This window comes from Streptosporangium sp. NPDC006007, assembly GCF_040614315.1.
In the GTDB taxonomy this organism is placed as follows: Bacteria; Actinomycetota; Actinomycetes; order Streptosporangiales; family Streptosporangiaceae; genus Streptosporangium.
Genome location: NZ_JBEXUG010000015.1, coordinates 57,672 through 142,978, shown reverse-complemented (window position 1 = coordinate 142,978; position 85,307 = coordinate 57,672). Strand labels below are relative to the sequence as shown.

General features: G+C 71.0%; 71 protein-coding genes and 1 tRNA gene (1 of these 72 only partly in view). 39 read left to right on the top strand and 33 right to left on the bottom strand.

From position 1 onward, the window contains the following. Positions 1–110: zinc ribbon domain-containing protein (locus ABZ194_RS14920; RefSeq protein ID WP_355596296.1), on the top strand; the 110-nt coding region annotated here is incomplete at its 5' end. 111 nt (positions 111–221) lie between these two features. Further along, a complete protein-coding gene (locus tag ABZ194_RS14915; RefSeq protein WP_355596278.1) occupies positions 222–392 on the top strand; it encodes a hypothetical protein in 171 nt (56 codons plus the stop codon). Between the two features lie 56 nt (positions 393–448). On the opposite strand, the gene ABZ194_RS14910 is transcribed toward ABZ194_RS14915, so the two are convergent. The 6 genes from ABZ194_RS14910 to ABZ194_RS14885 all read right to left on the bottom strand — a co-directional run bounded on the left by ABZ194_RS14910 (position 449) and on the right by ABZ194_RS14885 (position 3,488). Next, positions 449–523: transfer RNA gene (locus tag ABZ194_RS14910), tRNA-Val, on the bottom strand. Between the two features lie 33 nt (positions 524–556). Then, entirely contained in the window at positions 557–1,504 is a 948-nt protein-coding gene (locus ABZ194_RS14905) for an ROK family protein (RefSeq protein ID WP_355596276.1), read from the bottom strand. 111 nt (positions 1,505–1,615) lie between these two features. Continuing rightward, positions 1,616–1,927, bottom strand: a complete 312-nt coding sequence (locus ABZ194_RS14900) for a hypothetical protein (RefSeq protein ID WP_355596274.1) — start codon at positions 1,925–1,927, stop codon at positions 1,616–1,618. Between the two features lie 59 nt (positions 1,928–1,986). Continuing rightward, positions 1,987–2,445 (bottom strand): peroxiredoxin, encoded by a 459-nt coding sequence (locus ABZ194_RS14895; RefSeq protein WP_355596294.1) that lies wholly within the window; start codon positions 2,443–2,445, stop codon positions 1,987–1,989. Between the two features lie 83 nt (positions 2,446–2,528). Beyond that, positions 2,529–2,957, bottom strand: a complete 429-nt coding sequence (locus ABZ194_RS14890; RefSeq protein WP_355596272.1) for a DUF3052 domain-containing protein — start codon at positions 2,955–2,957, stop codon at positions 2,529–2,531. Positions 2,958–3,080: 123 nt separating this feature from the next. Continuing rightward, positions 3,081–3,488, bottom strand: a complete 408-nt coding sequence (locus ABZ194_RS14885) for a secondary thiamine-phosphate synthase enzyme YjbQ (RefSeq protein WP_355596270.1) — start codon at positions 3,486–3,488, stop codon at positions 3,081–3,083. A 340-nt stretch (positions 3,489–3,828) separates the two neighbouring features. Between ABZ194_RS14885 and aceE the strand changes: the two genes are divergently transcribed. The 11 genes from aceE to ABZ194_RS14830 all read left to right on the top strand — a co-directional run bounded on the left by aceE (position 3,829) and on the right by ABZ194_RS14830 (position 17,084). Beyond that, positions 3,829–6,576 carry a pyruvate dehydrogenase (acetyl-transferring), homodimeric type gene (gene aceE, locus ABZ194_RS14880; protein WP_355596268.1) on the top strand — a complete coding sequence of 916 codons (2,748 nt, stop codon included), beginning with the start codon at positions 3,829–3,831 and terminating at the stop codon, positions 6,574–6,576. Positions 6,577–6,669: 93 nt separating this feature from the next. Next, positions 6,670–8,250, top strand: a complete 1,581-nt coding sequence (locus tag ABZ194_RS14875; protein WP_355596266.1) for an alpha/beta fold hydrolase — start codon at positions 6,670–6,672, stop codon at positions 8,248–8,250. A 407-nt stretch (positions 8,251–8,657) separates the two neighbouring features. Further along, positions 8,658–9,086 (top strand): hypothetical protein, encoded by a 429-nt coding sequence (locus ABZ194_RS14870; RefSeq protein WP_355596264.1) that lies wholly within the window; start codon positions 8,658–8,660, stop codon positions 9,084–9,086. Between the two features lie 10 nt (positions 9,087–9,096). Beyond that, a complete protein-coding gene (locus tag ABZ194_RS14865; RefSeq protein ID WP_355596262.1) occupies positions 9,097–10,257 on the top strand; it encodes a glutathionylspermidine synthase family protein in 1,161 nt (386 codons plus the stop codon). Between the two features lie 18 nt (positions 10,258–10,275). After that, positions 10,276–10,755: a DUF350 domain-containing protein gene (locus ABZ194_RS14860; protein ID WP_355596260.1), complete on the top strand. Its 480-nt coding sequence runs from the start codon at positions 10,276–10,278 to the stop codon at positions 10,753–10,755. A gap of 142 nt (positions 10,756–10,897) precedes the next feature. Beyond that, positions 10,898–12,082, top strand: a complete 1,185-nt coding sequence (locus ABZ194_RS14855; protein WP_355596292.1) for a helix-turn-helix domain-containing protein — start codon at positions 10,898–10,900, stop codon at positions 12,080–12,082. A 117-nt stretch (positions 12,083–12,199) separates the two neighbouring features. Then, positions 12,200–13,096, top strand: a complete 897-nt coding sequence (locus ABZ194_RS14850) for an ACP S-malonyltransferase (RefSeq protein ID WP_355596258.1) — start codon at positions 12,200–12,202, stop codon at positions 13,094–13,096. Next, positions 13,093–14,049: a beta-ketoacyl-ACP synthase III gene (locus tag ABZ194_RS14845; protein WP_355596256.1), complete on the top strand. Its 957-nt coding sequence runs from the start codon at positions 13,093–13,095 to the stop codon at positions 14,047–14,049. Before ABZ194_RS14850 ends, ABZ194_RS14845 begins: the two co-directional genes overlap by 4 nt. A gap of 74 nt (positions 14,050–14,123) precedes the next feature. After that, positions 14,124–14,363 carry an acyl carrier protein gene (locus ABZ194_RS14840; RefSeq protein ID WP_355596254.1) on the top strand — a complete coding sequence of 80 codons (240 nt, stop codon included), beginning with the start codon at positions 14,124–14,126 and terminating at the stop codon, positions 14,361–14,363. A 53-nt stretch (positions 14,364–14,416) separates the two neighbouring features. Next, on the top strand, positions 14,417–15,649 hold the full coding sequence (gene fabF, locus ABZ194_RS14835; RefSeq protein ID WP_355596252.1) for a beta-ketoacyl-ACP synthase II: 1,233 nt from the start codon (positions 14,417–14,419) through the stop codon (positions 15,647–15,649). Between the two features lie 13 nt (positions 15,650–15,662). Continuing rightward, positions 15,663–17,084, top strand: a complete 1,422-nt coding sequence (locus ABZ194_RS14830; protein ID WP_355596250.1) for a carboxyl transferase domain-containing protein — start codon at positions 15,663–15,665, stop codon at positions 17,082–17,084. A 71-nt stretch (positions 17,085–17,155) separates the two neighbouring features. Here the strand turns inward: ABZ194_RS14830 and ABZ194_RS14825 are convergent, their stop codons facing one another. After that, on the bottom strand, positions 17,156–17,650 hold the full coding sequence (locus ABZ194_RS14825; RefSeq protein ID WP_355596248.1) for a DUF3145 domain-containing protein: 495 nt from the start codon (positions 17,648–17,650) through the stop codon (positions 17,156–17,158). Positions 17,651–17,854: 204 nt separating this feature from the next. Between ABZ194_RS14825 and ABZ194_RS14820 the strand changes: the two genes are divergently transcribed. From ABZ194_RS14820 to ABZ194_RS14805, 4 genes are read left to right on the top strand one after another with little or no spacing between them, the layout of a single operon-like run. Next, positions 17,855–18,916, top strand: coding sequence for a S8/S53 family peptidase (locus ABZ194_RS14820; protein WP_355596246.1), 1,062 nt, complete (start codon positions 17,855–17,857; stop codon positions 18,914–18,916). Between the two features lie 60 nt (positions 18,917–18,976). Beyond that, positions 18,977–19,576: a sigma-70 family RNA polymerase sigma factor gene (locus ABZ194_RS14815; protein ID WP_355596244.1), complete on the top strand. Its 600-nt coding sequence runs from the start codon at positions 18,977–18,979 to the stop codon at positions 19,574–19,576. Then, positions 19,573–20,037: a hypothetical protein gene (locus ABZ194_RS14810; protein ID WP_355596242.1), complete on the top strand. Its 465-nt coding sequence runs from the start codon at positions 19,573–19,575 to the stop codon at positions 20,035–20,037. Before ABZ194_RS14815 ends, ABZ194_RS14810 begins: the two co-directional genes overlap by 4 nt. Continuing rightward, positions 20,038–22,473 carry a CHAT domain-containing tetratricopeptide repeat protein gene (locus tag ABZ194_RS14805; protein WP_355596240.1) on the top strand — a complete coding sequence of 812 codons (2,436 nt, stop codon included), beginning with the start codon at positions 20,038–20,040 and terminating at the stop codon, positions 22,471–22,473. It begins immediately after the preceding gene. Here ABZ194_RS14805 and ABZ194_RS14800 read toward each other — a convergent pair. The 4 genes from ABZ194_RS14800 to ABZ194_RS14785 all read right to left on the bottom strand — a co-directional run bounded on the left by ABZ194_RS14800 (position 22,413) and on the right by ABZ194_RS14785 (position 27,761). Beyond that, positions 22,413–23,234, bottom strand: a complete 822-nt coding sequence (locus tag ABZ194_RS14800) for a sulfurtransferase (RefSeq protein ID WP_355596238.1) — start codon at positions 23,232–23,234, stop codon at positions 22,413–22,415. The two genes, ABZ194_RS14805 and ABZ194_RS14800, sit on opposite strands and share 61 nt — an antisense overlap. Continuing rightward, the gene (locus tag ABZ194_RS14795) at positions 23,231–24,349 is read right to left on the bottom strand and encodes a nucleotide pyrophosphatase/phosphodiesterase family protein (protein WP_355596236.1); all 1,119 of its coding nucleotides are present in this window, start codon (positions 24,347–24,349) and stop codon (positions 23,231–23,233) included. The genes ABZ194_RS14800 and ABZ194_RS14795 overlap by 4 nt, the downstream gene beginning before the upstream one ends. Then, positions 24,346–24,936, bottom strand: coding sequence for a DUF5998 family protein (locus ABZ194_RS14790; protein ID WP_355596234.1), 591 nt, complete (start codon positions 24,934–24,936; stop codon positions 24,346–24,348). Before ABZ194_RS14790 ends, ABZ194_RS14795 begins: the two co-directional genes overlap by 4 nt. 164 nt (positions 24,937–25,100) lie before the next feature. Beyond that, positions 25,101–27,761, bottom strand: a complete 2,661-nt coding sequence (locus ABZ194_RS14785; protein WP_355596290.1) for a bifunctional GNAT family N-acetyltransferase/acetate--CoA ligase family protein — start codon at positions 27,759–27,761, stop codon at positions 25,101–25,103. Positions 27,762–27,919: 158 nt separating this feature from the next. Between ABZ194_RS14785 and ABZ194_RS14780 the strand changes: the two genes are divergently transcribed. Beyond that, on the top strand, positions 27,920–28,813 hold the full coding sequence (locus ABZ194_RS14780) for a sugar kinase (RefSeq protein ID WP_355596232.1): 894 nt from the start codon (positions 27,920–27,922) through the stop codon (positions 28,811–28,813). Between the two features lie 74 nt (positions 28,814–28,887). On the opposite strand, the gene ABZ194_RS14775 is transcribed toward ABZ194_RS14780, so the two are convergent. Further along, a complete protein-coding gene (locus tag ABZ194_RS14775) occupies positions 28,888–30,957 on the bottom strand; it encodes a RecQ family ATP-dependent DNA helicase (RefSeq protein WP_355596288.1) in 2,070 nt (689 codons plus the stop codon). 215 nt (positions 30,958–31,172) lie between these two features. Here ABZ194_RS14775 and ABZ194_RS14770 point away from each other — a divergent pair, with 215 nt between their 5' ends. Both ABZ194_RS14770 and ABZ194_RS14765 read left to right on the top strand, forming a co-directional pair. Continuing rightward, positions 31,173–32,801 carry a SulP family inorganic anion transporter gene (locus tag ABZ194_RS14770; RefSeq protein ID WP_355596230.1) on the top strand — a complete coding sequence of 543 codons (1,629 nt, stop codon included), beginning with the start codon at positions 31,173–31,175 and terminating at the stop codon, positions 32,799–32,801. Between the two features lie 684 nt (positions 32,802–33,485). Continuing rightward, positions 33,486–36,041 (top strand): DNA topoisomerase IV subunit A, encoded by a 2,556-nt coding sequence (locus tag ABZ194_RS14765; RefSeq protein ID WP_355596228.1) that lies wholly within the window; start codon positions 33,486–33,488, stop codon positions 36,039–36,041. 229 nt (positions 36,042–36,270) lie between these two features. Here the strand turns inward: ABZ194_RS14765 and ABZ194_RS14760 are convergent, their stop codons facing one another. Beyond that, positions 36,271–36,588, bottom strand: coding sequence for a hypothetical protein (locus ABZ194_RS14760; RefSeq protein WP_355596226.1), 318 nt, complete (start codon positions 36,586–36,588; stop codon positions 36,271–36,273). A 165-nt stretch (positions 36,589–36,753) separates the two neighbouring features. Between ABZ194_RS14760 and ABZ194_RS14755 the strand changes: the two genes are divergently transcribed. Next, on the top strand, positions 36,754–37,248 hold the full coding sequence (locus ABZ194_RS14755; protein ID WP_355596224.1) for a carbonic anhydrase: 495 nt from the start codon (positions 36,754–36,756) through the stop codon (positions 37,246–37,248). A gap of 46 nt (positions 37,249–37,294) precedes the next feature. Here the strand turns inward: ABZ194_RS14755 and ABZ194_RS14750 are convergent, their stop codons facing one another. Further along, positions 37,295–39,367: a DNA topoisomerase IV subunit B gene (locus ABZ194_RS14750; protein WP_355596222.1), complete on the bottom strand. Its 2,073-nt coding sequence runs from the start codon at positions 39,365–39,367 to the stop codon at positions 37,295–37,297. Positions 39,368–39,606: 239 nt separating this feature from the next. Here ABZ194_RS14750 and ABZ194_RS14745 point away from each other — a divergent pair, with 239 nt between their 5' ends. Then, positions 39,607–39,837 carry a hypothetical protein gene (locus ABZ194_RS14745; RefSeq protein ID WP_355596220.1) on the top strand — a complete coding sequence of 77 codons (231 nt, stop codon included), beginning with the start codon at positions 39,607–39,609 and terminating at the stop codon, positions 39,835–39,837. Between the two features lie 203 nt (positions 39,838–40,040). After that, positions 40,041–40,781: a peroxide stress protein YaaA gene (gene yaaA, locus ABZ194_RS14740; RefSeq protein WP_355596218.1), complete on the top strand. Its 741-nt coding sequence runs from the start codon at positions 40,041–40,043 to the stop codon at positions 40,779–40,781. A gap of 130 nt (positions 40,782–40,911) precedes the next feature. On the opposite strand, the gene ABZ194_RS14735 is transcribed toward yaaA, so the two are convergent. Together ABZ194_RS14735 and ABZ194_RS14730 are read right to left on the bottom strand one after the other, a co-directional pair. Then, positions 40,912–42,561, bottom strand: a complete 1,650-nt coding sequence (locus ABZ194_RS14735) for an RNA polymerase sigma factor (RefSeq protein ID WP_355596216.1) — start codon at positions 42,559–42,561, stop codon at positions 40,912–40,914. 242 nt (positions 42,562–42,803) lie between these two features. After that, positions 42,804–44,897 (bottom strand): SpoIIE family protein phosphatase, encoded by a 2,094-nt coding sequence (locus ABZ194_RS14730; protein WP_355596214.1) that lies wholly within the window; start codon positions 44,895–44,897, stop codon positions 42,804–42,806. 1,127 nt (positions 44,898–46,024) lie between these two features. Here ABZ194_RS14730 and ABZ194_RS14725 point away from each other — a divergent pair. The 6 genes from ABZ194_RS14725 to ABZ194_RS14700 all read left to right on the top strand — a co-directional run bounded on the left by ABZ194_RS14725 (position 46,025) and on the right by ABZ194_RS14700 (position 51,580). Beyond that, complete coding sequence (locus tag ABZ194_RS14725; protein WP_355596212.1) at positions 46,025–47,602, top strand: hypothetical protein; 1,578 nt, start codon at positions 46,025–46,027, stop codon at positions 47,600–47,602. A gap of 3 nt (positions 47,603–47,605) precedes the next feature. Next, on the top strand, positions 47,606–48,361 hold the full coding sequence (locus tag ABZ194_RS14720) for a 5-oxoprolinase subunit PxpA (RefSeq protein ID WP_355596210.1): 756 nt from the start codon (positions 47,606–47,608) through the stop codon (positions 48,359–48,361). Between the two features lie 70 nt (positions 48,362–48,431). Then, positions 48,432–49,058 carry an allophanate hydrolase subunit 1 gene (locus ABZ194_RS14715; RefSeq protein ID WP_355596208.1) on the top strand — a complete coding sequence of 209 codons (627 nt, stop codon included), beginning with the start codon at positions 48,432–48,434 and terminating at the stop codon, positions 49,056–49,058. After that, on the top strand, positions 49,055–49,912 hold the full coding sequence (locus tag ABZ194_RS14710; RefSeq protein ID WP_355596206.1) for a biotin-dependent carboxyltransferase family protein: 858 nt from the start codon (positions 49,055–49,057) through the stop codon (positions 49,910–49,912). Before ABZ194_RS14715 ends, ABZ194_RS14710 begins: the two co-directional genes overlap by 4 nt. 275 nt (positions 49,913–50,187) lie before the next feature. Then, the gene (locus ABZ194_RS14705) at positions 50,188–51,327 is read left to right on the top strand and encodes a hypothetical protein (RefSeq protein WP_355596203.1); all 1,140 of its coding nucleotides are present in this window, start codon (positions 50,188–50,190) and stop codon (positions 51,325–51,327) included. A gap of 10 nt (positions 51,328–51,337) precedes the next feature. Continuing rightward, complete coding sequence (locus ABZ194_RS14700) at positions 51,338–51,580, top strand: hypothetical protein (RefSeq protein WP_355596201.1); 243 nt, start codon at positions 51,338–51,340, stop codon at positions 51,578–51,580. A gap of 401 nt (positions 51,581–51,981) precedes the next feature. On the opposite strand, the gene ABZ194_RS14695 is transcribed toward ABZ194_RS14700, so the two are convergent. The 6 genes from ABZ194_RS14695 to ABZ194_RS14670 all read right to left on the bottom strand — a co-directional run bounded on the left by ABZ194_RS14695 (position 51,982) and on the right by ABZ194_RS14670 (position 62,703). Next, complete coding sequence (locus ABZ194_RS14695) at positions 51,982–53,718, bottom strand: ABC transporter family substrate-binding protein (RefSeq protein WP_355596199.1); 1,737 nt, start codon at positions 53,716–53,718, stop codon at positions 51,982–51,984. A gap of 13 nt (positions 53,719–53,731) precedes the next feature. Beyond that, a complete protein-coding gene (locus ABZ194_RS14690; RefSeq protein ID WP_355596286.1) occupies positions 53,732–55,846 on the bottom strand; it encodes a dipeptide ABC transporter ATP-binding protein in 2,115 nt (704 codons plus the stop codon). Between the two features lie 191 nt (positions 55,847–56,037). Beyond that, complete coding sequence (locus ABZ194_RS14685) at positions 56,038–56,949, bottom strand: ABC transporter permease (RefSeq protein WP_355596197.1); 912 nt, start codon at positions 56,947–56,949, stop codon at positions 56,038–56,040. A gap of 8 nt (positions 56,950–56,957) precedes the next feature. Beyond that, a complete protein-coding gene (locus ABZ194_RS14680; RefSeq protein WP_355596284.1) occupies positions 56,958–57,941 on the bottom strand; it encodes an ABC transporter permease in 984 nt (327 codons plus the stop codon). A gap of 155 nt (positions 57,942–58,096) precedes the next feature. Beyond that, complete coding sequence (locus ABZ194_RS14675; protein WP_355596195.1) at positions 58,097–60,436, bottom strand: AAA family ATPase; 2,340 nt, start codon at positions 60,434–60,436, stop codon at positions 58,097–58,099. 341 nt (positions 60,437–60,777) lie between these two features. Next, positions 60,778–62,703 (bottom strand): hypothetical protein, encoded by a 1,926-nt coding sequence (locus ABZ194_RS14670; RefSeq protein WP_355596193.1) that lies wholly within the window; start codon positions 62,701–62,703, stop codon positions 60,778–60,780. Between the two features lie 221 nt (positions 62,704–62,924). Between ABZ194_RS14670 and ABZ194_RS14665 the strand changes: the two genes are divergently transcribed. From ABZ194_RS14665 to ABZ194_RS14645, 5 genes are all read left to right on the top strand, one after another. Continuing rightward, entirely contained in the window at positions 62,925–64,487 is a 1,563-nt protein-coding gene (locus tag ABZ194_RS14665; protein ID WP_355596191.1) for an MFS transporter, read from the top strand. A gap of 115 nt (positions 64,488–64,602) precedes the next feature. After that, positions 64,603–65,361, top strand: coding sequence for a DoxX family membrane protein (locus ABZ194_RS14660; RefSeq protein WP_355596189.1), 759 nt, complete (start codon positions 64,603–64,605; stop codon positions 65,359–65,361). 1,021 nt (positions 65,362–66,382) lie between these two features. Beyond that, the gene (locus ABZ194_RS14655; RefSeq protein WP_355596187.1) at positions 66,383–66,937 is read left to right on the top strand and encodes a hypothetical protein; all 555 of its coding nucleotides are present in this window, start codon (positions 66,383–66,385) and stop codon (positions 66,935–66,937) included. A gap of 93 nt (positions 66,938–67,030) precedes the next feature. Continuing rightward, entirely contained in the window at positions 67,031–67,615 is a 585-nt protein-coding gene (locus tag ABZ194_RS14650) for a VanZ family protein (protein ID WP_355596185.1), read from the top strand. Between the two features lie 148 nt (positions 67,616–67,763). Next, on the top strand, positions 67,764–68,348 hold the full coding sequence (locus ABZ194_RS14645) for an HD domain-containing protein (RefSeq protein WP_355596183.1): 585 nt from the start codon (positions 67,764–67,766) through the stop codon (positions 68,346–68,348). A gap of 114 nt (positions 68,349–68,462) precedes the next feature. On the opposite strand, the gene ABZ194_RS14640 is transcribed toward ABZ194_RS14645, so the two are convergent. From ABZ194_RS14640 to ABZ194_RS14630, 3 genes are all read right to left on the bottom strand, one after another. After that, on the bottom strand, positions 68,463–68,738 hold the full coding sequence (locus ABZ194_RS14640; protein WP_355596181.1) for a hypothetical protein: 276 nt from the start codon (positions 68,736–68,738) through the stop codon (positions 68,463–68,465). Between the two features lie 58 nt (positions 68,739–68,796). Beyond that, complete coding sequence (locus tag ABZ194_RS14635) at positions 68,797–70,383, bottom strand: protein kinase (RefSeq protein WP_355596179.1); 1,587 nt, start codon at positions 70,381–70,383, stop codon at positions 68,797–68,799. Positions 70,384–70,677: 294 nt separating this feature from the next. Then, the gene (locus ABZ194_RS14630; protein WP_355596177.1) at positions 70,678–74,403 is read right to left on the bottom strand and encodes a protein kinase; all 3,726 of its coding nucleotides are present in this window, start codon (positions 74,401–74,403) and stop codon (positions 70,678–70,680) included. 316 nt (positions 74,404–74,719) lie between these two features. Here ABZ194_RS14630 and ABZ194_RS14625 point away from each other — a divergent pair, with 316 nt between their 5' ends. From ABZ194_RS14625 to ABZ194_RS14615, 3 genes are all read left to right on the top strand, one after another. After that, positions 74,720–75,184 (top strand): carboxymuconolactone decarboxylase family protein, encoded by a 465-nt coding sequence (locus ABZ194_RS14625; RefSeq protein ID WP_355596175.1) that lies wholly within the window; start codon positions 74,720–74,722, stop codon positions 75,182–75,184. A 343-nt stretch (positions 75,185–75,527) separates the two neighbouring features. Beyond that, entirely contained in the window at positions 75,528–75,710 is a 183-nt protein-coding gene (locus ABZ194_RS14620) for a hypothetical protein (RefSeq protein ID WP_355596173.1), read from the top strand. A 66-nt stretch (positions 75,711–75,776) separates the two neighbouring features. Then, positions 75,777–76,454 carry a pyridoxamine 5'-phosphate oxidase family protein gene (locus ABZ194_RS14615; RefSeq protein WP_355596171.1) on the top strand — a complete coding sequence of 226 codons (678 nt, stop codon included), beginning with the start codon at positions 75,777–75,779 and terminating at the stop codon, positions 76,452–76,454. Between the two features lie 38 nt (positions 76,455–76,492). Here the strand turns inward: ABZ194_RS14615 and ABZ194_RS14610 are convergent, their stop codons facing one another. From ABZ194_RS14610 to ABZ194_RS14580, 7 genes are all read right to left on the bottom strand, one after another. Further along, positions 76,493–77,272, bottom strand: coding sequence for an SDR family oxidoreductase (locus ABZ194_RS14610; protein ID WP_355596169.1), 780 nt, complete (start codon positions 77,270–77,272; stop codon positions 76,493–76,495). Positions 77,273–77,276: 4 nt separating this feature from the next. Beyond that, entirely contained in the window at positions 77,277–78,140 is an 864-nt protein-coding gene (locus tag ABZ194_RS14605) for an RNA polymerase sigma-70 factor (RefSeq protein ID WP_355596167.1), read from the bottom strand. A gap of 20 nt (positions 78,141–78,160) precedes the next feature. Continuing rightward, a complete protein-coding gene (locus ABZ194_RS14600) occupies positions 78,161–78,553 on the bottom strand; it encodes a VOC family protein (protein WP_355596165.1) in 393 nt (130 codons plus the stop codon). A 254-nt stretch (positions 78,554–78,807) separates the two neighbouring features. Beyond that, positions 78,808–79,722, bottom strand: a complete 915-nt coding sequence (locus ABZ194_RS14595; RefSeq protein ID WP_355596163.1) for a MerR family transcriptional regulator — start codon at positions 79,720–79,722, stop codon at positions 78,808–78,810. Between the two features lie 149 nt (positions 79,723–79,871). Then, positions 79,872–80,174, bottom strand: a complete 303-nt coding sequence (locus ABZ194_RS14590) for a hypothetical protein (RefSeq protein WP_355596161.1) — start codon at positions 80,172–80,174, stop codon at positions 79,872–79,874. Then, positions 80,174–80,605, bottom strand: coding sequence for an ATP-binding protein (locus ABZ194_RS14585; RefSeq protein WP_355596159.1), 432 nt, complete (start codon positions 80,603–80,605; stop codon positions 80,174–80,176). Before ABZ194_RS14585 ends, ABZ194_RS14590 begins: the two co-directional genes overlap by 1 nt. After that, positions 80,578–80,844 carry a hypothetical protein gene (locus tag ABZ194_RS14580; RefSeq protein ID WP_355596157.1) on the bottom strand — a complete coding sequence of 89 codons (267 nt, stop codon included), beginning with the start codon at positions 80,842–80,844 and terminating at the stop codon, positions 80,578–80,580. Before ABZ194_RS14580 ends, ABZ194_RS14585 begins: the two co-directional genes overlap by 28 nt. Before the next feature lie 110 nt (positions 80,845–80,954). Here ABZ194_RS14580 and ABZ194_RS14575 point away from each other — a divergent pair, with 110 nt between their 5' ends. Continuing rightward, the gene (locus tag ABZ194_RS14575) at positions 80,955–81,905 is read left to right on the top strand and encodes a helix-turn-helix transcriptional regulator (RefSeq protein ID WP_355596155.1); all 951 of its coding nucleotides are present in this window, start codon (positions 80,955–80,957) and stop codon (positions 81,903–81,905) included. Between the two features lie 20 nt (positions 81,906–81,925). Continuing rightward, positions 81,926–82,243: a DUF397 domain-containing protein gene (locus tag ABZ194_RS14570; RefSeq protein ID WP_355596153.1), complete on the top strand. Its 318-nt coding sequence runs from the start codon at positions 81,926–81,928 to the stop codon at positions 82,241–82,243. 336 nt (positions 82,244–82,579) lie between these two features. Here ABZ194_RS14570 and ABZ194_RS14565 read toward each other — a convergent pair whose 3' ends face one another. Further along, positions 82,580–85,307: the 3' portion of a vitamin B12-dependent ribonucleotide reductase gene (locus tag ABZ194_RS14565; protein ID WP_355596151.1), read on the bottom strand. The gene runs 104 nt beyond the window's last position; 2,728 of the gene's 2,832 nt are visible here — the last part of the coding sequence; the start codon falls outside the window, past its right edge — the gene reads right to left on this strand; the stop codon is at positions 82,580–82,582.

The following is an 85,307-nucleotide window of genomic DNA, read 5'->3' as shown; positions in this document are numbered from 1 at the left end:
CCGAGTTCCGATGTACGGCGTGCCGCCACGAGGCACACGCCGACGTCAACGCGGCGATCAACATCCTCAGGGCAGGGCTTGCCCTTCGCGACGCTACGCAAGCGGCTTAACGAGAAGCCGCCCTCTTTAGGGGGCGGAGGAGTCACGTTGAGGTCTTCGTAGGTCTCGCCGTAGGGCGTCTGGGTGTGGACCGAGGTGGCCCAGCCTGAACTCCCCGCGAGATGCGGCACAGCCTCGTCTCGCTGCTGTCGGACTCGGGCGTCCCGATCGAGGACATCTCACGTCTGGTCGGGCACCGGAACACGGTGGTCACCGAGACCGTCTACCGCAAGCAGATCCGCCCGGTGCTCACGCAGGGCGCGGAGGCGATGAACGACATCTTCGGGAGTTAGTCACCCAGTTAGTCACTCACGCCCCGTTCCGAAGATCAGGGACGGGGCGTTTTGGCTGGTGGGCACTACTGGGTTCGAACCAGTGACATCTCGCTTGTAAGGCGAGCGCTCTACCGCTGAGCTAAGCGCCCCGGGGAGTCCTGTCGGACAGACGGGACAACACCTTACGCCACTCGGGGGGACTTCAGCACATCAAGCGACCAGGTGGCTCCCACCTCCGGTGATCCGGCCGCGTGCCAGCCCAGGAGGGCCGCGCCGAGCATGCTCGCGTTGACCCCCAGGGCGGCCGGATGGAGGGGTGGGGCCTTGCGGAAGGTCAGGCGCCGCTGGAGGCGGTCGGCCAGCGGGTCGGACAGAAGGCGGCCCGCTTCGGCCAGGCCGCCGCCCAAAACGATCGCGGAGGGGTCCAGGAGGAGCGTGTAGGTGGCCAGGGCGAGGGAGAGCGCCTCGGTCGCGTCGTGCCACACCGCGGCGGCCACGGGGTCGCCGGAGGTGGTCAGGGCGGCCACCCGTTCGGCCGTGGTGGGCGAGCCGGCCCTGGCGGAGTAGCGGCGGGCCACGGCCGAGGCTGAGGCGTAGGTCTCCAGGCAGCCGATCTGGCCGCAGGCGCAGGGCTCGCCGTCGGGGAAGACCGGGATGTGGCCGATCTCACCACCCCATCCGGCGCTCCCGCCGTACGGCTCACCGCGCAGGATCACGGCGCCCGCGATACCCGTGCCGATGGACAGGAAGAGAAAGTCGGAGATCTCCCGTCCCGCGCCGAGAACGCTCTCGGCGAGACCGCCGGCGCGCACGTCGTGGCCGAGCATGACGGGCACGTTCAGCGGGACGAGGTCTCCCGCCGGGACGTCGTGCCAGCCGATGTTGGCGGAGTAGAGCGCCGTGTCCGCGGTGACCAGGCCGGGAACGGCGAGGCCGACGCCCGCTGGGGCGTCGCCGCCCGCGGCGGCGAGGTTCTCGACGAAGGATCTGATGGCCTCGATGACGGCGGCGGGGCCCTGCTCGCGCGGGGTCCCGCGACGGCCGGTGAGGACGATCTCCCCCGAGCGGGTGACGAGGCCGCCCTTCATGGAGGTGCCACCGACGTCGAGGGCCACAACGAAGGAGCTCATGCAGACGTCCAGCGGGTCGAAGGGGCGAGGCCGAGTCCGGCCTTGACCCACGACGGTATCGCTGCTTCTCCACAAGTGATGATAAATGCGGTTAAAGCAGATTTATAGGCGTTAATGAACTCGGCCCAGGACCCGGTTCAGCGCCGCCTCGACCTCGTCCGCCAGGCCGGGGGCGCAGGGTTCGGCCGGTCGCTCGACACCCCGGGCCGGCCGTACCGAGCCGCAGGACCGGCACTCCACCTCGCCGAGCCGGCAGATGAGGGCCACGGAGCCGCACGAGGCGCACGTGTCGAGGTCGAGGCCGTGGATACGCTGGCAGTCTGGGCAGATCAGCACCTGGGCCTCCCGGCACACGCCGCGCCTCCACGGGCTGACGCCCCGGATCGGGTCGGTCTGCCTGGCCCCGCAGGAGAAGCAGGGCATGATCGCCTCCGAGAGGTCGGGACCGGCGGACGCCTCGTGAGCGCCCGCCGGATCGCCACTTAGGAAAGTTCGGCGAGGACCTTGCGGTACTCGGCGATGTCGCGCGCCTGCGAGATGGGGTTCACCACGCTCCAGCGGATCACGCCCTCGCCGTCGATGACGAAGGTACCGCGGGTGGCGATGCCCTTCTCCTCGTCGAACACGCCGTACGCACGGGCGACCTGCCCGTGCGGCCAGAAGTCGGAGAGCAACGGGAAGGTGTAACCCTCCCGGTCCGCCCAGGCGCGATGGGTGAACATCGAGTCGACCGAGACGGTGACCACCTGGACGTCGTCGGACGCGGCGGCGATGAACTCGTCACGGATAGCGCAGAGCTCACCGTGGCAGACGCCGCTGAAGGCGAGAGGGTAGAAGATCAGCACGATCTTTTTACCCCGGTAGTCCGAAAGCTTGACCGGAGTGCCGTGCTGGTCCTTCAGCTCGAACTCCGGAGCCGGGGAACCCACCTCGACCGCCATGTCCACAGGTCCTTTCATCGGATGATGTGCAAGACCGTCATCCTGCCGTACGGCTCATCCGAGCCGTACGGCAGGGCGGAGACCTACCGGCGTGCCCTGGGCGTGGCCAGCCTCGTTCCCGACCAGTCGGGGGCAGCACTGATGCTGCTGGTCTGCGAGAGACCCGCCGTTGTGGCGTCTTCCCCGATGTCGCTGGGCTCCACATGGCCCTCGCGACCGGCCTTGGGAGTGAGCAGCCAGATCTGGCCGCCGTCACTCAGGTTGGTCACCACGCCGCTCAGGGCGTCGAACAGATCGCCGTCACCGTCGCGCCACCACAGCAGCACGACGTCGACGACGTCCTCGAAGTCTTCATCGACCAGTTCGTTACCGGTCAGCTCCTCGATGGAGTCGCGCAGATCCTCGTCGGCGTCCTCGTCCCAGCCGACCTCCTGCACCACCTGACCCGGTTTGAGGCCGAGTCGTTCGGCCAGGCCGCGTTCGCCCTGCGCCTGACCCGCGGTCGCGCTCACGTTTGTCCCTCCTGCTTGATTGGCCCCGCAGTCACACGGTGCTCAAAGTGCTTCGGCACAGTCCACACGCTGTGACCCTCGGTCGTCAACGGTCGCCACGGCAACGACTGGGCTACGTATGAATTAGTCCGACAAAAATGACAAACGGACCTGGCGTTCCCGATTGTCGATGTTGAGATCCACCACGGCGATGGACTGCCAGGTGCCCAGCGCGAGCCGCCCGGCGAGAACCGGGACGGTGGCGTACGGCGGAACGAGAGCAGGCATGACATGCGACCGTCCATGCCCTCTGGATCCGTGCGCATGCTTCCATCTCCCATCGGCCGGAAGAAGGTCTTCCAGGGCCGCGAGCAGGTCGTCGTCGCTGCCCGAGCCGAGCTCGATCAGCGCGATCCCCGCGGTCGCGTGCGGTACGAAGACGTGCAGCAGCCCGTCTCCCCCGCAGGACCGGACGAAGCTCTCGCACTCGGAGGTGATGTCGTGCACCCGCTCACGGGCCCCCGTTACCACCTCGATCGTCTGAGATCTCACATACCGATCCTACGATCCATGCTGAGCTGCGACGACGATCGAGACCCGTTCGGGACGCGCCGGGGGGCGCGGGTATCCTTTCGCCCCGCCGGAGACGGGGCCGGGAGGTGCCGGAAAAGAGAACCCCGGGTTCCCGGCGATCCCCCCTCCGATCGACCGATCCCCCATGTAGTCTTTAATGATAATTCGTCCTACCATCGGTGGTTTAGGCCACTTGTGTGCCCCTGCCAGCAGGGACTTCCTGGTTACCGGTCAGTAGAGATGCACTTTCCGGGGTAAGCGACCAGGATGGAAGGCGACCTACCCCAGACAAAAGTCCATCCTCGGAAGGCGAGACCCAGTGGCTTCCGGACGCCAGCGTTTCTCGGTCATCAGCGACGGCCTACCCAGTCAGCTCCCTGATGTCGATCCCAGCGAGACCCAGGAGTGGCTCGAGTCGCTCGACAACGTCATCAAGACGGAAGGTCGCACTCGGGCCCGTTATTTGATGCTTCGCCTACTGGAACGGGCCCGCGAACACCAGGTCGGGGTGCCCGGTCTGCGTAGTACGGACTACATCAACACCATCCCGCCGGAGCGAGAGCCCTGGTTCCCCGGCGACGAGTACGTCGAGCGCCGGATCCGCGCGTACATCCGGTGGAACGCGGCCGTCATGGTGACCCGCGCCAACGCCCGCACCAACGTCGGCGGGCACATCGCCACCTACGCGTCGGCGGCATCGCTCTACGAGGTGGGCTTCAACCACTTCTTCCGCGGCAAGGATCACGGCGAGTCCGGCGATCAGGTCTTCATCCAGGGCCACGCGGCGCCGGGCATCTACGCCCGCGCATTCCTGGAGGGCCGCCTCAACGAGGCGCAGCTCGACGCCTTCCGGCAGGAGCTCTCGCACGGTTTCAAGGGCCTGCCCTCCTATCCGCACCCGCGCCTGATGCCGGACTTCTGGGAGTTTCCCACGGTCTCCATGGGCCTGGGCCCGATCGGGGCGATCTACCAGGCCAGGTTCAACCGCTACCTGCTGAACCGGAAGATCAAGGACACCAGCCGCAGTCACGTCTGGTGCTACCTCGGCGACGGCGAGATGGACGAGCCGGAGTCGCTCGGCGCGATCGGCCTGGCCGCCCGCGAGGAGCTCGACAACCTCACCTTCGTGATCAACTGCAACCTGCAGCGCCTGGACGGCCCGGTCCGCGGCAACGGCAAGATCATCCAGGAGCTGGAGTCCTACTTCCGGGGCGCCGGCTGGAATGTCATCAAGGTCGTGTGGGGCCGTGACTGGGACCCGCTGCTGGCCGCGGACGTCGACGGCGTGCTGGTCAACAAGATGAACACCGTCCCCGACGGGCAGTTCCAGACCTACTCCGTCGAGAGCGGCGAGTACATCCGCGAGGACTTCTTCGGCGACGACCCCCGGCTACGCAGGATGGTCGAGCACCTGTCCGACGAGGAGATCCGCAAGCTGTCACGCGGCGGTCACGACTACCGCAAGGTCTACGCGGCCTACAAGGCGGCACGCGAGCACGTCGGCCAGCCGACGGTCATCCTCGCCCAGACCATCAAGGGCTGGACGCTGGGCAAGGACTTCGAGGCGCGCAACGCGACGCACCAGATGAAGAAGATGTCCAAGGCCGACCTGAAGGAGTTCCGCGACCGGCTCTACCTGCCGATCCCGGACTCCGCGCTCGAAGGCGACCTGCCGCCCTACTTCCACCCGGGTGAGAACGACCCGGAGATCGAATACATGAAGGAGCGCCGCGCGGCCCTGGGCGGCTTCCTGCCCAAGCGCGTGACGCGCGCCAAGCCGATCACGTTGCCGGGCGACGCGGCCTACGCGCAGCTCAAGAAGGGCTCCGGCAAGCAGAACGTCGCCACCACCATGGCGTTCGTCCGGCTGCTCAAGGACCTCATCCGGGACAAGGAGATCGGCCACCGGTTCGTGCCGATCATCCCGGACGAGGCACGCACCTTCGGTCTCGACGCGATCTTCCCGACCGCCAAGATCTACTCGCCGCACGGCCAGACCTACGACGCCGTGGACCGCGAACTGCTGCTCTCCTACAAGGAGTCGACCGAGGGTCAGATCCTGCACGAGGGCATCAGCGAGTCCGGTTCGATGGCCTCGACGATCGCGGTGGGCTCGTCGTACGCCACGCACGGCGAGCACATGATCCCGATCTACATCTTCTACTCGATGTTCGGCTGGCAGCGCACCGCCGACCAGATGTGGCAACTCGCCGACCAGATGGGCCGGGGCTTCCTGCTCGGCGCCACCGCCGGCCGTACCACGCTGAACGGCGAGGGCCTGCAGCACGAGGACGGTCACACCCCGCTGACCGCCTCGACGAACCCGGCCGCGGTGTCCTACGACCCGTCGTGGGGCTTCGAGCTGGCCCACATCGTCCAGGACGGCCTGCGGAGGATGTACGGCGAGCAGCCGGAGAACGTCTTCTACTATCTGACCGTCTACAACGAGCCCTATCCGCAGCCGGCCGAGCCCGCCGGCCTGGATGTGGCGGGCCTGCTCAAGGGTCTGTACCGGTTCGCCCCGGCTCCGGCGGTACCCGGCCCCAAGGCCAACATCCTGTCCTCCGGCGTGGCCGGTCCGTGGGCCGTGGAGGCCCAGCGGATGCTGGCCGAGGAGTGGGGTGTGGCGGCCGAGGTCTGGTCGGCCACCTCCTGGACGGAACTGCGCCGCGAGGCGCTGGCCGCCGAGGAGCACAACCTGCTCAACCCCGACTCCGAGCAGCGCGTGCCGTACGTGACCCAGGCGCTGTCCACGGTCGAGGGACCGTTCGTGGGCGTCAGCGACTACATGCGCGCGGTGCAGGACCAGATCGCCCAGTGGGTTCCGGGTGACTGGACCTCGCTCGGCACCGACGGCTTCGGCCTGTCGGACACCCGGTCGGCGCTGCGCCGGCACTTCCACGTGGACGCGGCCTCGATCACCCTGGCCGTGCTCACCCAGCTGGTCAAGCGTGACGAGCTCGACGCGAAGGTGCTGCACGAGGCCATCGCGAAGTACCACCTGAAGAACGGCGTGACCGAGGCCGGTGGCGTCGAGAGCAACGACACCCAGTCCATGGGACTGTGATGTGATCACTGCCGGGCGGGTCCTTCTGCGGAGGGCCTCGCCCGGTTAGTGTGGAATCGCTTCCCCCGCCGAACGATTCGAGGGGGGCGCTTCATGCGAAGAATCCTGACGGCCGTCGCCGTGACGACGATCCTTTCCACCGCGCTGGCCGCCTGCGGGAGCAGGAACGGGCCCGGCGGGTACGGTGCCGTGGCGGGCACCTCCGAACCGAGTTCCGCACCGGGCGTGTCCGCGTCGCCGGGTGTCTCCACGTCGCAGGGGAGTCCGGGCCCGATCGCCTGGGGCCCGTGCACCGATCTCAGACGCCCGGACGGGGCGCCCCCCAAGTCCAGCCCGAGGTTGCAGTGCGGAAGGCTGAGGGTTCCGCTCGACTACGCCAGGCCGGACGGCGAGACGCTGGACATGGCGGTGGTCCGGATCCGGGCCGCCGAGCCCGGCAAGCGGATCGGTTCCCTGGTGTTCAACTTCGGCGGTCCCGGCGCGTCCGGTGTCAACACCCTGCCCCAGGCCGCCAAGCTCTTCGGAACCCTGAACACCCGCTACGACCTGGTCAGCTTCGACCCCCGCGGGGTGGAGCGCAGCGACGGCGTCAAGTGCGGCACCACCAAGGACCTGGAGCGGTTCCTCGCCATGGACACCCAGGCCACCGACGACGCCGAGCGCGCCGAGCAGGAGAAGACCATCAAGGGCTTCGCGAGCTCCTGCGGGCAGACCTCCGGCCGGATCCTTCCCCACGTCGGCACGGTCAACGCCGCCCGCGACATGGACCGGCTCCGCGAGGCGCTGGACGACAGGCGCCTCAACTACTTCGGCATCTCGTACGGCACGCATCTCGGCGCGGTGTACGCGACCCGGTTCCCCCAGAACGTGGGCCGCTTCGTACTGGACGCCCCGGTGGACCCGAGCCTCACTCTGGAGCGGCGCACGCTGGCCCAGGCGGCAGGGTTCCAGCAGGCGTACGAGTCCTTCCTGAAGGACTGCGTCAACGGCCCCGGCCAGTGCGAGGTCGGCGCGGACGCGACCATCGCGAACAAGAACGTCGACAACTTCCTGACCGATCTGAAGAGCAGCCCGCTCCCGATCGACGATCGCACGCTCACCCAGGGGCTGGCCGGGACCGGCATCGCCGCCGCGCTGTACTCGGAGCTGACCTGGCCGCTGCTGGAGCAGGGGCTGAGGCGGGGCTTCAAGGGCGACGGCCGGATCCTGATGGCGCTGGCCGACAGCTACAACGGCCGGATGCCCGACGGGTCCTACTCGACCCTGATGAGCAGTTTCCCGGCCATCAGCTGCGTGGACACCGCCGAACGGCCGTCCCGCGAGCAGCTGGCCAGGACCGAGGCCACCGCGCTGAAGATCTCCCCGCTGTTCGGCAGCGCCGGGATGGGCGCCATCTGTACGGTGTGGCCGGTTCCGGGCAGCGACGAGGCCAAGAAGGTGAACGCCACCGGCTCGGCGCCGATCGTGGTCATCGGCGGCAAGGGCGACCCGGCCACGCCGTACCAGTGGGCACCGAGCCTGACCTCCCAGCTCAGGACCGGCGTGCTGGTCACCTACAAGGGTGAGGGCCACGGCGCCTACCTGTCCGGCGACCCGTGTGTCAAGAAGCTCACGGACGGCTACCTGCTCGACGGGAAGGTGCCCGCGACCGGCGCCGTCTGCCCCTCGCCGTGACCCCGCCCCGCCCGTGCCGCGCGTGAGAGCGCGGTGAAGGCGTCGTCGGGCCGCCGCGAGACCCGCGGGTAGGGCTCCGGCTCGGCGACCGGGTGAACGCGCGCGGTCAGATCCCCGGTCGCGGCCCCCCTGGCCGGTGGCGTCGCGGTCATCAGCTCGCGCGGGGCGCCGCGGGCGTGGGGGTCGCTCTCCGCGTGGCCGAGCGCCTCGGCGATCGCGACCGCCTCGGCCGGGGTGAAGGTGAGCGGGGGCGGGGACGCGCCGGCGCCGGCGGTTTTCCCGCCATCGCCCTCACCCGGCGGACGACCGTATTTATCACGAAAAAGCCGACAATATCCACCACAAGAAGGAGTTGAACAGACAAAACAGCATCGATACCCTGTGGCGACACATCTCATTGGAGCCCGATGGCCGCAAGCCCGAAACATCCCCTGGCAGCAGGCCAGAACCTCCCCGGCAAGCCCGGGCCCAAGCCCTCGGGCACGAAGGCGTCCAAGGTCATCACCCTCACCGGCATCGGGGTCGTCTCACTGTTCCTCATCGGCTACTGCGCGGCCCAGGACGACTACGAGGAGGTCGGCGCCGACTGCGTGGACCTCGACAGCCGCCTGGCGGACGGCTCCTACGCGGTCGTCGACGACGACCACTGCGACTCCCCCGGCTATCGCGGCTCGCACGGAGCCTACGGCTGGTACTACGGAGGCGCGAGGTCCGGGGCCCGGATCATGCGGGGCACCACGGTGCGCCCCTCGGACGTCCAGATCACCACCCGCAAGGGCACCGTGATCCAGCGCGGCGGCTTCGGAGGGCGCGGCGGCTGGGGCAGCGGGAGCTGAGCCCGGAACGATGAGACGCGAGACCTCGCTCCCCCGCGAAGGCTGGGAGAGCATCATCGAGGGCCACGGCCTGGTCTATCACCGCTCCGCCCACCCGGACGGCCTGGAGCGCCCCTACTGGGACGAGACCGCGCAGTACGTCTTCTCGATGGAGGAGGTCCTCGCCCTGGAGGAGCAGGTCGAGGAGCTGCACCGGATGTGCCTGCACGCGGTGGAACACGTCGTGGAGCACAACCGCTACGCCGACTTCGCCGTGCCGGCGTGGGTGGCGCCGGAGATCGCCGCCTCCTGGCGGCGCGGCGACCCCCACCTGTTCGGCCGGTTCGACCTGCGCTACGACGGGACGGGCCCCGCCAAGCTGCTGGAGTACAACGCCGACACCCCGACCAGTCTGCTGGAGAGCTCGGTCGTGCAGTGGTTCTGGCTGCGCGACCGTTACCCGGGAGACGACCAGTGGAACTCCATCCACGAGCGGCTGATCGACCGGTGGCGGCAGCTGGCGACCGGCCTGCCCAGCGGACCGGCCCACTTCGCCTGGACCATGATGGACGAGACCGGCGAGGAGGCGATGACGCTCGCCTACCTCCAGGAGACCGCGGGACAGGCCGGGCTGAACACCGTCGCCGTGGCCATGGAGGACATCGGCTGGGACGGCCTCAACCTGCGGTTCGTGGACACCGAACGCCGGGTGATCCGCTCTCTGTGCAAGCTGTACCCGTGGGAGTGGGCGATCGCCGATCCCTTCGGGGCCCAGGCCGTACGCCACCAGGTCTCCATGACCTGGATCGAGCCGCTGTGGAAGATGCTGCTGTCCAACAAGGCGCTGCTCGCGGTGCTGTGGGAGCTGTATCCCGGCCATCCGAACCTGCTGCCCGCCTATCTCGACGGCCCCCGTGACCTGTCCTCCCACATCGCCAAACCGCTGCTGGGCCGGGAGGGCGCGAACATGCGGATCGTCACCCCGGGCGACCGTGTCGAGACCCCAGGGGGCTACGGCGCCGAGGGTTACGTCTACCAGGAGTTCCAGGCGCTGCCGGTCTTCGACGGCTGGCGTCCCGTGCTCGGCGCCTGGATCGTCCACGACGAGGCGGCCGGGGTCGGCATCCGCGAGACCTCGGGGTTCATCACCGACGACACGTCGTCCTTCGTCCCGCACCGCATCGAGCTCTGACCCCGGAAAGAGAACACCATGACCCCCACCCCCCGGCCGCTTCCGCTCGCCGCCGACGCCGCGGTGACCTCGCTCGCCGAGATCCTCGGCCGCGGCGCGCTCGCCGTCGTCTCCTACGCCGCGCTCGGCGTGATCCTGATGATCATCGGGTTCTACGTGATCGACCTGGCCATCCCCGGCAAGCTGAGCCGGCTGATCAAGATTGACCGCAACCCCAACGCCACGATGCTCACCGGCTCCGGCCTGACCGCCGTCGGACTGATCGTCGCGGCCTCCATCTGGTCCTCGGGCGGCGCGCTGCACGAGGGCCTGCTCGCGACCCTGGTCTTCGGCCTGGTCGGCATCGCCGTGCAGACCGTGGCGATGGTCGTCTTCGACAGGGTCGTCGGAATCACGGTCCGGGACCTGGTCGAGGAGACCGACCTCCAGCCCGGCACCCGGCTCCTCGCGGTGACCCACGTGGTCATCGGCCTGATCACCGCCGTTGCCGTCATCTGACCCGGCCACAGGGCGATCCCGCGGGTCCTCGCCGTGGTCGGCCCCGCGGCATGACCCGCGGTGGCCGGCGCATCCCGCGCGACCTGGCACCCTTAGTGACGTGAGGGAGCGGAGCGAGCGAGCCGGCAGACAGAGCGACGTCATGACCCGGGCCACCGGAGAGGACGCCGACGCGGATCGGACACGGCACGACACCACGCGCAGGCTCGAACGGGCCATGGGCGCGCTGGGGACGGCCGCCATGTCCCGGATGGACGAGCGGCTGATGTGGTTCCGTGCCCTGTCCGCCGAGGACAGGTCCTGGGTCGGACTGGTGGCCCAGGCGGGGATCGCCGCGTTCGTGGAGTGGTTCCAGCACGCCGGGGAGGGCCGTCCGACACCGAGCATCGAGTTCTTCGGCACCGCGCCCCGGGAGCTGAAGCGGTCGATCTCGTTGCAGCAGACCGTGGACATCGTCCGGATCGTGGTCGAGGTGGTGGAGGCGCAGACCGGGGAGCTGGCGGCGCCCGGCGGGGAGGACCAGCTCCAGCAGGCGATGCTCCGCTACACCCGCGACGTGGCGTTCGCCGCCGCCCAGGTCTACGCACGGGAGGCGGAGGCCCGCGGGTCCTGGGACGCCCGGCTGGAGGCGCTGATCGTGGACGCGCTGGTCCGGGGCGAGGTCGACGACGGCCTGCACTCGTGGGCCGCCGCGCTGGGCTGGACCTCCTCCCCCATCGTGGTGCTGGCCGGGCAGACACCCGACGACGACCCGCAGGCGGTGATCGACGGGCTGCGCGACCGGGGACGCAGGTCGGGGCTGGACATGCTGGCCGGGGTCCAGGGGGATCGGCTGATCGTGATCGTCGGCGGCGCCGACAGCGTCGGGGCCGCGGCCAAGCACGTGGTACCGCGCTTCGGGCCCGGCCCCATCGTGATCGGGCCCGAGGTGAACGACCTGCAGGCGGCCGCGAGTTCGGCGCGGGCGGCGATCGCCGGGCTGCGGGCCGCCGCCGGATGGCCGGACGCGCCCCGGCCGGTCCACGCCGAGGACCTGCTGGCCGAGCGGGCCATCGACGGCGACGCCGACGCCAGGAGCCAGCTGATCGAGAACGTCTACGTGCCGCTGACCGGCACGCCGCTCCTCGACACCCTGGCGACCTATCTTGAGCAGGGCACATCGCTGGAGGCCACGGCCCGGCTGCTGTTCGTGCACCCCAACACCGTGCGTTACCGGCTGCGTAAGATCACCGAGCTGACGGGGTACCAGCCGACCGAGGGCCGTTCCGCCTTCACCCTGCAGGTGGGGCTTATTTTAGGCCGCCTGTCGGAAACAGCCGGAACATAGTGGTTATTACTTAACCTCACGGAAATGCCCGTTGTAGGCTTCCTACAAGATACTGAGCACAAAGTTCGTCAGGATCCCTATCCGTGTATCGAACCTCTACAGGGCAGGCTGGATTTCGTGCTCGTACTCGTCGCGCCGGGCCAAGGCGCCCAGACTCCAGGTTTCCTGATCCCCTGGCTTGAGATACCCGGTCTGGCGGACCGCCTGTCCGCGTGGTCCGACGTGGTCGGCCTCGATCTGATCGCCTACGGCACCACCGCGGGCGCGGACGAGATCCGCGACACCGCGGTGGCGCAGCCACTCCTCGTGTCCGCCGGGCTGGCCGTCGCCGAGGTCCTCGGGGCCCGTCCCGACGTCGTCGCCGGGCACAGCGTCGGAGAACTGACCGCCGCGGCCCTGGCCGGAGTGCTGACCGTCGAACAGGCGCTGACCCTCGTCCGCGAGCGCGGCCTGGCCATGGCCAAGGCCGCCGCGGCCGCCGAGACCGGCATGCTCGCCGTCCTCGGCGGCGTCGAGGAGGACGTGCTCGCCGCCCTCGACAGGCACGGCCTCACCCCGGCCAACATCAACGGCGCGGGGCAGATCGTGGCCGGCGGCACGCCGGCGCAGCTTGAGGCGTTCAAGGCCGATCCTCCGGCACGGGCCAGGCTGATCCCGCTCTCGGTGGCCGGCGCCTTCCACACCGTGCACATGGCCTCGGCGGTCGAGCGCATGCGCGAGGCCGCCGCAGCCGTAACCCCCGCCGACCCGGCCGTCACCCTGCTGTCCAACCGCGACGGCGCGGTGGTCGCCGACGGCGCCGAGTTCGTGGGGCGCCTGGTCGACCAGGTCGCCAATCCGGTCCGCTGGGACGCCTGCATGGCCACCATGTCCGGCCTGGGGGTCACCACGATGATCGAGTTGCTTCCCGGCGGCACGCTGACCGGTCTGGCCAAGCGTGCGCTGCGCGGGGTGACGACCGTCGCCCTGAAGACCCCCGACGACCTGGACGCGGCGCGAGAGGCTCTCAAGTGAAGGTGCAGCAGGGCGCCCCCGGCGCGAGAATCCTGGCTTTCGGCCACTACCAGCCCTCCAACGTGGTCACCAACGACGACCTGTCGGCGACCATGGAGACCAACGACGAGTGGATCCAGAGCCGGGTCGGCATCAAGGAGCGCCGGATCGCCCTGGCGGGCGAGTCCGAGATCGACCTGGCCGTGCAGGCGGGCGGCAAGGCCCTCGCCGCCAGCGGGCTGGCGGCCTCCGACATCGACCTGGTGATCGTCGCCACCTGCACGCTGGAGACGCAGATCCCCAACGCGGCCGGCCGGGTGGCCGTCCGGCTGGGCATCGACGCCCCCGGCGCGTTCGACGTGAACACCGCCTGCTCCGGCTTCTGCTACGCCCTGGCCGTCGCCAACGACGCCGTCCGCGCGGGCTCGGCCACCAACGTGCTGGTCATCGGCACCGAAAAACTCTCCCAGTGGATCGACTGGACCGACCGGGCCACCGCCGTGATCTTCGCCGACGGCGCGGGCGCCGCGGTCGTCGGCCCGTCGAACACCCCCGGCATCGGCCCGGTGGTCTGGGGCAGCGCCGGCGACAAGTCCGACGCCATCATCATCAGGGACCGCGACTCCTTCCTGCATCAGGAGGGGCAGGCCGTGTTCCGCTGGGCCACCACGGCCCTGCACCCGGTGGCCAAGGAGATCTGCGAGCGTGCCGGGGTGGACCCCGCCGACCTCGCGGCCTTCGTCCCCCACCAGGCCAACCTGCGCATCATCGAGACCATCGCCCGCAAGATCGGCGCCGGCAACGCCGTCGTCGCCAAGGACATCGTGCTGGCCGGCAACACCTCGGCGGCGTCGATCCCGCTGGCCCTGTCCCGGATGATCGAACGCGGCGAGGTCCAGTCGGGCGGGCTCGCCCTGCTGCTGGGTTTCGGCGCCGGACTGACCTACGCCGGTCAGGTCGTCGAAATCCCCTGAAACTTGTACGGCTACGCCGTGCAAAACCCCAAAGAACACCGACTCCATCACCGAATCCAAGGAGAACACCCGACATGGCCCTGACCGAGCAGGAGATCCTCGCTGGTATCGGCAAGATCATCAACGAGATCACCGGCATTCCGGCCGCCGAGGTCAGCCCGGAGAAGAACTTCGTGGACGACCTCGACATCGACTCGCTCTCCATGGTCGAGATCGCCGTCGCCGCCCAGGACGAGTTCGGCGTCGAGATTCCCGACGAGCAGCTCAAGCACCTCAAGACCGTCAAGGACGTCATCAATTTCATCCAGAACTAGAGCCGGCTGAGAACCGTCCGGATTTGACCCGCGAGTCACAAGGAGCGCAGAACGTGAACACAGGCCAGGTACGTGTCGTCGTCACCGGGCTCGGCGCGACAACGCCCCTCGGTGGGGACGTCGCCTCGACCTGGTCGGCGCTCCTCGCCGGTCAGTCCGGGGTCCGCAGCCTCACCGAGGACTGGGTCGACTCCGTCCCGGTGAAGTTCGCGGCCGTGGCCGCCGTGGACCCGACCGAGGTACTCCCCCGGCCGGAGGCACGGCGGCTGGATCGGGCCGAGCAGTTCGCACTGGTCGCCGCCCGCGAGGCGTGGGCGCACGCCGCGATCGAGAAGGTCGACCCCGAACGCCTCGGCGTGGTCGTGGGCAGCGGCATCGGCGGCATCACCACGATCCTCGCCGCCTACGACACCTTCAAGGAGAAGGGCTGGCAGCGGCTCTCACCGTACACCGTGCCCATGCTGATGCCGAACGGCGCCGCGGGGTGGATCGGCATCGAGGTCGGCGCCCGCGCCGGTGTGCACGCCACCGTGAGCGCCTGCGCCACCGGCGCCGAGTCGATCGGCTACGCCATCGAGATGATCCGCTCCGGCCGCGCCGACGTGGTCGTGGCCGGCGGCACCGAGGCCGCCATCCACCCGCTGAACATCGGCTCCTTCGCGGCCATGCGCGCCATGTCCTCCCGCAACGACGACCCCGAGCGCGCCTCCCGGCCGTGGGACAAGGCCCGTGACGGGTTCGTGCTCGGCGAGGGCGCGGGCATCGTGGTGCTGGAGTCCGAGGAGCACGCCCTCGCCCGTGGCGCCAAGATCTACGCGGTGGCCGCCGGGGTCGGCTACTCGGCCGACGCCCACCACATCGCCCAGCCCGAGCCGAACGGCGCCGGGGTCATGCTGGCCATGCGCCGCGCCCTGGAGAACTCCGGCCTCACCGGCTCGGACATCAAGCACGTGAACGCGCACGCCACCTCCACCCCGGCGGGCGACGTGGTGGAGACAGTCGCGATCAGGGAGGTCATCGGCGCCCACCCGCTGGTCACCAGCACCAAGTCGATGACCGGCCACCTGCTCGGCGGCGCCGGCGGCATCGAGTCGGTCTTCACGGTTCTCGCACTGCACGAGCGGATCGCCCCCGGCACGATCAACCTCGACGACCTCGACGACGGCGTCGAGGTGGACATCGTGCGCGGCGCGCCGCGCGCGCTGCCCGGCGGTCAGATCTCCGCGATCAACAACTCCTTCGGGTTCGGCGGGCACGACGTCGCCGTGGCCTTCACCAGCATCTGACAGGGAGCCCGTGATGACTGTGCTCGACAACAGAGTGGTGAGCGACGCCTCCGACAAGGAGACCGCCGATCCTCGCGACCCCCGGGTTCGCCTCGCCGCCCTGCTTGACGAGGGGTCGGTCCGGCTGATCTCTCCCGTGGACCGCAGCGGCGTGCTCTCGGCCATGGGCCGCGTGGAGGGCGTGCCGGTCGTGGCGTTCGTCAGCGACGCCCGGGTCCAGGGCGGCGCCATGGGTTCGGAGGGTTGCGAGCACATCGTGCACGCCTACGACGTGGCGGTCCGCGAGCGGGTCCCGATCATCGGTGTGTGGCACTCCGGCGGCGCCCGGCTCGCCGAGGGCGTGGAGTCACTGCACGCGGTCGGCCGCGTCTTCGCCGCGATGACCCGGGCCTCCGGCGTGGTCCCGCAGCTGTCCGTGGTGGTCGGCCCCGCGGCCGGCGGCGCCGCGTACGGCCCCGCGCTGACCGACATCGTGATCCTGGCCGACGAGGGCCGCATCTTCGTCACCGGCCCCGACGTGGTCCGCAGCGTCACCGGCGAGCAGATCGACATGGCCGCCCTCGGCGGTCCCGAGCCGCACAGCAAGCGCAGCGGCGTCGTGCACGTGGTCACCAAGAACGAGACCGACGCCTACCTCCAGACCAGGCGGCTGGCGGTGCTGCTGGGCCACCAGGGCCGGGTCCGCCCCGACGTCGAGGAGGTCGACTTCTCGGGCCTGCTGCCGGAGAACGTTCGCCGCGCCTACGACGTGAAGCCGCTGGTCAAGGGCCTGCTCGATGAGCCGGGCGTGGAACTGCACGCCAAGTGGGCGCCGAACGTCGTCACCACGCTGGGCCGTTTCGGGGGCCGGACCGTCGGTGTGATCGCCAACAACCCGATGCGCCTGGGCGGCTGCCTCGACTCCGCCTCCGCCGAGAAGGCCGCCCGGTTCGTGCGCATGTGCGATGCCTTCGGGGTGCCGCTGGTCGTGCTGGTGGACGTCCCCGGCTACCTGCCGGGCGTCGGCCAGGAGCACGACGGTGTGGTCCGTCGCGGCGCCAAGCTGCTGCACGCCTTCGCCGAGGCCTCGGTGCCGCGGATCACCCTGGTGACCCGCAAGGCGTACGGTGGCGCCTACATCGCGATGAACTCCCGGTCGCTGGGCGCCACCAGGGTCTTCGGCTGGCCGACCACCCAGATCGCGGTGATGGGCGCGGTCGCCGCGGTCCGCATCCTCAAACGCCGCGAGCTCGCCGCCGCGCCCGAGGACGAGCGCGCGGCCCTGGAGGCCAAGCTCGCCGAGGAGCACGAGATCCTCGCCGGCGGCCTCCACCGGGCCGTCGAGCTCGGCGTGGTGGACGAGGTCATCAAGCCCGAGGAGACCCGCGGAGCCATCGCCAGGGTTCTCGCCCAGGCCACCCCCGCCCGCGGCGCGCACGGCAACATCCCGCTCTGAGCACCTCGCGAAAGCCCCCGACGGCGCGGCCGTCGGGGGCTTTCCGCGCTTTTCCGGCACGGTTTCCCCGGTCACACGGCGGCGTGCAGCCAGCGGACCGGGGCGCCCTCTCCCGCGTAGCGGAACGACTCCAGCTCGGCGTCCCACTGCTTGCCGAGCAGGCGGTCCAGCTCCTCCTCCAGCACCACCCGGCCCTGCCGGGCCATCAGCATGGCGGAGCGTAACCGGTCTTCGGGGATCAGGATGTCACCCGTCGCCCCGATCACCGCCGTGAAGGCGCCGAGTGACGGAGTGTAGGCGTGCCGGGCCCCGTCGGCACCCGGCGAGGCGTCCTCGGTGACCTCGAAGCGGATCCGCTGCCAGCCCATCAATGACGAGGTGATGGCGGCCGCGGTGCCCTGACGTGCCTCCCACTCGGCCTGTGCGCGCACGTGGCCGGGCGCGGCGGGCTGTGGAGTCCAGGTCAGGTCTACGGGCACGCCAAGGACACCCGCGACCGCCCATTCAATATGAGGGCACAGCGCAGGCTGAGCTGAGTGGACGTAAAGCACGCCACGAGCAGACACCGGACCTCCCGTTTCGTACGAGGTGCGCCTTCCCCAACGGCCTCGCCAGGATGATCACAGGTGACTGAAGGAGAGACTACCGTCGGTTGTGACGCCGCACCAGAGGGGGGGTCATACCGAGAAGTTGCGACGCGCGCACTTGACTACGGCATCCTCTGAGAGGAAAACACGTATCGACCTGGTGATCAACCCCTGGAGGGCTGGATGAACGCCGACATCAAACGGGTGGAGCCCACCGCCGGAGCACCCGCGCTGATCAGGCCCGGCCAGCTGCTGGCGGACGCCGCCGGAGCCGCGGCCGTCGCCCGGTGGACCGCCGCCGCGGCCGAGGCCGACGGGATCTTCCGCATCCGGCTCTCGCCCGGCGTGGACGTCTGCGACCTGTCGGCGACGGTGCGTGACCAGGGTTACCCCGCCTCCCCCAACCACGTGCTGGTGGGCCAGCCGCTGTTCTTCGGCGGGCCCGCCTCCCGCCCCTTTCCCTCGCCCGCCTTTCCCCTCCCCGAGGCGGCGGAGTCCGGTGAGGACGCCGTGACGGTGGCGGTGGCGGACACCGGCCTGGCGGCGCACCCCTGGTGGTGCGAGCGCCCGTGGTTTTGGGAGCAGCGGCGTGAGGCCCCCGACCCGCCCGACTCCGACGGCGACGGCAGGCTCGACGTCCAGGCCGGGCACGGCACCTTCGTCACCGGGCTGATCCTGCGGTCGGCTCCCACGGCGCGGGTGCGCCCGCTCCGGGTGCTGAACGGTCACGGGGTGGGGGACGAGGCCGGGCTGCTGCGCGCCCTGGCCAGGCTCAGAATCGACCCGCCCCAGGTGCTCAACCTCTCCCTGGGCGGGCACACCTACGACGACCGCCCCTCCCCTCTGCTGGAGGCGGCCCTGGCCACCCTGGCGGACACGGCCGTGGTGGCCTGCGCGGGCAACACCGCCTCGGACCGCCCGTTCTGGCCCGCCGCGCTGCCCGGGGTGATCGCCGTCGCCGCGCTGGACGCCGCCGAGGAGGCCAGGGCGCCGTTCTCCGCACACGGTCCGTGGGTGGACGCCTGCGCCGGAGGTGAGTGGACGGCGAGCGCCTTCCTGGAGCACGGGGCGTTCCACGGCTACGCGCGGTGGAGCGGGACCTCCTTCGCCACCGCCGTGGTCAGCGGGGCGATCGCGGAGGCGTGCCGGAGCCGGACGCCCAAGGAGGCCGCGGCCCACGTCCTCGATCCCGTGCGAACACGGCAAATCCCCGATCTGGGGGTCGTCGTGCCCGCGCCGAGGTAAAGTCTCGCCCAAAGTACTCGCGCGAACACCGGGTGTGTTCGACGTGGTCCGGAGGCGCCGGTGAGTGACCAGCACACGATCGACGCCGCGCTGGCGGGCGACCAGGCGGCGTGGGACACGCTGGTCTGCCGGTTCTCGGGGCCGCTCTGGTCGATGGTCCGCGCCCACGGCCTGAGCGGCGCGGACGCCGCCGACGCGGTGCAGGGGACGTGGCTGCGGCTGGTCGAGAGCCTGCACACCATCCGCGACCCCGAGCGGATCGGCTCCTGGCTGTTCACCACGGCCAGGCGTGAGGCCGCGCTTCTGAGCAGGCGGAGGCGCGGCGAGCGGCTCGTCGCGGATCCGGCCGACGCCGGGAACACGGGAAACACCGGGCACGCCGGAAACGACGCCTTCGCCCCGGCACCGGCCGCGTATACCCATCCCGACCCCGCGCTGGCCGTGCTCTCCGCGGACGAGAGCCGCAGGCTGTGGCGGACCGTCGAGACGATGAACGAGCCCTGCCGCTCGCTGTTCCTGCTGATGGCGACGGCTCCCGACGCGGGCGTGCACCAGCTCGCGGGGCGGCTGGGCATGCCCAGCGGCAGTTACGGCCCCACCAGGCGACGCTGCCTGAACCGGCTACGCACCATGCTCACCGCCCAGGAGGCGACACCGTGACCCGACGCCCGGCCGCACTCGACGACGAATCCCTGATAGCCGCGCTCCGCCTGGCGGCCGGCCGGGATCCCGTGCCCGTCCACGTCCAGGGTGCCGCCCGGGCGGCCTTCGGCCTGCGGCTTCCCGACGCCGCCACGGCCCTGCCCGTGGCCACACCGGTCCCCCTGGGCGTCCGGTCCGCCGAGGAGGCGCGGCTGCTCCGCTTCAGCGCGGCCGAGGTCACGGTGGAGCTGGAGGTCGCCTCGGTGGACGGCCTGGTAGACCTGGCCGGTCAGGTGTCCCCTCCGCCGGAGGGAGGCACGACGGTGGAGGTGCGCACCCCGCACCTCACCCAGTCGCGTGAGGTCTCGGCGACGGGCCAGTTCGCCGTCACCGGCCTGCCCCCCGGCTGGTTCAGCGTGGTCTGCCGGCGGCCGGAGCATCCACCGGTCGTCACCAGCTGGACCCGGATCCGCCCGTAGGTGATCTCCGACGGCGCACTCGCCGCCGCCGAACGGGCGGTGGATCTCTCCGGCCGCGATCCGGCGCGGGCCCGCGCCCTGGCGAGCAGCCTGCTCCGCTCCGCCCCCACGACCGGCTCCGGCGGCGAGGCCGCCGCGGTCGCCCATCGGGCGCTCGCACTGGCCGCCCGGGAGCTGGGCGACCTGCCCCTGGCCGAGGAGCACCTGCACCGGGCCGTGGACGTGGCGCTCGCCGCCGGCCTGCCGCACCGGGCCGCGCAGGCCCGGCTGTCGCTGGTCCCCGTCCGCGCCGAACTCGGCCACCCCGGACAGGCCCTGGCCCTCGCCGCGGCCGCCGAACCCCACCTCACCCCGGTCGAGGTGGCCAAGCTGGGTGTCCACAGGGCGGTGGCTCTGGCCAGGCTCGGCCGGTACGCCGAGGCCGTGCAGGAGTGCGACCGCGCGGTGGGCCTGCTCGGCGGCGACACACGCTTCCTGGCCGGGGCGCTGCTGAACCGGGGGCTGGCCCGGACGCTGCTCGGGGAGTTCGAGACGGCCGAGTCCGACCTGACCCGCTGCGCCGAACTGGCCCGGGAGTCGGGCCTGGACCACCTGCTCGCGCTCGCCGAGGGCAACCTGCCGTTCCTGGCCGCGCGGCGCGGGGACCTGGCCGGCGCGTTCAGCGCCTACCGCCGCGCGGAGAGCAGCCTGTTCGGCTGTCCGGAACGGCTGGCCGTGATGCGCTGTGACCTCGCCGAGGCGCTGATCTCGGCCCATCTGCCGGGCGAGGCACGGGCGCTGCTCGACCGCGCGGTGCCCGAACTGGCCGCGGCGGGCGCGGAGGTGGCCCTGGCCGAGGCGCGGCTCCACCTCGCCAGGGCCGAGTTGCGCACCGGGGATCCTCACCGCGCCCGGCAGAGCGCGCAGCGGGCCGCGGCCGATCTGGCGGCCCAGGGCCGGACGGTGCTGGTTCCGCTCGCCACCGAGGTCCTGCTGCGGGCCAGGCTCGCGCTCGGCCCGCCCTGCGGGGAACTGCTCGCCGAGATGCTCTCGTGCGCGGACGCCTTGGACGGCGCGGGCCATCGGGACGTGTCCGGCGGGCTCAGGCTGACCGCCGCCGAGGCGGCGCTCCAGGCGGGCGACCGCGAGACCGCGGAGGAGCAGCTCTCCCGCCTCGCCCGTTCCGGCACCGGCGTGCTGTCGCGGCAGGCGACGGCGGTGCGGCGGGCGCTGGCCGGAGACCGGCGTGGGGCGTTCGCGACGGTCCTGACCGGGCTGGCCGAGGTGGGGGCGCGGGCGGCGGCGGTCGAGGACCCGATGGTGCGCGCGCACGCCGTCAGGGCCGGTGAGCCGCTGGCCGGTTTCGGGCTCGCACTGGCGCTGCGGACCGGCCGGGGCCGGACGGTCCTGGCCTGGTCGGAACGGTGGCGGGCGGTGGTGGGAGGCGCCGGGCGGCCCATCGCCCCCGACCTGGGCGAGCTACGGGCCGCGCTCGGGGACGCGGCCCTGGTGGAGTTCGCCCGGCACGGCGACGAACTGGTCGCCGTAGCGATCACCCCGGAGCGCGTGACCCTGCGCCGCCTGGGCTCCTTCGCGACCGCGGCCGAGGCCACCGTCAGGCTCCGGTACGGCCTGCGCAGGACGCACCTGCGCGACGGGAGGTCGCCCGGGGTCGCCGGGGAGGCCGCGCTGCTGGAGCGGCTGCTCTTCGGCCCTCTGCGCGGCCGGCTGGGCGACCGCCCTCTGGTGATCGTGCCGACCGGGACCCTCCACACCCTGCCGTGGCCGGTCCTGCCGATGAACGCCGGCCGCCCGGTGTCGGTGGCCACCGGCGCCGCCGCCTGGCTGGCCGGATACCGGGCGCGGGCCGTACGGAACGGCGGGGTGGTGGCGGTGGCCGGTCCCGGGCCGCGGTGTGCCGGGGCCGAGGCGGACATGGTCGGCGCCCTTCACCGGGGGGCGGAGCGGGTCGTGGCGCGCCGGCCCGCGGTGCTGGCGGCGCTGGAGCGGGCCGGGACGGCGCATCTGGCCGCGCACGGGATGTTCTGCCCGCGCAGTCCGCTGCTGTCCAGCATCGACCTCGACGACGGCCCGCTGATGGCCTACGACCTGCTGCGGCTGCGCACCCCGCCGGGGCTGGTGGTGCTGTCGGCCTGCGACGCGGGCATGGCGCACGTTCCGGTCGACGGGGCGCCGCTGGGGCTGGCCGGCACCTTCCTGTCGCTGGGAACGCGGTGCGTGGTGGCGAGCCTGGTGCCGGTGCGCGACGAGGAGACCCTGACGCTCATGACGGCCTTCCACGGTCTGCTGTCCGCCGGCCACCCGCCCGTCTCCGCGCTCGTCATGGCGAGCGCGGAGACGGCGGTGGACGGTTTTGTGTGTTTCGGCTATGGAGGTCAGCCGGTGGCGACCGGCCTGGACGGGTCGGCCACCCAGTTGGACCAGGATCCGACGTAGAGGGCGGCCGGGATCCCGGCCACCGCCAGGGCGAGCACCTCGTGGGCCGCCGTCACACCGGAGCCGCAGTAGGCGCCGACCCGCACCCCGGGGACCGCGCCGAGGGTGTTGAACCTCTCGCGCAGGAAGTCGGGCAGGTGGAAGCGTCCGGCCGGGTCGACGTTGTCACCGGTGGGGGCGCTGACCGCGCCGGGGATGTGCCCGGCCACCGGATCGACCGGCTCGACCTCGCCCCGGTACCGTTCGCCGGCGCGGGCGTCCAGAAGCACCCCGTCGACGGCCAGGTCCCGGGCCTGCCGGGCGTCGAGCACCGGCATCCCGCCCGGCCGCGCGACGAAGTCACCCGGCCGTCTCGCCTGCTCGCCCCCGGCGAGGGGCAGCCCGTCGGAGATCCAGCCGCGCAGGCCGCCGTCCAGGACCCGGACGTCGGGGTGACCGAAGTGGCGCAGCGTCCACCAGGCCCGCGCGGCGGCGGTGGAGTCGGCCTCGTCGTAGACGACGACGGCGCGGGAGCCGGAGACGCCCAGGCGGCGCATCGCGTCCTGGAACGGCCCGGCGGAGGGCAGCGGGTGGCGGCCCTGTGGCCCGGCCGGCGCGGCGAGGTCGGCGTCGAGGTCGCAGAAGACCGCGCCGGGGATGTGCCCCTCGCGGTAGGACTCGATTCCGGGCGGGCCGCCGAGCCGCCAGCGCACGTCCAGGATCGTCGTCTCGGGCAGCTCGGCCAGCACGGCCAGCTCCGACGGAGTGATCAGCGGGTTCAACGGGTGCTCACCTCCAGTAGGGGAACGTGCTGTTCGGCGGCTGTCAGGGAGCCGTGGGCGCCGGTGAACGACGCCTCGGTCGGCTCGTCGACCGAGGCGACGACGGCGCAGTCGGTGTACGGCACGGCGAGGACGTCGCCGATCCTGGGCAGCCATCCTGAGCGCACCCTCGGCCCGAACCAGCCGGACTCGACGGCCTCCTGTCTGGAGACGACCCACGCCTTTCCGGCGAGGAGGTCGCGCCAGGTGGCGAGCACCGCCTCGGCCGCGCCCGGAACGGCGTAGACGTGCCGGGCCCTGGTCTCGCCGCCGAGAAGGGCGACGCCGGAGCGGAGCGCGGCGACGGTGTCCACGTCGACACGTTCGGTGATGTTGACCATGCCGTGGTCCGCGGTGACGTACATCGCCGAGCCTGGCGGGAGCGTGCCCGCCAGCCGCTCGGCCAGCCGGTCCGCGACGGCGAGCCGTTTGAGCCACTGCGGGCTGCCCCAGCCGAAGCGGTGGCCCGCGGAGTCGAGGTCGCCGTAGTAGACCGTCACGTGAGAGCGGGGCTCGGCCAGCGCCCGGCGCACCCCCTCCACGCGGTCGTCGAGGGTGTCGGCGCCGACGAAGGTCACGCCCCGGTAGACGGCCCGGTTGAACGCGGTGGGCCCGAACTCGGACGGCCCGACGTAGCTGACGGGAACACCGGCCGCCGCGGCGCGCTCGAACACGGTCGGGGTGGGCTGCCACTCGTCGGAGGAGACCGGCGGCCCCGCGGCGGTCCAGCGCAGGCAGTTCAGGAGATAGCCGGCGCCGGGCACGGCGAGCTGGTAGCCGAGCATGCCGTGCTCACCGGGCGGCAGGCCGGTGCCCAGGGTGCCCAGGCTGGTCGCGGTGGTGGCGGGGAAGCCCGCGGTGAGCACTCCGGCCGGTCTGGCGGACAGGAAAGGGGCCGTCTCCGGATGGGCGCGCAGCAACTCGGCGCCCAGGCCGTCGACGATGAACATCAGGACCCGGCCGGCCGGTTCGAGGCCGAGCGGGTTCTCCCCTCCCATCCCGAGCACGGTGAGCAGAGAGGAGGACAGGTCGGCGAGGGAGGCGGTGCCGTACGCCGGGATCAGTGGGGCGGTCATGAGGCGGCGCGGGCGGTGGCCTCCGACAGTGCCTTGGCGAAGGCCAGCACGTGGGAGACGGCCTCGGAACCGTCGGCGGCCTCGCTCACCCGCAGGGAGAGGTCGTCCGCCGTGATGGCGCCGGTGTATCCGTGATCGGCCTCGCAGTTGTCGTCGCCGCAGGTGGCCGGCTCCAGGTCGACGTGGGAGATGGCCCCCCAGCCGATGGTGAGTGTGACCTCCGTGGGCGGCACGCCCGGCACGTAGGAGGCGGGGTCGGGGACGACCCGGGTGACGGCGACCGACTGGATCCTGCTCAGGCGTACGGCCTCGGTGGTGGTGGAGGCGTGTGCCACCGACACCCCCTCCACCGGCGAGTGCTCGTCGGTGTGGCAGACGAGCAGCCGGGTGGGGGAGAGCACCAGCACGGTGACGTGCCTGCGCACCTCCATGGCGGGGTCGAAGGTGGCCTCGTGGTGCACCACGTAGGCGCCCACCTGCTCCTTGCCCAGGGCGGAGTCGACCGCGTCGGCGACCAGGTCGGGGTAGTAGCCGCTGCGATCGATGGCATCGCGCAGGCCGGCGGCCGAGAGTCGGGTTTCCCTCATGGGTCCATCCTGCCCTGTCCGGGGCAGCGCTTTCGCCTGGAGCGCGCGAGGTTCGGCCCTCGGCGAAAAACACAATCCCGACCGAATGCTGTTTCCTTATGAAAGAGAACAGTTAATTGAGGTTTTGACAAGTAATTGTAGTTGAATCGCCGATCATGAGGTTTTTACCGTGACCGGCTCGGTCCCAGGCGGCGCGGCCCCGCGTCGACCCGGGGGCCCTCCAGGCTGTTCAGCACGGCGCGCGCCCCCAGCACGGCCACCTCGGACTCCCCCACCAGCACCGGGTCGAGGTCCAGCCTGGCCACCTCCGGCAGATCGTCGGCCAGCCGCCCGATCCGGACCAGCAGATCCGCGAGCGCCCCGACCGCGACCGGCGGATAGCCGTACTCGCCGAAGAGCAGCGGGGCCGCGCGCGGCGACCTGACCAGCGTCGCCGCGTCCTCGCGGGTCAGCGGGGCGAGCCGGTACGCCTCGTCGCGCAGCAACCGCGCACCGACCTCGCCCAGTCCGAAGGAGACGACCGCGCCGAACGCGGAGTCCTCGACGACGCCGGCCACGGTCGGCACCGCCGGCTGCGGGACCATCCGCTGCACCGCGAGCACGGCGCCCGCGCCGAGCTGCTCCGTCAGGCCGGCGAACGCCTCGGCCACCCCGTCGGGGCCGGACAGTCCGAGACGGACGGTCCCGGCGCGCTTGGCCGCCTCCGGGTCGGCGGCCTTCAGCACCACCGGCCAGCCCAGCCGCTCGGCCGCCGCGACGGCCTCCTCCGGCGAGCCCACCGTCTCGGCGGGCCACACGGCCAGCCCGTAGCAGGCGAGCAGCCCGGCGGCGTCGATCTCGGTCCTGGCCGCCCTCAGCCCCGCCGACACGAGCCGCCGTGCCGCGGCGGTGTCGACGTCCTCAAGTTCCACCGGGAGACCCGCGGGCCGCTCCCGCCATCGGGCGTGCCGTACGACGTGGGCCAGGGCTCGGACCGCCTCCTCCGGCGCGGCGTAGGAGGGGATCGCGCCCCGCTCGGGGGTGGGCCCCGCCCGCAGCTCCGGCGGCACGCCGACCTCTCCCTCGAACGTGGCCAGCACCGGTTTGCCGCGGTCTCGCGAGACCCTCAGCAGCTCGGCGGCGACCTCGGCCGCCCCGCCGGGGATCGGCGGCATGTAGATCACGACCACCGCGTCCACCTCCGGGAGCACCGAGGCCAGGGCCGCGCCGTACTCGGCGGCCCCCGCCCGCGCGCCGAGGTCGACCGGCGGCCGGGGGTCGAGACCGGCCCGCGCGCAGGCGTCGACCGCGAGCAGCGCCAGCGCGTCGGAGTTGCCCACCAGGCCGACCCTGGGCCCGGCGGGCAGCGGCTGGTAGGCCAGGAGCTGCGCCACGTCGAACTGCTGGATCAGGTCGTCGACCCGGATCACCCCGGCCTGCTCGAACAGCGAGCTCAGCGCGGTGTCGGGCAGGCCGAGCGCGGGCGCGGCGTGACCGGTGGGCACGCCCTGGGTGGCGCCGCCGCTCTTGACCACCACGATCGGCTTGCGCCGGGAGATGCGCCGCGCGAGCCGGGCGAACTTACGGGGGTTTCCCAGCGACTCCAGGTAGAGCAGGATCACATCGGTCCTGGGGTCCTCCTCCCAGTACTGCAGGAGGTCGTTTCCCGAGACGTCGGCGCGGTTGCCCGCCGACACGAACGAGGAGATGCCCATGCCGCGCTGGGCCACCCGCTGCAGCAGCGCGGTGCCCAGGGCACCCGACTGGCTGAAGAAGCCGACCCTGCCGTGCCCGGGAACGGTCGCGGCCAGAGTGGCGTTCAGCCGGACCGCCGGATCGGTGTTGGCGACGCCGAGGCAGTTGGGACCGACGACGCGCAGCCCGTACGCGCGGGCGATACGGACCATCTCATCCTGTCTCGCCCGCCCCTGCGGACCGGTCTCGCCGAAGCCCGAGGAGACCACGATCAGTCCGCGCACCCCCTTTTCCGCGCACTCCTTCACCACCTCGATCACCCCCTCGGCGGGTACGGCCAGCACCGCCAGGTCCACCTCGCCGTCGATGGCCGTCACACTGGGATAGGCCCGCACCCCGGCGACGGCCCGCGCCTCGCGGTGCACCGGGTAGACCGGGCCGGCGAAGTCCGCGGCGAGCAGGTTTCGCAGCACGGTCTGACCGATGCCACCCGGCTCCCTGCCCGCGCCGACGACCGCCACGGAACCCGGCGAGAGCAGCCGCTCGATGGAGCGGGACTCGGCCCGGTGCTCGCGGGAGGCGGTCACCTCCTGGGAGGTCTCGGTCGGCGTGAGGTCGAGGGTCATCCGGACCACGCCGTCGGCGAACCGGCTCTGCGCGGTGTAGCCCGCCTGCCGGAGCACCGCCGTCATCTTCCGGTTGGCGGGCAGCACGTCGGCGACGAACCGGGCGATCCCCCGCTCCCTGGCCGTCTCGGCCAGGTGCTCCAGCAACACCGAGGCGACCCCGCGTCCCTGGTGGGCGTCCTCGACGAGGAAGGCCACCTCCGCCTCCCCCGGCTCGATCCGGTCATAGCCGATCACCGCCACCATCTCCGCGCCGATCGTCGCGATCAGCGCGACGCGGTCCGCGTAGTCGACGTCGGTGAACCGGGTGATGTCGCGGTCCGACAGCCGGGGCCGGGGGCCGAAGAAACGGAAGTAGATCGTCTCCTCGGAGAGCCTGGAGTAGAAGGAGCGCAGCCGGTCGGCGTCGGAGGAACGGATCGGGCGTACATGGGCGGTGCCGCCGTCCGACAGGACGACGTCCGCCTCCCAATGGGCGGGATATCGAACAGCCTCCACAGTCCCGAGAGTAGCCGTGAACGGCATATGCCAGACCAGCCGGGCGGATTGTGGCAGGTTCACACAACGCTTGTGCATCGACTATGGTCCGCTGTCCGCTCCTGACCCCATACGCTGGCCGGAAGCTGTTAAGTTTTTGGCGGCTAGAGGCACGTCAGCATCGAAGGCAGCAAGGTGGTGACATCATGACGCGGGTGGTCGTGGTGGGCGATCTCATGACCGACGCGGTCGCCCGGGCTCGCTACCCGTTGGCGAGAGCCAGCGACACACCGGCGATCGTCACCATGCACGGCGGTGGTTCGGGGGCCAACATCGCCTCCTGGCTCGCCGTCGAGGGGGCCGAGGTGGCCTTCATCGGGCGCCGCGGCGCCGACATCACGGGGCGTAACCGCGACATGGAGTTGATGGGCTACGGCGTCGACGCGCGTCTCGTCATGGATCCGGAACGGCCGACCGGCACCTGCGTGGTACTCGTCACCCACAAGGGCGAGCGGACCATGCTGTCCGATCCGGGGGCGAACGCCGCCCTATCGCCCGAGGACCTGCCCCGCGACCTGTTCGTCCAGGGCGGCCACCTGCACCTGTCGGGCTACACCCTGATCAACGAGGGCTCCAGGGAGGCCGGCCTCGCGGCCCTGGAGACAGCCCGCCGCGCCGGCATGTCCATCTCGGTGGACTGCTCGTCCTCCGCCCCTCTGGAGCGCACCGGCGCCGAGCCGTTCCTTGAGTGGACCCAGAACGCCAAGCTGCTGTTCGCCAACGCCGACCAGGCCAAGGTGCTGACCGGCCGCGAGGAGCCGGACGCCGCCGCCAAGGTGCTGACCGCCTGGTTCCCCCAGGTCGTGATCAAGCTCAACGACGAGGGCGCGCTGTGGTACACCAACAGCCGCGCCGAGCCGGTCAAGGTCCCCGCCGAGGCCGTGGAGCGGGTGGTGGACGGCACCGGTGCCGGTGACGCCTTCACCGCCGGTTTCCTCCCGGCCTGGCTGGAGAACAAGCCTCCCGCCGAGGCCCTCGCCGCGGGCTGCCACCTGGCCTCCCGGGCCATCTCCCACCTGGGTGCCCGCCCCCGCCTCTGACCCGGCCCCGCCGGCCCTCGCTCTGCCGTGTCCGGGATCGGCGGCGAGGAGTCGGCCGCCGGGGAGCCGCCGGCTCAGGAGGTGACCGCGAGGACGAGCGGCAGCACGGCGGGCGCTCCGGCGTGGCGGAGCATGGCGGCGGCGAGCGTCAGGGTCCAGCCGGTGTCGGCCCGGTCGTCGACCAGCAGGACCGGCCCATCGGCCTTGGCGACGGCGTCGGCGAGCGCCGAGGGCATCGCGAGCGTGGCCCGGACGGCCTGAACCCGCTGGGCGCTGTTGAACCGCCGTCCAGGCGGCCCGGACCGATATCCCAGGTCGCCCAGGTAGGCCAGGCGTCCGACCTGGGCCAGCCGCTCGGTCAGACTCCGGACGAGCCGGGGCCTGGTCGCGGAGGGCACCGCCACCACGGCCACCGGACGGGACGCCCACTCCCAGGAGGCCAGCACCTCGACCACGGCGGCGAACACGTCGTCGGGGACCGGGCCGTCGGGCGCGCCGTCGGCCAGGAGTCCGCGGAGCCGGTTTCCCCAGCCGATGTCGGTCAGACGGCCCAGAGCCCTTCCCGGCTCCGCGCCCAGCTCCGGCCTGATCCGGCCCTTCAGGTCGGCCGACCCGGTCGGCCACTGCCTACGCGCCTCGATCTCCACCCCGGGGCGCCGCAGGCTCTCGGCCGCGCGCCTCACCGCCTCGGTCCCGACCTCGGGCGGGCGGTGCGCACCGGTGCAGTTGTCGCAGCGCCCGCACGGCGTGGCGGTGTCGTCGTCCAGACGGCGGCGGAGGAACTCCTCCCGGCAGCCCGTGGTGTCGAGGTAGTCGAGCATGGCCCGCTGCTCGGCCTCCCGCTCCGCCGCGACCCTGGCGTAGCGGTCGGCGTCGTAGTCCCACGCCTCGCCGGTGGCCTCCCAGCCACCCTTGACCCGGCGGACCGCGCCGTCCACGTCGAGGACCTTGAGCATCGTCTCCAGCCGGCTGCGGCTGAGGTCCACCCGGTTCTCCAGCGCGGCCGTGGACAGCACACCGCCCCCATCCAGGGCGGCGAGCACCGCCCGCACCACCGGCTCGGGCGGAAAGGCCAGCGAGGCGAAATAGGCCCAGATCTCCCGGTCCTCCGCCCCGGGCAGCAGGATCACCTCGGCGCGCTCGACGCCGCGCCCGGCCCGGCCGACCTGCTGGTAGTAGGCGACCGGCGACTGCGGCGCGCCGACGTGGACGACGAAGCCGAGGTCGGGCTTGTCGTATCCCATGCCCAGCGCGGAGGTGGCGACCAGCGCCTTGATCTTGTTGTCGAGCAGGGCCTGCTCGGCGGCGAGCCGTTCGGCCTGTTCGGTCTGGCCGGAGTAGGCCGCCACCTCGTGGCCCTGCTCACGCAGGTAGGCGGCGATCTCCTGGGTCGCGGCCACGGTGAGGGTGTAGACGATCCCGGAGCCGGGCAGCTCGTGGAGCGTCTGAGCGAGCCAGGCCAGGCGCTGCTCGGCGCCGCGGAGCCGTACCACGTTGAGGTGGAGGCTCTCGCGCTCCAGCGGCCCGCGCAGGACGAGGGTGTTCTCCCCCAGCTGCTCGGCGACGTCGTGGGTGACCCGGGCGTTGGCCGTGGCGGTGGTGGCCAGGACCGGCACCCCCTCGGGCAGCTCCTCGAACATGGTGCGCAGCCGCCGGTAGTCGGGCCGGAAGTCGTGACCCCAGTCGGAGATGCAGTGCGCCTCGTCCACCACGACCAGGCCGGCGCTCTCGGCCAGCTCGGGCAGGATCTGGTCGCGGAAGTCGGGGTTGTTGAGCCGCTCGGGGCTGACCAGCAGCACGTCGACCACGCCCTCGGCGACCTGAGCGTAGATCTGCTCCCACTCCTCGGGGTTGGCCGAGTTGACGGTGACCGCGTTGATCCCGGCGCGCTCGGCGGCGGCGATCTGGTTGCGCATCAGGGCCAGCAGCGGTGACACGATGACGGTCGGCCCCTCGCCCAGCTCGCGCAGGAGCGCGGTGGCGACGAAGTAGACCGCCGACTTGCCCCAGCCGGTCCGCTGCACCACGAGCACCCGGTCGCGGTCCACGACCAGGGCCTTGATCGCCGCCCACTGGTCCTCGCGCAGCCGGGCGTGCTCGCCCGCCAGCGCCCGCAGTCGTCCCTCGGCCTCTTCCCGCAGCATCCGCTCTTCGCTCACCGGTCATTGGTACCAGGTCCCGGGGACTGTTTCACTCCGGTTCGCCATCGGAGGCGTCCGGCGACCCCGCCCGGCCCCGGCCGGGCGCCCGGCCAAACCTTGACCGAACCGCCGAGGCCCCTTCGGCCCCGCGCGGGGGAACCGGTAGCAGAGTGGGGTGATCGGCAGGGAACCACCGAGGAGAGTCGCGCTTCACCCACATGCTGAACCTGAGCGCACCGCGCGCCGACACGGTGGCGGGGGTCACGACGGCCGCCGTCGTGCTGCCCCAGGCCGCCGCGTACGCCACCATCGCGGGGCTTCCCGTGCAGGCGGGGCTGTACTGCGCGCTCGTTCCCATGATCGCCTACGCGCTGACCGGCACCTCACGCCCGATGTCGGTCAGCACCACCTCCACCCTGTCGGCGCTGACGGCCGCCGCCCTCGCCTCGGCGCCGGCGGGGACCCCGCCGATGACCGCCGCCGCCACGCTGGCCGTACTGACCGGGGTGGTCCTCGCCGTCTCCGGCGCCCTGAGGCTGGGGTTCCTGGCCGACTTCATCTCCGAGCCGGTGATGACCGGGGTGAAGAGCGGCATCGGCCTGACCATCGTGGCCGGCCAGCTCGGCACGGTGATCGGCGTCCACCCGGAGGGGGACAAGGTCTTCGACCGGCTGCTGTCGGCCCTCGGCAGGCTGGGCGACGCCCACCTGCCCACGATGCTCGTCTCCGGCGGGACGATCCTGCTGCTCGTGGCGTTGCGGCGGGTGCCCCGCGTGCCGGGCCCGCTGGTCGCGATGGTGGCCGTCACCCTGGTCAGCTTCCTGACGGACCTGCGGTCGCACGGCGTGGCCACGGTCGGCGAGGTGCCCGGCGGCCTGCCGACGCCGCTCCTGCCCGGCCTCGACCTCGACCTGATCCGGGTGCTGGCGCCGATGTCCCTGGGGGTGGCGCTGCTGGCCTTCGTGGAGTCGATCACCGCGGCGAGGATCTTCCGGCACCGGGACGACCCCCCTCTGGACACCGACCGGGAACTGTTCGCGCTCGGGCTGGCCAACGCCGCCGGCGGGATCTTCCGGGCCTATCCCGCGGCGGGCGGGATGACGCAGACCGAGGTGAACGACGCCTCCGGCGCCCGGAGCCAGACGGCCGAGATCGTGACCGCGCTCTGCGCGGCGGCGCTGCTGCTCTTCCTGGCCCCCGCGCTGGGCCCGCTGCCCATGGCCGCCCTGGGCGGGCTCGTGCTGACCATCGCGGTACGCCTGGTCGACGTCCACGCGCTGGTGGCGATCTGGAGGGTCAGGCGCCCGGAGTTCGCGCTCGCCTGCCTCACGATGCTGGTCGCGGTCGGCTTCGGCATCATGCAGGGCGTGCTGGCCGCGGTCGTGATCTCGCTACTTCTGCTGCTGCACCAGGTGGACAACCCGGCGATCTACCCGCTGGGCCGTGACCCGGCCTCGGGGGCCTACCGCGACCTCGGGCGGTACCCGTCGGACCAGACCGAGGCGGGACTGCTGATCGTGCGCGTCGAGAGCCGTCTCTACTTCGCCAACGCCCGGCGGGTGGCGGAACGGGTGACGGCGCTCGTCGAGGCCGCCGCCCCCCGGCCGCGCGCCCTGCTCGTCGACCTGACCGGCGTGCCGGGCATGGACCTCACCGCGGTATCCGCGGCCAAGGAGTTCCACGCCACGCTGGAACAGCGCGGCTTCGGCCTCTGGGTCGCCGTCGAGAGCCTGGAGCCCACCGAACTGCTCCGGCGCACGGGGGCCTGGGAGCGGCTCTCCCGGCGGGGCCGGATACATCCGAGCGTGGAGGCGGCGGTCGCCGCCTACCGCGCCTCCGAGTCCTGAGCCCCGCGGGGTCCCGGGCCGCGGCGGGGGACGGCGGCGCGGGCCCTGCCGGGGTGGTGGAACACGAACGGCCGGCCAGAGGCCGGGTCCATTCGCGCACCGTGACGTTTCGCGTCTCATCGCCACTCCCCCATTCCGCCGGGAATGGTTTCCCGCCTTTCCCCGCCGGGGTGGGCGACGGACAGGTCCGGACCGTTCCGACCGGGAGAATGCCATCCATGAAGCGATTTTGCCCGCGGATAAAACCGGCGGCCGGCGGCGGGCGGCACCGGACCGAGGGGTCACCGTGGACCCTCCGCGATGGAGTGCCGGCTGGAGCCCGGCGCGGAGACGTGGACCGCTCCGCCCCGGGAAGGCGGTGAGTGTCGGACGCGGCGAGTATGGTGGCGAGCCTCCGCACCATGTACGGTCACGTCGATCGGGATCGAGCCCGCAGGCGACCGGTCCCGCCGTCACCGAGGAGGCGCCTGATGATCCCGCCTCCCCCGTGTGAGCGGATGGGGCGCGTCACCTCGCGCACCGCCGGACGTCGCCGCGCCGAGGTCGGCGCGGAGCGTACCCGCGGCTCACATCCCGGTCGGAGGCTCCCCCATCGAGCCGACGGCTACCTTTACACCACGAAGACAGAAGGAGGATGCGCCTCTTCCTCGGCCCGAAAGCCGAGGCACCCGCGCAGGAAATCAGATGGCTCGACGGACGACCACACCCCCGGCTGACGGTGACTTCGAGGAGCGGATCGTCGATATCGACGTCTCCGCCGAAATGCGTGCCAGCTATCTTGAATACGCATATTCGGTCATCTATCAGCGCGCGCTGCCCGACGCCAGGGACGGCCTCAAGCCGGTCCAGCGCCGCATCCTCTACTCGATGAGCGAGATGGGCCTGCGGCCCGACCGGGGACACGTGAAGTCGTCGCGAGTCGTCGGCGACGTGATGGGCAAACTGCACCCGCACGGCGACACCGCCATCTACGACGCGCTGGTCCGTATGGCGCAGCCGTTCTCGATGCGGCTGCCACTGATCGACGGGCACGGCAACTTCGGCTCCCCCGACGACCTGCCCGCCGCGATGCGCTACACCGAGGCCCGGCTGACCGCCGCGGCCATGTCGATGGTCCAGTCGATCGACGAGGACACCGTCGACTTCAAGCCCAACTACGACGGCCAGGAGACCGAGCCCACGGTCATGCCTTCGGCCTTCCCGAACCTTCTGGTCAACGGGGCCACCGGGATCGCGGTCGGGATGGCGACCAACATGGCGCCGCACAACCTCGTCGAGGTCATCGCGGCCGCCCGCCACCTGATCAAGAAGCCGGACGCCACGCTCGACGACCTGATGCGCTTCGTGCCGGGCCCCGACCTGCCCACCGGCGGCACGATCATCGGCCTGGACGGCATCCGCGACGCCTACGCCCGAGGCCGGGGCACATTCCGGATGCGCGCCAGGTGCGCGGTGGAGCAGGTCAGCCCCCGGCGCAAGGGCATCATCGTCACCGAGCTGCCCTTCAACGTCGGCCCCGAGCGGGTGGTCACCAAGATCAGAGAGCTGGTCACCGCCAAGAGGCTCCAGGGCATCTCCGACCTCAAGGACCTCAGCGACCGGCACAGGGGCCTGCGCCTGGTCATCGAGATCAAGAACGGTTTCATCCCCGAGGCCGTGCTTGAGGAGCTCTACCGGCTGACGCCGATGGAGGAGACCTTCGGCATCAACAACGTGGCGCTGGTCGACGGCCAGCCCTGCACCCTGGGCCTGCGCGAACTGCTCAAGGTCTACGTCGACCACCGCATCGACGTGATCCGCCGCCGGTCGCTGCACCGCAGGCGCAGGCGCGAGGAGCGCCTGCACCTGGTCGAGGGCCTGCTGATCGCCCTGCTCGACATCGACCAGGTCATCCAGGTCATCCGCTCATCGGACGACTCAAGCCAGGCCCGCGAGCGGCTGGTGGAGACCTTCCGGCTGTCACAGATCCAGGCCAACTACATCCTGGACACCCCGCTGCGCCGCCTGACCCGCTTCGACAAGCTGGAGCTCGACGGGGAGAGGCGGACCCTCCAGGAGGAGATCGCCGAACTGACCGCGATCCTGTCCTCCGAGGACAGGCTCCGCAAGGTCGTCTCCGACGAGCTCGCCCAGATCTCCAAGACCTTCGGCACGCCTCGCCGTACGGTGCTTCTGGAGTCCTCAGGCGTCACCAGGAACGCCTCCGCGCCGCTGGAGGTCGCCGACGACCCGTGCCTGGTGCTGTTCTCCTCGACCGGCCTGCTGGCCCGCACCACCGACGCCTCGCCCCTGGCGGGCGAGGGCGACCGTTCGGCCCACGACGTGCTGGTCTCGGTGGTGAGGAGCACCGTCAGGGGCGAGGTGGGCATGGTCACCAACCAGGGCCGGATGATCCGGATCCAGGTGGTCGACCTGCCGACGCTGCCCCCCTCGGCCAATCCGCCGTCGCTGTCCGGCGGGCACCCGGTGTCCGAGTACGTCACCTTGAACCTCGGCGAGACGGTGGTGGGCGTCGGCTCGCTCGATCCCGAAGGCCCCGGCCTGGCCCTGGGCACCGCCCAGGGCGTGGTGAAGCGGGTCGTCCCCGACTACCCGGCCAACCGCGACGACTTCGAGGTCATCGGGCTCAAGGACGGCGACAGCGTGGTGGGGGCGGTGGAGCTGACCTCCGAGAACCACGACCTCACCTTCATCACCTCCAACGCCCAGCTGCTGCGCTACCCGGCCTCCGTCGTCCGGCCGCAGGGCCGCCCGGCCGGTGGCATGGCGGGCGTACGGCTGGACGACGGGGCGTCCGTGATCTGGTTCGGCGCGGTCGACCCGGAACACGAGTCCAGGGTTGTGACGATCGCGGGATCCTCCACCGCCCTGCCCGGCACCCAGGTCGGCGGCGCGAAGGTCTCCGACTACGCCGAGTATCCGGTCAAGGGCCGCGCCACCGGCGGCGTCCGGGTCCAGCGGTTCCTCAAGGGCGAGGACGTGCTGCTGCTCGCCTGGGCGGGCCCCGCCCCGGCCCGCGCGGTCTCCACCGTCGGCAAGCCGGTCCCGCTCCCCGAGGAACTGGGCCGTCGCGACGGGTCCGGCCTCCGGCTCACCCACACGGTGGCGGCCGTGGGCGGCGCCCTCGGCGCCTCCGAGGACGTCTCCGAGGGCACAGGCGGCCATGCGGGGGGCTCCGGTGGCGCCTTCGGCGAAGACCCCGCCGCCCCCGACGGCTCCCCTGCCCCCGGGAGAGGGTGACCCCGCTCCACCCGAGAGTCCCCAGGCCCCGCGGAACCCCGCGCCGCCCCGGGCCGGGCGACGCCCGGTGAGCCCGGACCTCTCGGGGCTCTCGGGGCTCTCGGACCGTTACGGGGGCTCATGTCCCCTGGAGTTCACGTCCCCGGTCTTCCGGCCCCGCCCGGCGCGGACGGAGCCCGCCCGGAGTCGGCGAGGGCGGCGGCGCCGTCCCCCGGGGCGGGTGGAGCCCTCAGGTCAGCGACCCCCGCAGGGCGAACCGGATGGCCATCAGCAGCTGCCAGGGCTCTCCGGACTCCCAGGAGCGGATGAGCCCGGCCACCTGCTCGCCGGGCCGGAACTCGCCGAACCCGTGCGGGCCGAAGCAGCCGGCGTCCACCAGGACCCCCACCAGCGGATCGTCGTCGCCCAGCGATGCGGTGTAGGCGGCCGCGTCGAGCAGGGCCAGCGCCGACCGGGCGTTACGGCCGTCGTCACGAACCTCCACCCGGTCCAGCTTGCGCCTGCCCTCGGCGCGCAGATACTCGGCCAGGGATTCGATCCCGCTCATGGCCCTCTCCAAAGTCCGCACTTTACGTCAGCACATCATCACTCATGGTGAGGATCAAGTGTGGGATCTTCCCCAAGTCGGGGAGATGGGGAGCCCGGAAGCACACATCAAACAGCCATGCAGCATCATTGATCTGTTGATTCCACTGACCGAAAAGGTGTGTACGTGAGTCGCTTCGACGACCTGCTGGCCGCGAACAAGGAGTTCTCCAGTACCTTCACCGACTCCGAGCTGACCGGTAAGGCGGCTCGTGGCCTGGCGGTGGTCACCTGCATGGACTCCCGGATCGACCCGCTGGGCATGTTCGGCCTCAGACCCGGCGACGCCAAGATCCTGCGCAACGCGGGTGCCCGGGTGACCGAGGACGTGCTGCGGACGCTCGTGCTCGCGGTCTACCTGCTCGGTGTGAACCGGGTGCTCGTCATGCCGCACACCGACTGCGGCATGGCGAAGATCACCGACGACGAGGTGCACAGACTCGCGGCCCGGAACGGCGTGGACACCCGGAGCCTGGAGTTCCACACCGTCCCCGACCAGGACTCCGCGCTCCGCCGCGACCTGACGCGCATCAGGACCAGCCCGTTCCTCCCGTCGGACCTGGCCGTCGGCGGCGCCGTCTACGACGTGCGGACCGGCAGGCTGACGCCCGTCGAGATGTGAGGCCCCGGCCGCGTGCCGGCGGGCTCACCGGCGCCGGAACACCGGGTCAGGCGTCGATGTGGTCGCGGTCGACCTCGGCCGCGCTGTTCACGATGAACTCCCTGCGGGGAGCAACGTCGCTGCCCATGAGAAGGGCGAAGATGTTCTCGGCCGCCTCGACGTCCTCGATCCTGACCCGGCGCAGAGTCCTGTGCCGGGGCTCCATGGTGGTCTCCGCCAACTGGTCGGCGTCCATCTCGCCCAGCCCCTTGTAGCGCTGCACGGGGTCCTTCCAGCGCTTGCCCCGGCGCTCCAGATCCCGCAGAACGCGGTGCAGCTCGGAGTCGGAGTAGCAGTAGATGTACTTGCCCTGTCCGCGCCCGGGGTTGGTGACCTCGATCCGGTGCAGCGGCGGGACCGCGGCGAAGACGCGGCCGGCCTCCACCATCGGCTTCATGTAGCGGTGGAACAGGGTGAGCAGCAGGCAGCGGATGTGCGCGCCGTCGACGTCGGCGTCGGCCATCAGGATGACCTTGCCGTAGCGGGCGGCCTCGATGTCGAAGGAACGGCCGGAGCCCGCGCCGATGACCTGGATGATCGCGGCGCACTCGGCGTTCTTGAGCATGTCGGCGACGGACGCCTTCTGCACGTTCAAGATCTTGCCCCGGATCGGCAGCAGCGCCTGGAACTCCGAGTCGCGGGCCGCACGGGCGGTGCCCAGCGCCGAGTCGCCCTCGACGATGAACAGCTCGCTGCGGTCGACGTCGTCACTGCGGCAGTCGACCAGCTTGGCGGGGAGCGCGGAGTTCTCCAGGGCGGTCTTGCGCCGCTGGTTGTCGCGGTGCTCGCGGGCGGCGATGCGGGCCTTGGACGCCGCGGCGATCTTCTCCAGCGCCGCGCGCAGCTGCTGCTTGGCACCGCGGGGCGGGTTGGTGAAGATCTCCTTGAGGTCGCGGGAGACGACGTGGGCGACGATCCGGGACGCCGCCGAGGTGCCGAGGACCTCCTTGGTCTGCCCCTCGAACTGCGGCTCGGGCACCCGGACGGTCACCACCGCGGTGAGCCCCTCCAGGATGTCCTCCCGGGTGACCGGGGCGTCGCCGTTCTTCAGCAGGCGGGTCTCGCGCAGCTGCTCGTTCAGCGTGCGGACCAGGGCCCGCTCGAAGCCGTTGACGTGGGTGCCGCCCTTGGGGGTGGCGATCACGTTGACGAAGGACCGGACGGTGCTGTCGTAGCCCTTGCCCCAGCGGAGCGCGACGTCCACGGTGAGCTCGCGCTGGACCTCGGTGGAGGTCATGTGGCCCAGGTCGTCGAGGACCGGCACGGTCTCGTGGAAGTGGCCGACGCCCTGCAGGCGCAGGACGTCGCAGACGGGCTCGTCGCGGGCGAGGAACTCGGTGAACTCCGAGATGCCGCCGTCGAAGCGGAACTCCTCCTCGACGGCCTCCTCGCCACGGCTGTCGCGCACGGCCAGGGTCAGGCCGGGGACCAGGAAGGCGGTCTGGCGGAGACGGACGTGGATCTCGCTGAGGGAGACCTCGGCCTCGGGCAGGAAGATCTGGTGGTCCACCCAGAAGCGGACGCGGGTGCCGGTGACGCGGCGGCCGAGCGGGCCGCCGTCGCGCAGGCCGGACTTCTTCTTGAACCTGGCGGTGGGCCCGTCGCCGTCGAAGACACCGGGCACACCCCTGCGGAAGCTGATCTCGTGGATCCGGCCGCCCCGGTCGACCTCGACGTCCAGCCGGGAGGAGAGGGCGTTGACCACGGAGGCGCCGACCCCGTGCAGGCCGCCCGAGGCGGCGTAGGAGCCGCCGCCGAACTTCCCGCCCGCGTGCAGCTTGGTGTAGACGAGCTCGACTCCGGCCAGGCCGCTCTTGGGCTCGACGTCCACCGGGATGCCTCGCCCGTTGTCGCGGACCTCGATCGAACTGTCGGCGTGAAGCTCGACCTCGATGCGGGTGCAGTGGCCGGCCAGGGCCTCGTCGACCCCGTTGTCCACGATCTCCCAGAGACAGTGCATGAGACCACGGCTGTCGGTGGACCCGATGTACATGCCCGGGCGCTTGCGGACAGCCTCAAGGCCCTCCAGCACCGACAGGTGGCGCGCCGTATAACCCGTCTCCGCGCTAACTGCGGTCACACCCACTCCCACTCTGCTCGAACACGTGTGCGCAGCTTACCGTTCTTCCCGCCGCGGCGCGTACAAGCTTGCCATCAGGACGCCGGCCGCGTTGCCCCAGACGTGATCACCGTCACTTTCGGCGGCTTTCCGCTCTCGGCGTAGCGGGGGGTCGGTTGGGAACGTCCGTATCGGGTTAGATGTTGTCTCAAGTGACTGACGCCAGATCCTCCGCAAGGGGATGACCTGAAAGGCGATACGTGACTGGAACTCTCGCCCCCGCCAAGCAGCTGACGGCCACGGACCGCTGTGACCGGTGCGGTGCCCAGGCTTATATCCGCGCGACCCTGCCCGTAGGTGGGGAGCTGCTGTTCTGCGCCCACCACGGGCGTCAGCACGTGACCGTGCTGAGAGACAAGGGCGCCGACATCCAGGACGAGTCGGCACGCCTCAGCGACACCCCTTCGACCGCGAACAAAGACGAACGGTAGGGGCCGGCGGGCCCGATGGCGACATCGGCCCGGCACCGCGGCACTCGCCTGTCCGAGAGGTGACCTCCTCCCGGTGCCGGCCCCCGGCCATAATCAAATATCCCGGCCGCGCGCCCTGCTCCCACATTCACCGAGAGCGGGGCACGCGGTGTTCACCGGCTCCGGGCAGCCTCATCCCGGCCGCCTGGCTAGGCTCGACGACTGTGCTGATTCTGCTGCCTCCGTCGGAGGGGAAGGCCGCGCTGGGCGACGGCCCCGCCCTCGACCTGTCCCGGCTGGCCTTTGGGTCCCTGAACGCTTCCCGGGAGGCCGTCCTGGACGCGCTCGCCACCCTGTGCGAGGGGCCCGAGGCGCAGGCCGTCCTCGGCCTGTCACCGGGGCTGCTCGGTGAGATCGGCAGAAACCTGGACCTGCGGACCGCGCCCACGCTGACGGCCGCCGAGCTGTACACCGGGGTGCTCTACGACAACCTCGGCCTGGCCTCACTGCCTCCGGAGGCCGCCGCGCGGGCCGCGCGGAGTCTCCTGATCTTCTCCGGGCTCTGGGGGGTGCTGAGGATCACCGACAGGGTGCCGCCGTACCGGCTCTCCATGGGAGTACGGCTGCCGCCGCTCGGCGGGCTGGCCGCCTACTGGCGCCGATCGATCACCCCGGCCCTGGACAGCTGTGCCGGCCTGGTGGTGGACCTGCGTTCGAGCGCCTACGCGGCGGCCTGGCGGCCCGCCGGCCGGGCGGTGGCGGTACGGGTGCTCAAGGACGGCAAGGTCGTCAGCCACATGGCCAAGGCGACCCGCGGCGTGATCGCCCGCTCACTGCTGGTGGGGAACGTCGACCCGCAGACGCCGGAGGAGCTGGCCAAGGTTCTGGACGATCTCGGTCACACCGTCGCCCTGGGCCCGGCCCCGGCCGGCAGGCGGTCGTGGACCGCCGACGTCATGGTCTGACGGGATCCCCGGACCCTGGCGGGCGTCCACGCGGTGGACGCCCGGCGGTCCGGCGGGGCCCGGGACGCGCTCCGCCGGGTGAGCGACGAAGGGCTCACGCCACCTGGCGTGAGCCCTTCGTCACCTGATCTCAGTCGAGGTAGTCACGCAGGACCTGGGACCGGGACGGGTGGCGCAGTTTGGACATGGTCTTGGACTCGATCTGCCGGATGCGCTCACGCGTCACGCCGTACACCTTGCCGATCTCGTCCAGCGTCTTGGGCTGGCCGTCGGTGAGGCCGAACCTCATCGAGACCACACCCGCCTCGCGCTCGGACAGGGTGTCGAGGACCGAGTGGAGCTGCTCCTGCAGGAGCGTGAAGCTGACGGCGTCGGCCGGGACGATCGCCTCGGAGTCCTCGATGAGATCGCCGAACTCGCTGTCCCCCTCCTCACCCAGCGGGGTGTGCAGGGAGATGGGCTCACGGCCGTACTTCTGGACCTCGACCACCTTTTCGGGGGTCATGTCGAGCTCGCGGGCCAGCTCCTCGGGAGTGGGCTCGCGGCCGAGGTCCTGCAGCATCTGCCGCTGGACACGGGCCAGCTTGTTGATCACCTCGACCATGTGGACCGGGATGCGGATGGTCCGCGCCTGGTCGGCCATGGCCCGGGTGATCGCCTGCCGGATCCACCAGGTGGCGTAGGTGGAGAACTTGTAGCCCTTGGTGTAGTCGAACTTCTCGACCGCGCGGATCAGGCCCAGATTGCCCTCCTGGATCAGGTCCAGGAAGAGCATGCCCCGGCCGGTGTAGCGCTTGGCCAGCGAGACCACCAGGCGGAGGTTGGCCTCCAGCAGGTGGTTCTTGGCACGGCGGCCGTCCTCGGCGATCCACTCCAGCTCGGCGCGGACGTCGACCGGCAACCGGTCTCCGTCCGTGCCCAGCTGCTCCTCGGCGAACAGCCCCGCCTCGATGCGCTTGGCGAGCTCGACCTCCTGCTCGGCGTTGAGCAGGGGGACCTTGCCGATCTGCTTGAGGTAGTCCTTGACCGGGTCGGCGGTGGCACCGGCCGCGGCGACCTGCGGCACGGGGGCGTCGTCGTCGTCGTCGGAGAGGATGAGGACCTCGTCCTCGCTCTGCTCGACGACCTCGGCCTTGGGCTCCTCCTCGGTCTCGGTCTCGGTCTCGACTTCAGCCTCCACCTCCACCTCGGCCTCGGCCTCGACTTCGACCTCCACCTCGACTTCGAGATCGAAGTCCTCGATCTCGACGTCCTCAAGGTCGATGACCTCGTCGTCCTCCCCGGCCGCCGGCTTCGGCTTCGGGTCGGACTTGGGCGCGGGTGCGGCCGGGGAGGACCCCGCCTTCTTCGGCGGGGCCGGAACCGGCTTCTTGGCAGCCGGCGCGACCTTCTTGGCCGGGGGCGCCGGCTTCTTGGCCGCGGGCGCGGGCTCGGAGCCGCTGACGACCGCGGTCACGGTCTCCGGCTGCTCCTTGGCCGCCGCGGCGGTCTTCGTCTTCTTGACCGGGGCGGGAGCGGCGGGGGTACGGCGTTTGGCGGAAGTCCGGGACTTCTTGGGAGCTGCGGAGTCCTCAGCGGTAAGTCGTACGGTGATGCCCTCTTTGCTGAGGCTGCGCAGGATTCCAGCGACCTGCGCCATCGGAATGTCCGCTTCCTCGACGGCCTTGCGGACATCCTCGGACTCAAGGAACCCCTGCGAGCGTCCCCGCTCCATCAGCTGCTGAATGACGGGCTCGTTCAGCTCGGATGGCTTCGAGCGAGTCGAACTTGCAGGCGACACGAACACCTCTCGAAGGAAAGCGTGACGAGAATGGACCCAGGTGCCCACTAGGGGCGGATACCTCTAGTTGTGATGAACGAGGCTGCGCGGAACCGCGACGCACCTGTCCAGCATTGTGGCACGACACCGTGGTCCATACGGCCGCCTCCTGGCGGTTGCCCTCCACCCTAGGCCGACCAAGAGAGTAGTGCGTACGGAAGCGAGCCACCGATACCCGAAAGCAACCGTTATGACTGTTTCATTCAGTCACTCTTCGTGGCCATGGGAACATGAATTGCGAGCACGGTAACATCATCATCCTGCTCATACCCAGACAGCATCCGGTCAACGAGGAAATCCAGCAACATGTGAGGACTTCCTACGACTTCGGGCGGCGCTTCGGTCACAACCGAGCAAAGATCCGCGAGACCGGCATCCAGCCCACGTTTGCGATTCTCCACCAGACCATCCGAATACAGGACGGCGGTGTGCCCGGGCGGGACGCAGAACCGGAACTGCCTGCGGCTCGTGGGCCAGCCGAGCGGGGTACCCGGCTCGCCGTCACAGAGCAGCGGCACCCCCTGAGGGGAGACCAGCAGGGGCGGCGGATGACCGGCCAGCGCCAGCGTGCCCTCCCCGGTGCCGGGCTCCACGACCATGTAGGCCAGGGTGGTGACCTGTTCCTCCTCCTCTGTCGCCTCGAAGACCCGGTCCAGGCCGGTGAGAACCGCGGCGGGCGGCGGGTTGGTCAGCGCCAGGGCCCGCATGGCGTTGCGGATGCGGCCCATGCCCGCCGCCGCCTTGACGCCCTTGCCCATGACGTCACCGACCACCGCCGCGACCCGGCCGTCCTGCAGCACGAACGCGTCGTACCAGTCGCCGCCGACCTGCACGTGGCGGCTGCCGGAGCGGAAGCGCTGCGCCAGCACCAGACCGCGCACCACCGGCAGGCGATCGGGCAGCAGGCTGCGCTGGAGCGTCTCCGCGGTGCGGTGCTCACGCTCGAAGAGGGTGGCCCGCTCGACGGCGAGGGCGCACTGCCCGGCGAGCGCCTCCAGGAAGACGCCGTCCTCCTGGGAGATCTTCTGCGGGCGGGTGAAGGAGAAGCGCAGCGCGCCGAGCGCACGGCCCGCGGCCAGCAACGGCAGGCCCACCCAGGCCCGCTCATCGCTGTGGGCGATGAAGCCGGTGACGCTCTCGTCGTCGCCGCCGGCCTCCACGAGCTGGGAGCGCAGGCTCTCCGGCGACTCGGCGAAGACCGGGCGGCGGCTGTTGACCGCCATGGTCATCACGCTGGAGTGCGACAGCGGGATCTCCTCGCCCGGCGCCCCGGGGACATCCGGGATGCCACCGCTGTTGATCAGCTTCAGCGCGGCCCGCTCGACGTCGAGCAGGGCCACGGCCGAGCGGTCGGCCGCCAGCGCGGTGCGGCCCACGTCGATGATGACCTGGACGACCTGCTCGACGGTCAACGCCTCGGCGAGCATGGCCGTGGCGCCCTGCAACCGCGCCGTGCGCAGGGCGGCGGCGCCGAGCTGGTCGGTGAGCCTGCCCCGCATCTCCTCGGCCTCGCGCTGCGGGGTGACGTCGGTGTTGGCTCCCACCCACTCGACCACCCTGCCGTGCCGGATGATCGGGACGGCGCGCACCTCGAAGTGACGGTAGCCGCTGGCCCTGGTGCGGACCCGGTAGCTCCACTCGAACATGATCCGGCCGCGGAGCGCCTCGCGCCAGGCCTCCTCGGTGTGCCGGCGGTCGTCGGGGTGGACGGCGTCCAGCCAGCCGCGGGCGAGGTAGTCCTCCAGCCCCTGGCCGGTGATGGCACGCCACTGCGGCGCGTCCTCCTCGACCGTCCCGGTGGGGGCGGTGATCCACACCAGCTGGGACTGGGCCTCGACCAGCGAGCGGTAACGCTCCTCGCTGCGCCGCAGGTCCTCCTCGACCTGCCTGCTCTGGGTGATGTCCACACCGACCAGGCAGATCGCGTGCAGCGCGCCCTCGTCGTCGTGGATCGGGGAGAAGGTCAGCGACCAGTGGTGGGTCTCCCCCTCGGCCGTGCGCACCCGGATCCGCTGGTCTCCCTCGACCTGGGTCCCCTCGGCGATGCCGCGGACCGCGCCCGCCACGATCGCGGTGAGGTCGGCGGGGAGCACCTCGGCCGCGGCCCGGCCGACCAGGCGCTCGGCGGGGAGATCGACCACGGCGGCGAAGACCTCGTCGACCCGCTGGAAGCGGCCGTCGGGACCGAGGAACGCGAAGGCGAACGGCGACTGTGACAGCAGGCCCTGCAACAGGCCGGAGTCCGAGATGTCCGCACCCGACTTCCGGGGACGGGGCACGGAGGTTTCGGCGCTCATGGTCGGCACCTCCGTCGTGTGCCAGGGTCTCCCACGAGGCACATCTCCAAACTTGCGAATTGGCGTAGCGCAGCTCCGGGGGGCCGGATCCTGCAGTACATCATCGGCGATGGGCACGTGTGGACGGAAGCCCCGCCCGTGATGCGGTCGGTACATCCCGCGAACCTCCCCGGTCCGGGAACCGGGATCTCCACGCTAACGCGCCGGTCCCCCGGCACGGGCGTCGCCCGACCGGCGTCGCGCCGGAGCCGGGTGGTGGCACCGTCCCCCACCGCGTCCGCCCTCTTCCGGGGCGCGCGCCGGCAACCGCGCCGCGGTCCGGTTCCGGGCCGTCCCACGCGCCGCGCGCCGTCCTCGCCCCCGCCGGCCCTCGCCGGCCGGGGCCGGGCGTCGCCGGCGCCCTCCCGAAACACCGGCGCGACCACCACCGGCACCGTCAAACGTTTGCGGCCAGGACCCTAGCAGGATCAAGCCGGACCGTCCCGACAACTGCCCACCTCATCTCCGCGAGCGTCCCAAGAAAGATCAGGCTACTGACTCATTCCCGATTTGGCTTCCCCTTCAAGGACACCTGTTTACTGTCTGGTCGACATATCCAGTCAAGATGGGCGCTGACCTCGCATCTCACCCACAGTGGCGGCCGCCCCGCCGTACCCGAGGGTTGACAGCCGCGCCACACGTTGTGGAATGGGGACGCACGTTCCCGCCGTCCGTCCGGGGCTCACCTCCCGGAAACCCGGAGGAATGCGACATCCATGCCCGCTCTCGCCACCCGCCCCGGCTCCGGCCCGCCGGCGTCCCACCCCCGGGTGGACACCCCGCCGCCCGCCGGGTTCCGCACCGTCCCCCCACCCGCCGCGGGCCGGTGCGTGAGCGACGCGTGGACCCGCGCGGAGCGCCTGGGGCCGGGGCGACGGCCGAGGTGATCGAACGTGCCGCGGGGAGCGTCCGCTCCCCCTCGTCAACTCCGCGCCGCCACGGCGGAGTCCCCGGTAACATCGAGATCACCAGGCCGTGTCCCACGCACCGTTCGGCCGGGGAATGCGAGAAGGTTGGAACGTGAGCGAGCAAGGCGGGCGAGCCAGTCAGCGCGACACCGGCCCGGCGGGGCCGACGAGGGAGGCCGCTTGAACCGGCGGCACCGTCGAGACCCACGAGAGAGCCACTCTCCGGACGAGGTGTTCGCCGAGATGCTGCTCGCCTCCCGCGAGCTGCTGGCCGTGCGCAGCCCGCTGGACGCCGAGCTCATGGTCTCCGACATGGTCGGGGCATGGTGGGGGCGGCGGTTGCGGGGCGGGGACGCCGAGCAGGTCCTCGGGGAGGGGCTGGTCGACTACGCGGCCAAGGCCGGCTCCCCCGCCGCGCTGACGCTGCTGATCGCGCTCGCCTACCTCGGCACCGCCCGCCAGGCCGCCAAGGCCGAGGGCGCGGCGCTGGCGCTCATCGAGCGGGACGTGGCCAGACCCCGCTGGGCCGACCGGCTGGGCGTCGTCAAACCGACCGGCTGCTTCGTCTCCCGCGACGCCTACGGCGACCAGGACACCGTGGTGTGCACCTTCGGCTACCGGGGCGCGGACAACAACGAGGACCGCCACGCGCTGGTCATGATCGTGGACTACAACATGCGGGGCATCGCCCGCGACACCTGGGTCTCCTCCCAGGTGGACAAACTTCTTGACCAGGCCAGGGCGGAGGCGGGGGCCACCCCGATGCTCAGGTTCGAGGAGATCGAGCCGCAACAGGCCAGGGCGCTGCTCGAATCGGCCATGAAGGCCACCACCGAGTACGGCGACCGCAGGACGACCGCGCCGGTCAGCGACAGCTACAGCGCCTACCACGCCTTCGCCCGCTCCCGGATCAAGGCCCTGCCGCCCGGCCGCAAGCGCCCGGCCCCGCTGTACAGCGAGGCACCCTACAGCCGCGACCGCCGGGCGATGCTGGCCGCGGAGTTCCTCTCCTCGGACGCGGCCGAGCACCTGTCGGACCCCTCGTCGGCCTCGCGGTGCGCCGACCACATCATCGACTACGGCTGCGACCAGGACTTCGGCCGCCCGCTGCGGGTGAGCCCGACGAAGTGTCAGACCTTCCTGCTCGACTGGCTGCCGCGCAAGGTGATGCTCAGCCCTGCCGAGCAGGAGGCCGTGCCGTACGTGCTGGGGGCCTGGGCGCGTTTCGCCGCGCGCCGGAGCGGGCTCGCCGAGGAGGGACTGCGCGCCACGCTGGACGGGATCTGGGAGGCGACCGCCAAGTTCGCCGAGGCGTACCGCGACCCGACCACCTTCGGCCTCGACCGCGACCTGCTGAAGCGGCTGCTGCCGGACGGCGACCTGTCGGCGCTGGCCAGGCGGGTGTTCGCGTTCCCGTTCCTGCAGGGGGTGCACGGCGAGATCAAACTCGACCTGCTCAACCCCGCCGACGAGGCCGACCGCCGCATCCTGCTGGGGATCGACCACGCCGAAGAGCTGACCAGACCCGACTACGACGAGCACATCGCCTGGCACGAGGAGATCGCCGGGCGGCTCTGGGAGGGCGACCCCCCACAGCTGTGGGAGGCCGTCCAGCGGCTGCTGGACCTCGGCCACGACCGGCACGACGTGCTGCACGTGCTGATCGAGATCGCCGAGCGGATCGGTGACGACCCCGAGGAACTGGCCATCGCCCTCGACGACATCGCCGACATTCCCGACGAGCCTCCGGCGCAGTGAGCCATGGTGATCGATCTCAACGCCGATCTGGGGGAGGGCTTCGGCATCTGGCGGCTGGGGGACGACACGGCCCTGCTCGACGTGGTGACCAGCGCGAACGTCGCCTGCGGGTTCCACGCCGGCGACCCGCTGACCATCCGCCGCACCTGCGCGGCCGCGGTGGACCGGGGCGTGATGATCGGCGCCCAGGTGTCCTATCGGGACCTGGCCGGGTTCGGCCGCCGCGAGATGGAGGTGGACCCGGAGGAGCTCCGCGCCGAGGTGCTCTACCAGTTGGCCGCGGTGGACGGGATCGCCCGCGCGATGGGTGGCCGGGTCTCCTACGTCAAACCGCACGGCGCGCTCTACAACCGGATCAACCGCGACCCGGAGCAGGCCGAGGCGGTCGTGGTGGCTGTGGCCGACTACGACCGGAGCCTGCCGCTGCTCGGCTTGCCCGGTTCGGCCGTCCACGCGATCGCCGCCCGTGAAAAGCTCGCCACCGTCGCCGAGTGCTTCGCCGACCGCGCCTACACCCCCGCGGGCACGCTGGTCCCCCGCCGTTCCCCGGGCGCCGTGCTGCACGACCCGGGCGAGGTCGCGGCCCGGGCCGTGCGCATGGCGACCGCCCGGACGGTGACCGCGGTGGACGGCTCCCAGGTCGCGGTGGACGCGCGCTCGATCTGCGTGCACGGCGACACCCCGGACGCCGTGCTGCTGGCGCGGGCCGTCCGTGACGGCCTGATCGCCGCCGGGGTGACCCTCCGGGCCTTCACATGAGCCCCGGCAGCCGGGACACGGCCGAAGACCCTCCCGTGAGGCCCGGGCGTCCCCTGGCCGGGGCCGTGCGATGATCCGCCGGGTCGGGGAGCACGCGCTGCTGGTGGAGACCGGATCGCTGGAGGTCTCCCACCGGCTCGACGCCCTGCTGCGGGCCCGCCGCCCGGCCGGTGTGGTGGAGATCGTGCCCGGCCCCGAGACCGTCCTGGTCACCGCGCCGGGCACCGATCCGTCCCCGCTCGGAGCGCTCCTGTCCGCCCTGCTGGAAACGGCGCGCGCCCCCGGCGTCCCAGGCCCCCCTCCCCCCGGCGGGGCCGTGACGGTCCCGGTGGTCTACGACGGCGCCGACCTCGGCGACGTGGCCGCCCTGAGCGGCCTGTCCGCGGCGGAGGTGGTGGAGCGGCACACCGGACGGGAGCTCGTGGCGGGCTGGCTGGGGTTCGCTCCGGGGTTCGCCTACCTCATCGGGCTGGACCCGGCGCTGCACGTGCCCAGGCTGGCCACGCCCCGGACCTCGGTCCCCGCGGGGGCCGTGGCGGTCGCGGGCCCCTACTCGGCGGTCTACCCCTCGGCCTCGCCCGGCGGCTGGCGGGTGCTCGGCCGCTCCCCCCTGACGGTGTGGGACGTGGACGCCGACCCGCCCGCACTGCTCACGCCGGGCACGCGGGTGCGGTTCGAGGCGGTCACCGCCCCATGATCGAGGTCATCGCGCCGGGGCCGTACGCCACCGTGCAGGATCTCGGCCGCCCCGGCTACGGCCATCTGGGCGTGCCCCGCTCGGGTGCCGCCGACGCGCCGAGCCTGCGACTGGCCAACCGGCTGGTCGGCAACCCCGAGGGCGCCGCCGCGATCGAGCTGACCTTCGGCGGTGCCCGGCTGCGCCTCCGCACCGGCGCCTGGACGGCCGTCACCGGAGCGCCCTGCCCCCTGGAGCTGCTCCTGCCCGGCCGGACGGTTCAGCAGGGGATGGACGCGCCGTTCTGGATCCCCTCGGGCGGCGAGCTGTGGGTGGCCGCCCCCGGCTCGGGGCTGCGGACCTATGTCGCGGTGCGCGGCGGCCTCGACGTGCCGCCCACACTCGGCAGCCGCTCGACCGACTCGCTCTGCGGCCTCGGCCCTCCCCCGCTGCGCGCGGGGACCCTGCTGCCGGTGGGACCGACCGGTGCGCTGCCGCCCATCACGGTGGACGCGGCACCGCCGCCTGCGGGACCGCCGGCTGTCCTGCGCGTCCTGCGGGGGCCGCGTGACGACTGGTTCGTCCCCGGCGCGCCGGCCACTCTGTGCTCGGGGCCGTACCGGGTGAGCCAGGACAGCAACCGGGTCGGCGTGCGGCTGCTGGGCGCCCCTCTGAAACGGGCCCGAACCGGGGAGCCGCCCAGCGAGGGCATGGTGGCCGGGGCCGTTCAGGTACCGCCGGACGGGCAGCCGATCGTGTTTCTGGCCGATCATCCGCCGACGGGCGGCTATCCGGTCGTCGCCGTCCTCACCTCGGCCTGCCTCCCCGTGGCCGCCCAGCTCCGCCCCGGTGACCCCGTCCGCTTCCGCATGTGACCACCTGAGACACTCCGCGCCGAATCAGCGGCGAACACAACCCCGACCGAACGCGAAGACCCGGTACAGACAGGCTCACGGCCACGTTCGTCGTTGTACATAATCGTCAAATCCTCACATTCTCCGGAATGGAAACGGGTATCGCAGGGAATTAGCAAACCTGTGTCGCGGCGGGAAGCCCGCGCCACAAGGGATGTCCGGTATCCCCTCGAAGGGGACAGGCATCCATTTTCCCTTTCTCACGGGACTCCTTTTCTTTTACCGGAGGGATCGACATGCAATCAGAAAAACTTATTTCCAAGGAGTACATGGACCTGGCCAAAATCCAGAGCCGTGAGGAGGAGCAGCTGCTGTCCAGACGGAACGTCGTGGGTGTCGCGCTCGGAAACAAGCGGACCCGCGATCAGGACACCGGCGAGAAGGCGATCACCGTCCTGGTGGACTCCAAGCTTCCCAAGGACATGCTGTCCCAGGACGATCTGATTCCGTCGAAAATCGGAACGACGCCCACCGACGTTCAGGAGGTGGGGGTCATCCAGGCCGGAGCCCCGCTCACCGTCGGCGGCGGACAGCCGGTCACCTCCTATCTGATGCCGGGGGCCACCTCGACTCAGCCGCCGGGGTCTTTCATGACCGTCAGCGACCTGGGCGCGATCGTCGGCCAGAACGGCTCCGCCCACACCGTGCGGATCGATGACAGGTCGCTGGCGGCGCTGGAGAACGTCGGGCCCTTCAAACTGACGAAACGGGTCAGGCCCGCCTACGGCGGCGTCAGCGTCGGGCACTTCCAGATCACGGCCGGAACCCTGAGCACCTGCGCCTACGACGCGTCGGCCTTCCCCGGCGTGCCCCAGCGCTACTACATCCTGAGCAACAACCATGTTCTCGCGAACTCCAACGCCGCGGCCATCGGCGACCCGATCCTGCAGCCCGGGCCGGCGGACGGCGGAACCTACCCCACCGACGTCATCGCCCGGCTCAGCCGCTTCGTGCCGATCCAGTTCATGCACCCCAACCAGCCGGCGCCGCTCAACTATGTGGATGCCGCGGTGGCCGAGGGCAAGTTCGAGGACCTCAACCGGGAGATCTACTGGGTCGGGCCCCTCAGAGGACTGCTCCCGGCGCCCACCCTCGGCCTCGTCGTTCAGAAGTGCGGCCGCACCACGAACTACACCACCGGCACGGTGCAGAACATCAACGCGACCATCGACGTGAACTACGGAAACGGCCGGGTCGCTCGATTCGCGCGCCAGATTCTCACCACCAACATGTCGGCCCCCGGTGACTCCGGCAGTCTCATATCCGACCTCGAAGAGCGCGCGGTCGGACTGCTTTTCGCCGGGTCCACCGCCGTAACGGTCATCAACCCGATCACGCTGGTACAGCAGCTGCTCGGAATCCGCGTAACCGAATAGTCTCCGAAACATGACCGAGAAAACCGGCGACGTGGACGCCGCGCTCAACGACGCCACTCACTGGATCGACCAGGTTCCCGAAGTCGTCGCGGTCGGGCGGGGAGAGAGCGACGGTGAGCCGACCATAGATGTCTGGGTCACCGTGGCACCGGGCCCGGGGGTCCTTCCACGGCGGCTCCGTGGCATCCCGGTGCGGGTGCGCGAGTCGGGCGGACCGATCACGGCATACGAAGAGGAAGACGACGGCCCCTGACCTCGGGCGCTCGCCGCGGGTTTCGGCGGGCTTAGCCGTACAGGACAGCACGGAGGCCCCTGGTGATGCTCGATCTTGGAAGATCGGCGTCCACCAGGGGCCTTCCCTGTTCAAAAAGCGCACCTCCGGCAGACGGCCTGCGACCCGCTTAGCGATCCGGCATCGTTGAACGCCATTGCCTCCCCTCTCCATCACCTGTGATCGGATAAAGGAGATGAACAATCGCGGGAACAGTCACCTCCGGCCATGCGTTAATCACGCCCCGATAAGTCGATCATCAAAAGCCCATGCGTCTCAATCAAAAAATTCGATGTCGGGACAACGGAGGTTTGGCACTCCGGCCGCGCCTACCGATCTCCGAGTCGCCGGCGGCGGCTCGGCCGGCGTGGATCCGGCCGACCCTATTTGGTGAAGCCGATGTCCTGGTATCTCAGGTCGTAGAAACCCCGGGCCCCGTAATTGGCGATGGTCTTCTTGACCGCGACGTTCTGCGGGCGCTGGTAGAGGGTCACCACGTTCACCGCCTCCCAGATCAGCCGGTCGGCGGCGTTGGTGTCGGCGATGGCCTGGGCGCCGTCGAGGTCGGCGGTCGCCTTGTCCATGGCGGCGTTGATCTGCGGGGAGCCGATGCGGCCGAGGTTGGCGTTCCACTGCGGCCGGCCCTTGGTGTCCCTGGTGGCGTTGGCGTACTGGCCGTAGCCGCTGGAGACGGGGAAGGGCGTGCCCACGTAGGCGAACGCGGTGATGTCGTAGTTGCCGGGGATGATGTACTTGGTGAAGTAGTCGTCGCTGGGCACCGCCTGAAGAGTGATCTTGACACCGATCTGGGCCAGCATGCTCTGGGTGATCTCGGCCTCGGACTTGGTGAGCTGCAGGCCCGAGGGCATGACGAAGCGCAGGTTCAGCTCCCTGCCGTCCTTCATCCGGGTCTGCCCCGAGAGCCGCCAGCCCGCGGCGTCCAGCAGTTGCCCGGCCTTTGCCGGGTTGTAGGCGCCGACCTCACCGGCGTTGTCCTGGTAGCCGTCCTGGGTGTTCATGAAGAAGTGGTTGCTGAGCAGGACGATCGGCCAGTCGAGGCCCTGCAGGTCGGACTGGGCGATGGCCTGACGGTTGATGCCCATCGCGACGGCCCGGCGGACGTTGACGTCGGAGAGCTGCCCGCTCTCGCCGTTCAGGGTGATGTGCCGGAAGTCGGGTCCGGCCGCCTGCCGTATGATCGCGCCCTTGCTGCTCTTGGCCCGCGCGTAGTCAGGAGCGGACGGGCCCACGTCGAAGGTGTCCAGCTCTCCGTTGCTGAAGGCTCCGACCAGCGCGTCGCTCTCCAGCGCCCGGTAGATGATCTGGTCCAGCTTGGCCTTCTCCCCCCACCAGCGCTGGTCCCTGGCGAGGGTGACGGTCTTGGCCGTCTCGTCGAACGAGACGAACTTGAACGGGCCCGCGGTGACCGGGATCCGGTTCAGCCAGCCGTTGTTGAACGCCTCCGAGGTGGCGTTGGTGCTTTTAGGGTAGAGCGGGTCGAAGAGTGACTGCCAGTCGCCGAAGGGCTTGGCGAAGGTGATGACGGCCTCGTGGTCGTCCCTGCCCCTGACCACGCTCTCGATGTCCTGGTAACCGGTGGTGCCGGCGACGCGGTAGTCGCCGTTCCGGCCGTTCATCGCCTGCCACTGGGCCCGGTAGTCCTCCCAGGTGATCGGCGTCCCGTCGGACCATCCGGCCTTGGGGTTGAGCGTCAACGTGACGACCTGCTTGGGCTCGCTCTCGGTGATCTTCCCGGCCAGCAGATAGTCGGTGTTCGCCGAGATCTCACCCTTCTCGTTGGAGCGGAAGGCCGAGGGCATGAGCGCGTCGACGACCTTCTTGACCATCGCCATGTTGCCGTCGACGTGGTTGAGGTTCCAGTTGGCCGGATACTCGTTGAGTCCCCAGCGCAGCAGGCCGCCGTCCTTGACCTTGTCCCTCGGCACCGGGTTGATGTCGTACGCCCTGACCGCCGAGGTCGAGGTGGACGGCGACTCGTCCCCCTCACCGCGCGACTCCCCCGCCCCGCCCCCGCCCTGGCCTCCACAGCCGGCCAGGGCCAGCGAGCCGGTCACGGTCAGCGCCGCGGCGAACGCGCCCACGCGCCGGATTGATATCACAGTTCCTCCAGGGTTATACGACTTCGAGCTTCTCGGCGAAGTGACAGGAGGCACCGTGGTCCTCCCCGAACGGCCGGACCTGGGGCTCCTCGTTCACGCATCGGCTCCGGCCGGTCTCGTCGAGGGTCTTGAACGTGGGACAGCGGGTGCGGAAGCGGCAGCCGGAGGGGGGGTCGGCCGGGCTGGGCAGGTCGCCTTCGAGCAGGATGCGCCTTCTGGACCTTTCCTTCTCCGGGTCGGGCAGCGGGACGGCCGACAGCAGCGCCTGGGTGTAGGGATGCATCGGGGCGCCGTAGACCAGGTCGACCCGGCCTATCTCGGCGATCCTCCCGAGATACATGACCGCCACCCGGTCGGCGATGTGCCGGACCACGGCCAGGTCGTGCGCCACGAACAGGTAGGACAGGCCCAACCGGCCCTTCAGCTCCTCCAGCAGGTTGATCACCCCCGCCCGGATCGAGACGTCGAGCGCCGAGACCGGCTCGTCGAGCACGATCAGCCGGGGCTCCAGGGCGAGCGCGCGGGCGATGCCGATCCGCTGGCGCTGGCCGCCGGAGAAGTCCTGCGGATAGCGGGCCGCGTGGCCGGGATCCAGCCCGACCAGGCGGAGCAGCTCCCGGATCCTCGGTCCTGGATCCCTGGTCCCGTGTGTACGCAGCGGCTCGGCGAGGATGTCGTAGACGGTCATCCTCGGATCGAGGGAGGCCACCGGATCCTGGAAGACGACCTGCATCTCCCGCCGGATCGCCGTCCGCTCGCGGGCTCCCAGCGTCGAGGTGTCGCGCCCCAGCACCGCGATCGTGCCCCGCTGCGGCCTGGCCAGCTCCAGGATCTCCATCAGCGCGGTCGTCTTGCCGCATCCCGACTCGCCGACCAGGCCGAGCGTCTCCCCCTCGCGGATGTCGAAGCTGATGCCGTCCACCGCGTGGACCGTGCCGACCCTCCGCCGAAGGATCGTCCCCTTCGTCAGCGGATGGTGCTTGACGAGGTCCTTGACCGCCAGGACCACCTCGCGACCGGCGCGCGGCGGCCGTACCGGCGTCCGGTGAGAGGTCACGGGCCCGGCCACGCGACCACCGGCCCCCATCAGGTGGACCTGGGCGGGTGACCGGCCCTCGGCCTCGATCTCTCCCGCGCGCACGCACGCGGCCAGGTGGTCCGGTGAGCCCACCGCGACCGCTTCGGGCTCCTCCTCGGCGCAGACCGGGACGGCCAGCGGGCAACGCGGCTCGAACGGGCAGCCGGGCGGCAGCGCCGCGGGAGAGGGCGGGCTCCCGGCGATGGGGACCAGCGGCTGCCCGCCCCCCAGGTCCAGCCGGGGGATGGAGCCGAGCAGGCCCATGGTGTACGGCATGCGCGTGCGGTAGTACACCTCGTCCACCGGCCCGACCTCGACGGCCCGCCCGGCGTACATGACCAGGACCCGGTCGGCGAACCCGGCCACCACCCCCAGGTCATGGGTGATCATGACGATCGCCGCACGGGTCTCCCGCTGTGCCCTTTTCAGCACCTCCAGCACCTGAGCCTGGACGGTGACGTCGAGCGCGGTGGTCGGCTCGTCACAGATGATCACATCGGGGTCGTTGGCGATCGCCATGGCGATCATCACGCGCTGCCGCATGCCCCCGGAGAACTCGTGCGGGAACGCCCTGGCCCGCTGTGCGGCGTTGGGGATGCCGACCAGGTCGAGCAGCTCGACGGCCCTCCGCGCGGCCTGCTCCCCGGTGACCCTCTGATGGACGCGCACGGCCTCGGCGATCTGGTCGCCCACCCAGTAGACCGGGGTGAGAGCGGAGAGCGGGTCCTGGAAGACCATCGAGATGGTCTTGCCCCGGAAGGCTGTGAGCGCCTTCTCCTTCGCCCCCAGGATCTCCCCGCCCAGCAGCCGCACCGAACCGGTGACGCGGGCATGCGGCGGGAGCAGGCCGATCACGGCGAGCGCGGCGACCGACTTGCCGGATCCCGACTCGCCGACGATGCCGAGCACCTCTCCCGGACGGACCTGGTAGCTCAGCCCCCGTACGGCGCGCACCGCGCCGGCACCGGAGCCGAAGGTCACGTTGAGGTCGGCCACCTGGAGAACGGGCTCGGCCGGTTCCTCCCGCCCCGCCCGCCCCTGGCGTTCCATCCCCTCCGGGCCTTCTCGACTTTCCAGACATTCCGGGCGTTTGGCCCGTTCGCGGTTCTCCACCCGCCCCGGCTGCCCGAGGTGTTCCAGATCATCGAGGTGTTCCGGTTGTTTGGGATGTTCCAGATACTCCGGGCGAAGGATCCGGCCGTCGCGGGACCGTCCGCCCTCCGGGCGCCCATCGCGCTCACTCACCGCCCTCCCCTCCTCGCCGTGGGGTCGAAGGCGTCGCGCAGGGAGTCGCCGACCAGGTTCACCGCGAGCACGATGACGATCAGCAGACCGGCGCAGAACCAGAACGTCCACGGGGCGTAGACGGCCGTCCTGGCGCCGTCGGCGATGAGGCTGCCCAGCGAGACGTCGGGCGGCTGGATGCCGAATCCGAAATAGGACAGGGAGGTCTCGGTGAGGATCGCGGCGCTGACGTTCAGCGTGGCGTCCACGACCAGCAGCGAGGACATGTTCGGGATGACGTGCCGGAAGATGATCCTCGTCGGCGGCACCCCCATGAACCTGGCCGCCTGGACGAACTCCCGCTGCTTGATCGAGACGGTCATACTCCGGACGATCTTGGAGGTGACCATCCAGAGGAACAGCGCCAGCACAAGCACGAACAGTGGCCACTGCCCCTCGGCGAAGAGCGGCGACATGATCGCCAGGATCAGGAAGGCAGGAAGCACGAGCAGCAGGTCGGTGATCCAGGTCAGCACCCGGTCGGCCCAGCCCGTGAAGTATCCGGCGAAGGCGCCGACCACGGCCGCCAGCGCGGTGCCGACCACCGCGGCGAGCAGCCCGACGATGAGCGACTTCTGCATGCCGCGCAGCGTGACCGCGTAGACGTCGGCGCCGGTCTGCAGGGTGCCCCACCAGTGCTCACGCGAGGGCGGCTGGAGAAAGGCCGTGAAGTCCTTGTCGGTGTAGGTCCACCCGCCGAGGTACGGCCCGGCGAAGGCCAGCAGGAACATCAGCGCCAGGAGCGCGAACCCGGCGCGCCCCTGGAGGGAACCGAAGAAACGCCCCGCGACCACCCGGAGCCTGGAGGGCGCCGTGATCCTGTCGATGTCGGCCCGCTGCTCGGCGAGCTCCTCGTCGGCGATCGTCATCCTCGCCCTCACCCCACCCGGACGCGAGGGTCGAGGACGGCGTGAAGCACGTCGGAGACGAGCGACGCCACCAGCACCGCGAAGGCCGCGAAGCAGCTGATCGCGGCGACGGTGTTGACGTCGTTGGTGGAGATGGAGTCCACCAGCCACTCGCCCATGCCGTGCCAGCCGAAGATCTTCTCGGTGAAGGTGGTGCCGACCAGCAGCGCGCCGAAGGTGAAGGCGAAGTAGGTGACCGCCGGGATCAGCGCGGTGCGCAGCGCGTGCCTGGCCAGCGCGGTACGGCGGCGCAGCCCCTTGGCCATGGCCGTGCGGACGAAGTCGGCGCCCAGCACGTCGAGCATCATGTTGCGCTGGTAGCGGCTGTAAACGGCGATCAGCGCGAGGGAGAGGGAGAGCGTGGGCAGGATCAGATGCTGGAGCCGGTCCACCAGATGGGTGAGGAATCCGCCCTCAAGCCCGGGGGTCGCCTCACCGCTGACCAGGAAGACCTGGGCGCCGACCAGGTCGTTGAACGAGACCGCGCCGATGATCACGATGTTGGCCAGCACGACCGTGGGGACCGCGAGGACCGCGAAGGAGGCTCCGGTCGACAACCGGTCGAACAGGCCGTACTGCTTGACCGCCGCGCAGGCGCCGACGAGCACGCCGGTCAGGCTGCCGAGGAGCAGCCCGGCGGTGATCAGGCGCAGGGTGACGCCGATCCGCCGTCCGAGGTCCTCGCCGACCGAACCGCCGGCCACCGTCTTACCGAAGTCACCGTGGACGACGTCGCCCGCCCAGGTGAGGTAACGCTCCGGCAGCGGGGTCCGGTCGTTGAGGTTCAGTTCTGTGAGACGCGCGTCGACGACCGCCGGCGGGATGGGCGGGTTACGGCCCTCGTAGTTCGACCGGGGGTTGAGCGCGAAGGCCGCCAGCATGTAGGCCAGGCTCGTGGCGACGACGATCAGCACCAGGTAGTTGAGCAGCCTGCGGAGCAGGAATCCCGCCATCATGCCCCCCTTCGCCATCCTCCCGCTGTCGGTGGCCATCCTGCTACATCATGCGGCCAGTCAACTACTGGGAGTGCTCAATCGGGGGTTCGATCTCAGTCAAGGGCGGTGTTTACCACGCTACCCCCGCGAGCGGGGAAGGGTGAAGTCGCAGGTCAGCGCTCGGCGAGCTCGTCCACGGCGGCGCGCAGGTCCGCGCTGGTGATCGTGGTCAGATCCGCGGAGCTGGCGGTGCCGCCCAGGGCCGCCAGGCGCACGTCCCTGCGCATCGCGGCGCGTTCGAACAGCGAGCGGGCGAACCGGCCGTTGCCGAGGCCGTCGATCAGGCCGTCGTCGCAGACCCAGGTGAAGACCTCGGCCAGGTCGCGGCAGGCGGCCTCGTCGAACCGGTCGCCCGAGCCCTCGGCGAGCAACCCGGCGATCTCGGTGAGCTCGCCCGGCGAGTAGGAGGGGAAGTGCACGCGCTGACTGAACCTGCTGGCCAGACCGGGGTTGGTCGACAGGAACCCGTCCATCTCCCGCTCGTATCCGGCCAGAATGATCACCAGACGGTCGCGGTCGTCCTCGGCCCGCTTCAGCAGCGTCTGCACCGCCTCGGTGCCGAAGGCGTCACCGCCGGTGTAACCGGAGTTGACCAGGCCGTACGCCTCGTCGATGAACAGCACCCCGCCCAGCGCCCGGTCCACCAGCTCGTTCGTCTTGATCGCGGTGGCCCCGAGGTGCTGGCCGACCAGGTCGGCCCGCTGCGCCTCCACCACGTCGGGCTGGGCGAGCAGGCCCAGCGCGGCGAAGATGCGGCCGAGAATGCGGGCCACGGTGGTCTTCCCGGTACCCGGCGGCCCGGTGAAGACGAAGTGCCGCATCTGCGGCGGGGTCGGCAAGCCGCGCTCCTGCCGCATCCTGGCCACCCTGAGCTGCGCGGTGACCGCGTGCACCTGCCGCTTGACCGGCTCCAGACCGGCCATCCGGTCCAGGTCGGCCAGCGCCTCCTTCAGGGTGGGCATGGCCTGGTAGCGCCGGTAGCGGACGGTGAGCTCGTCGAACGCCTTGGCGACGTCGTGGACGGTGGTGGTCACCAGGTCCTCGGTGGTGGGCGAGCCACCCGCGCCCACCACCCGCACGTCGCGGGCCTGGGCCACCGCCTCCACCAGGCTGCGGACGAACCGCGCGTTGCCCAGCTCGTCCACGAGCGCGCGGCGGTGCACGTCCTCGAATCTGGCGAGCAGCGCGGGCCCGGCGCCCCCGGCCATCCGGTCGCCGCGCCGCCGCTGCAGCAACTCGGTGATCTCCAGCAGTTCGTCAGGACCGTAGCTGGGAAAGCGGACCCGGCTGGAGAAACGGCTCGACAGGCCGGGGTTGGAGGACAGGAACCCCTCCATCTCCTTCTCGTAGCCGGCCAGGATGATGATCAGCCGGTCGCGGTCGTCCTCGGCCCGCTTCAGCAGCGTCTGCACCGCCTCGGCGCCAAACCGGTCGGGCTGGCCGTCACCGGAGTTGACCAGGCCGTACGCCTCGTCGATGAACAGCACCCCGCCCAGCGCCCGGTCCACCAGCTCGTTCGTCTTGATCGCGGTGGCCCCGAGGAACTCCCCCACCAGGTCGGCGCGCTGGGCCTCCACCACATAGGGCGTCTCCAGCAGGCCGAAGGCGTAAAAGATCTTCGCGACGGTCCTGGCCACACTGGTCTTGCCGGTGCCCGGCGGGCCGACGAACACGAAGTGACGCATCGGCGGCTCGGTGGAGTATCCCGCCTCCCTGCGTAGCCTGGCCGCCTCGATCGAGGCGGCGATGGAGCGCACCTGCTCCTTCACCGGGGCCAGGCCGATCATGGCGTCCAGCTCGCCGAACGCCTCGTCCACGGAGATCGGCGGCGGCGCGGACCGGTCGGCCGGCGCGGGCACCGGCTGAGCGCCCTCGCGGGCCCGCAGCCGGACCCGGTGCTCTCCGCCCTCCAGCGCGGCCCTGACCTGACGGGCCCGCACGAAACGGTGAACCAGCACCGCGGCGGCCACGCCGTACGCGGCCCACAGGGCGACGGCCGGCCAGAGCACGGCGAACACGACGGCCGCCACGGCCGCGGAGGCGAGCGCCATGAGCGTGGTCAGCCACGGGGGGACCCAGCGGATGAGATGGGCGACCCCCGCCACCGGGAGGGCCAGAAGCGTCAGCGCCGTCGAGGCGGGCGCCTCCGTGCCGTACAGGCTCTGAAAGAGCGGCAGGAGCAGCAGCCAGGCGGCCACCACCACGAGTGTGGCCGCGGCGCGGGGAAAACGGAGGGTCAGCGCCGCGAAACCGAGCAGGACCATCGTGATGAGGAACGCGCCAAACGGCGACCAGCCCATGCCCAGCGCCAGCCCGACCGCCCCGATCAGCACACCGGCGTACATCGTCCTGCGCAGTGTGGGGGAGAGCCGGAAGTAGCGCAGCCGCACCTGCTCGAACGTCTCCCGCACCGCCGCGCGTCCCGCCGGCCGGGCCCTGTCGGATTCCCGCATCACGCCTCCCCGGTCCGCCCCCGGTTATACCGCACCGGGAAGACCTTTGCGCGTGCGTGAGCGTCACGCCACGCCGCCACACTGACACGATCAGATAAACGGATGAGACCGGATGAACCCCACGATCCGGGTGCCGGGTTTCTGCCCCGCGTTCCGCCGCCGAAACGATCTGCCCGAGTGGCCGTCTCCACCGACGCCGCCGCCGCGCCTCGCCCGGTGACCCCGTACCGCGCCGCACCGGCCCGAACCGCCTTGCCCGCCATCGCCGTACCGGCGCCCGCCTTACCGGCCCCGCTGGAGTCCCCGTGAAGGTTCACCCGGCCGGGGGCGTCCGGCGGGGTTCACTCGGCCGGGGTCACCCGGCCGAGACGGCGGCGTCCCCGATGGCGGCTCCGGTTGCGACTCTGGTGACGGCCCGGATACCCGGCGACCGCGACCTGTGTGGGGGTGACCCGGAGCACGCCCGCCTCGACGTCGCCGATCGCGATGCCGCGCACCTCGGCCCAGAAGCGGCGGTCCAGCGGATCCGCGACGAACACCGCCACCCTCGGGTCGCGTTCGGCCGCCTCCCAGGCGTCGTCGGCTGCGATCAGGCGGAGCTCACCACTCGGGCTGACCGAGCTGACCGCGCCGACCGCCATGACCCGAGGGCCGCCGGCGTCGGCGTAGGCGAGGACCACCCCCCGGGCGTAGGTGAAGACCCGCCGCACCTCGGCGTCGAGGGCCACCGGCGCTCCGGCGTCGCCCCGCAGGCTGTGGTCACGGCTCTCGCACATGATCAACGAGGACCGCCACGGGCCCGGGACACCTGACCACCACGTCTGCGCCGACCGCGCGGCGAACACCGCCACCAGCGCGGCCAGCACGACGGCCCCGGCCCACCAGGCCCGCACGACCGGCTCCGGGGACGAGCCCGGCACCGGTACGGCCATCACGCCGACGAGCACCGGTGGCCCGGCGACCAGCAGGGCGACGGCCGTCGCGAGCCAGCGGTCCGCCGTCAACGACCGGCGCAGGGCACCCGCGGACCCGATCCGGGAGGCCGCCCAGAGGAGGGCGGGCGGGATCGCCGGCGCGACCAGTGCCCACCGGGGCTCGCCCAGCAGCCGGACGGCCACCGTGACCACGGCCAGCACCGACCATCCCCGGACCACCAGCAGCCAGAGGGTCACGCCGATGTTCCGCGCGGCCGTACGGTTCCCGTGGACCGCGGCGAACTGGGCCAGCGCCCTGACCGGCCGCCCCCGCCAGGCCTCGACGCTCCCGCGCAGGACGAGCAGGATCACGCCGTTGAGGAGGACCAGCCCCGCCGGAACCACCCACCCGCCGTCCAGCGGACCGGGCTGCGAGCCGGGGACCCACGGGGGGAGGGTGGCGATCGCCGCCATATAGGCGGCGACGACGACCGGCGTGACCGTGACGGTCGCGCCGAGCCAGGGGTCACGGGCAAGCATGCGGGGGACGTAGGACCAGAGCCTGACCCGGCGCGCCTGCCTGAACGTGATCACCAGGACGGCGGGCAGCACGGCCGCGCCGCCGACCCTCGCCTCGGCGGCCAGCCCGGGGCCGAAGGCCACCACGGCGACCAGGGCGAGCGCCACGGCCAGCAGGACGCGGGTCTGCCGGGACCATATCTCCATGGCGTGCCTGGCCCGGCCGGTCTCGCGGGGATCGACCGGCCAGGCGGGGTCGTGATGACCCCGGGGGCGTTCCCAGCGCAGCAGGGTCAGGCCGAGGTTGACCCTGGCCGCGGGGTGATCGCCCAGGAGGCCCAGCGCGGTGCGGTAGGCGGTCTCGGCGCGGTGGTGCTCCCCGCGCAGCAGCGCGAGGTCGCCGACGAGGACGTGCGTGTCGGGCTCCTCGGGGGCGTAGCGGGCGGCTCTGGCCGCCTGGGCCGACGACTCGCGCCAGCGCCCCGGCACCCTGCGCAGCGCGGTGCCCAGGCGCAGGCGCGCGGCCCATGATCCGGGGGCCAGCCGTACGGCCTCCTCGGCGGCGGCCACGGCCTCCGCGTCACGGCCGAGCCGTTCGAACGCGAGGCTGGCGAGGCGGTATCCCCAGCCGCCCCCGGATTCGGCCCCCAGGTCGCGGTCCACCGCCTGGCGGGCCGCCTGCAGCGCGGCCTCCGGCCGGTCGCGCTCCAGCCAGGCGACGGCCACGGCGCACCACTCACGCACCTCGCCGGGGTCGCGCGACGGCGGGACCGGGGCGGGGTCCGGCTCGCCGGACCCGTTCACCACTGCGCCCCGTTCACCACTGCCGCTCACGGACCTCACGCTGACTTCTCACGATCGCCATCGTGCGGGCGAGATCACCGTTTGCCTAGATAGTAGATATATCCCTGTATCTCTCTAGAGAGGTCGCAAGCGGCGGCACAAGGTATGGCATTTGGGTACGAACCGATCTACCGATCATGGCTCGCCCACCACCCGGCTTGGCCTAAGCTGCGTCGCATGTTCGTCCAGGCCGGCAACTCCTTCAGCGGCCTATGACCGCCATGGGGGTCGCGGACGGTGCCGTCCGCACCGGGATCGACCCGCGAACGCGCGGGACCGGCCGCTGGTCGGTCCTGGTTCTGCTCTGCCTCAGCCTGCTGCTGATCGCGGTGGACGCCACGGTCCTGCACATCGCCGTGCCCGCGCTGACCGCCGCACTCGAACCGAGCTCGGTGCAGCTGCTGTGGATCATCGATGTCTACTCCCTGGTGGTGGCACCGCTACTGCTGACCTTCGGCACACTCGGCGACCGCTACGGGCGAAAACGCCTGGTACTGGCCGGTTATCTGGTGTTCGGCGTCGCCTCGGCGGCGGCCGCGTTCGCCCCGAGTCCAACCACCCTCATCGCCGCGCGGGCCCTGCTGGGCGTCGGCGGCGCCATGATCATGCCGGCCACGCTCTCCATCATCCGGCAGGTCTTCACCGACCGGCGGGAGCGCGCGATCGCGCTGGGGGTGTGGAGCGCGGTGGCCGCCGCGGGGGCCGCGGTCGGCCCGCTCGTCGGCGGCCTGCTCATCGAGCACCTCTGGTGGGGCGCGGTCTTCCTGATCAACGTGCCGATCCTGCTGGTGCTGCTGCCCGCGGCCGCCAGGCTCCTGCCGGAGTCCCGCGAGCGCGCCTCGCACCCGTGGGACGCGCCCAGCGCGCTGCTGTCGGTGCTCGGCATCCTCGCGCTGGCGTTCGGCCTGAAGGAGACGGGGTCCGGGCACGTGGGCGGCCTGGCGGTGTTCCTGTGCGGCATCGGGCTGCTGACCTGGTTCGTGCGCAGGCAGCGGAGGCTGACCTTTCCCCTGCTCGACCTGGAGCTGTTCCGGCAGCGGGCGTTCTCCGTCGGGGTGTGCGCCGTGCTGCTGACCGTCTTCGCCCTGGTCGGCCTGGAGTTGATGCTCGCCCAGTATCTGCAGCTCGTGCTGGGCGACAGCCCGTTCCAGGCCGCGCTCCGCCTGCTGCCGCTGATGATCGCCTCGGTCGCGGGCGGCCTCGCCGGAGCGCGGCTGCTGCGCCGGTTCGGGCTGCGCACCACGATGGGCGGCGGCCTGGCGCTGACCACGCTCTCCCTCCTTCCCACCCTGACCTGGGGCACCGAGCGGCACGCGCTGATGCTCGCGCTCTGCTTCGTCGGCATCGGCTTCGGCATCCAGGTGACCCTGCTGGCCGCCTCCGACACGATCATGTCGTCCGCCCCCGAGTCACGGGCGGGCGGTGCCGCGGCGGTCGAGGAGACCGCCTACGAGCTCGGCGCCGGGCTCGGGGTCGCGGTCCTCGGCACGATCACCAGCGTCGTCTACGCGCCCTCGCTGCTCTCGGTCCCCGGCGTCCCACCGGACCTGATGGGCATGGCCCGCCAGTCGCTCGCCGCCGCCGCGCACGTGGCGCGGGAGATCGGCGGCGACGCCGGGACCGCGCTGCTCAGTGCCGCCCGCGTCGCGTTCGTCACCGGGCTGCACTCCACGATCGTGGTGAGCGTGCTGCTGCTGGGCGCGATCGGCACGACGGTGGCGGCGCTGCTCCCCCGCCGATCGGACGACCAGGACGACCAGGACGACCGGCGTTGACGGACGGCCTTCCCCCGGGTTCACAGACGGGCTCGACCAGCGCTCTTTCCATCAATTATCGGCAAAAACGGTAAATCCCCACCAGAACGGTGAATCTCCACCAGAATGAGGAGTCGTGCAACGAACCCTCCACGACCTCGCCGTCCTGGCCGCCAGGCTGGGAGTGGGCGGAATCTTCTTAGCCAACGGCTGGCAGAAGCTCGAATCAGGTCTGACCGCCACCGGTGCCCAGTTCGCGACCTTCGGCGCTCCCAACCCGGGAGCCTGGGCCGCCACCACGATGCTGATGGAACTCATCGGCGGAACCCTGCTCGTGGTCGGCCTCGCCGTACCCGTCTGCGGGCTGCTGCTGTTCTGCGAGGCCGTCGCGGTCTTCGTCGTAGCCAGAGGTGAGCACGGCCTGCCGCTCACCGACGGTGACGTCAGCCTGATCGTGGCGATCGGCGCGGCCTCCATCCTCCTCGCCGTCGGCGGCGCGGGCCGCCTGTCGATCGACCACATGGTGGTGATCAAACGACGGGAGGCGGTGGCCGCCGAGGACCTCGCCGTCGAGGCCGAGGCCGACGACATCATCTCCGCGCTACGCGAACCGGAGGCCGCCAAGGCCGTCCCGGCCGAGCCGATCCCGGCGTCCGCGGCGGGCAAACCCGTACGGGCCGCGGGGTCCGGCCGGACGGCGCGGACCGACCAGGCGGACAGACCCGCGCAGTCCACGCCCGAGGACGCCCCCGGACCCGGCGGAGACACCGCGGAGCCTCCCGCGGCCCGCCCCCGTGGCGGCCGCCGGAGTGCGACCTCGAAGACCGCGGCCGGTTCCGCCAAGGGCGGCGACACCCTGGTGGCGGGAGAGAAGGACAGACCCGCCGGGCGATGACCGGCCCGGTCCGATCCGCTCCCCCCATCGGGGAGCGGCCGAGAACCATGGCCTCGCAGGCGAACGGGTGAAGGCCGCGGGCCGGAGGCGTGGCGGCGCTCCCCCCAGATCACGCCGCCACGCCGACGCGGCGGGTTCAGCCGGGCAGCAGGACCGTCCAGATCACCCCGGCTCCGTCGAACGACCGCCCGGAGGCCGGGTGCGCCCGGTGCCCGTCGCCAGGCAGCCCGGTCCGCCCCGCGCGGGCCCGGCCTCCGCCCGTGCGAGGTGCGGGGGGCGTCGTCCGGCGGGTGCGGGACCGGCACTCCGGGCGTGCTCGCTCGCGCGTCCGGTACGGTCCCCGGCGGTCCGGGGCGCAGGAGCGGCCCGAGACGGCGTCGGGACCTCGCCGGGACCGTCGTGCGCATCGCTGGTGATCCCATGGCGCCGGAGCCTCGTCGGCCGTCCGGTCCGCGGCGGATACGGCGTGCGGTTGAGCCGGTAGACCGAAAGCGATCATCGCTCTCTGTCTCCTTTCAGTACGGGAGACGTGTGTGATGGACCTCCCCTCCAAGAATGCCGCCCGGCGGCCGTCTTCGGCAGTCCTGCGTCTACGACGGTATGTCCGCACATTGAGTTGTGTTTCTTGTAGAACCTTCGGCAGTTTATGTAGGACCGTGAAGAACCGGCATGGCAACACCAGCGTCCAGACGTCGGCGGCGGCGGCCAGGCGGACGACACCCGTCCGTCACACCGCCCGGGCACCGATGACATCGGTGACGCCGCCGCCTCGACGGCTCCGCCGTTTTAGCGCATCCCGGCACGGTGACCAAAGGAAACGGGCCCTCACACGGCCGGGGCATCGTTGATCATCCAGGGGTTTGCGGATAGGTTCCCGCTTGAACGAAAAGCGCGCGAGGAAAAATAAGAGAAAGGATAAAGAGAGATATTTATCCCTTTGTCCACACTATGGCGACTGCTGGCATTTTTCCGTATCACGCTCGCTCCTCATCCCGAATTCAACCCAACGGGAGGACTCGTCTTGCTGGATCGCCGCCCTTTCCCCACCGCCGTCCGGCGTTCGGCCGCCACACTGGTCACGATCCTCACCTCCTGCGCCGGACTGGGCGTCACGGCTCCCACAGCGAACGCGACGAACCCGGTTCACCGGGCGAACCCGGCGAACCCGGTGAACCCGGCCGACTCCACCAACCCCGCGGGCAGGGCCGACGCGAGCGACGTCCCCTCCATCGACGACTGCGGAAGCCTCACCCTCTCCGGTTCCGCGTTCGGCTATCTCGACAACGGAACGCTCAGCGCCGGGTTCTGCGTCGGCCTGAAATCCATCCGCCGGATCAACATCGCCTACGACAAGACGGGAGGAGGCGCCACGACCGTACGGCTCGGCTACCAGCGGACGAACAGCGCCGGGGTGGGGATCGGCAAACCGGTGTACGGCTCCGTCCTGACCGCGACGTCGGGCAACACCACCCTCAGGAGCCTCTACCCCGTCCTTCCCCCCGGCTGCTACCACGGCGTGATGTTGAACACCGCCACCCGGTACCAGTACGTCACCAAGGTCTGGGGCGAGTGCTGACGGCGGCGGCCGGTCGCCGGGCACCGATACCCCCACGGCGAGGGCCCCGCCCGCCGGACCCATCGAAACCGCAGTCATACGTGGAGCACGCCCATGCCGGTGCCCGTTGAGGTCTTCCTGTCGAACCGCGGCCTCTGGACGCCGACCGCCTGTCTGCTGATGATCTGCGCCGTACTCTCGGCGCTGCTCACCGCGAGGGTGGCCGGTCTGCTCGGCTCGGGCAGAACTCCGGCGTTCGCCTGGCTGCTCTCCGTGTCGGTCATCCTGGCGTTCACGCTGCCGGCGCGGATCCCGCCCGGTGGACTGCGCCCGCTGCTGGACGGACCGCTCCTCTGCTCGATCGGAGCCCCGAGGGGGATCGCCGAGATCGTGGACCCGCAGAACCTCCTCAACGTGCTGCTCTACGTTCCGGCGGCACTCCTGGGGACCTTGGTGACCGGCCGCCCCCTGAGGGTCGCCTCCGGGCTGGCGGCGACCTCGGTGTCGATCGAGATCGTCCAACTGCTCTCGTCCACCCGGAGCTGCGACACCACGGACATGCTCTTCAATGTCCTCGGCGCCCTCGTCGGGACGGGGGTGGGAACCGTCGTTCTCCACATGACATCCTCGAAGGACGCCGTACCGAGGCGGTCTCCCCCCGCAAAGGCCCACGGGCGCGGCGAGCGCTGTGACCGGTGACCGCGAGGAGAACCCGGCAGGTGCGGACGCCCGCGAGCATCCCTCGCGCCCTGCGGCCCCGTGTCGCCGTGTCGCGACGGTTCCGGCGGAAACACGGGGCGATCATCTACGCTCTGCCCATGAGCCACCGAGGAGGGAAGGGGGCCACATGGCGGAGGAAATGTCGAAACTGACGGGCCTGCTGTACGAGATCGGCCTGCTCAAGCGCTACCGTCGCACGGGCTGGCTGGTCGCCGGGGTACGAGACCCGGAGAGCGTCGCGGACCACTCCTTCCGAACGGCGATCATCGCGAGCGTGATCGCCGCGCTGGAGGGCGGCAACCCCGAGCGCGCGGCGTTCATGAGCCTGTTCCACGACACGCAGGAGACACGGATCACCGACATCCCCTACCTCGGCAAGCGCTATCTCGCGGCGGCCCCCAACGAGGAGGTCACCGCCGACCAGACACGCGGTGTCCCCGGGCCGGTGGCGGAGATGGTGCGCGGCGCGGTCGGCGAGTACGAGGAGAAGGCCAGCCTGGAGGCGGTCTGCGCCCGCGACGCCGACAAACTGGAATGCCTGCTCCAGGCCGTCGAATATCGTGAGCAGGGACATCAGAACGTCCAGCCGTGGATCGACAGCTCGCTGGCCGTCCTGAAGACGCCGTCCGCGCAGCGTCTCGCGGACGAGGCGCTCCGCACGGGCTCGCTGGACTGGTTGACACACGCCCTCAACGGAGACCGGGACACCTGACGAGCGCCGGCGGCCACGTCCGCCCGAGTACCCCGGAGCCGCCGGCCGGCCCGGCGCGGCCCTCCACAGATCAGGTGGTCCCGGCTCAGGTGGTCCCGGCCGGAGTTGTGAGCGCTATGCGGAGGTTGTCTTCCGTGTCCCTTTCTGCATCGGGATCCCGACCCGGTCCACGATCGCCTCCGCGCCCTCCTGGCGGGCGCAGTGCGCGCTGCAGAACCAGCTCCGCTCGGCCTGGGCCCCGTGACCGACGATCTTCACACCGCAGTGTTCGCATACCGGCGCCATCCGCTGGATCGCGCATTCGAAACTGTCGAAAACGTGCACGACCCCCTGGGCGTGCACCTCGAAGGTCATGTCATAGTCGTTGCCGCAGACTTCACACTTCGCCATGGCTTCTCCCGAAAACTCCAGGCGTTTTACCGTTTAGGTCTACCCGGACAGGCGGGGCTCAGACAGGTGCCGCCAGCCATATCACCGCGATGACCAGCGCGAACACCATGACAAAGATCACGGCGGACGGGATCCGCCGGGCACGGGTCACGAGGCGTCGCCGGTCGACCTCGATCCACTCACGCAGCCGGGGCCAGGCGTACGGCAGCGCCGGATGGGCAAGACGGACCGTGTCGCCTCGCCGGACGATCAGGGGGCCGAACGCCTCGGCGACCCGTTCCTCAGACGCCGAGGCCGGCGGGGGAGCCGCCGGGCCATCGGTGGAGGCGGCGGCGAGCCGGAGGAACATCCTGGAGGCGAGCACGCGCCCGGCCGGGTCCAGCGCGGTGTAGGCGTCCTCGGCCACGGCCCCCAGCCCCGGGTCGTCACAGGGGGTACGGAGCCCGGCGGCCACCCGGTCACCCGCGACGAGCAGGAAGTCCGTGGTGAGGGGGGCGTCCGCGGCGAGCAGAGCGTCGATCAGCCGCGGCCGCCCGCCGAACACCGCCCCGGTGGTGAGCGGTGCCCGCGCGGCGAGCAACGCCTCCATGAACGGCGCCCCGGCCGTCAGCGTCTCCACCGGCGACGGCTCCGCGTACCGCGGTTCCAAGGACGACGGTTCCAAAGGCGGGGGTTCCAAAAGCGGGGGTTCGAAGGGCGGGGACTCCGCCGACGCCGGTCCCCCGAACGGAGAGGCACCGGAGTCGTCCCCGACATTCCCGGCTTCCCCGGCGCCCTCATTACCATTGGCATTCCCGGCGAGCCCGAGTGAGACCCGCGCGTCCTGCCTGACCAGGGCGAGCAGCACGTCCCGGGCGGACGGCCTGGCGAGGGGGGCCTTGGCCAGAGCCTCGGCGACCAGGACGCGCAGCGGGCCGGGAAGGGCGCTCAGGTCGGGGTCCACCGAGAGCACCCGGTGCATGACGGCCCCCAGGCTCCCGCCGATGAACGGGTCCACCCCGGTGGCCGCGTAGAGCACGGTCGCCCCCCAGGCGAACACATCGGCCGCGGCGCCGCCCTCCTCGCCGGTGAACACCTCGGGCGCCGTATAGGCCGGCGCACCGGCTGGCGGCCCGGGCCGCGGCGCCGTACCGGCCGCGTCCGCCATCCCCCAGGGCGAGGGCCACACCGTCCCCGTGGCACGCGCCGCCCCCATGGCACGCGCCGTCCCGAAGCCGATCAGCCGAGGGCCGTCAGGACCGAACAGCACGGTGTCGGGCGTGAGGTCACGGTGGACCAATCCGGCGTGGTGGAACGCGGTCAGCGCGGTGGCCACGGCGGTGGCCAGGCGGCGCAGGTCGTGACCGGCGAGGACTCGGCCGGCCTCGCGCAGGCTGGGCCCCGCCACGTACTCGCTGACGATGTACGGCCCCGGCCCGTCAAGACCGGCGTCGATCATGCCCGCCGTACAGAACGGCGCCACCCTCCGCGCCGCCGCCACCTGTCCGGTGAGCCGTCTCCACAGCTCAGGATCGCCGGACGGCACCTGTACGGCCACCCGCCGCCCGGCCGGGCCGTACGCCTCGTAGACCACGCCCCGGCGGCCCGAACCGAGACGCCCGGCCAGCCGGTACTCCCCCAGGCACTGCGGATCCCCTTCGGTCAAACTCGCCGCGACTCTCATGTGGTGTTGGATGCGATCTTCCAGCGGAAAGTTTGGCCGGTACGGCGACCACGTACTTTTACCGGGTCTGCGGCCTGTCCACCACACCGGTACGGCGGGTGGTGTCACCTCCCTGACCGGCGCCGGTGAACAACGTGCGGTCCGGTGAGAAATCGCGCCCCCCGCACCGGCCCCGTTTTCAGCGGGTGCCGCGTCGCCGCGGGTCGGACGCCGTGCAAGGTCCTGCGCCCCGGGTAATCGTCCCAGGTCGATCAGGGTTGTCTGCGGAGTGCGCGACTAGCCTGGACATATCTTGCGATAGGGGATCTCTCCCATGAAGGTGGTCCACTCCGCCGGTGAGAGCGCACGGCCCGCCCGCTCACAGACCGCCCTCGCGACCAGCTCCGGATCGACCGGATGTTCCGCCAGCGTGCCGGCCGAGTCGACGGTGACCAGCCGGGAGCCGTCGGCGGTGAACGCCAGCGACCGCAACGTCCCGGTGCCCACCGGGATCGGCCTGCCGAGACGGCGCCCGGTCGCGATGTCCCACAGAGCCACCGCCCCGCCCCCGCCGTCATCCCCGCCCCCGCGCCCGTCGGCGGCGGCGGCGACCACGTCGCCGCGCGGCGAGTAGGCCAGCCGGGCCCCGGCACCCGCACCGCCCCTGATCGGGGTGCCCACCCGTTTCCCCGTGGCGGTCTCCCACACCGAGATCCGCCCCGCCCGGTCGGCGACGGCGAAACCGGCGCCGTTCCCGCCGAACTCCAGCGCGGTCACCGGGCCGTCGACGGCCGGTGGGCCGTACGGGAGGCCGAAGGGTCTGCCGGTCGCCGCGTCCAGCAGCCGCTGTTCGCCTCCGACGAGCGCGAGGGCCCGGCCGTCCGGGGTGAAGCGGAGCGCGCCGGGACGGCCGCCCGCGTGGGACCAGCGCCGTCGGCCGCCGGGCACCTCCCAGGCGTACACCTCCCCCGCCCTCCCTCCGAGCCCCTCGGCGGGGTCCGCGTACACCACCCGGGAGGCCACCGCGGTGCCGTCGGCGTTCAGCGCCACGGCGGACATCCGGCCGTCCCCGGTGGTCCTGATCACCGCGATCCGCTCGGAGGTGGAGGTGTCCCAGATCTCCAGACCGGCGGCCGGGTCGCCGCCGACGGCCGCCAGGCGTCTCCCGTCACCGCTGAAGGCCATCCCGAAGGAAGAGCCGCCGACGCCGGCGCCGAGGGTCAGGGTCGCGACCGGCTCACGGCGCCGGACGTCCCAGATCCGGATCCTGTCCGACCGCTCATCCCTGACGGCGAGCAGCCGCCCGCCCGGGCTGAGCTCCGCCCAGGCCGCACCGGCCCCTCTGAGCACGTCGGGCCTGGTCAGGTCGGCGATGTCGAGGGCGGTCACCGACCCCTCGGTGAGATAACGCAGGGTATGCCCGTCCGGGTCGAAGGCGACGGCGGGTTCGAACGCGTCGATCCGCTGGGTGAGCAGGAGTTCGCCGTCCTCAACTCGCCAGAGCCTGACGCTCGTCCGGGCCGCGGCGGCCAGGAAACGGCCGTCCTGGCTGAAGCGCAGCACACCTCCGTTGCCCCGGGAGAGCACACGCCCCAGGTCGGCTCCGGTGACCGCGTCGTACAGCCGGACGGTGTCCTCACCGCCCACCGCGGCGATGGCGCCATCCGGGCTGTAGGCCACGCGTGCCGCGCAGCCGGCGCACCGGTCTCCGAGACGGGTGCCGCGCAGGCCTTCCAGGGTCCAAGCCGCCGCGCCCCGGCCCGGATCACCGACCACGAGGCGACGCCCGTCGGCTGTGACGTCGAAGGTGGCGGCGGAGGTCCCGTCGAAGGCGACGGAGGATACGGAGAAGACGGAGGAGGCGGGAGCGGAGGCGAAGGACGTGGAGGCGGTGGCAGGGGAGACCGCGGCGGAGGCGGAGGAGTTCACGCCCGCGACCGGCGGAAACCACCTCTCGCCGGTCGTGAGGTTCCAGACCGTGAGCCTCCTCCCCTCCGTCACCAGAAGCCGGTCCTCGGCCTGGCCGAAGAGGGCACGGGGCTCGCCACCGCCGTCCCGCACCGCGAGGGCCGCGCCGGTCGGCCTGCCCTTCGCCACGTCCCAGACCTTCAGCTCCCGTCCGGCGATCACAGCGAGTAGCCTGCCGCCGGGACTCAGCGCGACCCACCGCGGGTCGTCGCCGATGCCCCGGAAACCGCCGATGCGCCTGCCGGTCCGCACATCCCAGATTCGCGCCTCGTCCCGCCCGGCGCTGACGAGCGTGCGCCCGTCCCGGCTGAGTGCCCGGAACGTCCGTGACGCGGTGACCGGATCATGGAAGGTGGACGTCTCCCGCTGGGCCAGCGAACCGGTCAGGCTCGCCCTGGCCTCGGTCACCGGGGCCAGCCGCCAGGCGGCGACGCTGAGCAGCATGGCCCTGACCGGGTCGGCGACCCGTAACTCGTCGGCCGTCACGGCGAGCCGCCTGGCCTCCGCCCGGTCACGCTGGAGTGCGACGGCCGCGCCGCCCGCGCCGGCCCGCCTGCCCTGCTGTACGGCGGGCGCCCCGGCTGCGAACACGACCACCAGCAGCCCGGCCAGGGCCACCGAGAGTGCCCGGCCCCGGCGGGCACGGCGCCGGGCAAAGGCGACGGACGCCTCCAGGAAGTCGCGCTCGGCCCGGTCGAGGGTGAGGTCACGGCGTCCAACCGCCGCCCAGCGAACGGCGCTCTCCAGGGTGCCGCCCCGGAACAGGTCGCCGTTCCCGCGCCCCCGGGCCCGCCAGTGCCGGGCGGCGGCACGAATGCCGCGGTGGGCGGTCAGGCCGTCCAGGTTCGCCCGGACCCACACGCGCAACCGGGGCCACGCCTGGGGCAGCGCGGGCCGAGACAGCCAGACCTCGTGGTCGTCGTGGTCGACCAGGTGGGCGAAGACCTGAAGCACCCGCCTGACGGCGGCCGCCTCGGCCGCCGGCCGCCCGTCGAGGAGTTCGGCCCACCGCGCCCGCCGTACGGTCAACTCGCCGTCGTCGGTCACGGTGACCAGGCGGAGGAGGATCTCGGGGAGGAACTCCCTCCCGGCCAGGTCGAGCGTGGCGTGGGCCCGTTCGGCGAGGGGGCCGAGCGCGGGATCCTGGGAGACGGAGCGGATCCGGGCCCCCGCGGCACCGCCGGCGGCGAGCAGCCGCGGAGTGTCGAGCCCGTCGTTCTCGCCGGCGAGGGCGAGCAGCAGGTCCCCGGCCGCCGGCCTGGCCCGGGGATCCGTGGCGAGCGAGGCGGCGACGAGCGGGCGGAGCCGTTCCGGCAGCATGTCCAGCTGGGGCTGGACGGACGGTATCCCGCCGGGGCCTTCGGCGCGGAACGGGTCCGTCCCCGTGGTGGCGAAGAGCACGACGCCGCCCCAGGCGAACACGTCGGCGGCCGTGCCCGCGCACTCGCCCGTGAAGATCTCGGGAGCCGTGTAGGCGGTCTCAGGGGCCGAGTCGCCGGGGGCGGCCCGCCTCGGGCCGGTCGCGGCCGACGGCGTGCCCGGCCCGCGGGCGCCCCCGAAGCCGATCACTCGGAGACCGTCCGGGCCGAGCAGTACGGTGCCTGGCCGCAGGTCGTGGTGGACGGCCCCGGCGTGGTGGATCGCGGTCAGCGCCGTGGCGACGGCGGTCGCCAGGTGGTGTAGGTCGCCTCCGGTGAAGCGGCGCCCGTCGACGACGGCCCCGCGCAGGCTGGGACCGGCGACGTATTCGGAGACGATGTACGGCCTCGGCCCGTCGAGACCGGCGTCCAGGACCGCCGCCGTACAGAACGGGGCGACTCGCCGGACCGCGGCGGCCTCGCGCTGGAACCGGTCGCGCAGCTCGGGGTCGGCGTCCACGTCACCGTGGAGCACCTTGACCGCGACCCGCCCGCCCTCGGCGTCGTATGCCTCGTAGACCACGCCCCGGCGGCTCGCGCCCAGCCGCCCCGCCAGCCAGTAGCCGCCCAGGCGCCGCGGGTCCCCGTCGATCAGCCCGGCGCTCATCTCCCGCCTCCGTTCCGGCTTGTTGGACACACCGCTTGACACCATAGTTCGGCCGATGTCACACACTCAGGAGATGTCTGGTCCTCCTTACGTGAACGATGATGAAGATCTCGCGGCCGAGTTCGGCGCCATCCGGCCACGGCTGGTCGGTGTGGCCTACGGGCTGCTCGGCGGCCTCGACGAGGTGGGCGAGGCCGTGGGGCGGTCCCCGCCGCCCGTCGCCGCTCGCGGCCCGCGCCCGCGGACACGTCGCGGCCGGGGCTCTCCGGTTCGGGCTGTCCGCGGGCGGCGGCCGGATCACCGAGATCGACATCGTGATGAACCCGGAGAAACCAAGGAGTGTTCGATGGAACCGCGAATGAACATAATGGGGCTCGTCCCCGGGGCGTACGAGGCGCTGGCGGGCCTGGAGAAGTTCCTGCACCGCAGCGCGCTGCCACGGACCACGCTGGAGCTGGTGAAGCTGCGGGTCAGCCAGATCAACGGCTGTGGCTTCTGCGTGGACATGCACAGCCACGACGCCAAGAAGGCCGGGGAGAGCGACGAGCGGCTGTTCTCGGTGGCCGCCTGGCGCGAGGCGCCGTACTACACCGACGCCGAGCGGGCGGCGCTGGCGCTGGCCGAGGAGGCCACCCGGCTCAGCGACCGGGCGGAGGCGGTGCCGGACCACGTGTGGGAGGAGGCCGCCAGGCACTACGAGCCGGAACTGCTGGCCACACTGGTGGTGGCGATCGCGGCGATCAACGCCTGGAACCGGATCGGCGTCACTACCCGTCTGGTGGCCGGTTCAATGCGTAATCAAACTGGTTGATTCCGGCCGTACGGCCGAGTTAGGTTGGCTTGCACGGGCATCCGTGCAAGCCGGCCCTCCGTATCCTCCACCGGCCGGACGCCGGTTGAACCCCGAGCGAGTGAGTACCGAGCGAGTGAGGTCAGTGAGTTCAAGGAGAGGAGGCAGACCATGCGACGTACCAGAGTCGCCCGTTCGCAGAGCCGGCACCGTCGCGGCCGCGCTTCCGGCCTGGACCTGCGCACTCCGTCCGGCCGCCGGCTTCCCTACTGATTCCCTTTCAGTGACCGGATCTTTACGACAGCCTTACGCGGCAATCTGTACATATCTCATGTAACGGAATTATCACGCCGGGGGGCTCATCATGAGGAGACTTGCAGTCGTGCCGTCGCACGTCGCACGGCTCAAGATCAGGGATATCCGTTCCATCCGTTCCGCGACTCGCCGCAGAACCTTCGGCGACGCCAAGGTGATCGACCTGCGCGCCTACACGGGCGGGAACGTTCTAAGGTTCCCGCACCCGGGTGGCCCCACCCCCGCCGCCTGACACCCCGACGAGAGACCCGCTGAGGTGGGTCTCTCACCGCGCCTGGGGGCTGGTTGAATGGCCCCCATGACCGAGACGCCGGTAACAGGACTGGACGAACTGTCCGCGACGGATCGCACGCGGCACCGCCGTCTCCGCGAGAAGGGCCGGACCGACAGAGCCGCGCTGCACGAGGTGCTGAGCGCCGGGTTCGTCTGCCACCTCGGCGTGCTGACCGGCGGGGTGCCGATGGTGGTGCCCACGGTCTACGGCTTCGACACCGACCACATCTACGTCCACGGCTCAGCCGCCAGCCGGAGCCTCACCCCGCCGGACACGGTCTGCGTGACGGTCACCCACGTGGACGGCCTCGTCCTGGCCAGATCGGTGTTCGAACACGGGGTCAACTACCGCTCGGCCATGGTGTACGGCGTCCCCAGGAGCCTGCGGGGCGACGAGAAACTCACCGCGCTCCGGATCCTGACCGAGCACGCCGCCCCCGGCCAGTGGGACTACGCCAGAAAACCCAGCCGCAAGGAACTCGCCGCCACGACCATCCTGGCGATCTCCCTCGCTGAGGCGTCCGTCAAGGTCAGCTCCGGCCCACCGGACGACGGGGACGGCCCGGACGCGGCACTGGGCCTCTGGGCGGGCGTGCTCCCCCTCGCCACCACCTGGCTGCCCCCCATCCCCGACCCACTGCTCCCCGAGGGAATCACCCCTCCCACCCACATCACCGTCCGCGCGGGAAAGCAACTGTCCTGATCACCGGAAGTTCGGCACCTCGGTTCACCGACCCTGATCTACTGACTCTTTGGCCTTCCTTGCGGCCCGGTCCGGTGATTGACATCAGGCCGGGTGAGGAATTCCTCGAAGGTCCTGTGCCCTTCGCGACGTTCGGGGGTGAGGTGCACTCCCCGCCGGAAGGCGGCGAACACCCTGCCCGGGAGGGGAACCGGCAGCACCGCCCGACGCCTGCCCGTGGCCTTCAGATAGGTCCGTGCCAGTTCCGCCGCGTTCAGAATCTCCGGGCCGCCCATGTCGGGCACCCGACCGGCCGGCCTCCCCAGCGCCAGCTCGACCAGCCGCCCGGCGACCTCCCCCGCGTCGATCGGCTGGAAGGCGGTTCCGGCCGGCACCGGCAGAACCGGCAGCCTGGCGGAGGCGCGCAGCGCGAGCAGCGCCAGGTCGTGAAACTGGGTGGCACGCAGGATGGTGTACGGCAGGCCCGACCGCTCGACCACGCCCTCGGCCTGGAACTTGGCCCGGTAGTAGGAGTAGGGATGACGGTCGACGCCCACGATAGAGATGAAGACCAGGTGCGATCCCCGGGTCGCGGCGGTGACCAGTCGCCGGGTGCCCTCGATGTCCGAGGCGGCCCTGCGGGGGTCACTGGCCAGGTGAAGGATGGTCTGGACCCCGTCGAGCGCCGCCTGGAGTCCCGCGCCGGTGCTCAGGTCACCGAGGTACGGCCCGCGCGTGCGGCTCAGCACCCGGACGGGGTGACCGGCTCCGGCGAGCCGGTCCACGACGTGGCGACCGAGGGTGCCTGTACCGCCGGTGACCAGGATGTTCTCTGTCATGCACCTATGAACCGGCGAGCACTCGAAAATGTGACAACTTATCCGGATTCAGAATCGTACACAGCCCGGCGACCCGTCCGCCCGCGACCTCCACCACGAAGACGGTGACCAGGTCGCCCCCGCGCCAGGCGAGAATCCCGTCCTGCCCGTTGACCTCGGCATAGGCCAGCTCCGCCCCGGCCCTGTACCTGCCCGCGATCCCGGCCACGTAGCGGACGACCTTGGCCCGGCCCACAACCGGCCGCAGCGCCGCGGTGACCCTGCCCCCGCCGTCCGCCCAGGCCGTCACGTCGGCGGCGAGCACCTGTTCCAGCCCGGCCAGATCACCGCTCCGCGCGGCCGTCAGGAACAGCTCCACGATCCTTTGCCGCCGCTCGCCCGGAGGGTCGAACCTGCGGGGTTCACCAACCCGCCTTCGAGCCCGGAGCAGGAGCTGACGGCAGTTGGCCTCGGACAGGTCGAGCACCTCGGCGATCTCGCGGTAGCCGTACGAGAACGCCTCTCGCAACACGAACACCGCTCGCTCGGCCGGCGTGAGCCGTTCCAGCAGGACCAGGAAGGCCATGGACACCGAATCACGCTGCTCGGCGGTCTCCATCGGACCGAGCGCACCGGACGCCACGGGCTCGGGAAGCCAGAAGCCGACATAGCGCTCACGGGTGGCACGAGCCGAGGTCAACCGGTTGAGACAGAGGTTGGTGACCACCTTGGCCAGCCATGCCCCAGGCGATCTGATGTGCTGCCTTTCGGCCCCGTGCCAGCGCAGGTAGGCGTCCTGGACGACATCCTCGGCCTCGGCCGCCGAGCCGAGCATCCGGTAGGCCAGGCTGAACATTCTCCGCCGCTGAGACTCGAAATCCTCGATCACCCACCCAGTCTGACGTTCTGTCAGCCGTTCGGGGAGAACAGGTCGACGGCGTTGCCGTCCGGGTCGTGGACAACGGCGTAACGCTGCCCCCAGAAGGCGTCCCAGGGTTTCTTGGCCCCCCGGTATCCCAGCGAGACCAGCTCGTCATAGGCTGCGTCGACCTCGGCGGGGCCGCCGAACCGGAAGGCCAGGGAGACCCGGTGCCCGCCGCTGGGCGGCCGCCAGTCCGGATCGAACGAGTGGATGGTCTCCACCGTGTCCCAGGCCAGGCGCAGCCCGCCGGGCAGCACCGTCTCGATGTGCGGCTCTCCGTCCGCCTCCGGCGGCAATTTCAGGCCCAGCCTGCGGTAGAACGCCAGCGATCGGGCCATGTCCTCGACGACGAGGCCGATGACATCCAGTTGAGCTTCCATATCGGCTTTCCTTCCGACCGGCGCAAACGGGGTGCCGTGGCGGATCCGGGCCGGACCGGCGCCCACCCCCGACACCGCGAGGTGGGCACGGCCGGCGAAGACGTCGGTCCCCGGATCGTGTCCACACGGATCAACCTAATCGGACGGGCCGACCGTGGTCTTGCAGGAATCGGACACGCCGGGAACCGTGTCGCCGGACGTGCTCACCCCTCAGCCGATCCGTTCTCCCGGCTCGGCCGAGAGCCGACCGCCGTTCAGGAACCGCCGCCCGCGCGGAGAGCGGCGATCAGCCACTCGAAGACGGGGACGGCCGAGGGGAACGGAGGACGGCCGTTGATGACGCCCAGCAGTTGCCAGTAGCGCTCCACCCGGACGTCGGTGAACGTCTCGATCTGCTCGACCAGCCGCTCACGTTCCGCCGCCGGGGTGCCGGGGGCCACGACGCGGTCCAGGACGGCCCGGCCCTCGGCCGAGTCGGGGGCGATCCCCTCCTCCAGGGCCCGTCCGACATGCTCCAGGACGGAGGTGTGGTCCAGGTCGGACTCGGGCCGATCGACCTCCCCTCCGGCGACCACCATCTGCCGTACCCGTCGCTGGAAGTCCTCGTCGGCGACGAGTTCGGCCAGTTCCATCCAGGCGTCCACCTGTTCCGGGGCCGGGTCGTCGGGCAGGTCGGCGTTCACCCGCCGCATGTTGTCCGCTATGCCGAGCGCGGGTGCGCCGGGAGCGACCCCGGCGAAGGCCCGGTCGACGAAGTCGTCGATGATCTGCTGCCGCTCCTGGGCGGAGAGCCTGGCCAGTCTGTGCATCAGCAGTGCCTCCTCGATCGTGCTGCCACGCTTGGCCACCGTGCTGAGCACGGCGCGGCGCAGCCGCAGGGTACGGATCTCCGCGTCCAGCGCCGAGACATGCGTCTCGGCCACCTGGGCGACGGTGGTGTTCCGGCACAGCACCTCCCGGACGATGTCGAGACCGAATCCGAGCTCACGGAGAGTCTGGACGAGGTCAAGACGGGCCACCGCCTCCGCGTCGTAGAGGCGGTAACCGCCACTGGACCGACCGGCGGGCGGGACCACGCCGATGTCGGACCAGAAGCGGATCGTCCGTACCGGCAGGCCGGTACGGCGAGCAAGCTGCCCGATGGTGAAGAACTCCGTGCCTTCGCTCACGACGACCACTGTGCATGCTCCACCCACTGGAGACTCAAGCCACGCGGACGGCAGCCGTCCAAGACGACCCCCCGGTCCGTCCGCCACCATGTCGCCCCCTCGCTCCGGCCCCGCCAGGGCACCCGAAAGGCCGTCTGCACCGGGGGTGCCTATCGCACCAGGCCGTGGAGGAGGGCGGTCCACATGGCGTCCGCCTCGCCGGGCGGCCACCGGTCGGTCTCCTTGATCGACAGTGTTCCCCGTACGCGCTGAGTCCTGCGGATGAACCTCAGGCCGCCCACCTCGCACAACTCGAAGAAGGCCGGGCCGCAGTCACAGGTCCAGGTGACCAGCCGGACCCGTTCCCCACCCCGCAGGTCTTTTGGAGCGTTCCACAGCAGCGCCTCGCAGTGCGACCGCGCGGACAGCACGTGCGGATCCCGGCAGCGCGGCGGGTACTCCCACTGGATCATCACCTCACCCCCGGCACCTGGCACCAGACCGCGCGCCCGGTCGGAATCTCCTGCCAGCCCCAGGTCGCCGACAGCTCCTGGACCAGCCAGAGACCGCGCCCGCCGCCTCCGGCGCCGTCCGGCTCCGCGCGGAGCCGGGGCCGTCGGTCGGCCGATCCGGCGTCGATCACCGTGATGTGGAGCATCCCGTCGCAGTCGGCCACCGCGACCGTCACCCGGCCGCCGGGCCGACCCGAACGCGAATGGCGCACCGCGTTGGTGACGAGCTCGGTGACCAGCAGCAGCGCGTCGTCGTGGTGCGCGTGACCGGCGACGGCCAGCAGGTCACGGACGTAGTGCCGGGCTTTGGGGACGGAGGCGACCTCCCCGGGAAGGACGACCTGACCCAGCAGCCCCAGCGCCTTCACACCGCCACCGTCTTCGCGATCCACTCGAAGGCGCCCCGGACCCGATCCTGAAACCGCCGGTCGCACTGCCGGACCCGGGAAGAGGCCAGAGTACGGTCCCGCTGGGCCATTCTGCCCCTGCGCGGCTCCGGCGGGAGGAAGATCTCCAGACTCGGCCGCCGGCCGGGAGGAAATCTGACCACGGAGTCGAACCCCAGATCGTTCAACTCCCACGCCAACTCAACCAGGTGGGCATCCCACCCTCGAAGATCACGCACCTTCATCTGATCGCCTGCCCTTCGTGAATCTCGCAGCCGTGTGGCGCTTCCCTTGGCCGTCAACTTCTACGGATAGTGATCGGCCATACGCATAGAGCATGCATCGACTGCCACAAGTGCGCCACCTGAAAGGCAAAATTGCTTCCCAGAAAGCTTCGGCACTCTACGTCAGGAAGCCGCTACTGTTGGCCACGACTCAAGGGAGGGCGAACATGAGGCAAACGGGAAGTCCCACGGTACGTAGGCGTCGACTGGCCTCTGAGCTTCGTCACCTGCGCGAACGCGCTCAGCTGACCCTGGAGGAGGTCGGAGAGCAGCTCGGCTGGTCCGCCACCAAGCTCTCGCGGATCGAGACGTCGCGGGTAGGTGTCGTTCCCAAGGACGTCGGACGCCTCCTTGATCTCTACAAGGTAGATGGTTCCAGGCAGGAGGAGCTGCTCAGACTCACACGGGACGCCCGCAAGAAGGGCTGGTGGCAGGCGTACAGCGATCTCTCCAGCGAATATGCCGCCTACATCGGTCTCGAAGCCGAGGCCATCTCGATGCGTAGCTTCGCGCCCTTGATCCTTCCCGGTCTCCTCCAGACCGAGGACTACGCTCGTGCCATCATCCGTGCGGGCTTGGTTCTCTCACCCCCCGGTGAGGTTGCAAGCCGTCTCGAAATCCGCATGGCCAGGCAGGAACTACTCACTCGGAAAGACCCTCTTCGTCTCTGGGCGATCATTGACGAAGCCGGCGTCCGCCGTGCCGTTGGCGGGCCTTCTGTGATGCGATCCCAGTTCAAGCGACTTCTTGAAGTAACGGATTCGCCCAACGTAACCCTCCAAATCCTGCCGTTCGCCGCTGGGGCTCACTCGGGCACGAGCGGCGCGTTTGAAATCCTTCAGTTCCCCGAACGGTCAGACCCGGATGTGGTGTTTCTGGAGAACCTGACGGACAGTCTTTATGTGGAGGGTGATGCGGAGGTCTACCGTTATACGGTGGCATTTGACCACCTCCGCGCCAAGGCGCTGGACCCAGAGGACTCCCGGCGTCTCATCACAGAGGCAGCAGCTCAGCTTGGCTGACAGTTGCGAAAGGGTATGGAATGTCTGAACTAGATCTGTCCCGTGTCGTGTGGCGCAAGAGTTCCTGTAGTGGTGCGGGACAAAACTGTGTCGAGGTCGGCGTCTGGCACAAGAGCTCCCTCAGCGGAAACGGCTCAAACTGCATCGAAGTCACCCTGGCCGATGACGTCCAGGCTGAAGCCGAGGCCGGGGTGGACTCCGAGCGCCTCTTCGTGGTCCGTGACTCCAAGGATCCCAAAGGCACGGTACTGGCCTTCTCTCCGTCCGAGTGGGCTGCCTTTCTCAGCGGCGTCAAGGGAAGTAACTTCGACGACCTGACCAAGCACCGCGGAACGTGACAGGTAAGAAGGCGGCCTTCCCTCCTGATGAGTTTTCCCAGCGGGCTGGACTCACCACAGGCCGAGAAATCGGCCCAGGGGGCCGAACCCATCATCCAAGGCTCTCCACCCGCGAAAAGCACTGATGAGCCTGACCTTCCTCAATCGTGAGTGACGTCACCGAGCAGCGGTCAGGGGTCGTTAGGAGTTCCGTGGAATCTACGCGGTCGTCGCATCACCTACACCATGGTCCCACCCAGGTATCACCCCACAGGGACGCGTAAAAGGGGAGCCGACTCACATCGACCCCCCTTACCCGCTACCTCACGAACCTCAAAAGATCCATGGGGCCGTCTTTCAGCTGCAGCCGCTGGTGGAGCCGCAGCCCTCACAGACGTAGCAGCTGCCGGCCGGGCGCATCTTGGTGCCGCAGGTCATGCAGAGCGGGGCGTCGGCGGTGCGGCCCCGATGGGACTCCAGGGAACCGGCCTCCTTCGGCGCGGCGGTCACCACGAGTGCCTCCTCCGGACGGGACTGCGGCGCCTCGATGGGGGCCGAGGTGGCCAGCTCGGCGATAACCTCGTCGGCGGGGATCGGAGCCGGGTCCTCACCGCGCTGCTGGGCGGCGCGCTCGGACGCGGAGAAGATCCCGAGAGCGGCCCGGTCGTCGTAGGGCAGGTGGTCCAGGGCCAGGCGGCGGAAGATGTAGTCCATCACCGAGGCGGCCATCCGGATGTCCGGGTCGTCGGTCATGCCGGCCGGGTCGAAGCGCATGTTGACGAACTTGCCGACGTAGGTCTCCAGCGGCACGCCGTACTGCAGGCCGATGGAGATGGCCACCGAGAAGGCGTCCATGACGCCCGCGAGGGTGGAGCCCTGCTTGGACATCTTCAGGAAGACCTCGCCGAGACCGTCGTCGGGGTAGGACGAGGCGGTCATGTAGCCCTTGGCGCCGCCCACGGTGAAGCGGGTGGTGGTGCCGGGCCGCTGGTTCGGCATCCGCCGACGGGTCGGGCGGCTGACCTCCACGACCTGGATCTCCGGCTCAGTGGGCTCGGCCTTCTCCTGGGACTTTCCGCCCGCGGCGGAGAGCGGCTGGCCGACCTTGCAGTTGTCCCGGTAGACAGCCAGGGCCTTGAGCCCGAGTTTCCAGCCCTCCAGGTAGACCTGCTCGATGTCCTCGATCGTCGCGGACTCGGGCAGGTTGACCGTCTTGGAGATGGCGCCGGACAGGAACGGCTGGGCCGCGGCCATCATCCGCACGTGGCCCATCGGGGCGATGGCCCGCTCGCCCATGGCGCAGTCGAACACCTCGTAGTGCTCGGGCTTGAGGCCGGGGGCGTCGACGACGTGGCCGTGGGCCGCGATGTACTCGACGATCGCCTCGACCTGCTCCTCCGGGTAGCCGAGCTGCCGCAGCGCGCGGGGGATCGTCTGGTTGACGATCTGCATTGAGCCGCCGCCGACGAGCTTCTTGAACTTGACCAGGGCGAGGTCGGGCTCGATGCCGGTGGTGTCGCAGTCCATCATCAAGCCGATGGTGCCGGTGGGCGCGAGCAGCGAGGCCTGGGCGTTGCGGTAGCCGTTCTTGTCGCCGAGCCTCAAGCACTCCGCCCACTGGCGGGAGGCCTCGGCGTGCACCGCCCGGTCGACGCTCCCCACCGTGCGCAGGTCGTGGCTGGCGGCGGCGTGCTTGTGCATGACCCGCTTGTGCGCGCCGGCGTTGCGGGCGTAGCCGTCGTAGGGGCCCACGACCGCGGCCAGCTCGGCACTGCGGCGGTAGGAGGTTCCGGTCATCAGCGAGGTGATGGCACCGGCGATGGCCCGCCCGCCCTCGGAGTCGTAGGCGTGGCCGGTGGCCATCAGCAGCGCGCCGAGGTTGGCGTAGCCGATGCCCAGCTGACGGTAGGCCCGGGTGGTCTGGTCGATCTTCTCGGTCGGGAAGTCCGCGAAGGTGATGGAGACGTCCATCGCGGTGATGATCAACTCAGTGATCTTCACGAAGCTCGCGATGTCGAAGGAGTTGTCGTCCTTCAGGAACTTCAGCAGGTTGATACTGGCCAGGTTGCAGGAGGAGTTGTCCAGGTGGAGGTACTCCGAGCACGGGTTGCTGGCGGTGATGCGGCCCGTCTCCGGGCTGGTGTGCCAGTCGTTGATGGTGTCGTCGTACTGGACTCCGGGGTCGGCGCACTCCCAGGCCGCCTTGGCCATCTTCCGGAACAGGCCCCTGGCGTCGATCGTCTCGATGACCTCGCCGGTGAGGCGGGCGCGCAGGCCGAACTCGGCGCCGTCCCGCACCGCGCGCATGAACTCGTCGGAGACGCGCACGGAGTTGTTGGCGTTCTGGTACTGGACGGAGACGATGTCCTTGCCGCCCAGGTCCATGTCGAACCCGGCGTCGCGCAGCGCGCGGATCTTGTCCTCCTCGCGCGCCTTGGTCTCGATGAACTCCTCGATGTCGGGGTGGTCCACGTCCAGGACGACCATCTTGGCCGCGCGGCGGGTGGCGCCGCCGGACTTGATGGTGCCCGCCGAGGCGTCCGCGCCGCGCATGAAGGAGACCGGGCCACTGGCCGTACCGCCGCTGGAGAGCAGCTCCTTCGACGAGCGGATCCGGGAGAGGTTCACGCCGGAGCCCGAACCCCCCTTGAAGATCACACCCTCCTCCTTGTACCAGTCGAGGATGGACTCCATCTGGTCGTCGACCGCGAGGATGAAGCAGGCGCTGACCTGCTGCGGCGAGGCGGTGCCGACGTTGAACCAGACCGGTGAGTTGAAGCTGAAGACCTGGTTGACCAGAGCGTGCTTGAGCTCGTGGTCGAAGATCTCGGCGTCCTCCTCGGTGGCGAAGTATCCCTCCTCGACCGCGGTCCTGGTGTAGACGCCCACCACGCGGTCGACGAGCTGCTTGAGGCTCCACTCGCGCTGCGGGGTGCCGACCGCGCCGCGGAAGTACTTGGTGGTCACGATGTTGGCGGCGTTGACCGACCAGAACCCGGGGAACTCCACGCCCCGCTGCTCGAAGTTGATCGAACCGTCCCGCCAGTTGGTCATGACGACGTCGCGGCGCTCCCAGGACAACTCG

What these genes read in the sequence shown, in the direction of transcription:
- ABZ194_RS14875 (WP_355596266.1), top strand. Translation starts at nt 6,670, where the DNA reads ATGCGAAGAATCCTGACGGCCGTCGCCGTGACGACGATCCTTTCCACC.
- ABZ194_RS14860 (WP_355596260.1), top strand. Translation starts at nt 10,276, where the DNA reads ATGACCCCCACCCCCCGGCCGCTTCCGCTCGCCGCCGACGCCGCGGTG.
- ABZ194_RS14680 (WP_355596284.1), bottom strand. Translation starts at nt 57,941, where the DNA reads ATGGCGGGATTCCTGCTCCGCAGGCTGCTCAACTACCTGGTGCTGATC.
- ABZ194_RS14720 (WP_355596210.1), top strand. Translation starts at nt 47,606, where the DNA reads ATGGTGATCGATCTCAACGCCGATCTGGGGGAGGGCTTCGGCATCTGG.
- ABZ194_RS14610 (WP_355596169.1), bottom strand. Translation starts at nt 77,272, where the DNA reads ATGACAGAGAACATCCTGGTCACCGGCGGTACAGGCACCCTCGGTCGC.
- ABZ194_RS14650 (WP_355596185.1), top strand. Translation starts at nt 67,031, where the DNA reads ATGCCGGTGCCCGTTGAGGTCTTCCTGTCGAACCGCGGCCTCTGGACG.
- ABZ194_RS14790 (WP_355596234.1), bottom strand. Translation starts at nt 24,936, where the DNA reads ATGAGGGAAACCCGACTCTCGGCCGCCGGCCTGCGCGATGCCATCGAT.
- ABZ194_RS14765 (WP_355596228.1), top strand. Translation starts at nt 33,486, where the DNA reads ATGGCTCGACGGACGACCACACCCCCGGCTGACGGTGACTTCGAGGAG.
- ABZ194_RS14780 (WP_355596232.1), top strand. Translation starts at nt 27,920, where the DNA reads ATGACGCGGGTGGTCGTGGTGGGCGATCTCATGACCGACGCGGTCGCC.
- ABZ194_RS14865 (WP_355596262.1), top strand. Translation starts at nt 9,097, where the DNA reads ATGAGACGCGAGACCTCGCTCCCCCGCGAAGGCTGGGAGAGCATCATC.
- ABZ194_RS14580 (WP_355596157.1), bottom strand. Translation starts at nt 80,844, where the DNA reads ATGAAGGTGCGTGATCTTCGAGGGTGGGATGCCCACCTGGTTGAGTTG.
- ABZ194_RS14730 (WP_355596214.1), bottom strand. Translation starts at nt 44,897, where the DNA reads ATGAGCGCCGAAACCTCCGTGCCCCGTCCCCGGAAGTCGGGTGCGGAC.
- ABZ194_RS14775 (WP_355596288.1), bottom strand. Translation starts at nt 30,957, where the DNA reads ATGCTGCGGGAAGAGGCCGAGGGACGACTGCGGGCGCTGGCGGGCGAG.
- ABZ194_RS14895 (WP_355596294.1), bottom strand. Translation starts at nt 2,445, where the DNA reads ATGGCGGTCGAGGTGGGTTCCCCGGCTCCGGAGTTCGAGCTGAAGGAC.
- ABZ194_RS14700 (WP_355596201.1), top strand. Translation starts at nt 51,338, where the DNA reads ATGACCGAGAAAACCGGCGACGTGGACGCCGCGCTCAACGACGCCACT.
- ABZ194_RS14570 (WP_355596153.1), top strand. Translation starts at nt 81,926, where the DNA reads ATGTCTGAACTAGATCTGTCCCGTGTCGTGTGGCGCAAGAGTTCCTGT.
- ABZ194_RS14640 (WP_355596181.1), bottom strand. Translation starts at nt 68,738, where the DNA reads ATGGCGAAGTGTGAAGTCTGCGGCAACGACTATGACATGACCTTCGAG.
- ABZ194_RS14710 (WP_355596206.1), top strand. Translation starts at nt 49,055, where the DNA reads ATGATCGAGGTCATCGCGCCGGGGCCGTACGCCACCGTGCAGGATCTC.
- ABZ194_RS14830 (WP_355596250.1), top strand. Translation starts at nt 15,663, where the DNA reads ATGACTGTGCTCGACAACAGAGTGGTGAGCGACGCCTCCGACAAGGAG.
- ABZ194_RS14665 (WP_355596191.1), top strand. Translation starts at nt 62,925, where the DNA reads ATGACCGCCATGGGGGTCGCGGACGGTGCCGTCCGCACCGGGATCGAC.
- ABZ194_RS14675 (WP_355596195.1), bottom strand. Translation starts at nt 60,436, where the DNA reads ATGCGGGAATCCGACAGGGCCCGGCCGGCGGGACGCGCGGCGGTGCGG.
- ABZ194_RS14600 (WP_355596165.1), bottom strand. Translation starts at nt 78,553, where the DNA reads ATGGAAGCTCAACTGGATGTCATCGGCCTCGTCGTCGAGGACATGGCC.
- ABZ194_RS14905 (WP_355596276.1), bottom strand. Translation starts at nt 1,504, where the DNA reads ATGAGCTCCTTCGTTGTGGCCCTCGACGTCGGTGGCACCTCCATGAAG.
- ABZ194_RS14915 (WP_355596278.1), top strand. Translation starts at nt 222, where the DNA reads ATGCGGCACAGCCTCGTCTCGCTGCTGTCGGACTCGGGCGTCCCGATC.
- ABZ194_RS14685 (WP_355596197.1), bottom strand. Translation starts at nt 56,949, where the DNA reads ATGACGATCGCCGACGAGGAGCTCGCCGAGCAGCGGGCCGACATCGAC.
- ABZ194_RS14840 (WP_355596254.1), top strand. Translation starts at nt 14,124, where the DNA reads ATGGCCCTGACCGAGCAGGAGATCCTCGCTGGTATCGGCAAGATCATC.
- ABZ194_RS14590 (WP_355596161.1), bottom strand. Translation starts at nt 80,174, where the DNA reads ATGATCCAGTGGGAGTACCCGCCGCGCTGCCGGGATCCGCACGTGCTG.
- ABZ194_RS14690 (WP_355596286.1), bottom strand. Translation starts at nt 55,846, where the DNA reads ATGGAACGCCAGGGGCGGGCGGGGCGGGAGGAACCGGCCGAGCCCGTT.
- ABZ194_RS14615 (WP_355596171.1), top strand. Translation starts at nt 75,777, where the DNA reads ATGACCGAGACGCCGGTAACAGGACTGGACGAACTGTCCGCGACGGAT.
- ABZ194_RS14620 (WP_355596173.1), top strand. Translation starts at nt 75,528, where the DNA reads ATGAGGAGACTTGCAGTCGTGCCGTCGCACGTCGCACGGCTCAAGATC.
- ABZ194_RS14820 (WP_355596246.1), top strand. Translation starts at nt 17,855, where the DNA reads ATGAACGCCGACATCAAACGGGTGGAGCCCACCGCCGGAGCACCCGCG.
- ABZ194_RS14760 (WP_355596226.1), bottom strand. Translation starts at nt 36,588, where the DNA reads ATGAGCGGGATCGAATCCCTGGCCGAGTATCTGCGCGCCGAGGGCAGG.
- ABZ194_RS14785 (WP_355596290.1), bottom strand. Translation starts at nt 27,761, where the DNA reads ATGCCGTTCACGGCTACTCTCGGGACTGTGGAGGCTGTTCGATATCCC.
- ABZ194_RS14625 (WP_355596175.1), top strand. Translation starts at nt 74,720, where the DNA reads ATGGAACCGCGAATGAACATAATGGGGCTCGTCCCCGGGGCGTACGAG.
- ABZ194_RS14770 (WP_355596230.1), top strand. Translation starts at nt 31,173, where the DNA reads ATGCTGAACCTGAGCGCACCGCGCGCCGACACGGTGGCGGGGGTCACG.
- ABZ194_RS14715 (WP_355596208.1), top strand. Translation starts at nt 48,432, where the DNA reads ATGATCCGCCGGGTCGGGGAGCACGCGCTGCTGGTGGAGACCGGATCG.
- ABZ194_RS14705 (WP_355596203.1), top strand. Translation starts at nt 50,188, where the DNA reads ATGCAATCAGAAAAACTTATTTCCAAGGAGTACATGGACCTGGCCAAA.
- ABZ194_RS14870 (WP_355596264.1), top strand. Translation starts at nt 8,658, where the DNA reads ATGGCCGCAAGCCCGAAACATCCCCTGGCAGCAGGCCAGAACCTCCCC.
- ABZ194_RS14645 (WP_355596183.1), top strand. Translation starts at nt 67,764, where the DNA reads ATGGCGGAGGAAATGTCGAAACTGACGGGCCTGCTGTACGAGATCGGC.
- ABZ194_RS14795 (WP_355596236.1), bottom strand. Translation starts at nt 24,349, where the DNA reads ATGACCGCCCCACTGATCCCGGCGTACGGCACCGCCTCCCTCGCCGAC.
- ABZ194_RS14855 (WP_355596292.1), top strand. Translation starts at nt 10,898, where the DNA reads ATGACCCGGGCCACCGGAGAGGACGCCGACGCGGATCGGACACGGCAC.
- ABZ194_RS14900 (WP_355596274.1), bottom strand. Translation starts at nt 1,927, where the DNA reads ATGCCCTGCTTCTCCTGCGGGGCCAGGCAGACCGACCCGATCCGGGGC.